101 protein-coding genes and 3 tRNA genes (2 of these 104 running past the window's edge) are annotated in these 114,585 nt (G+C 69.2%); 50 read left to right on the forward strand and 54 right to left on the reverse strand.

From position 1 onward, the window contains the following. The 4 genes from QRN44_RS10500 to QRN44_RS10515 form a co-directional block, all read left to right on the forward strand. Window positions 1–608: the final stretch of an ABC transporter transmembrane domain-containing protein gene (locus tag QRN44_RS10500; protein WP_285039099.1), read on the forward strand. It extends 1,045 nt beyond the left edge of the window; only the last 608 of its 1,653 coding nucleotides appear in the window; its start codon lies beyond the left edge, outside the window; its stop codon occupies window positions 606–608. Continuing rightward, entirely contained in the window at window positions 601–2,412 is a 1,812-nt protein-coding gene (locus QRN44_RS10505) for an ABC transporter ATP-binding protein (protein ID WP_285039100.1), read from the forward strand. The genes QRN44_RS10500 and QRN44_RS10505 overlap by 8 nt, the downstream gene beginning before the upstream one ends. Then, the gene (locus QRN44_RS10510) at window positions 2,409–3,299 is read left to right on the forward strand and encodes a siderophore-interacting protein (protein WP_285039101.1); all 891 of its coding nucleotides are present in this window, start codon (window positions 2,409–2,411) and stop codon (window positions 3,297–3,299) included. The genes QRN44_RS10505 and QRN44_RS10510 overlap by 4 nt, the downstream gene beginning before the upstream one ends. 66 nt (window positions 3,300–3,365) lie before the next feature. Beyond that, window positions 3,366–4,418, forward strand: coding sequence for a LacI family DNA-binding transcriptional regulator (locus QRN44_RS10515; RefSeq protein WP_064293723.1), 1,053 nt, complete (start codon window positions 3,366–3,368; stop codon window positions 4,416–4,418). A gap of 75 nt (window positions 4,419–4,493) precedes the next feature. On the opposite strand, the gene QRN44_RS10520 is transcribed toward QRN44_RS10515, so the two are convergent. The 7 genes from QRN44_RS10520 to QRN44_RS10550 all read right to left on the reverse strand — a co-directional run bounded on the left by QRN44_RS10520 (window position 4,494) and on the right by QRN44_RS10550 (window position 13,751). Continuing rightward, a complete protein-coding gene (locus QRN44_RS10520; protein WP_285039102.1) occupies window positions 4,494–6,632 on the reverse strand; it encodes an alpha-amylase family protein in 2,139 nt (712 codons plus the stop codon). After that, on the reverse strand, window positions 6,629–7,534 hold the full coding sequence (locus tag QRN44_RS10525) for a carbohydrate ABC transporter permease (protein ID WP_079002422.1): 906 nt from the start codon (window positions 7,532–7,534) through the stop codon (window positions 6,629–6,631). Before QRN44_RS10525 ends, QRN44_RS10520 begins: the two co-directional genes overlap by 4 nt. After that, the gene (locus QRN44_RS10530; protein WP_217485073.1) at window positions 7,531–8,496 is read right to left on the reverse strand and encodes a carbohydrate ABC transporter permease; all 966 of its coding nucleotides are present in this window, start codon (window positions 8,494–8,496) and stop codon (window positions 7,531–7,533) included. Before QRN44_RS10530 ends, QRN44_RS10525 begins: the two co-directional genes overlap by 4 nt. Beyond that, window positions 8,496–9,800, reverse strand: a complete 1,305-nt coding sequence (locus QRN44_RS10535; protein WP_071259985.1) for an ABC transporter substrate-binding protein — start codon at window positions 9,798–9,800, stop codon at window positions 8,496–8,498. The genes QRN44_RS10530 and QRN44_RS10535 overlap by 1 nt, the downstream gene beginning before the upstream one ends. Window positions 9,801–9,875: 75 nt before the next feature. Beyond that, a complete protein-coding gene (locus QRN44_RS10540) occupies window positions 9,876–10,805 on the reverse strand; it encodes a D-2-hydroxyacid dehydrogenase (RefSeq protein WP_285039103.1) in 930 nt (309 codons plus the stop codon). Next, on the reverse strand, window positions 10,795–12,870 hold the full coding sequence (locus QRN44_RS10545) for a beta-galactosidase trimerization domain-containing protein (RefSeq protein WP_285039104.1): 2,076 nt from the start codon (window positions 12,868–12,870) through the stop codon (window positions 10,795–10,797). Before QRN44_RS10545 ends, QRN44_RS10540 begins: the two co-directional genes overlap by 11 nt. Continuing rightward, window positions 12,867–13,751 (reverse strand): NAD(P)-dependent oxidoreductase, encoded by an 885-nt coding sequence (locus QRN44_RS10550; protein WP_071259976.1) that lies wholly within the window; start codon window positions 13,749–13,751, stop codon window positions 12,867–12,869. Before QRN44_RS10550 ends, QRN44_RS10545 begins: the two co-directional genes overlap by 4 nt. A 145-nt stretch (window positions 13,752–13,896) precedes the next feature. Between QRN44_RS10550 and QRN44_RS10555 the strand changes: the two genes are divergently transcribed. After that, on the forward strand, window positions 13,897–14,721 hold the full coding sequence (locus QRN44_RS10555) for a hydroxypyruvate isomerase family protein (RefSeq protein WP_175115906.1): 825 nt from the start codon (window positions 13,897–13,899) through the stop codon (window positions 14,719–14,721). Here the strand turns inward: QRN44_RS10555 and QRN44_RS10560 are convergent. From QRN44_RS10560 to QRN44_RS10580, 5 genes are read right to left on the reverse strand one after another with little or no spacing between them, the layout of a single operon-like run. Continuing rightward, window positions 14,691–15,638 carry an amidohydrolase family protein gene (locus QRN44_RS10560; protein ID WP_285039105.1) on the reverse strand — a complete coding sequence of 316 codons (948 nt, stop codon included), beginning with the start codon at window positions 15,636–15,638 and terminating at the stop codon, window positions 14,691–14,693. The two genes, QRN44_RS10555 and QRN44_RS10560, sit on opposite strands and share 31 nt — an antisense overlap. Beyond that, window positions 15,631–16,941, reverse strand: a complete 1,311-nt coding sequence (locus QRN44_RS10565; RefSeq protein WP_079002417.1) for an MFS transporter — start codon at window positions 16,939–16,941, stop codon at window positions 15,631–15,633. The genes QRN44_RS10560 and QRN44_RS10565 overlap by 8 nt, the downstream gene beginning before the upstream one ends. Beyond that, window positions 16,938–18,251 carry an MFS transporter gene (locus QRN44_RS10570; protein WP_285039106.1) on the reverse strand — a complete coding sequence of 438 codons (1,314 nt, stop codon included), beginning with the start codon at window positions 18,249–18,251 and terminating at the stop codon, window positions 16,938–16,940. The genes QRN44_RS10565 and QRN44_RS10570 overlap by 4 nt, the downstream gene beginning before the upstream one ends. Before the next feature lie 45 nt (window positions 18,252–18,296). Next, on the reverse strand, window positions 18,297–19,238 hold the full coding sequence (locus QRN44_RS10575) for an amidohydrolase family protein (protein ID WP_285039107.1): 942 nt from the start codon (window positions 19,236–19,238) through the stop codon (window positions 18,297–18,299). Further along, window positions 19,235–20,614 (reverse strand): homoserine dehydrogenase, encoded by a 1,380-nt coding sequence (locus QRN44_RS10580; RefSeq protein ID WP_285039108.1) that lies wholly within the window; start codon window positions 20,612–20,614, stop codon window positions 19,235–19,237. The genes QRN44_RS10575 and QRN44_RS10580 overlap by 4 nt, the downstream gene beginning before the upstream one ends. Before the next feature lie 164 nt (window positions 20,615–20,778). On the opposite strand from QRN44_RS10580, the gene otnK reads away from it, so the two are divergent. From otnK to QRN44_RS10595, 3 genes are read left to right on the forward strand one after another with little or no spacing between them, the layout of a single operon-like run. Next, a complete protein-coding gene (otnK, locus tag QRN44_RS10585) occupies window positions 20,779–22,044 on the forward strand; it encodes a 3-oxo-tetronate kinase (RefSeq protein ID WP_285039109.1) in 1,266 nt (421 codons plus the stop codon). Further along, complete coding sequence (locus QRN44_RS10590; RefSeq protein ID WP_121290842.1) at window positions 22,041–22,727, forward strand: class II aldolase/adducin family protein; 687 nt, start codon at window positions 22,041–22,043, stop codon at window positions 22,725–22,727. The genes otnK and QRN44_RS10590 overlap by 4 nt, the downstream gene beginning before the upstream one ends. Before the next feature lie 34 nt (window positions 22,728–22,761). Beyond that, window positions 22,762–23,556 carry a DeoR/GlpR family DNA-binding transcription regulator gene (locus tag QRN44_RS10595; protein ID WP_285039110.1) on the forward strand — a complete coding sequence of 265 codons (795 nt, stop codon included), beginning with the start codon at window positions 22,762–22,764 and terminating at the stop codon, window positions 23,554–23,556. 5 nt (window positions 23,557–23,561) lie between these two features. Here the strand turns inward: QRN44_RS10595 and QRN44_RS10600 are convergent, their stop codons facing one another. The 4 genes from QRN44_RS10600 to QRN44_RS10615 form a co-directional block, all read right to left on the reverse strand. Beyond that, window positions 23,562–25,262, reverse strand: coding sequence for a glycoside hydrolase family 13 protein (locus QRN44_RS10600; protein ID WP_121290844.1), 1,701 nt, complete (start codon window positions 25,260–25,262; stop codon window positions 23,562–23,564). 65 nt (window positions 25,263–25,327) lie between these two features. Continuing rightward, on the reverse strand, window positions 25,328–26,221 hold the full coding sequence (locus QRN44_RS10605; protein WP_121290846.1) for a carbohydrate ABC transporter permease: 894 nt from the start codon (window positions 26,219–26,221) through the stop codon (window positions 25,328–25,330). Beyond that, window positions 26,221–27,132: a carbohydrate ABC transporter permease gene (locus tag QRN44_RS10610; RefSeq protein ID WP_079002413.1), complete on the reverse strand. Its 912-nt coding sequence runs from the start codon at window positions 27,130–27,132 to the stop codon at window positions 26,221–26,223. The genes QRN44_RS10605 and QRN44_RS10610 overlap by 1 nt, the downstream gene beginning before the upstream one ends. After that, the gene (locus tag QRN44_RS10615; protein ID WP_121291105.1) at window positions 27,129–28,427 is read right to left on the reverse strand and encodes an extracellular solute-binding protein; all 1,299 of its coding nucleotides are present in this window, start codon (window positions 28,425–28,427) and stop codon (window positions 27,129–27,131) included. Before QRN44_RS10615 ends, QRN44_RS10610 begins: the two co-directional genes overlap by 4 nt. Before the next feature lie 225 nt (window positions 28,428–28,652). On the opposite strand from QRN44_RS10615, the gene QRN44_RS10620 reads away from it, so the two are divergent. The 3 genes from QRN44_RS10620 (at window position 28,653) to QRN44_RS10630 (ending at window position 31,363) form a co-directional block, all read left to right on the forward strand. Continuing rightward, window positions 28,653–29,858, forward strand: coding sequence for an ROK family protein (locus tag QRN44_RS10620; protein ID WP_285039111.1), 1,206 nt, complete (start codon window positions 28,653–28,655; stop codon window positions 29,856–29,858). 26 nt (window positions 29,859–29,884) lie between these two features. Beyond that, a complete protein-coding gene (locus tag QRN44_RS10625; protein WP_121290850.1) occupies window positions 29,885–30,781 on the forward strand; it encodes an esterase/lipase family protein in 897 nt (298 codons plus the stop codon). A 93-nt stretch (window positions 30,782–30,874) separates the two neighbouring features. Then, window positions 30,875–31,363, forward strand: coding sequence for a DUF4396 domain-containing protein (locus QRN44_RS10630; protein ID WP_285039112.1), 489 nt, complete (start codon window positions 30,875–30,877; stop codon window positions 31,361–31,363). Between the two features lie 21 nt (window positions 31,364–31,384). Here the strand turns inward: QRN44_RS10630 and QRN44_RS10635 are convergent, their stop codons facing one another. From QRN44_RS10635 to QRN44_RS10650, 4 genes are all read right to left on the reverse strand, one after another. Next, window positions 31,385–32,617 (reverse strand): allantoate amidohydrolase, encoded by a 1,233-nt coding sequence (locus QRN44_RS10635; protein ID WP_175115915.1) that lies wholly within the window; start codon window positions 32,615–32,617, stop codon window positions 31,385–31,387. Then, window positions 32,614–33,768, reverse strand: a complete 1,155-nt coding sequence (locus tag QRN44_RS10640; protein WP_121290854.1) for an FAD-dependent oxidoreductase — start codon at window positions 33,766–33,768, stop codon at window positions 32,614–32,616. Before QRN44_RS10640 ends, QRN44_RS10635 begins: the two co-directional genes overlap by 4 nt. Next, entirely contained in the window at window positions 33,765–35,024 is a 1,260-nt protein-coding gene (locus QRN44_RS10645) for an ammonium transporter (RefSeq protein ID WP_175115916.1), read from the reverse strand. The genes QRN44_RS10640 and QRN44_RS10645 overlap by 4 nt, the downstream gene beginning before the upstream one ends. A gap of 86 nt (window positions 35,025–35,110) precedes the next feature. Next, the gene (locus QRN44_RS10650; RefSeq protein WP_241160877.1) at window positions 35,111–36,265 is read right to left on the reverse strand and encodes a tyramine oxidase subunit B; all 1,155 of its coding nucleotides are present in this window, start codon (window positions 36,263–36,265) and stop codon (window positions 35,111–35,113) included. A gap of 149 nt (window positions 36,266–36,414) precedes the next feature. On the opposite strand from QRN44_RS10650, the gene QRN44_RS10655 reads away from it, so the two are divergent. From QRN44_RS10655 to QRN44_RS10695, 9 genes are all read left to right on the forward strand, one after another. Continuing rightward, window positions 36,415–37,320: a LysR family transcriptional regulator gene (locus QRN44_RS10655; protein ID WP_285039113.1), complete on the forward strand. Its 906-nt coding sequence runs from the start codon at window positions 36,415–36,417 to the stop codon at window positions 37,318–37,320. A 302-nt stretch (window positions 37,321–37,622) separates the two neighbouring features. Next, window positions 37,623–39,266: an ABC transporter substrate-binding protein gene (locus QRN44_RS10660; protein ID WP_285039114.1), complete on the forward strand. Its 1,644-nt coding sequence runs from the start codon at window positions 37,623–37,625 to the stop codon at window positions 39,264–39,266. Continuing rightward, window positions 39,263–40,345, forward strand: coding sequence for an ABC transporter permease (locus QRN44_RS10665; protein WP_285039115.1), 1,083 nt, complete (start codon window positions 39,263–39,265; stop codon window positions 40,343–40,345). Before QRN44_RS10660 ends, QRN44_RS10665 begins: the two co-directional genes overlap by 4 nt. Window positions 40,346–40,348: 3 nt before the next feature. After that, entirely contained in the window at window positions 40,349–41,257 is a 909-nt protein-coding gene (locus QRN44_RS10670) for an ABC transporter permease (protein ID WP_121290863.1), read from the forward strand. 1 nt (window position 41,258) lies between these two features. After that, window positions 41,259–42,299, forward strand: a complete 1,041-nt coding sequence (locus QRN44_RS10675; protein ID WP_285039116.1) for an ABC transporter ATP-binding protein — start codon at window positions 41,259–41,261, stop codon at window positions 42,297–42,299. Further along, entirely contained in the window at window positions 42,296–43,369 is a 1,074-nt protein-coding gene (locus QRN44_RS10680; RefSeq protein ID WP_285039117.1) for an ABC transporter ATP-binding protein, read from the forward strand. Before QRN44_RS10675 ends, QRN44_RS10680 begins: the two co-directional genes overlap by 4 nt. Continuing rightward, window positions 43,366–44,451 (forward strand): LacI family DNA-binding transcriptional regulator, encoded by a 1,086-nt coding sequence (locus QRN44_RS10685; protein ID WP_285039118.1) that lies wholly within the window; start codon window positions 43,366–43,368, stop codon window positions 44,449–44,451. The genes QRN44_RS10680 and QRN44_RS10685 overlap by 4 nt, the downstream gene beginning before the upstream one ends. After that, window positions 44,448–46,079: an FAD-dependent oxidoreductase gene (locus tag QRN44_RS10690; protein ID WP_285039119.1), complete on the forward strand. Its 1,632-nt coding sequence runs from the start codon at window positions 44,448–44,450 to the stop codon at window positions 46,077–46,079. The genes QRN44_RS10685 and QRN44_RS10690 overlap by 4 nt, the downstream gene beginning before the upstream one ends. Window positions 46,080–46,131: 52 nt before the next feature. Beyond that, on the forward strand, window positions 46,132–47,595 hold the full coding sequence (locus QRN44_RS10695) for a glycoside hydrolase family 5 protein (protein WP_285039120.1): 1,464 nt from the start codon (window positions 46,132–46,134) through the stop codon (window positions 47,593–47,595). Window positions 47,596–47,855: 260 nt separating this feature from the next. Here the strand turns inward: QRN44_RS10695 and QRN44_RS10700 are convergent, their stop codons facing one another. Next, on the reverse strand, window positions 47,856–48,515 hold the full coding sequence (locus QRN44_RS10700; protein ID WP_285039121.1) for a hypothetical protein: 660 nt from the start codon (window positions 48,513–48,515) through the stop codon (window positions 47,856–47,858). A 103-nt stretch (window positions 48,516–48,618) separates the two neighbouring features. Continuing rightward, on the reverse strand, window positions 48,619–49,413 hold the full coding sequence (locus tag QRN44_RS10705; protein ID WP_121290877.1) for an alpha/beta fold hydrolase: 795 nt from the start codon (window positions 49,411–49,413) through the stop codon (window positions 48,619–48,621). 84 nt (window positions 49,414–49,497) lie between these two features. Here QRN44_RS10705 and QRN44_RS10710 point away from each other — a divergent pair, with 84 nt between their 5' ends. Beyond that, window positions 49,498–49,932, forward strand: a complete 435-nt coding sequence (locus QRN44_RS10710) for a hypothetical protein (protein ID WP_285039122.1) — start codon at window positions 49,498–49,500, stop codon at window positions 49,930–49,932. Window positions 49,933–49,969: 37 nt separating this feature from the next. Here the strand turns inward: QRN44_RS10710 and QRN44_RS10715 are convergent, their stop codons facing one another. The 5 genes from QRN44_RS10715 to QRN44_RS10735 all read right to left on the reverse strand — a co-directional run bounded on the left by QRN44_RS10715 (window position 49,970) and on the right by QRN44_RS10735 (window position 56,170). Beyond that, window positions 49,970–51,517 (reverse strand): GMC oxidoreductase, encoded by a 1,548-nt coding sequence (locus QRN44_RS10715; RefSeq protein WP_285039123.1) that lies wholly within the window; start codon window positions 51,515–51,517, stop codon window positions 49,970–49,972. Beyond that, a complete protein-coding gene (locus tag QRN44_RS10720) occupies window positions 51,514–52,902 on the reverse strand; it encodes an alpha/beta fold hydrolase (RefSeq protein WP_285039124.1) in 1,389 nt (462 codons plus the stop codon). Before QRN44_RS10720 ends, QRN44_RS10715 begins: the two co-directional genes overlap by 4 nt. Beyond that, window positions 52,899–53,798 carry an SDR family oxidoreductase gene (locus QRN44_RS10725; protein WP_285039125.1) on the reverse strand — a complete coding sequence of 300 codons (900 nt, stop codon included), beginning with the start codon at window positions 53,796–53,798 and terminating at the stop codon, window positions 52,899–52,901. Before QRN44_RS10725 ends, QRN44_RS10720 begins: the two co-directional genes overlap by 4 nt. A 135-nt stretch (window positions 53,799–53,933) precedes the next feature. Further along, window positions 53,934–55,244 (reverse strand): glycosyltransferase family 2 protein, encoded by a 1,311-nt coding sequence (locus QRN44_RS10730; RefSeq protein ID WP_175115930.1) that lies wholly within the window; start codon window positions 55,242–55,244, stop codon window positions 53,934–53,936. Then, window positions 55,241–56,170, reverse strand: coding sequence for a WcbI family polysaccharide biosynthesis putative acetyltransferase (locus tag QRN44_RS10735; RefSeq protein ID WP_285039126.1), 930 nt, complete (start codon window positions 56,168–56,170; stop codon window positions 55,241–55,243). The genes QRN44_RS10730 and QRN44_RS10735 overlap by 4 nt, the downstream gene beginning before the upstream one ends. A gap of 93 nt (window positions 56,171–56,263) precedes the next feature. Between QRN44_RS10735 and QRN44_RS10740 the strand changes: the two genes are divergently transcribed. Further along, window positions 56,264–57,268, forward strand: a complete 1,005-nt coding sequence (locus QRN44_RS10740; RefSeq protein ID WP_285039127.1) for a glycosyl hydrolase family 18 protein — start codon at window positions 56,264–56,266, stop codon at window positions 57,266–57,268. Window positions 57,269–57,312: 44 nt separating this feature from the next. Here QRN44_RS10740 and QRN44_RS10745 read toward each other — a convergent pair whose 3' ends face one another. After that, on the reverse strand, window positions 57,313–57,639 hold the full coding sequence (locus QRN44_RS10745; RefSeq protein ID WP_285039128.1) for a hypothetical protein: 327 nt from the start codon (window positions 57,637–57,639) through the stop codon (window positions 57,313–57,315). Between the two features lie 91 nt (window positions 57,640–57,730). Next, on the reverse strand, window positions 57,731–58,549 hold the full coding sequence (locus QRN44_RS10750) for a helix-turn-helix domain-containing protein (RefSeq protein ID WP_285039129.1): 819 nt from the start codon (window positions 58,547–58,549) through the stop codon (window positions 57,731–57,733). Window positions 58,550–58,660: 111 nt separating this feature from the next. Here QRN44_RS10750 and QRN44_RS10755 point away from each other — a divergent pair, with 111 nt between their 5' ends. The 5 genes from QRN44_RS10755 (at window position 58,661) to QRN44_RS10775 (ending at window position 64,230) form a co-directional block, all read left to right on the forward strand. Next, the gene (locus QRN44_RS10755; protein WP_121291117.1) at window positions 58,661–59,728 is read left to right on the forward strand and encodes an ABC transporter substrate-binding protein; all 1,068 of its coding nucleotides are present in this window, start codon (window positions 58,661–58,663) and stop codon (window positions 59,726–59,728) included. A 7-nt stretch (window positions 59,729–59,735) separates the two neighbouring features. Further along, window positions 59,736–60,743, forward strand: coding sequence for a FecCD family ABC transporter permease (locus QRN44_RS10760; protein WP_285039130.1), 1,008 nt, complete (start codon window positions 59,736–59,738; stop codon window positions 60,741–60,743). After that, window positions 60,740–61,792 carry a FecCD family ABC transporter permease gene (locus QRN44_RS10765; RefSeq protein WP_285039131.1) on the forward strand — a complete coding sequence of 351 codons (1,053 nt, stop codon included), beginning with the start codon at window positions 60,740–60,742 and terminating at the stop codon, window positions 61,790–61,792. The genes QRN44_RS10760 and QRN44_RS10765 overlap by 4 nt, the downstream gene beginning before the upstream one ends. A 109-nt stretch (window positions 61,793–61,901) precedes the next feature. Continuing rightward, window positions 61,902–62,126 (forward strand): hypothetical protein, encoded by a 225-nt coding sequence (locus QRN44_RS10770; protein WP_071259931.1) that lies wholly within the window; start codon window positions 61,902–61,904, stop codon window positions 62,124–62,126. Between the two features lie 190 nt (window positions 62,127–62,316). Next, window positions 62,317–64,230, forward strand: coding sequence for an ABC transporter ATP-binding protein (locus QRN44_RS10775; protein WP_285039132.1), 1,914 nt, complete (start codon window positions 62,317–62,319; stop codon window positions 64,228–64,230). A 24-nt stretch (window positions 64,231–64,254) separates the two neighbouring features. Here QRN44_RS10775 and QRN44_RS10780 read toward each other — a convergent pair whose 3' ends face one another. From QRN44_RS10780 to gabT, 8 genes are all read right to left on the reverse strand, one after another. Next, a complete protein-coding gene (locus tag QRN44_RS10780) occupies window positions 64,255–65,730 on the reverse strand; it encodes an aldehyde dehydrogenase family protein (RefSeq protein WP_285039133.1) in 1,476 nt (491 codons plus the stop codon). Window positions 65,731–65,773: 43 nt separating this feature from the next. Further along, on the reverse strand, window positions 65,774–66,910 hold the full coding sequence (locus QRN44_RS10785) for a mandelate racemase/muconate lactonizing enzyme family protein (protein WP_285039134.1): 1,137 nt from the start codon (window positions 66,908–66,910) through the stop codon (window positions 65,774–65,776). Beyond that, window positions 66,907–67,860 (reverse strand): dihydrodipicolinate synthase family protein, encoded by a 954-nt coding sequence (locus tag QRN44_RS10790; protein ID WP_285039135.1) that lies wholly within the window; start codon window positions 67,858–67,860, stop codon window positions 66,907–66,909. The genes QRN44_RS10785 and QRN44_RS10790 overlap by 4 nt, the downstream gene beginning before the upstream one ends. After that, on the reverse strand, window positions 67,857–69,227 hold the full coding sequence (locus QRN44_RS10795) for an MFS transporter (RefSeq protein WP_158596575.1): 1,371 nt from the start codon (window positions 69,225–69,227) through the stop codon (window positions 67,857–67,859). Before QRN44_RS10795 ends, QRN44_RS10790 begins: the two co-directional genes overlap by 4 nt. 92 nt (window positions 69,228–69,319) lie before the next feature. After that, entirely contained in the window at window positions 69,320–69,988 is a 669-nt protein-coding gene (locus QRN44_RS10800) for a GntR family transcriptional regulator (protein WP_121290898.1), read from the reverse strand. Window positions 69,989–70,134: 146 nt separating this feature from the next. After that, window positions 70,135–71,583: an aldehyde dehydrogenase family protein gene (locus tag QRN44_RS10805; protein ID WP_121290899.1), complete on the reverse strand. Its 1,449-nt coding sequence runs from the start codon at window positions 71,581–71,583 to the stop codon at window positions 70,135–70,137. After that, on the reverse strand, window positions 71,580–72,728 hold the full coding sequence (locus tag QRN44_RS10810) for an acyl-CoA dehydrogenase family protein (RefSeq protein WP_121291123.1): 1,149 nt from the start codon (window positions 72,726–72,728) through the stop codon (window positions 71,580–71,582). The genes QRN44_RS10805 and QRN44_RS10810 overlap by 4 nt, the downstream gene beginning before the upstream one ends. A 32-nt stretch (window positions 72,729–72,760) precedes the next feature. Next, complete coding sequence (gene gabT, locus QRN44_RS10815) at window positions 72,761–74,086, reverse strand: 4-aminobutyrate--2-oxoglutarate transaminase (RefSeq protein WP_285039136.1); 1,326 nt, start codon at window positions 74,084–74,086, stop codon at window positions 72,761–72,763. Between the two features lie 89 nt (window positions 74,087–74,175). On the opposite strand from gabT, the gene QRN44_RS10820 reads away from it, so the two are divergent. Further along, complete coding sequence (locus QRN44_RS10820) at window positions 74,176–75,525, forward strand: PucR family transcriptional regulator (RefSeq protein ID WP_285039137.1); 1,350 nt, start codon at window positions 74,176–74,178, stop codon at window positions 75,523–75,525. On the opposite strand, the gene QRN44_RS10825 is transcribed toward QRN44_RS10820, so the two are convergent. Next, window positions 75,522–76,673 (reverse strand): CaiB/BaiF CoA transferase family protein, encoded by a 1,152-nt coding sequence (locus tag QRN44_RS10825; RefSeq protein WP_285039138.1) that lies wholly within the window; start codon window positions 76,671–76,673, stop codon window positions 75,522–75,524. The genes QRN44_RS10820 and QRN44_RS10825 overlap by 4 nt on opposite strands. Next, entirely contained in the window at window positions 76,670–77,689 is a 1,020-nt protein-coding gene (locus QRN44_RS10830; RefSeq protein ID WP_158596576.1) for a LacI family DNA-binding transcriptional regulator, read from the reverse strand. The genes QRN44_RS10825 and QRN44_RS10830 overlap by 4 nt, the downstream gene beginning before the upstream one ends. 141 nt (window positions 77,690–77,830) lie before the next feature. Between QRN44_RS10830 and QRN44_RS10835 the strand changes: the two genes are divergently transcribed. From QRN44_RS10835 to QRN44_RS10880, 10 genes are read left to right on the forward strand one after another with little or no spacing between them, the layout of a single operon-like run. Beyond that, the gene (locus tag QRN44_RS10835; RefSeq protein ID WP_121290908.1) at window positions 77,831–79,858 is read left to right on the forward strand and encodes a primary-amine oxidase; all 2,028 of its coding nucleotides are present in this window, start codon (window positions 77,831–77,833) and stop codon (window positions 79,856–79,858) included. Continuing rightward, complete coding sequence (locus tag QRN44_RS10840; protein ID WP_285039139.1) at window positions 79,851–81,506, forward strand: ABC transporter substrate-binding protein; 1,656 nt, start codon at window positions 79,851–79,853, stop codon at window positions 81,504–81,506. The genes QRN44_RS10835 and QRN44_RS10840 overlap by 8 nt, the downstream gene beginning before the upstream one ends. Window position 81,507: 1 nt before the next feature. Continuing rightward, window positions 81,508–82,473: an ABC transporter permease gene (locus QRN44_RS10845; protein WP_121290913.1), complete on the forward strand. Its 966-nt coding sequence runs from the start codon at window positions 81,508–81,510 to the stop codon at window positions 82,471–82,473. Beyond that, window positions 82,470–83,354 (forward strand): ABC transporter permease, encoded by an 885-nt coding sequence (locus QRN44_RS10850; RefSeq protein ID WP_121290915.1) that lies wholly within the window; start codon window positions 82,470–82,472, stop codon window positions 83,352–83,354. Before QRN44_RS10845 ends, QRN44_RS10850 begins: the two co-directional genes overlap by 4 nt. Continuing rightward, a complete protein-coding gene (locus tag QRN44_RS10855) occupies window positions 83,351–84,346 on the forward strand; it encodes an ABC transporter ATP-binding protein (protein WP_121290917.1) in 996 nt (331 codons plus the stop codon). Before QRN44_RS10850 ends, QRN44_RS10855 begins: the two co-directional genes overlap by 4 nt. After that, entirely contained in the window at window positions 84,343–85,116 is a 774-nt protein-coding gene (locus tag QRN44_RS10860) for an ATP-binding cassette domain-containing protein (RefSeq protein ID WP_121290919.1), read from the forward strand. Before QRN44_RS10855 ends, QRN44_RS10860 begins: the two co-directional genes overlap by 4 nt. Further along, window positions 85,113–86,132 carry a P1 family peptidase gene (locus tag QRN44_RS10865; RefSeq protein ID WP_285039140.1) on the forward strand — a complete coding sequence of 340 codons (1,020 nt, stop codon included), beginning with the start codon at window positions 85,113–85,115 and terminating at the stop codon, window positions 86,130–86,132. Before QRN44_RS10860 ends, QRN44_RS10865 begins: the two co-directional genes overlap by 4 nt. A 2-nt stretch (window positions 86,133–86,134) precedes the next feature. Next, entirely contained in the window at window positions 86,135–86,779 is a 645-nt protein-coding gene (locus QRN44_RS10870; RefSeq protein ID WP_158596577.1) for an FMN-binding negative transcriptional regulator, read from the forward strand. Next, window positions 86,776–87,870, forward strand: a complete 1,095-nt coding sequence (locus QRN44_RS10875) for a C45 family autoproteolytic acyltransferase/hydrolase (protein WP_121290922.1) — start codon at window positions 86,776–86,778, stop codon at window positions 87,868–87,870. The genes QRN44_RS10870 and QRN44_RS10875 overlap by 4 nt, the downstream gene beginning before the upstream one ends. 2 nt (window positions 87,871–87,872) lie before the next feature. Then, window positions 87,873–88,412, forward strand: coding sequence for a hypothetical protein (locus tag QRN44_RS10880; protein ID WP_121290924.1), 540 nt, complete (start codon window positions 87,873–87,875; stop codon window positions 88,410–88,412). Between the two features lie 151 nt (window positions 88,413–88,563). On the opposite strand, the gene QRN44_RS10885 is transcribed toward QRN44_RS10880, so the two are convergent. Next, a tRNA-Val gene (locus tag QRN44_RS10885) sits at window positions 88,564–88,636 on the reverse strand. Window positions 88,637–88,789: 153 nt separating this feature from the next. On the opposite strand from QRN44_RS10885, the gene QRN44_RS10890 reads away from it, so the two are divergent. After that, on the forward strand, window positions 88,790–89,599 hold the full coding sequence (locus QRN44_RS10890) for a thymidylate synthase (RefSeq protein ID WP_121290926.1): 810 nt from the start codon (window positions 88,790–88,792) through the stop codon (window positions 89,597–89,599). Next, a complete protein-coding gene (locus QRN44_RS10895; protein WP_121290928.1) occupies window positions 89,596–90,120 on the forward strand; it encodes a dihydrofolate reductase in 525 nt (174 codons plus the stop codon). Before QRN44_RS10890 ends, QRN44_RS10895 begins: the two co-directional genes overlap by 4 nt. Window positions 90,121–90,159: 39 nt before the next feature. Here the strand turns inward: QRN44_RS10895 and QRN44_RS10900 are convergent, their stop codons facing one another. Beyond that, window positions 90,160–90,630: a peroxiredoxin gene (locus tag QRN44_RS10900; RefSeq protein ID WP_064293656.1), complete on the reverse strand. Its 471-nt coding sequence runs from the start codon at window positions 90,628–90,630 to the stop codon at window positions 90,160–90,162. A gap of 241 nt (window positions 90,631–90,871) precedes the next feature. On the opposite strand from QRN44_RS10900, the gene aceE reads away from it, so the two are divergent. The 6 genes from aceE to QRN44_RS10930 all read left to right on the forward strand — a co-directional run bounded on the left by aceE (window position 90,872) and on the right by QRN44_RS10930 (window position 98,606). Next, the gene (aceE, locus tag QRN44_RS10905) at window positions 90,872–93,598 is read left to right on the forward strand and encodes a pyruvate dehydrogenase (acetyl-transferring), homodimeric type (RefSeq protein ID WP_079002358.1); all 2,727 of its coding nucleotides are present in this window, start codon (window positions 90,872–90,874) and stop codon (window positions 93,596–93,598) included. 16 nt (window positions 93,599–93,614) lie between these two features. Beyond that, window positions 93,615–94,859: a PucR family transcriptional regulator gene (locus QRN44_RS10910; protein WP_199687092.1), complete on the forward strand. Its 1,245-nt coding sequence runs from the start codon at window positions 93,615–93,617 to the stop codon at window positions 94,857–94,859. A gap of 112 nt (window positions 94,860–94,971) precedes the next feature. Beyond that, the gene (locus QRN44_RS10915; RefSeq protein WP_285039141.1) at window positions 94,972–95,895 is read left to right on the forward strand and encodes an ACP S-malonyltransferase; all 924 of its coding nucleotides are present in this window, start codon (window positions 94,972–94,974) and stop codon (window positions 95,893–95,895) included. A gap of 20 nt (window positions 95,896–95,915) precedes the next feature. Further along, window positions 95,916–96,920 (forward strand): beta-ketoacyl-ACP synthase III, encoded by a 1,005-nt coding sequence (locus tag QRN44_RS10920; protein WP_064293652.1) that lies wholly within the window; start codon window positions 95,916–95,918, stop codon window positions 96,918–96,920. A gap of 59 nt (window positions 96,921–96,979) precedes the next feature. After that, complete coding sequence (locus tag QRN44_RS10925) at window positions 96,980–97,228, forward strand: acyl carrier protein (protein ID WP_056006457.1); 249 nt, start codon at window positions 96,980–96,982, stop codon at window positions 97,226–97,228. Window positions 97,229–97,367: 139 nt separating this feature from the next. After that, window positions 97,368–98,606: a beta-ketoacyl-[acyl-carrier-protein] synthase family protein gene (locus QRN44_RS10930; protein ID WP_121290934.1), complete on the forward strand. Its 1,239-nt coding sequence runs from the start codon at window positions 97,368–97,370 to the stop codon at window positions 98,604–98,606. 199 nt (window positions 98,607–98,805) lie between these two features. Here the strand turns inward: QRN44_RS10930 and QRN44_RS10935 are convergent, their stop codons facing one another. Further along, window positions 98,806–99,309 carry a DUF3145 domain-containing protein gene (locus tag QRN44_RS10935; RefSeq protein WP_064293650.1) on the reverse strand — a complete coding sequence of 168 codons (504 nt, stop codon included), beginning with the start codon at window positions 99,307–99,309 and terminating at the stop codon, window positions 98,806–98,808. Between the two features lie 216 nt (window positions 99,310–99,525). On the opposite strand from QRN44_RS10935, the gene QRN44_RS10940 reads away from it, so the two are divergent. Further along, the gene (locus tag QRN44_RS10940) at window positions 99,526–100,428 is read left to right on the forward strand and encodes an ROK family protein (protein ID WP_285039353.1); all 903 of its coding nucleotides are present in this window, start codon (window positions 99,526–99,528) and stop codon (window positions 100,426–100,428) included. Window positions 100,429–100,665: 237 nt separating this feature from the next. On the opposite strand, the gene QRN44_RS10945 is transcribed toward QRN44_RS10940, so the two are convergent. The 3 genes from QRN44_RS10945 to QRN44_RS10955 all read right to left on the reverse strand — a co-directional run bounded on the left by QRN44_RS10945 (window position 100,666) and on the right by QRN44_RS10955 (window position 103,164). Then, a tRNA-Ile gene (locus QRN44_RS10945) sits at window positions 100,666–100,740 on the reverse strand. 40 nt (window positions 100,741–100,780) lie between these two features. Continuing rightward, complete coding sequence (locus QRN44_RS10950; protein WP_502928639.1) at window positions 100,781–102,061, reverse strand: glycosyltransferase; 1,281 nt, start codon at window positions 102,059–102,061, stop codon at window positions 100,781–100,783. Window positions 102,062–102,183: 122 nt separating this feature from the next. Beyond that, window positions 102,184–103,164, reverse strand: coding sequence for a DMT family transporter (locus QRN44_RS10955; RefSeq protein ID WP_285039142.1), 981 nt, complete (start codon window positions 103,162–103,164; stop codon window positions 102,184–102,186). A 70-nt stretch (window positions 103,165–103,234) separates the two neighbouring features. Here QRN44_RS10955 and def point away from each other — a divergent pair, with 70 nt between their 5' ends. Further along, window positions 103,235–103,801, forward strand: coding sequence for a peptide deformylase (gene def, locus QRN44_RS10960; RefSeq protein WP_071260789.1), 567 nt, complete (start codon window positions 103,235–103,237; stop codon window positions 103,799–103,801). 201 nt (window positions 103,802–104,002) lie between these two features. Here the strand turns inward: def and QRN44_RS10965 are convergent. The 5 genes from QRN44_RS10965 to dusB all read right to left on the reverse strand — a co-directional run bounded on the left by QRN44_RS10965 (window position 104,003) and on the right by dusB (window position 109,516). Continuing rightward, window positions 104,003–104,075 (reverse strand) — tRNA-Asn (locus tag QRN44_RS10965). 94 nt (window positions 104,076–104,169) lie between these two features. After that, window positions 104,170–105,018, reverse strand: a complete 849-nt coding sequence (locus QRN44_RS10970; protein ID WP_121290940.1) for an ATP-binding cassette domain-containing protein — start codon at window positions 105,016–105,018, stop codon at window positions 104,170–104,172. A 101-nt stretch (window positions 105,019–105,119) separates the two neighbouring features. Continuing rightward, window positions 105,120–106,994: a DNA primase gene (gene dnaG / locus QRN44_RS10975; protein WP_121290942.1), complete on the reverse strand. Its 1,875-nt coding sequence runs from the start codon at window positions 106,992–106,994 to the stop codon at window positions 105,120–105,122. A gap of 88 nt (window positions 106,995–107,082) precedes the next feature. Next, the gene (locus QRN44_RS10980) at window positions 107,083–108,330 is read right to left on the reverse strand and encodes a deoxyguanosinetriphosphate triphosphohydrolase (protein WP_121290944.1); all 1,248 of its coding nucleotides are present in this window, start codon (window positions 108,328–108,330) and stop codon (window positions 107,083–107,085) included. A gap of 25 nt (window positions 108,331–108,355) precedes the next feature. Beyond that, the gene (gene dusB / locus QRN44_RS10985; protein WP_121290946.1) at window positions 108,356–109,516 is read right to left on the reverse strand and encodes a tRNA dihydrouridine synthase DusB; all 1,161 of its coding nucleotides are present in this window, start codon (window positions 109,514–109,516) and stop codon (window positions 108,356–108,358) included. Window positions 109,517–109,567: 51 nt separating this feature from the next. On the opposite strand from dusB, the gene QRN44_RS10990 reads away from it, so the two are divergent. Then, entirely contained in the window at window positions 109,568–110,086 is a 519-nt protein-coding gene (locus QRN44_RS10990; RefSeq protein WP_121291132.1) for an aminoacyl-tRNA deacylase, read from the forward strand. A 136-nt stretch (window positions 110,087–110,222) separates the two neighbouring features. Here the strand turns inward: QRN44_RS10990 and QRN44_RS10995 are convergent, their stop codons facing one another. From QRN44_RS10995 to recO, 3 genes are read right to left on the reverse strand one after another with little or no spacing between them, the layout of a single operon-like run. Next, on the reverse strand, window positions 110,223–110,903 hold the full coding sequence (locus QRN44_RS10995) for a DsbA family oxidoreductase (protein ID WP_121290948.1): 681 nt from the start codon (window positions 110,901–110,903) through the stop codon (window positions 110,223–110,225). A 28-nt stretch (window positions 110,904–110,931) separates the two neighbouring features. After that, window positions 110,932–111,753, reverse strand: coding sequence for an isoprenyl transferase (locus QRN44_RS11000; protein ID WP_121290950.1), 822 nt, complete (start codon window positions 111,751–111,753; stop codon window positions 110,932–110,934). Continuing rightward, entirely contained in the window at window positions 111,750–112,487 is a 738-nt protein-coding gene (recO, locus tag QRN44_RS11005; protein ID WP_064293640.1) for a DNA repair protein RecO, read from the reverse strand. The genes QRN44_RS11000 and recO overlap by 4 nt, the downstream gene beginning before the upstream one ends. 83 nt (window positions 112,488–112,570) lie before the next feature. Here recO and QRN44_RS11010 point away from each other — a divergent pair, with 83 nt between their 5' ends. After that, window positions 112,571–113,239, forward strand: a complete 669-nt coding sequence (locus tag QRN44_RS11010; RefSeq protein WP_064293639.1) for a trimeric intracellular cation channel family protein — start codon at window positions 112,571–112,573, stop codon at window positions 113,237–113,239. A 6-nt stretch (window positions 113,240–113,245) separates the two neighbouring features. Here QRN44_RS11010 and QRN44_RS11015 read toward each other — a convergent pair whose 3' ends face one another. Then, window positions 113,246–114,585: the 3' portion of an ABC transporter permease gene (locus tag QRN44_RS11015; protein WP_121290952.1), read on the reverse strand. Its footprint extends 73 nt past the window's final position; only the last 1,340 of its 1,413 coding nucleotides appear in the window; the start codon falls outside the window, past its right edge; it ends in the stop codon at window positions 113,246–113,248.

Below are 114,585 nucleotides of genomic sequence, written 5' to 3' on the forward strand. Positions count from 1 at the left end.
CGGAACACCAGGACCGACCGGTGGACGTCCGTGCAGGTGAACTGCTCGGCGTCCGGCCGCCCGACAGCGACACCGCGCGCGCCCTCTCCCGCCTGCTCGGCATGCGGACCCCCGCGGAGCGCGGCATCGTCTCGCTCGCCGTCGACGGTACACTCGTCGACCAGCTGGATCTCGACCCGGTGGCGTACCGCCGTCGTGTGGTCGCGCCACCGCACGGCCAGCGCATCATGAGCGGCACCCTGGCGGAAGCGGTCCGCGGTCATGACGCGACCGGCGACCCGGATGCGGTGTTCGTGGGCATGGCGGCGCTCGACGACACGGTCGTGCAGCTCGGGGGCTGGTCGTCACCGGTCGGCGAGGCCGGCAGACGGCTCTCCGGCGGGCAGCGCCAGCGCGTCGGCATCGCCCGGGCGCTCCATGCCGGTGCGGACGTGCTCGTGCTCGACGAACCGACATCGGCCGTCGACGTCCTCACGGAGACCCGCATCGCCCGAGCGCTCGCGGCGCACGAGGGCACCGTCGTCGTCATCACCACCTCGCCGGTCCTGTTGAACGCCTGCGACCGCGTCGTCGAGCTCACTCCCGGTTCGGAGACCCGCCATGACTGATCCCGCCATGGAGCCCACCACCGCCGAGATGCTCCCCGTCGCCGACGGCTCCCGCGTCCGAACCGTCGTCGGTGCCCTCCTCCGGCGCCACCGCGGACGGACCGCCGCCGTGGTGGTCCTGTTCCTCGCAGCAGCCGCGCTGGGTGTCGTGATGCCCGCGTGTCTCGGGCGGATCGTGGACGCCGTCGCTTCCGATGCCGGGCTGAGCGTCGTCTCGGGCTGGGTGGCCGCAGCCGCCGTCGGCGCCGTCGGGGCCGTCGCGTTGACGCTGTGGGCGACCCGGGTGCTCACGGGGCTGGTGCAGGACCTCCTCGCCGAACTGCGCGAGGACGTGTTCGCCTCGGCCATGCGACTCCCGGTGAGCACCGTCGACGACGGTGAGCGTGCCGATCTCCTGTCCCGGGTCACCGGCGACGTCGACGCGGTCGCGGAGGCCGGCGGGAACGTCGCCCCGACACTGCTCTCCGCCGGGTTCGCGATCGGGGTGTCGGCCGTCGCCCTGGCAGCCGTCGACCCGTGGCTCGCGCTCGCCGGTCTCGCCTCGGCGCCGTGCTACGTCCTCGGGACCCGGGCGTTCCTCCGGCGATCCCGAGTGGTGTTCCGCACGGTCCGGATCCGCGAAGCGTCGCGAAGTCAGGCCGTGCTGGACGCGGTCGACGGCGCGGAGACCCTCGCTGCGTTCGCGGGCACGGACCACGCGCTCGAACGCGTCCGGGAACGCGCTACCGCCTCCATCGACGCGCAGATCGAGGGCGTGCGCGTCGCAAACCGTCTGTTCCGATGGATCAACTCGGGTGAGCTCGTCGGGCTGTCGGCGATCCTGGCGACCGGCTTCCTCCTCAACCTGCAGGGCACGATCACCGTCGGGCTCGTGACCACCGCCGCGCTCCTGTTCCACCGGCTGTTCGATCCGGTCGGCCGGCTCATCTTCGGGCTCGACGACATCCAGCGGGCCACGGTCGGGCTGGCTCGGCTCGTCGGGGTCATCGACCTCGCAGCAGCGTCGCCCGCGATGCCGGAGTCGCCCTCGCCCGTCGGCGGTACCGCGGACGATGTCGCCGCACCGCCGGCGATCCGAGTGCACGACCTGACGTTCCGCTATCCGACCACGGACCGCGGGGTCACGCAGGTCACCCTGGACGTGCCGCCCGGGACGACCACGGCGCTCGTCGGCACGTCCGGCTCGGGCAAGAGCACCCTGGCGCGGGTCGTCGCCGGACACCATCCCCCGACGTCGGGGCGGGTGCTCGTCGGCCAGACCCCGTACTACCTGTCGCAGGAGCTCCACCACTTCCGTGGCTCGATCGCCGACAACCTCAGACTCGGCGCGCCGGACGCCAGCCGGGACGAGATGGTGTCGGCGCTCCGTGCCGTCGGAGCCGAATGGGCGGTCACCGCGTTGCAGGACGACCCGGCGGCGGACCCGACCGACTCGCGGCCGTCGCCCGTGCCGCTGGACGAGGGACGGATCCAGCAACTCGCGGTCGCTCGGGCGTTCCTGGCGGACCCGGCGATCGTGATCCTCGACGAGGCGACGGCCGACGTCGGCTTGCACCATCGCGACGCCGTCGAAGCGGCGATCGCCGTCCTCCGGACGGACCGGACCGCGCTGCTGATCGCGCACCGCTTGGAGCAGGCCGCCACCGCCGACCGGATCGCGGTCTTCGCGGACGGTCGGATCGTCCAACACGGCACGCACGTGGAGCTCCTCGCCTCCCCCGGCCCCTACCGCGAGTCCTGGCTCGCGCACAGCCCGCATCCGACCCAGCACACCGAACCGACCCGAGAGGCCGAGACGCCATGAAGATCCACCGCGGCATCGTGACCGCAGCGACACCCCTGAGTCCGAACCTGATCCGCATCGCACTCGGCGGTCCGGGCGTCGAGGACTTCGTCAGCACCGGCACGGGTGATGAGTACGTCCGCGTCTTCTTCCCCCACGGTGCCGACCCGACGGACGTCTCGCTCCCGGTGCCCGCAGGCGACTGGTGGGAGACGCCGGAGGGCTCCCCGCAGGCACCGATGCGGACGTACACGATCAGCGCCGTGCGGCAGGACCCCGTCGAGATCGACATCGACTTCGTCGTGCACGAGGCCGGGGTCGCGGGGCCGTGGGCGGCTCGCGCCCAGCCCGGGCACGTGCTGGGCCTGAACTCGCCCACCGGTCTGTACACGCCGCCCGTCGACATCGGTTGGCAGGTGCTCGTCGCGGACCTCACCGGTCTTCCCGCAGTCAGGCGCATCGTCGCACAGACTCCGCAAGGACTGCGGACCCGCGTGGTGCTCGAAGTGCCGGGCGAGCGGGATCGGGTCGCGGTCGAGACGAACGACGACGTGACGGTCACCTGGGTGGTGGGCGGCAACGGAAACGGCCCGAGCGCGCTGGGCCGACTCGTCCGGAGTGTCGTGGACGAGCGCCTCCCGCTCGATCACGGCTACATCTGGGTGGCCGGCGAGACGGTGGCCCTCCGCGACGTGCGCAAGTATCTGCGCAAGGAGCTCGGGCTACCCGCCACCCGGTTCAAGGTGGTCGGCTACTGGACGCCGATCGCAGCATGGGACGAGAAGTTCGCCGCCCTCCCGGCCTCGGTCCAGCGGGAACTCGAGGCGATCTGGGCGCCGATCGACGGCGTCGAGCCGGAGGACGTACAGATCCGGTACGAGGAGCAGCTCGAACGGCACGGCCTCTGACCTCTCGCCGGTCCACGGGTTCGGGTGTCCGGCCCAATAGGCTGAGGGCGAAAGGACGACACGGCCATGACCTCACCTGCCGGGCGCCGGAGACACGGCCGCCCCACCATCTCCGATGTCGCCGCGCTCGCGGGCGTGTCGGCGGGAGCGGTCTCGAAGGTCTTCAACGGCACGGGTCGCATCTCGCCGCCGACCGCCGAGCGTGTCCGGGAGGCCGCGCGCAAACTCAACTGGACGCCGAACCCGGCTGCGATCGCTCTTCGGACCTCGCGCGCCCAGGCGATCGGGCTCGTCCTCACCAGTTCCTCCCCGGTTCCCGAGGTCGGTGCGGCCAATGTCGGACTCATCTCCGGGATCGAGTCCCTCCTCAGTCCCCGCGAGTACGGGCTCCTCCTGAACGTCTTCCTCACGGGACAGCACGACGAGTCGGCGTTCTACCGGTCCCTCGCTGAGCGCCAGCGGATGGACGGCGTCATCCTCACCAACTCGGTGGTCGGCGACACCCGCTTCGACCTCATGCGCGACCTCGGTGTGCCCGCGGTACTCGTCGGCACCCCGTGGAAGCCGGGCGTGGTCGACTACATCGACGCGGACCCGCCGAGCGCCGGCATCCCCGAGACGGTCGACCACCTCGTCGGTCTGGGCCACCGCGACGTCGCGTTCGTCAGCGGCCCCGCCGGGTTCGTGCTCCCGAACATCCGACGCGAGGCGTTCACCGCCCGGCTCGCCCATCACGGGCTCACCCCGCACTCCATCTCGAGCGTCGGCTATTCGCCGGCGGCCGCCGCCGAGGAGACGAGTCGGCTCCTCGACGGGGCGGCACCGCCGACGGCGATCCTCTACGGCACCGACACCATGGCGATCGCCGGGATGCGGACGATCCAGAGCCGTGGCCTGCGGGTCCCCGAGGACGTCTCGGTCGTCGGGTTCGAGGGGCTCGAGGTCGGAGAATGGGTCGACCCCCAGCTCACCACCGTCCAGCGGTTCGCGTTCCAGCGTGGGCGGGCGGCGGCGGCGAAGCTCCTCGGCCTCCTCGGTGAGACCATCGAGGAGGACGTACCGCTCGAGAAGCCGGTGCTCATCGTCCGTCAGTCCACCGCCCCGCCGCGCGGCCGCTGACGCGAGACCGGGACGCGTGGGGGTCGACACCGTGCGGTGCCGACCCCGATCAGCGGGCGTGAGCCCACCACCCCCTCAGAAGCTCAGTCTGACCATCCCGAGCTCTCGGACGGTCGGGAGCTCCACGATGATGGTGCCGTCGGCCACGGCCACCGGAGCCGGCGTCCGCCGATCGTCGAGGACCACCTCCGCCATGAGCTCGGCCGGGACGACAGGACGCCCTGTGGCCTCCGCCAGTCGTGCGGCGTCGATCTGCACCCGGATGCCGGTGAGCTCGGTCACCGCACGTTGCTGGCCCCGCATCGCCAACGGGTCGGTGAGATTGGCGAATGCCAGCATGAACGCCGCTCCGTCCGTCCATACCGCCGCATCCAGGAGCCCCGGGCCGACGATCCGAACCAGGCTCGATCCCCCGAGCGCGGCCTCGATCGTGTTGCCGAGCAGGGTGAGGTGATCACCGAGGAGTGTCTCGTGGTACAGCTCGGCGAGGTTGAAGCCGATGACCTGGACCGTCCCGGCGCCCGCCTGCACCGTCCCACAGTCGTCCGACGCCGCCAGCGACGCACGGAACACCGCGGGGTCCACGGCTTCACCTCGCGGGTAGACCTCCTCCATGGGGAGGTCGGGGTGATCGGGCACGAACCGCCAGTGCACGACGGCCTCGGTGGTCGGCGCGAAGCGGGCCAGACGGGTTCCACCGATGATGCGGTCCGCGCCGTCCAGACCGGCGGCGAGTGCGCCGTCGGACGCGCGTTGCACGTAGTTGTTCCGGACGACCCCGGCCGAGCGGGCGGTCAGCGGTGCGCCCGTGAGCTCGGTCACGAGCGGTGTACCCCCGTCGATCAGGGGCCCGGCTCCGGTCACCACGAGCTCACCGCCGCCCTCGACGAAGGCACGCAATGCGGCGGCGGACCGTTCGTCGATCTCGTCGATCTCCGGGAGGACGACCACCCTGGTCTCAGGCAGTCCGAGCCGATGCAGGCCACGGGGGCCGACGAACTCGAACGGCGTCCGCAGCTCGACGAGTGCTTGATACATGCCGGAGGCGGCCCGTCGCGTCCGGGCGTCGGCGAAGGCGTTGTCCACGTCCCAGACGCACACTTCGGCGACCGGGCGCGACTGCTGCCAGATCGCACCGATCTCGCGATGCAGCGTGAACGCCCGCTCGACCGCCGGAATCCAGCGCGTGTCGTGGATCCGCGCGGCGAATTTCGTGAACCACGGGAACGCTCCGTGCACGAAGCCGTCGACGATCCAGCCCACGGTCTCCTGACCCGCGTTGACCGAGTCCTTCCAGCGGTAGCCGTGCGACTCGGGCCCGACGGAGGTGATGAGCCCCACCGGCTTGTCGGGGTGGATGGACCGGGTCCGCTTCGCGTCGCGTCCGGCCGCCCACTGGGTCTCCCCCTCGTTGCGCGCCTGGTGGTCCACGAGGAAGAACGGGACATGCAGGCGGGCGACGTCGTCGCGAAGCTCGCCCGCCGCGAACGAGCCGAGGTTGGGGATGAAGCGCACCTCAGGCTTCACGTCCTGGACCGCCGCGTCCCAGTGGGCGACCAGGTCGCTCAGCCGCTCCCGGCGCCATCCCCGGTAAGCCCGCCAGGACTCTCCGTCGACGGCGTCGCGTGAGGTCGGCAGGGCGAGCCCGGACGCCGCGCGGAAGAGTCGCTGCGCGGTCTCGGTGTACCCGGGTCCGTGACCCTGCCACCGGTTCGCGAACACCGCGTCGATGTCGTAGTCCGCGGTGACCTCGCGTGCGACCTCGGTCGTGAACTCCCAGTTGTAGTCGCCGAATGCGTCCGTCACGAAGGTGCCCGGGTGTGCCCAGTGCTCCTGCAGTGCCCCGTCCTCGGTCCGGGCGATCCACTCCGGATGGGCGTCACGGACGTCCCGATGGACGGCGTGCGGGTCGATCCGAGCCATGACGACCATGCCACGACTCCGTGCGAGATCGACGATCTCGCCGAGGAGATCGCGGTCACCGAGGTGCCGGCTGCGGTAGTGCAACGGGATCGAGGTCGGATAGAACGCGATGTACCCCCCGGCGCTGATGCAGATCGCGGTCGACGCGGTGCGGTCCAGGACGTCGGCCCACGCGTCGAGGTCGAAGTGGAGCGGGTCGTCCTCGACGAACGTCAGTTGTGTCCAGCGCTGGTCGCCGGAGAACCAGGCGATCGTGTCGGTTCCGGTCGTGAGCGGCTGTGTCGTCGTCATTTGATTCCCGTCGTGGCGATGCCCTTGATGATGTACTTCTGCGCGAAGAGGAAGAAGAGGAGGATCGGGACGAGCGAGATGAGCGACATCGCGAACATGATGCCGATCCCGCTCTGCGTCTCCGTGTCGACGAGCGACTTGAGCGCCACCGGCACGGTGTACAACTTCGTCTTCGTCAGGTAGAGGAGCGGTCCGAAGTAGTCGTTCCACGTCCAGATGAAGGTGAAGATCGTCGTCGTGATGAGTGCCGGCTGCATGAGGGGCAGGATCACCGACCAGAAGATGCGGAACGGGCCGGCACCGTCGAGCATCGCCGCGTGGTCGAGTTCCCGCGGGATGGTGCGGATGAACTGCACCATGAGGAAGATGAACACCGCGTCGGTCGCGAGGAACTTCGGGATGAGCAGCGGGGCGTAGGTGTTGATCCACCCGAGCTCCGCGAACAGGATGTACTGCGGGATGATCAGCACATGGAACGGCAGCATCATCGTCATGAGGGTGAGGCCGAAGTACAGCTTGTTCGCTCGGAAGTTCAGTCGGGCGAGCGCGTACGCTGTCACGGAGCAGGAGAAGAGGTTCCCGACGATGGCCCCGACGGCGATGAGGCCGGAATTGAGGAGGAACGCTGTGAAGGGCGTCCCCAGGGAGTCCCATCCGTCCCGGTAGTTCGACAGCGTCACCTCGCTCGGGATGAGCCCCGTCTGCGACAGGATCAGGTTGCTCGGCTTGAAGGAACTCACCACCATCCACAGCAACGGATACAGCATCAGCAGCGCGAACACCACGAGGAGGATGTGGCGGACGATCCGTCGCGGTCGGCCGGCGTCCCGCTTGCGCCGGGTCGGCGTGGGATCGGGGTCGGCTGGCAGGGCGTCGAGGGTGGTACTGGTGATTGCCATCATTCGTCTCCGTAGTGCACCCAGCGGCGCGAAAGGATGAAGTTGCCCGCCGTGGCGATCGCAATGACGATCAGGAGGACCCAAGCCATGGCAGCGGCGTAGCCCATGTCGAAGTTCACGAAGCCCTCCTGGTAGATGTAGAGGGTGTAGAACAGCGTCGAGTCGAGGGGTCCACCCGTGCCGCCACTGACCACGTGTGCTTGGGTGAACGCCTGGAACGCGCTGATCATCTGCAGGATCAGGTTCAGGAAGATGATCGGCGTGAGCAGCGGGATGGTGATCGACCAGAAGCGTCGCACCCGGCCGGCACCGTCGACCTCGGCGGCCTCGAGGAGTTCGTCCGGGACCTGACGCAGCCCGGCCAGGAAGATCACCATCGGCGAGCCGAAGGTCCACACGTTGAGGATGATCAGCGTCCACGGAGCGGTCGCGGGGTTCTGCAACCAGCTGTCCGCCTCGATGCCGAAGAACCCGAGCACCGTGTTGATGAGCCCTGCGTCGCCGAACAGCTGGCGCCACAGGATCGCGATCGCGACGCTGCCACCGAGGAGCGAAGGCAGATAGAAGGCGCTCCGGTACAGGGAGAGCCCGCGGATCCCCTTGTCGAGGATGACCGCCAGGAAGAGCGCGAAGGCGAGTTGCAAGGGCACGGAGACGAGCACGTACAGGCCCGTCACCCGTGCTGACGCCCAGAACCGCTCGTCCCCCATCATGCGGGTGAAGTTGTCGAACCCGATGAACGACGGTGCGGTCAGGAGGTCGTAGTCGGTGAAGGCGAGGACGGCGGACGCGATCAGCGGTCCTGCCGTGACGGCGATCATCCCGAGCATCCATGGGAGGAGGAAGACGTGTGCGACCCAGCCCTGCCGCTGGTGGGAGGCCCGACGCCGCTTCCGTCCGGTCGTCGTCGTGGATTCGGCCGTCCCGGTCCGCGCCTCGGGCTCGCGTTTCATGGTGAGGGTCATCAGTCGCCCACCGAGGAGGAGACGGCCGAGACGAAGTTCGACGCGGCCTGTGAGACCGAGGTGTTCCCGAGGGTCACGCCCTCGAGTTCGCGGATCATCACGGTGCGCCATGAACCGGAGCCCGCGGGAGCCTCGTATCGGGGCCGCTGCTCCTTCGCCGCGATGTCGCGGGTGGTCGCGATCACCTTCTGCTCGTCCGGGGTGGCCGACGGCTCGTACTCGTCGAGGAGCGCCAGGCTCGGTGGCGCCCCGGCCGACAGCCCCACCAGCTTCAGCAGGTCGATCGAGTTGAGGTTGTAGCTCATCAGTGCTCCGGCCGCGTCGACGCGGTCGTCCTCGATCCCGGCGTACATCGCGAACCGGCTGAAGTAGGTGAAGTGGTACCCGGGCGTCGCATCGGCGAGTGCCGGGACGTCCCGCTGCCGGAACTCGTAGTCGGGGAACGCTGCGGCCTCGTCGACGATGTGGTTCGAGTTGGCGAAGGTGGCGAGGACCTTGGCGCCGGTGTCGGACCAGCCGGGCTCGATGCCGTCCTGCTCGCTGATGCTGGTGGTCGCGCCCGCCTTGCGGAGCTGCTCCCACCAGTCGATCCACGCGGCGACGCCGTCCTCGCTCGCGGCCAGTCTGCCGTCCTTCGACCACAGGTCCTCGCCACGCTGACGCAGGAACGACTCGAAGGGCATGTCGTGGTAGGCGCCGTAGGTGGTGCCCTTCCGGCCGGCGGCGTTGTTCTTCGAGTAGTCCGTGAGGAACTCGGCCAGGCTGTCCCAGGTGAGCGTCTCGGGGAGCGCGATGCCGTCCTCGTCCATGAAGGTCTGGTTGTATCGGAGGACCGGGGAGAACATCGACTTCGGCAAGGTGTTGAGCTCGCCGTCGATCCGGAACAGGTCGAGCTCCGCCTCGCTGAACGCCGAAAGGTCGAGGGTGCCGACGTCGTCGAGTGGCCGGTAGATCTTCGCGTCCCGGTAGGTCAACACCGCGGGCGAGGGGATCCAGAAGACGTCAGGAACGTCGCGCGCAGCCATCTGCGTGGTCATGCGCTCCTGGTAGGCGGTGTAGTCACCGAACTCGGGCTCGATCGTGACGTCGCTGTTCTGCTTGCTGAACAGGTCCATCCCGGCCAGATAGGCCTTCTGGCGTTCAGCGCCTCCCCACCAGGCGAACCGGATGGTGGTGGCACCGCCGGCTCCGGAACCGCCTCCGATGGAGCAGCCGGCGAGGGCGAACGCTCCGAGCGAGAGGGCGCCGACCCCGGCGTAGGTGAGGAATCGGCGTCGGCTGACGTCCTGCGGCATGTTCGACATGGTGTCCTTCTTTCGATACGGCGTTGTATGAGTGATGACGGTGGTGCGATGACGGCGTCCCCAGGACGCCGGTGTTCAGGCGAGGGAGTTCGGGTCGACGCGGTTGACGAGCGGATCCTCGGTGACTCGACGTCGGAGGTTGTCGAGGAAGATCGCGGTTCCGCGATCGGCGGTGGCGGGCGTGGTGGCTCCGTTGTGCGGCGTCACCACCACGTCGTCGCGCGACCAGAACGGGGAGTCCGCCGGCAGCGGCTCGACCGTGTGCGCGTCGAGACCGGCTCCCGCGACGGCACCGGAGTCGAGGGCCGTCAGGAGGTCCGCGTCGACGACGATGCCCCCTCGGGAGACGACGACGACGGTGGCTCCCGGGCGGAGCGCAGACAGGACGCGGAGGTCGATCGCTCCGCGCGTCTCCACGGTGAGCGGGGCCGTCACGACCAGCACGTCGCACCGCCCGGCGAAGTCGAGGACCTCCTCCGGTCGGTACAGGCGATCGACGGCGGCCGGGGTGCGACCGACGTCACGACGGAGGCCGATGACGGTCATGTCGAAGGCGCTCGCGCGCGGCGCGAGGGCGGCGCCGATGTTGCCGAAGCCGTAGATGCCCATCGTCTTGCCGGCGAGCTCGCCGTGGACGAACCGGTCCCATCTGGCCCCGCGGGCGGCATCCGACCAGCGATGTCCGCCTCGGTCGAGCTGGAGGGCCAGCAACATCGCGTGCTCCGCGAGCGGAACCGCCCCGTTGCCCGCCGAGGACGTCACCGTGACGCCGCTCCCGCGGAGCACCGGTCCCACCTCGGACTCGACGCCGGCGGCCCAGGAGTGCACCCAGGCGAGCGCCGGCAGCCCGGGCAGCTCCTCGTCGCGCACCCGGCCTGCGATGATCGTGGTCGCGGGGTGGGCGGCCTCGTCGTCGAGGACGCGGACCTCGGGGAAGTCGCTGCGGATGCGCGAGCGCACGGCGTCCGCCTGGCCGCCGCGGATGAGGACCACCTCAGGCGTCATCCCGCTCACCTCCGTCCGGGACCACGACGACCGCTCCGTCCACGACCTCGACGATCTCGACGAGGAGATCGTCTCCGACCGTCGACACCGTGGCGTCGACGTCGCCGGCGGTCACATGGTGGACGCGGGTGCCGACGGCGTCGGCCGCCCTCCCGGGGAACCGCAAGCGGGTTCCACGGACCGGGACGGTGGGACCGAAGGAGTTCCGACGTTGACCGGAGTGGTTGAGCACGTGCACGACGAGACCCGCTCGGGAACGACCGACGGACACCTCCACGTGTTCGCTCGCCTCCACCCCCACCGTTCCATCCTCCCCGACAGCGTCGATCACGAGATCGGCGATCAAGTCACGGATGGCCGTGAGCCCGAGTTCGCGATACGCCGCGCCGACGGTCCACGGGACCTGCGTGGCCCGTCCACGACCGAGCGTGAACACCCCGCAGGCCGATACCGGTCCCACCACGTGACCGTGGGCCTTCTCGGGCGGTCCGTACGGTGCTCGCGGGACGAACTCGTGGCGCAGGCGGGCGTCGGAACGCCACGCCAGGGTATGCAGCCGCCCACGCACGGGCACGAGGTCCGAGCCTTCGACCGACGGCCCACCGCCCCGTTGGACGTAGCTCGACTTGAGCGCCTCCGCGTCGTCTTCCAGCGACCGTTGCCGCGCTCCGGGGAGCCAGGCGACCACGGAGCCGTCCGCGTGGATGCCCGACCGCCCCGTCGCGACGACCCGCCCACCAGCGCGCACGAACGCCGCGAGAGCGGCGTCCTCCTCCGCGGTCGGCGCGATGAGATCCGGGAGGACCAGCACGCGGAAGCGTCCGAGGTCCACGACGGGCAGCGACTCCGCCGGCACGACGTCGACCGCGACGTGCCGCTCCAGCAGGGCGGAGAACAGGCCGCGGAACTCGGCGATCGACGAGTGATGCACCTCGGTGGGCGCCGCGAGCGGGTTCGGTCGGACGATACCCACGTCGGCCGCGGGCGCCAGTCCGGCGTACAGGTCGGCGTGATCCCGGTGGAAACGCGTCACGACCCCGGCCGGAGCGAGACAGGCGTAGTCGATGAGCCCGGCCGGCCCCATGATGTACGTCGACGGGTTCGCCCCGCGCGACACCGCCTGGAGGAGGTACTGCCCGAACATCTCCGGCTGTTCACTCGCCAGCCGGTACGGCATGTCGATGAAAGCCACGGCGTTCACCAGGACCGGTTTGCCCGGCTGCGCGACCCGGAACGCGCTCACCGACTCACTCGTCGCGTGTGGCCAGAGCGGGCGGCCGAGGGCGTTGTTCGCCTCGTGGAACAGGATGTCCGCCGAGCGGCCCAGGATGAGCCCGGCGTGGGGTGCTCGTTCGGCGATGTGCCCTCGGATGCGCGCCGTCAAGCGGTCGATGGTCGCCGCGGCGAACCGTTTCCACTCCAGGTAGCCGGGATCACCCGCGAACGACGGCAGCTGCTCGATCCCGGTCTCCCGGACGAAGGCCTCGGCGCAGGCGTCGCAGTGACAGACGCCGTGGACCCGTCCTCCGTAGTCGACCTCGTTGAACCCGAACCAGTTGAAGAAGAATCCATCGACGGGATACGCGTCGAGGATCTCGTCGATGATGTCGAGCGACCGGTCCTGGTAGTACCCCGCGCTGGGGCAGACGCTCACCAGCCCCTCGTAGACCTGTCGTTCCCCACTCGGTGACCGGAAGCACCACTCGGGGTGCTCGTCGGCGACGCGCGCGGCGACCTTGGAGAAGTCCATGCGGGCGAGGAGTCGGACGCCACGACGATGCGCGGCTTCGATCGCGTCACCGACGAGGTCGCCCCCGGGGCGCTCCTCGAGCAGTGGGTTCCTCGACTGGAACGGCAGCGTCGACGGGAAGTGCGAGAGGATGCCTCCGACGTTGAGCAGCCAGACGCCGGCACCGTGCTCCTGGATGGCGTCCAGGACCGTCTCGACGTCGAGCAGCGCGTCGATCTCGCGCAGGTTCGTCTGGAACATGTCGAACGGCTCGTGCCACCAGCCCGGGCGGACGTCGGCGGTCTCGACGGCCGCGCGTGGTTCCGTGACGGTCATGCGCCTGCCCCGCCGTTCATCGAGCGGGCGAGCTCGACGAGCGCGGAATGGTCGGAACCGCCCTGGCCGCGGGCGACCACCGAGCGGAGCAGCTGTGCGACGAGTCCGGTCGCGGGAAGACCGACGCCGGCGGTTCGCGAAGCCACTTCGACGATCGCGAGGTCCTTCGCGTGGAGCTCGGACCGGAAGCCGGCGCGGAAGTCGTCCGCCAGGACCGAATCGGTCTTGCGTTCGAGGACGGTGCTGCCTCCGAGACCCTTGCGGATCACCGAGAGCGCCGTCTCCACGTCGACGCCCTGGGCCTCGAGGAAGACGACAGCCTCGGCGAGGGCCTGCAGATGGAGTGCGACGACCAACTGGTTGGCGGCCTTCACGACCTGGCCGCTACCGCTCGGGCCGACGTGTACCACCGAGGCGCCGAACGTCTCCAGGACGGACCGCCAACGCTCCAGGGTGGACGACTCACCACCGACCATCACGGAGAGGGTGCCCTCGCGCGCGCCTGCCTCACCACCGGACACCGGGGCGTCGAGCGCGCCGTGGCCCGCCTCGATGAAGGCGGTGGCCACATCACGAGCCGTCTCGGGTCGGATCGTCGAGAGGTCGATGTAGTCGGCCCCGTCGGCGAGGTGCGCGAGGATCCCGTCCGTGCCGAGCGCGACCGATTCGACGTCCGGCGAGTCCGGCAGCACCGTGATGACGAGTTCGGCACCGGTGACGGCCTCGGCGACGGAGTCGGCCACGCGGAGGCCGGCGTCCCGCGCGGCCGATCGGCTCGCATCGCCCCGGCTGAACCCCGTCACGTCGTGTCCGGCTGCGGCGAGGTGCTCCGCCATCGGGCGCCCCATCACGCCGAGTCCCACGAATCCGATGGTCGTCATCGTCTCTCTTCCTGTCGTTGTCGCCCGGTCGATCGAGCTATCGATATACCAAGACAAGAAGCGAGCTCCATCGCCCCGGCGTTGCGTTCGAGTATTTCGATATACCAAACTGGTGTCAAGCACCCCGATCGAAAAGGAACGAACAATGCAGTTCTCCGCAAACCTGTCCATCTTGTTCACCGAGGTGCCGTTCCTCGAGCGGTTCGCCGCTGCGAAGGCCGTCGGGTTCGTCGACGTCGAGTGCTGGTGGCCGTTCGCGACACCCGTCCCCGAGGAGGCGGAGCTCCAGGCCTTCCTCGCTGCGATCGAGCGGGCGGAGGTCTCGCTGCGGGCGATCAACCTGTACGCCGGCGACATGCCCGCCGGAGACCGCGGCGTGGTGTCGCACCCCGGGACCGAGCAGTTCGTCGCAGACACCGTCGACGTGGTGGCGACGATCGTCGAGGCGACCGGGTGTCGTGCGGTCAACGCGCTCTACGGCGTCCGGCCGGCAGGCGTCTCGCACGAGACCCAACTCGCCACCGCCGTCGCGAACCTGGCTCGTGTCGCCGAGCGCCTCGATCCGCTCGGCGTCCGGATCCTCGTCGAGCCGCTCACGAGGGGCGAGAACGGCGACTACCCGGTGACGACGATCGACGAGGCCCTGGAGGTGATCGATCGGGTCGACCACCCCGCCGTGCGTCTGCTCTTCGACGCCTACCACTTGCACAACAACGGCGCCGACGTGGTGCAGGACGTCGTGGCGTGGGCCGATCGCATCGGCCATGTCCAGATCGCGGACAGCCCGGGACGCGGCGAGCCCGGTTCCGGGACGATCGACTTCGACGCGTTCTTCACCGCGCTGGAGGTCAGCGGGTACGACGGGTTCGTCGGGTGCGAGTACCGACCGACGACCACGACAAGCGAGAGCCTGGCCTGGCTCACCGAGCTGCGCGGGGCTCAGGCCCCGGCGATGCGATCCGGGGCGTAGACGCGGTCCGCGGTGTCGTGGAAGATCGCCCGCTGCTGCGCCGCCGACAGTGACGCGGCGGCGTCGAGGTACGCGTCCAGGAGCCCCGCGTAGTCGGTGAACATCCCGTCGACCGGGAAGTTGCTGCCGAACATCACCCGATCGGCGCCGAAGAGCTCCACCAGCGTGAGCACGGGCTCACGCACGAGCTCGCTCGACCACGGGACCCCGGCGACGCAGAGCCCGGACGCCTTCACGACGACGTTCGCGTGCGCCGCGAGTCCGGCCATCGCCTCACGCCAGCCGGCCACCGTGGCCGGTTCGCGGTCGAGGAGGACGCCCGCGTGATTGACGACGATCAGTGTCTCGGGCACTTCGGCGGCGAGGTCCGCCGCCTCGTGGAGGTTCCACCAGGGCGTCTGGAGTTCGAAGTGGAGACCGTGCGTCGCGAGAGCCGCGTACCCGCGCCGCCACAGCGGGTCGCTCAGGAGCGTCCGACCACCGAGCCGCGCCTCGTCGGCGGTGGCCGGTCCCCCGGGCTTGTGACGCACACTGCGGACGATCGGCGAGGCCGCCTGGGCGGCGACGACCTCGGCGGCCGTCGGAGCGTCGAGCCACGCCTGCGCGGCCATCGCGCCCGGTACGCCGCCCTCGGCGGACAGCTCCTCGACGTAGCGCGTCTCGCCCAGCGGATCCGCCGGGTTCCATTCGGCCTCCATGTAGACGCTCGCGACGACGCCGAGACCGGCCGTGTCCTGCCGGTAGTCGGCGGGCAGGTAGCTCCGCTTGACGGCGCTGTAGTCGCCGTAGCGATGGGGGACGAGGACGTCGGGCAGCAGCCACGGGTACCGATTCCGCTCGAGGTCCCACACGTGGTGGTGCGCGTCGATCACGGGGCCTGCGTACCGGCCGGCCGCCAGACCCGACGACTCAGGCACGAGCCGGCTCCGCCGGCGTCGGCTTCGCGACCCCGGAGAAGTTGATCATGAGCGATGCCGCGAGGTACACCGCGGCTGCGATGGCGAGGAAGACGAGCACCGCGGTGTAGCCACCGGTGATGTCGAGCAGCACACCCGCGACGATCGGCACGACGATGCCGGCAGACGTGCCGGCGAAGTTCATGACCCCGCCGACGAGTCCGACCTTCTCCTTCTTCGCGAGCATCGCCGGGATGGTCCAGTAGAGACCGCCGAAGAGATTGAAGAAGACGCCGATGCAGAGCAGGGTGACCGCGAGTGCTGCGTCGGTCACGAACGGGAGCGAGATCAACGCGATGAGGCTGAGCGCGCCGGAGCCGCCGAAGAGCAGTTTGAACGAGCGGTTCCGGCTGAAGACCCGCTGCAGCCGGTCCGCGAGGAACCCGCTGAGGATCTCCCCGAGGGCGCCGCAGAGGAAGATCAGGAAGGTCGCGAAGCCCATCGCCTGGAGGTCGAGCCCACGGGCGTTGCTCAGGTAGCTGGGTCCCCAGGTCACGAGGCCCCAGAACACCATCGCCCAACCGAAACGGCCGATGACCATCGCCGTCGCGTTACCCCGGGTCACGCCGGGCTTCTCGTCCTCTGGACCACCGGCGACCGTGATGAGGTCCACTTCAGCGCGGTTCACGAGACGGTGTTCACTCGGCAGGTTGCGGATGTACAGGTACACGCAGAACCCGATGACGACCGTGGAGACGCCGATGATGATGAACGACCACCGCCACGAGCCGGTCGCGGTGATGAGCCAGGCGACCAGGAGACCGCCGAAGGCCGCACCGAGTGGTGCGCCGGAGTCGATGAGCGTGACGCCGGACGCGCGACGCTTGGGCGGCATCCAGTTCGAGACGAGCTTGGATGCCGCCGGCATGTACGGCGCCTCGAAGGCACCGAGTCCGAGGCGCGCGAGGATGAGCATCACCCCGTTCACAGCGAGCCCGGCGAACGCGGTGAAGGTGCCCCAGACGGCCGAGGCGATGCCGATGATCCGCCGTGGACCGAAGCGGTCCGCGGCGAGACCGCCTGGGATCTGCATGAGGCAGTACGTCCAGAAGAATGCGCTGAGGATGACGCCCTGCATCGTCGGGGTGAGCTCGAACTCCCCGACGATGCTCGGCATCGCGACCCCGAGCGAACTCCGGTCGATCGAGTTGATCGTGTAGAAGAGGAAGAGGACGACGACGACGCTCCAGCGGATGTTGGTCGCTCGACCGCCACCACGCTGCTGATCGGGTGCGTTCGCGGTTCGGCGGCTGTCGGCGGTCATGGACGGTCTCCTTCGACGGTGACGAGCTTGGGGATCTGGGCGTCGCCGCGGCGGGCCGAGCGGACGGCGAGGACGAGGGCCGCGCCGAGGACCATGAAGCCGGCCGAGACGACCAGGGCGATGTTCGGGCTTCCGGTGGCGTCTCGGACGAAGCCGATGAGGTAGGGCGCGGCGAAGCCGGCCAGGTTCCCGGTCGAGTTGATGAGCGCGATGCCGCCGGCGAGCGCGGTGCCGGTGAGCATGGCGGTCTGGAAGCTCCAGAAGATCGCCGGGATCGCGAGTGCGCCGGCGTTGGCGAGGCTGAGGCCGATGATGCCGAGCACGGGGTTCGGACCGGCGATCACGCAGATCGCGAAGCCGATGAAGCTCAACCCGAAGGCCGCGGCGATGTGCTTCTTGCGCTCCTGGTGACGGTCTGAGCTGAAGCCGAAGACGACCATCGCGACCATCGCGGCGATGCTCGGGATGGCCGAGATGAAGCCGATCTGGAGCGTGCCCTCGACGCCGAGGCCCTGGATGAGACTGGGGAGCCAGAAGCTGATGCCGTACAGCGCGAAGTTGTAGGAGAAGTAGATGAGCGCGAGGAGCCAGATGATCGGGCTGCGGAACACGTCGCGCAGGGGGGTATGCCCTGCTGGTGGACGCTCCGCTTCGAGCATCTCGCTCAGGCGGGCCTTCTCGGCGTCGTCGAGCCACGGCGCGGTCCGGTGGTCCTCCCGGAGGAACTTCAGGATGACGAAGCCCAGGATGACCGTGGGGACCGCCTCGATGATGAAGAGCCACTGCCAGCCCTGCAGGTCGAGCGCCAGATGCGTGCTGTTCAGGATGATCCCGGAGAGCGGTCCGCCGACCACCCCTGAGAACGCGAGGGCGAGGTAGAACACGCCCCAGGCGCGGCCCCGGCGGCTCGCCGGGAACCACTGCGCCATGTAGAAGAGCACCCCGGGGATGAAGCCGGCCTCGGCGACACCCAGGAGGAAGCGCATGAGATAGAACATCCACTCGGAGTCCACGAGGAACATCAGACCGGAGATGATCCCCCACGTGATCATGATGCGCGCGATCCACACGCGCGCTCCGACTCTCGCGAGGATGAGGTTCGAAGGGATCTCGAAGATGAAATAGCCGATGAAGAACACGCCGGCTCCGAGGCCGTACACGGCGTCGGAGAAACCGAGGTCCGAGGACATCTCGAGTTTCGCGAAGCCGACGTTGACGCGGTCGAGATAGGACAGGAAGAACCCCATCATCACGAGTGGGAGGATTCTGAATGCGATCTTGCGGAACAGTTTGTCGTCGTTGACGCCCATGGGGTGGTCCTTCGGGTTGCTGCGGATCGGGGGTGGTGGTGCGGGTCAGTCGTCGAGCGGGACGCGGTACACCCGCGCTGCCGTCCGGGCGAAGAGCTGGTCGAGATCGTCGTCAGAGGCGCCCGACAGACCGCTGAGTACGGTGTCGACGACCTCGCCGAAGCTCGGAGCGGTCAGCGTGGCGACCGGGAGGTTCGAAGCGAACATCGACCGGTCGACTCCGAAGACCTCGACGGTCTCCGCGACGACGCGTTCGTTCGACTCGCGCTCCCAACGGTTGCGCGGCAAGCCGAGCTCGGACACCTTGACCGTGGTGTTGGGCAGGGCTGCGAGCGCACGCATGCCCCGGCGCCAGACGTCGAGTCCGGCCTCGGACCGGTCGAGCGGCAGCCCGCAGTGGTTGACGATCACGGGGATCCCGGGCAGCTCGCGGACGATGTCCGCGGCCTCTGCGAGGTGCCAGTAGGGCACCCGGAGGTCCCAGGAGAAGCCGTACCGCTCGAGTTCGGCGAGACCGGCGAGCCACACGGGGTCCTGCATCGTCCCCGGGGTTCCGGCGATCGTCTCGGCTTCAGCCGCGGTGGCCGAGGTCACGGGCTTCGAGCGGATGCCTCGGATGAGCCCGATCTCGGCGTGCTCGGCGAGCACGTCGCCGAGGTCCGGGCGTGCGAGCGACGCGTGGGCCACGGCTGCGGCTGGGAACCTCGGGTCCTGGCGGTGGAGGCGGTCGAGGAACCGGCTCTCGTCGACCTCCTGCTCGCGGGAGCGTTCGGCTTCGACGTGCACCGTGCCGACGACGCGATACCCCGCTGTCGCCTCCCGGTACTGGGCGGGCAGGAAGGTGTGGAGCATCCCCGTGTAGTCGCCGAGGAAGAACCGGTCGTTGTACTCACCCTGGAGCCAGGGGTAGTAGCCGGGGCCCTCGAAGTCCCAGAAGTGGTGGTGCGCGTCGAGGATGCGGATTCCGCGAGGGTCGATATGCGTCATGCGCCGAGCTCCCGGCCGACGGCGAACGCGTCCCAGAGACGCTGGTCGAACCCGTCGATGTCCTGCAGGGTGATGAGTTCGCCGGCTGCGACGGGGCGGACGAGCCTGGTGCGGTCGAGGAGGTAGAACGGCGCGACGTCGGGAGCGGTGTCGGCGGTCGCCCGGAGCACGGGTGCGACGCCGTCGATCTCGTGGTGGTGCCCGGCGACCTGGAGCGCCTCGCCCGCGGGGAGGTCGCGCTCGGCGCGGCCGGTGAGGGTCGAGTACTGCCGAGGCTCGGCGGGCACGCGGTGTCCTGACACCGCTTCGAGGACGGACAGCGGGGTCTCGACGCCCATCAGGTGGTATGGCGAGAAGATGCACGCGTATCGTCCGTCGCGGCTCACGACGTGCCCCTTCTGCCGCAGCGTCTCCCAGGTGACGGCGTCGCCCGTCTCGACGATGACGAACTCACCCCCGGCGAAACTGGCCTCGCCCGGGAGCCGGAGCATGCTGAAGACGTCCGCGGCCCCGGTCCGGCCGAGGAGTCCCCCGTGCTCGCGGAGGGCGTAGACGTCGGCCAGTTCGTCGGGCCGGGCGACGGGGTAGTGCATGGTCTCGACGTCGGGCACGTGTCCCGAGTACTGGGAGACGACGGCCATCTCGCAGGAGTCGGCCGCGGCCGCCCGCTTGAACCCGGCGACCGCCTTCGCGCGGGCGTCGAGGGTCGCGGTGCGGTCGTCACCGAGGGTGAGCAGCTCGGCGAGTTCCGGCGCGTGCAGCTCGGCGTCGAGCTGACGGACGACACCGGTCGATGGATCGAAGACGAGGTCGTACTCGCTGGACTTGCCGACCGCGACGACCGGCAGGCCGACGGCCTTCACCCATCCGAGCAGCGCGAGCAGGTTCGCAGGCTGGTCGCCCATTCCAGGGAGGTAGGCGACACCGGCTTGCTTCGCCCGATCGGCGAGGTACACCCCGGACAGGCTCTCGACCTCCTTGCTCACCATGATGACGTGCCGGCCCTGATCGATGGCACGCTCGGCGAACGTGAACCCGGCCCGGGTGCTGCCGGTGGCCTCGACGAGGACGTCATACGCCTCCGCTGTGAGGAGCTCGATGTCGTCGACGAGCGCGAGCCGGCCGCCCGCGACGGCGTTGGACACCTCGACCGCATCGCGACAGATCGACCAGGAGGTGTCCGGGTACCCGAGCTCGTTCAGCAGCGATGACGCCGCTTCGAGGTCGAGGTCCACGAGAACGGAGGCGCGCATGGTCTCGAGTCGCTTGAGCTGCGCGAGGAAGGTCCGACCGAACCCACCGCTCGCGCCCGTGATGGCGACCGCAATGGGTCCGCCGTCGGTCTTCGTGATGATTGAAGCTGCTGGGTGAGACATCGTGTGTCGGGTTCCTCTCTGAACGACGTCGCGCGAACATCACGCTTCACATCGATTCACACAAACTATGACTGATTTATACTATTGTCAATTATGGACACAGATATTCACACCGACGCGGGACGTGACCAACCCACCACCGCGCGGAGGACGAGAGGCACCGGATGACCCACCTGGGCGGTATAGCCGACGATTTCACGGGAGCGACCGACCTCGCGACCAACCTCGCCGGACACGGCTTCGACGTGGTCGTCGTGACCGAGCGCGGACTCGACACCATCGAACAGGATCCGAGCGTGCGCGCACGCCTGAGCGAGTACGAGGCGGTCGTCGTGGCGTTGAAGACGCGGACCGCCCCCGTGTCGGTGGCCGTCGACGCCTCACTGCGGGCTCTCGGAGCGCTGCGCGCGCTCGGCGCGGAACGCATCTACGACAAGTACTGCTCGACGTTCGACTCCACCGACGCCGGCAACATCGGACCGATCCTGGATGCACTCGCCGAAGCCCTGGAGATGGACCGGACCGTCGTCGTCCCGTCCTTCCCCGACAACGGGCGCACCGTCCGCGACGGCATCCTGGAGGTGCACGGCGTCCGGCTCGAGGATTCGTCCATGCGCACGCATCCCCTCACCCCGATGACACGGTCACGGGTCTCCGAGCTGCTGCGCCCGCAGACCACCCGCACGATCGCCGAGATCCACACCGCGACCGTCGACGCCGGCGCAGGAGCGCTGCTCGAGGCCATCGCGGCCAGCGACGCCGACTACTTCGTCGTCGACGCGACGTCCGACCACCACCTCTCGACCATCGCGGCGGCGACCGCCGACGCACGACTCATCTCCGGCGGGTCCGGTCTCGCCCTCGGGCTCGAACCGCAGGCGCCGCGGTCCGCCGCGCCGATGGCGGTGACCGCCGGCCGCCGGCTCATCCTCGCCGGGAGCGCCTCGAGCGCGACCCAGGGTCAGGTCAGGCACGCCGCAGAGCGCATGCCGCACCGGAAGGTCGATGTCGGAGCGCTCGCCATCGACCCCGACGGCGAGCTCGACGCGATCGCCGCCTGGGCGGTGCAACAGCCCGAGGACGGCCCGGTGCTCGTCCACGCGGTGGCCGATACCGCGGACGTGGTCTCCTCCCCCGAGGCCGCCGCGGCGGTCGAACGGCTGCTGTCCGCGCTCGCCGTGCGTCTCGTGGGTGCGGAGGCGGGCTTCACCCGGCTCGTCGTCGCCGGCGGCGAGACCTCCGGCGCCGTGGTGTCGGCACTCGGCCTCGACGAACTCGTCATCGGACCGCGCATCGCTGCCGGGGTCTGTTGGGCGTCGGGCGTCACCGACCGGGCCGGTACCGGCATCGCCGTCAACGTCGCCTTGAAATCGGGGAACTTCGGTGACGAGGACCTCTTCTCCGCCGCCTGGAAGGAACTGCACGCATGAGCCTCGGCCTCCACGATCCCGTGTCCGCCACCAGGACCCAGCTCGCGTCCGACCTCGTCGCCGCGGGCGCCGCCGTCGTCGCCGCCGGGCTCAGCCCGGGCAGCAGCGGCAACCTCAGCGCTCGCGCGACCGACGGCACCATACTCATCACGCCAGGTGGTGCCGTTCTCGGCGCACTGGACCCGGACCGGCTCGCGGTGCTCGACGCCCACGGCGAATGGGTCGGCGGCGACAAGCCCTCCAAGGAGGCGTCGTTGCACCTCGCGCTCTATCGCAAGAACCCGGAGCATCGCGCCATCGTGCACGTCCACTCGCCGCAGGCCGTCGCCGCCTCCTGCCTCGAGCCGTGGGCTCCGCACAGCGCGCTCCCGCCGCTCACTCCCTATTTCGTCATGCGCGCCGGCCAGACCCCGCTCGTCCCCTACCGCGCGCCGGGTTCGCCGGAACTCGCCGATCTCCTGACCGCCCTCACGTTCCCGTTCCACGCTGCGCTGCTGCAGAACCACGGGCAGCTCACGAGCGGACGCGACCTCGCCACCGCCATCGACGCGGCGATCGAGGTCGAGGAGGCGTCGCGCATCACCCTCATGACCGCCGGTCAGCGACGTCGCCTGCTCGACGAGGCGGAGATCGCGGACCTCACCGCACGTTACGGATCGTCGTGGACGCCCGACAGCCGATAACGTGGACCGCACGCCGACGGATGACGAGGAGACGATGACCACCGACACCGGAGATCTCGCCCATCTCATCCCCGAGCAGCGACGCGAGCTCATCGTCAAACACCTGCGACGCGAGCAGGTCCTGAGCTTCCCCCAGCTGGCGAGCCTGCTGGAGGTCAGCCACATGACGATCCGGCGCGACGTCGCGGCGCTCGAGGAGGAGGGCCGCGCGCTCTCCGTCCCGGGTGGCGCGAAGATCGCCAGTCGTCTCCTCGCCGAGCCGAGCCACGCCGAGAAGGCGCTGGTCGACGCCGGCGAGAAGAGCGCGATGGCCGCGGCGGCCGCGGAACTCGTGACCGACGGGTCGACGATCTACCTCGACGCCGGCACGACGATGCTCGCGATGGTGCCGCATCTCGCCGTACGCCGGGATCTGACCGTCGTGACCAACGACTTCGCGATCGTGCGCGAACTCATCGACCACCCGTCCATCGAACTCATCAGCGTCGGGGGACGCGTCGACCTCGCGAACCAGTCCACCGTCGGGCGACTCGCCGCGGAGATGATCCGTCAGCTCGCCGTGGACGTGGCCTTCGTCTCCACGAGCTCGTGGGACCTGAAGCGCGGGCTGACCACTCCCGCGGAGTCCAAGGTCGAGGTGAAGCACGCGGCCATGTCGGTCTCGTCCGAGAACGTCCTCGTCGCCGCGAGTTCCAAGTACGGTTCCTTCGCCAAGTACAAGGTCGTCGACCTCTCCCGGTTCGACCTCATCGTCACCGACTCGGGTCTCAGCCCGAACGTCGCATCGGGCATCCAATCGCTCGGGGTGACGGTCCGACGCGTCGACTGAGCGCGTCACTCCGACAGGACGCCGGGCATGGTCCACACGGTGGACTCCCCCGGGACCGAACCGGCTTGGAGGGAGCCCAGCACGACGGCATCGTGTTCCGCCTCGAGCGGGAACGGCTCGGTCCCGAAGTTCGTCAGGACCTGCCAACCGTTCGGCCGCACGAATCGGACGACGTCCGGCCGCCCCGTCTCGATCCACTCGAGGCGCTCCTCGGTCTGCAGCAGTCGTCGCAGCCGGAGTGCCTCACGGTAGAGCGAGAGCGTCGAGTTCGGATCCGCAGCCTCGACATCGACCGCGTACTCGGCGAACCAGGTCGGTTGCGGCAGGTGCGCGACCGCACCTCCGAATCCGAACGACGGACCCTGCGCCGACCAGGGCAGCGGTACGCGGCAGCCGTCGCGACCCAGCCCGTCGTACTCGCCGCCGCGGAAGAACGCGGGGTCCTGGCGCTGCTCCGCGGTGATCGCGGCGACCTCCTGCAGACCGAGCTCCTCGCCCTGGTAGAGGTAGGTGCTCCCGGGAAGCCCGAGGAGCAGGAGCGTCGCCGCTCTGGCGCGTCTGAGGCCCTGGTCGCGATCGATGTCGGACTCGGGACCACCCGCCGCGACCCACTCGGTGCCCTGCTTCACCGGCCGCCCGGCCAGGGGTGGGAGTCCGTACCGCGTGGCGTGACGGGTCACATCGTGGTTGGACAGCACCCACGTCGTCGACGACCCCGTCTCCGCCGCCTGTGCCAGGTTGTCGGTGATGACCGTGCGGAACTCGGCGGCATCGAAGTCCGCCTCGAGCAGGTCGAAGTTGAAGGCCTGGCCGAGTCCCTCCGCCGATGCGTACTTCGCCCGACGCTCGGGCGAACCCACCCACGCTTCGGCGACGGCGGTGCGCGGCGGGTCGTACTCCTCGAACACCCGCCGCCACTCGGCGTACACCTCGTGCACGTCGTCGCGGTCGAGCAGCGGATGGTTGCCGTCCTGTGGCATGAGATCCAGTTCAGCGCGACTCGGCAGCGGCTCGGAGAGATCCTTCGTGAGCATGTGCGCGACGTCGATCCGGAAACCGTCCACGCCGCGATCCGACCAGAACCGCAGGGTCTTCAGGAAGTCGGCGCGGACCTCGGGGTGGTCCCAGTTGAGGTCCGGCTGCTCGGTGGCGAAATTGTGGAAGTACCACTGGCCGTCCTCGACCCGCTCCCAGGCGGGGCCGCCGAAGACCGACTCCCAGTCGGTGGGCGGTTCCTCGCCTGATGCGCCCTTCCCCTCGCGGAAGACGTACCGGTCGCGAGCCACCGACCCGCGACCGGAGGTGAGCGCCTCCTGGAACCACGCGTGCAGGTCCGAGGTGTGGTTCGGCACGATGTCGACGATGACCCGGATACCGCGCTCGTGCAGTGCGACGATCAGTTCGTCGAAGTCCTCCAGTGTGCCGAGCCGGGGGTCGACGTCGCGGTAGTCCGCGACGTCGTACCCGCCGTCGGCCAGCGCCGAGGGATAGAACGGACTGAGCCAGATCGCGTCGATCCCGAGCTCGGTGAGGTAGTCGACCCGGGAGCGGATGCCCGGCAGGTCGCCGAGACCGTCCCCGTCCGCGTCGGCGAAGCTCCGCGGGTAGATCTGGTACACGGCGGCCTGACGCCACCAGGTGGCGTCGGCCGTCCGCCGGGCGTCGGCGGAGTCGGTGTCGGTGTCGACGAGTGGTGCGTCGGTCATGACGGCGTGGTCCTCGGGCTTTCTCGTGGTGGATGGGTCCGGTGTCGGTCGGTCGGTCGGACGGGTCACCCCTTGACGGCACCCTGGGTGACGCCCGACATCACCCAACGCTGCGCGAACAGGTAGGCGATGATCGCGGGGGCCATCGCCATCAGGTACGAGGCGAAGGCGACGTTGTAGTTGCTGCTGAACTGGGTCTGGAAGAGGTTCTGTCGCACCGGGAGGGTCTGGAGCCCCGCGTCCGAGATGATGAGCGACGGCATCATGAAGTCGTTCCAGGCGTAGAGGAACGCGAAGATGCCGACTGTGGCGCTCATGGGAGCCAGGAGCGGGAAGATCAGCTTCCAGAACGTCTGCCAGGTGCTCGCACCGTCGATGCGCGCACTCTCCTCGAGTTCGATCGGGATCGACCGCAGGAACGCCGTGAACAGCAGCACGCTGAAACTCAGCTGGAACATCGTGGCGAGGATGATCACCCCGAACGGGTTGTCGAGTCCGACACGACCGGTCAGCTGGATCTGCGGCAGGGCGACGACCGGGAACGGGATGAACATCGCGGCGAGCAGGTAGAAGAACGAGAAGCGGAACAGTCGGCGATCCCAGTTGCGCACGATGGCGTACGCGGCGAAGGAGGCCAGGACGATCGTCGCGACGACGGTCCCTGCGGTGACGAGGAGCGACATCGCGAAGCCGACCGGGAACTTCGTGAGGGTCCACGCCTGGACGAAGCCGTCGATGCTGAACGGTGCCGGGAGCGAGAAGGCGTTGCCGTCGACCGACTGGGTGTCGGTCTTGAACGCCATCGAGATCGTCACGTAGAGCGGGAGCAGGACGGTCACGGCGCAGAGCAGCAGGATGATCGTCGTCGACCAGCTCACCCGCTCTCCCCTGGTCCGTTGCTTCGGGGTGGCGTTCGCCGTGGTGATGGACTGGGTGCTGAGCACGGTTGGCGTGGCCATCAGAGTGCGTTCCTTCCGCGCGTCGCCGAGAGTTGCACGAGGGCGATGATGATCGTGATGATGAAGAACAGGGTGGCCGTGGCCATCTGGTAGGCGTAGTCACCGGTCTGGAACCCGCGGATGATCGTCATCGAGATGCTCCGTGTGGAGGTGCCCGGGCCACCGTTGGTCAGGCCGACGATGATGTCGTAGGCGTTCAGGTAGTTCTTGAAGCCGAGGATCACGTTGATCACGACGTAGCCCATCACCAGCGGCAGGGTGATCCGCAGCAGCTGCTGGCGCTTGTTCGCGCCGTCGAGCGACGCCGCCTCGTAGACGTCACCGGGGACCGCGAGCAGACCCGCGATGTAGATGAGCAGCGTGCCGGGGATCGACTGCCATGCCGTCACGATCACGATGCCGAGCCAGGCGAGGTCCGGGTTCGAGAGGATGCTCGTCTCGAGGAACGGGATCCCGAGCGCCGAGCCGGCGGCCGGCACCGAGTTCATGAAGAGGAACTGGAACACGTAGGCGATGATGATGCCCGAGATGACCATCGGGATGACGAAGATCCCGCGAAGTCCCATCTTGAAGCGGATCTTCGCGGTCAGGCCGACCGCGAGCAGGAACGCGATGACGTTCACCGCGATGACCGTCACGAGCGAGAATCCGAAGGTGAAGAGGAAGCTCGTGAGGATGGCCGGATCGCTGAACGCGGCGATGTAGTTCGTGAAGCCGATGAACTCCCAGTCGCCGATCCCGATGGAGTCGGTGAAGCTGAAGAAGATGCCGACGACGCCGGGGAGCGTGATCGCGAGCGTGAACAGGATGACGGCTGGGAACAGGAAGAAGTAGTAGATCGGTTCGACCCGTTTGGTGCTGCGTCGGACCTTCGGGTTGCCCCCGGTCACGATCGATGTGGTGGCGCTCATTCGGAACCCTCCTTGCTCGCGACGGGCGGCTGTCGGAACGCGAGTCGTGCCCAGTCCGCGTCCATGGTGCGGAGCATCGACGCCGCGTCGGTGCCGAGGACCAGCGACTGCGCGTAGTTCTCGGTCGGGATGGCGCGGGGGTTGAGCACGCCCGGGCCCTGGTAGAACGCGCCGTCGTCGTAGTACGGGATCATGCCTGCGACTCGCGGGTCGTCGGGAGCCTTGCCGTCGTCCGTCGGGACGAACCCGAGCTGCGACTCGTTGTAGGCCTGGATGACCTCCGGCTGGAACAGGTACTCGAGGAAGTCGCGGGCACCCTCGGGGTTCTTCGCCTCCTCGGGGATGATGGTGACGAGGTCGAGGTTCACCCGGACCTTGAGGTCCTTCGGGTCTTCGGTCATCGGCAGCGGGAAGGTCCCGAGGTCGAGGTCCGGTGCGGTGAGTGCGATCTGGCTGAACGCCCACGGGCCCTGCAGATACATGGCGCCCTTGCCCTCGGCGAAGGCGACGTTACCGGCGTCGTAGGTGCGACTCGGCGCATCGGCCTGCGTGTACTCCTTGGCGAGCAACTGCATCTTCTCGACGGGCTCCAGGAAGTCCTTCTCGAAGGAGACCGGAGCATCCGGTCCGACCTCGGTGCCTTCCTCCGCGAGCCGGTCGTAGAAGTCGGGGATGTCGACGGCGCCGCCGACCGAGTAGTCGAACCAGCCCTGGTTGGCGGTCCAGGCATCGGCGAACGTCGCGTAGAACGGCGCCACGCCGGCCGCCTTCAGCGTGTCGGAGACGGCGATCAGTTCACTCCACGTCGTCGGCACCTCGAGGCCGTACTCGGCGAAGATCGTCTTGTTGTAGATGACGGAGGCGGCCATCACCGAGTAGGGCAACGCGCTCGTGCGTCCCTCGCAGACGCCGTACTGGTCGAGCAACGGCTGGAGGTCGTCGCGGATGGACGCCGCCGCCGTGGTGTCGGACAGGTCGGAGAGCGCGCACCGTTCGACGAAACGCGACACCTCGTGGTTGTAGTTCGAGAGCATGAGGTCCGGCGGGTTGCCACGGACGAAGCTCGCCGCGAGCGGATCTGGCCCCGAGGTGTCCATGACGACCTCGTATCGCTGCTGCGAGGCGTTGTAGTCCGCGACGGCCTGGTTCATGAAGGTGAACGCCTCACGCTTGCTGAACGTGAAGTGGATGGTCTCCCGGCCATCACTCGAGCAACCGACGAGGACGCTGGCCAGGAGCGCCACACCCGCCACTCCGGCCGTGGCGCGTATCGCGCGTTTCAGTGGGTTCGACATCATTGTCCTTCCGCGGAGCCCTCGATGGATCCGCTGACTAAATACAGAGAGTAAATCAACTGATGACGGAAACTCTGCCATCCGTTCGACGTCTGGTCAAGCACCGGTTCCGTCACGACAGCCACGGGTCGGACACCGTGATCGTTCACGGTCCTGCGCGCCGTGCCGCTCTCCCCCGGCTCGGCATCCGCGCGCGACCTCGGATCGTGGATATCGTTGTCGGTCATGGAAGCGACGACGACGGAGCGGGCAGTGGAGCCGCGCTCCTCCAGCATCACCGCCGTCCTCGATCACGCCTGGGCGTCGTCCGCGTTCACCGCAGCCGACGTCATCTCCGCCACCGGCTTGTCACGATCGACGGCGATCACGCTCTCCGACGAGCTCATCGGACTGGGTTGGCTGACGGAGCTCGATGACGCACGTCAGGCCGGTGCCGCCTATCGGAAGGGTCGACCCGCCCGTCGCTACGAGCTGCGCATCGATGCCGGGATCGTCGTCGGTGTCGACGCCGGAGCCCACTCCATCACCGCCATCGCCGCAGACCTGCGCGGTCGGGAACTCGCGAGGTCGCACCACACCGTCGATCCGGCGGCCACCGCTGAGACACGGGTCGACGCCGTCGACGCGGCGATCGACGAGGCCGTGCGGCAGAGCGGTACGAAGCCGCCACTCTGCATCGTGCTCGGCGTCCCGGCCCCCATCGACGCGCTCGGGCGGTCCCCCGAGGGCAACGTCTTCTGGGATCGGATGAACCCTCGGCTCGGCGAGCGCATCCGCGACCGCGGCTGCGCGGTCGTCACCGACAACGACGCGAACCTCGCCGCCGTCGCCGAGGGCGCGATCGGTGCCGGCGTCGGCGTCGACTCCTACATCACGGTGGTCACGGGCGAGCGGCTCGGCGCCGGATACGTCGTCGACGGTCGCCTCGTCCGCGGTCGCGGCCGGGCGGGCGAGCTGCACCTCCTCGATCTCGTCGACGGCGTCGGCTCATCGCGAGGCATCGCCGCGCTCCTGCGCGATTGGGGTCGCGAGTACCGCGAGAGCGGCGGGCTTCCGGAGAGCAGCCAGCTCAGCCGCATACCGGTCGCGCAGGTGGATGCGCAGTCGGTCCTCGCTGCGGCGCACCGGGGCGACACGGTCGCGCTCGACCTGGTGCGCCGGATGGGTGATCGCATCGCGCGGATGAGCGCCATCCTGGGCGGGTTGCTCGACGTGGAGCGCATCGTGTTCGCCGGTGGGATCGCCCCGTCGATGTCGCAGCTGCTCGCGGTCGCGTCGGAGCGTATCCCCGGCTACATGAGCGCTGAACCACCCCAGCTCGTCGCGTCGGAACTCGGCGCCGACATGGTGGCGCAGGGCGCGGTCGCGACCGCGATCGACGACGTGCGTCGCAACGCACTGCGGATCGACCTCGCCCGACCAGTACGCTGACGTCGTAGCCAGCCGGAGGGAGCACCATGGCCGATGCGATCGTCCTCGTGTCAGGGGGTGCGGCCGTGACCCCGTTCACGAGTCCGGACCATGCCGCCGGGTCCGGCCTCGCCGCCGGGAACACCCTCACCGCGCTGCGTGCCCACCTGCTCGGGCGCGAGGTTCCGGTCTTCACCGCACCGGCACGCATCGGTGCCGGGGAGGTGCACGAGGACAGGGGTTGGCAGGGGTTCGCCGACGTCCCGATCGTGCTTCCCGCCGCGGTGACCGTCAACGCCGTCGGTGGGATCGACGCCGGCGGGACAAGCCTGGGCGCGTTCCTGCGGTGGCTGTCCGAGGAACACGGCTTCGGGAGCATCGACCTCGTCGCCCACTCCATGGGCGGTCTCTTCTCTCGTGCCGCGATCCGCGAGCTGCGCGACTCCGGCCCGTCGATCGGCCGGCTCGTCACCCTCGGCACCCCCTGGGAGGGGTCGCTCCTCGGCGACGTGCTCACCGGCGAGGTCTCGGTCCACGACGCCCACGGCGATGCGGGGACCGCGACGATCCTCGAACGGTCGAGGGGCTATGCCGCCGAGCATTCACAGGGCGCTGCCGACGAGGTCTCCCGCCGGTTCCTGCGCGAGTGGAACACGACGCAGCTCGGGTTCCTCGACGACGTCGCCGTCACCGCAGTCGGTGCGGGTCACTTCCACACGGCAGCCGAACCGCGACAGCTGTGGCCACACGACGGTCTGGTGGCCCTGCGAAGCGCTCGAGCCGACGACGTCCCGGTCGACGTCCTCCCCCGCGTGGTCCGCCGTTCCTTCGAGGACGACGTCCACAGCATCTTCTTCGCCGACGCCTTCGACCTACCATGGGAGCGCGCGCTCACCTGGGATCCCGAGGTCTTCTCCGTGGTCGACACCGCCCTCGCGTCCTGAGCCGGCATCGACGTCCGTGCGAGCGGACCACCCATCGGGAATATACCCCGGAGGGGTACTGTTCGGGCTGAAGGACGAACCCGAGGAGTGCTCATGAGCGACCACACCCACCACGGCCACGGCCACGGCCACGCATCCGACAATGCGACCTCCTGGCGGATGGCCGCCACCGCCACCCTCCACTGCCTCACCGGTTGTGCCATCGGCGAGGTGCTGGGCATGGTGATCGGCACCGGCCTCGGACTGCACAATCTCGGGACCGTGGTGCTCTCGATCGCACTGGCGTTCGTCTTCGGTTACGCGCTCACGATGCGCGGCGTGCTCCGCGCGGGCCTGTCCTGGCGCGCCGCCATCGGTGTCGCGCTGGCCGCGGACACCGTATCGATCGCGGTCATGGAGATCATCGACAACACCGCGATGCTCGCCATCCCCGGAGCGATGGACGCCGGCCTCACCAGCGGCCTCTTCTGGAGCTCCCTGGTCGCCGCTCTCGCCCTGGCCTTCGTCGTCACCACACCGGTCAACCGTTGGTTGATCAGCCGGGGCAAGGGGCACGCCGTCGTCCACGAACTCCACTACTGACGTCCCTCGGCTTGTCGGCCATCAGGCGATCCCGACGCCGACCGCCAGTCCCTCCAGGACGTCCGCAAGCGCCACCGCACCGGCCTCCGCGTCGGCGTCTTCGGCGTACTCCTCCGGCGAATGGGAGACACCGGTCGGGTTCCGGACGAAGAGCATCGCGGACGGTGCGTGGGACGCGAGCACTCCGGCGTCGTGCCCCGCGCCGGTGCCGAGCACGGGCGCCTCCGGCAGCATCGTTTCGAGGCGCCCGCGGAGGAACGGGTCGAAGTCGGTCGTGGCGCTGAACGACTCCTCGGTGATCGCGGCCACGCATCCCTCCTCCGCTGCGACGAGCGACAAGCGTTCGGTGATCGCCGCCACGATCGCGGCGGTCACGACGTCGTCGGGATGACGGACGTCGATCCAGAAGTCCACGCTCGATGCGATCACGTTCGTGCCTCCCGGCAACGGGAGCACCCGGCCGACGGTCGCCCGAGCGTCCGGCGTGGCCCGTCCGATCGTGCGGATCTCGGTGATCATCCGCGCAGCCGCGACGAGCGGGTCCCGTCGATCCTGCATGAGCGTCGTCCCCGCATGGTTCCCTTCACCGCGGATCGACGCCCGCCACCGTCCATGGCCCAGGACGTTCGAGCCGATCGCGACCGGGCGATCGAGGTCGACCAGCGCCCTCCCCTGCTCGACGTGGAGCTCGACGAACGCGTCGATCGCTCCGAGCCCGCCCGGATCCGGGCCGACACCCCGTGGGTCGACACCATTGCGTGCGAGGACCTCGGCGAACGTGTCGCCCTCCACGTCGCGCAGGGCCAGCGCCCGCTCCGGACTGATCGCACCGGTGAGGAGCCGCGAGCCGAGGCAAGCGACGCCGAAGCGCGAGCCTTCCTCCTCCGGGAAGACCGCGACGACGATCGGCTTGGCCGGCTCGAAGCCACGCGAGCGTAGGTGATCGATCGCGACCAACGCCGATGCGACCCCGAGTGGTCCGTCGTAGGCGCCACCGCCGGGGACCGAGTCGAGATGGCTCCCGGTGACCACCGCACCCGCCGTCGAACGTGACGGCACATGCCACCAGGCGCGGATGACCCCGTTCCCGTCGACGTCCACGTCGAGGCCACGGCGCCCGGCCTGACCGACGAACCACTCCCGCAGCTCGAGTTCGGCCGTGGAGTAGACGGGCCGCGAGTAGCCTCCCCGACGCGCATCCCGACCGATCCCCGCGATCTCGTCCAGGAGGGAGACCACGGTGTCGCGGGTCACCGGACCGCTGCCAGGCTCGGCCGGAACATCGCCGGCACGGCGTCTCGACCCTCGACCAGCGCGAGGGCGTACTCGCCGATGAGCGGGGCGAACTTGGCACCGTGGCCGGAGCAGGGCGCCAGGACCGTGATCCCGTCGACCCGGTCGATGACGAAGTCCTCCGTCGGGGTGTTCGTGAACAGGCAGGTCGTCTCCGCATACGGTTCCGGGACGAGGCTCGGGAGGAAGTCTCGGACGTAGGCGACGACCCGTCGGCGGTTCGCGTCGTCGACGACGCCGTCATGATCCGCGGCCGAGGGGATGCGCCTGCCGCCGTTGTACTCGGCGACCTTCTGTCCACGCCACTCGGCGTCGCGCCCGCCGGGGAGCCCGTAGACCTGCATCCGCTCGGACTTGTGGATGAAGGTGGGCCACACCGATCCGGATCGCGCCGGGTCTTCCGCGTCGACGCCGATCCGGTCCCGATACGGGAAGTGGTACGCCTGCTCCTGACGGACCTCGAGGGCCGGGAACGCGTCGAGGAACCCTCCCGGCAGCGCGAGGTCGCCGAGCAGGTCCGGAAGCCAACCCCCGGCTGCGACCACCACCTGCTCCGCATCGAACGCCCTCCCCCCATACCCGAGCACCCGGTACCCGGTGGCAGTCCGCTCGACCCGCTCGACCGGCAAGTCGTTCAGGACCGTGGCCCCGGCGCGGACGGCGGACTCGAGCATCGCCATCACCGACTGCTCCGCGTCGATCACGCCGGCTCCCGGATGCCACAGGGTGGGCGTGTCGAAGCCGATGTCCCAACGGGCACTGGCCTCGTCTCGGGAGAGCAGCTCGTGATCGATGCCGTGCTCGGCCAGCACCGACGCGAGGTGCTCCGGGCGACGGGTCGTCCCGAAGTCGAGCGCACCCGTCCGCGTGATCAGTGGACGCCCGTGCTCCAGGCCGAGCTCGTCCCACCCTGATGCCGCCGCGAGGACGAGACGGGTGTAGGACGCCTCCGGGTAGGCGTAGCGGAAGATCCGGGCCGATCCGTGGGACGATCCCCACTCGTTGGCCGGACGACTCCGCTCGAGGACGGTGACGTCGTGCCCGGCCTGGGCGAGGCGCCAGGCCGCCGCAGCACCGGCGAGCCCGGCTCCGACGACGATGACACTCGTCATGCGCGTGCTTCCAGGTCTTCGTCCTCGTAGGCGCGCTCGGCGTGGGCGTGCTCGTCGATCCCGGCGACCTCGTGCTCCTCGGGGATCCGCAGACCGATGGTGATCTGGATCAGCTTCGCGATCACCCAGGTGACGATGAACGAGTAGGCGAGGACCGCGACGGTCGCGATCGTCTGCACGCCGAGCAGTTCGAACCCGCCGCCGTAGAGCAGACCGGAGCGTCCGTTCGGAGCCGCATCCGTCGCGAACACCCCGATGAGGAGCGTCCCGATGATGCCCCCGACGAGGTGGACCCCGACGACGTCGAGGGAGTCGTCGAACCCGAGCCGGAACTTCCACTCGATGGCGAGGCAGCAGACGACGCCCGCGATGGCCCCGATGATGATCGCACCGATGGGCGAGACGGCGCCGCAGGCGGGGGTGATCGCCACGAGGGCGGCGATGATCCCCGATGCGCTGCCGAGGCTCGTGACCGCTCCGTGGCGGAGTCGATCGACGATGGACCAGCCGATGAGGCCGGCACAGGCCGCGACGGTGGTGTTGAGGAACACGACGCTCGCCGCGTTGCCGGCTGCCAGCGCCGAGCCGGCGTTGAAGCCGTACCAACCGATCCAGAGCAACCCGGCGCCGACGAGGACGAGCGGGCGGTTGTGCGGGCGGAGTTTGCCACCCCAGTCCTTGCTCTTGCCGAGCACCAGGGCCAGTGCGAGCGCCGCGACTCCGGCGTTCATGTGCACGGCCGTCCCACCGGCGAAGTCGACGGCACCGAGGGTGTTCGCGATCCATCCACCGGCCGCCGTGTCGTTCGAGAAGGCGAACACCCAGTGCGCGACCGGGAAGTACACGAGCGTCGCCCAGAGCCCGGCGAACAACAACCAGGCGCCGTACTTCATGCGGCCGGCGGCGGCACCCGCGACGAGTGCCGTCGTCACCCCCGCGAACAGCAGTTGGAACGCCGCGAAGAGTGCGAGGGGAATGCCGGCATCGGGGTCGTCGGCGAGTGCCTGGTCGAGCCCCGCGAACTCGAACGGGTTCCCGATGAGTCCGAGCCCGCCGACGGAGTCACCGAAGACGAGCGAGTAGCCGAAGGCAACCCAGAGCAACGCGACGAGGCTGGCCCCGCCGAAGCACATGATCATCATGTTGAGGATGCGGCGGGACGAGACCATCCCGCCGTAGAACAGAGCCAGGGCCGGGATCATGAGGGCGACGAGCGCCGAGCTCGTCAGGATCCAGGCGACGTTTCCAGCGTCCACAAATCACTCCATCGTTCGAGGTGCACAGCGGCCGGGCGGCCACGGCGTCGGGTTCGGGTGGAACAGGTGTCGGTGCCGGTCGGCGGTCAGGCCAGGTCCGGGGCGTCCCAGAGGTTGAGCTTCGTGCCGATCCCCTGCTCGACGGCGTTCTCGTAGATCGTCTTCGCCCACGCGACGTCCTCGACGCCCATCCCACCGACGCTGAAGAGGACCGGCTGCTCGGGGAACTCGCGCCCGACGGCGTTGCCGTCGAAGACGTCTCCGATGTTGACCACGCGGGACTCGTCCAGCTCACCGGTCCCGATGAGGTCCTGCCAGTAGAGGCCGATCATGCCGAACGCGGTCTCGTGCGACGGCGCAGGGTACTCCTCGGCCCATGCCTCGTAGATCTTCTTCGCGTCCGCGATGAGGCGCGCCTTGCCGGAGAGGGTGTACTCCTTGTCCATGCGCAGGTTCGCGGGCAAGCTCAGGAAGGCGCCCGGCTTGATCCAGTCGCCGTCGATGAACGGGTAGTTCTCCGAGCCGACCAGGCCGGTGACGGCTTCGGAGACGATGTCCGAGTCACGCACGGCGGCCTCGACCGTCTCGGCGATCTCGATCGTCGTGAACTGCGGGTAGTGCGCGCGGACGTAGTCGGCGAACGCCTCGGACGTCGACCGTCGGCGCCCGTGGATACGGATGGTGTCGAGCGAGGGACGGGCGGTGGTCATGGCGTGCAGAGCGCTCTTGTTCATGGCGCCGGGCCCGATGATGCCGAGTGACTTCGCGTCCACCGGTGCCAGGAGCTTCGCGGCGGCTCCAGGCACGGCAGCGGTGCGGTAGGCGCTCTCGAGGTTGCCGGACATGATCGCGTAGGGCGCGCCGGTGTCCTTGTCGTTGAGCACGATGAGGTGGATGGAGCGCGGGAGGCCTCGCTCGCGATTGTCGACGTTCGACCCGTACCATTTGACGCCGGCGGTGTCGAAGCGTCCGCCGAGGTAGGCGGGCATCGCCATGAACCGGCGGTCGGCGGCGTCGAGCGGCATGCCGGGAAACGGTGAGGTGGCGGGGAACCCGATCGGTGCTCCGTGCGAGTTGGCGGTCGGACCGGCCATCCGGTAGTCACCCTTCGCGACGAGCACCAACACCTCCTCCATGACCTCCATACAGTGGGCCATGTCCTTCATGCCGGCGGCGATGACCTCCGGTTCGCTCAGGTAGAGCATGTCGATCCGGGTGTTCGGGGAAGCGTCTGCGGTCACGGGTGGTCCTCCAGGTCGGGGTGTGTGGTCCTCAGCGAACACGCTCGCGATCGTCCTGGTCAAATACCGATTCGACCCTCGATTGAGAGCGTTTCGCTCGCAATCTGGACGAAACAGCGCGGTAATACGAGAGTCGTATCGTCGATGGGATGGAGCTCCGCCAGCTGCGCTACTTCCTCGCCGTCGCCGAGGAGCTCCATTTCGGTCGTGCCGCCCGACGGCTGCACATGTCGCAGCCACCGCTGAGCGTCCAGGTCGCACGACTCGAGCAGGAGGTCGGCACCGCGCTGTTCGACCGTTCGACGAGGCGGGTGGCGCTGACCCCCGCTGGACGACACCTCCAGGCGCGGGCGCGACACATCGTCGAGGAGCTCGACACGGTCCGGGGCGAGATGCGCGACTTCGTGGACGGTCTCGCCGGGGAGCTCACCGCAGGGTTCGTGAGTTCGGCCAACTACACGGTCCTCCCCGGCGTCGTGCAGCTGTTCCGGGCGAGCCGCCCCGGGGTGACGCTGCGCCTGGTGCCGTTGACCTCAGGAGAGCAGTTCGACCGGCTCCGCGACGGCACGCTCGACGTCGGGATCGTCCGTGACGAGGTCCCGCAGGCGCCGTCCGACAGCTCCCCCGCGCTCACGACCGAGGTCGTCTTCGAGGAGCGTCTCGTGGCATGCCTCCCGGTCGGTCACCCGTTGGCAGGGCGACCGGAGGTCACCGCGGAGGAGCTCTTGGAGGTCCCGATGATCTCCTACCCGCGGGCGCTCATGCCGGGATTCGTGGACCGCGTCGCGGAGGTCCTCGGCACGTCGAGTCGGACGCAGGTGGTCGAGGAGGTCGTCCATCAGGAGACCGCCCTCGGGTTCGTCGCGGCCGGCGTGGGTACGACGATCCTGCCCGAGTCGGTGCGGCAGCTGGTGCCGCCGTCGATCGTCGTCGTGCCGCTCGCCGGGTCGCCGACGACACGCCTGCTGGCCGCTCGCCAGGAACGGACGGACGACAGCCCGGTCCACGACGCGTTCATCGCCTGTCTCCGCGACGCGGCCGCACAGCTCAGGTGAGGGGCAGCTCCGCCCCCGGACGATACGAGCGACGGGTCTACCCCGCCAAGGCGGCGAGGATCGGCAGGTGGCAGAGGAACACGGCGACGCCGCTGCCGTAACCCGCGACGACCTGGAGCGGGGTGTGCGCTCCCGCTCTGTGCCGGCGTGGATGGCGGACGGGTGCTTGACACGCCTTCAACGGGACCGTTACCGTGGTGCTCATACGTAGTAGCAACCAAGTGATCATTGTTGCCTCGCCGGTCATACGTATGAGTAGGTCCTTCCGCAGCCGGCGGTGCATCCAGTCAAAGGAGACAGGAATGACCTTCAGCTCGCGCACGATCGGCATCGTCGCAGCGCTCGCCCTGACCGTCACCGTCAGTGCCTGCACCTCTCCGGGAGCGTCGACCTCCAGCCGCACCGACACCATCGTCTACGGCAAGTCCGACGGCGGGACGACGTACGTCCGCAACTACAACGTGCTCGGACCGGCGACGGAGAAGGCACCGAACGCGGAACTCATCTACGAGCCCCTCGCGCGGGTCGACTACAGCGACGGGGCCCTCGTGAAGCCCTGGCTCGCGGAATCGCTCGACTTCGACGAGGCCGGCACGACGCTCACGATCGCGCTGCGCGACGACGTCACGTTCTCCGACGGAGACCCGTTCGACGCTGAAGACGCCGCGTACTCCCTGTCCCTCCCCCTCGAGAAGCCGGAACTGAACCTCGCCGGGGTGACCTACATCGCCGTGCAGGAGGTCGACGAACACACCGTCGCCGTCACCTTCGACTCCCCCTCCTTCGCCGCACTCAACCAGTTCGCGTCGAGCTCGCTCCCCATGGTGCCGAAGCACATCTGGGAGGAACAGGACCTCACCACCTGGACCAACCCCGACCCGGTCGGCACCGGACCGTTCACCCTCGACGCCTTCGCCGCGCAACAGGTCACGCTCAAAGCCCGCAGCGACTACTGGGGCGGCGAGATGCCGATGAGCACCTTCAAGATCCTCGCGACCAACGGCGAGACCGTGAAGGCGCAGCTGCTGCGGGGCGACGTGGACTGGGCCCCGACGGGGTGGCCGGGCGCCGAGGAGGAGTTCGTCGCGAAGAACCCTGAGACGAATCTCTACCAGCTCTACGCCACCGGCGGTGCCTACTCGATGATGTACAACACCGCGCAGGCACCCTTCGACAGTGCCGAGCTGCGCAAGGCACTCGCCCTGTCGATCCCCCGGTCCGACATCACCGCGACCTTGAACCGCCCCGGCACGGAGGCTGGTCCCACCGGACTCGTCGACCAGATCTACGAGGACTGGATCGCTCCGGAGTACCGCGGCGTGGTCCAGGAGGTGGACGCCGCGGCGGCCAGGGCGGCACTCGATGCGAGTGGGTACGAGGTCGTGGACGGCGCGCTCGTCAAGGACGGTCAGAACTACACTCCGCGACTGTCGTTCAACCAGGACTTCGGGTGGAACGCGTACGCGGACATCATGATCAACAGCTGGAAGCAGGTGCTCGGGATCACCGTCGCACCGGCCGGCGCGCCCGGCGCGACGCTGTACGACCAGCAGAAGACCGGCGAGTTCGACCTCACCATCGCCACGACCGGTGGAGCCGGGGTCTACGGCGTCTACAGCTTCCTCGACAGCCGCTACGTCGAGCCCATCGGCACCTCGGCCGCGACGAACATCGGACGCTGGTCGGATCCGGACACGGACCGGATCCTGACAGGCATGACCGAGGCGTCGGACGAAGCGACGATGAAAGCCCTCGCCCTGGAGATGCAGCGGATCGTCGTCGACGAGGTCCCGTTCACCCCGCTGTACAACTCCTACTGGTTCGTCGATGTGAACGCTTCGAACTGGAGCGGCTGGCCGACACCCGAGTCCTTCACCGCGGTCCCCTTCCCGAGCCTCGGTCCCGACACCGTGCTGACGCTGCTCTCGCTCGAGCCGACAGCATGACGGCGACCACGGGGGCGGTGGCACCCGCCGCGGCGAGCTCCGGCGGTGTCGACGTCCGAGCGCGTCGGCGACGGGGACGGAAGAGCGGCGCGTTCCTGCTCCGGAGACTCGGCTTCTACGTCGTGGCGGCCTGGTCCGCCATCACGCTCAACTTCGTGATCCCGCGCCTGATGCCGGGCGACCCGTCGGCCGCCATCATCGACCAGCTCGAACGGGTGAGCGGTCAGTCGCTCCCGCCGGCGACCCTCGTCTCCGTCCAGGGGCTCTTCGGCAATCCGGACGACAACCTGTTCGAGCAGTACCTGACGTACCTCGGCCAACTGGCCCGGTTCGACCTCGGTGTGTCGATCGTCAACTTCCCGGTCCCGGTCGCCGACCTCGTCGCCGCCGGGCTGCCATGGACGTTGCTCCTCGTCGGCACCACGACGATCGCCGCCTTCCTCATCGGCACGGCGATCGGTGTGGCTGCCGGCTGGCGGGCCGGGACGCGGTTCGACGCGATCGTCACCCCGCTGACGACCTTCCTCTCCTCCGTGCCGTACTTCTGGGTCGCCCTGCTCGCTCTGTGGGCCTTCGGGTTCGTGCTCGGGTGGTTCCCGTTGGCCGGCGGCTACGACCCGAACCTCGCGATCTCCTTCGAGCCGGGCTTCATCTTGAGCGTGTTGCAGTACGGGGCGCTCCCCGCCGCCACCATCGTCTTCTCCGCGTTCGGAGGCTGGATGCTCGGAATGCGCAACATGACCGTCACGACCGTCGGCGAGGACTACGTGCTCCTCGCCCAGGCCAAGGGCCTCTCCCCCGCGCGGGTCCGGTGGCGCTATGCGGCCCGCAACGCGATGCTCCCGCAGTTCACCGGCTTCGCGATGGCCCTCGGCGGCGTGGTCGGTGGCGCCCTCCTCACGGAGATCGTCTTCAGCTACCCGGGGATCGGCTACCTCCTCTTCTCCGCTCTGCAGAAACGCGACTACCCCGTCATGCAGGGCGTCTTCCTCCTCGTCACGCTCACGGTGCTACTCGCGAACCTCATCGCGGACTCCGTGTACGTGTGGCTCGACCCGCGGGTACGGAAGGAGAGCTGAACCATGAAACTCAACCTCTTCGGCAACGGCAAGGTACTGTTCGGCGTGATCGTGCTCGGCTTCTTCGTGCTGCTCGCGCTCCTCGGCCCCTGGTTCACCGCCAGTGTGCTGGGGCTCGACGCGCGGGCCAACGACATCTCCGCGATCTCCGCACCGCCGAGCGCCGCCCACCCGCTCGGGACCACGCAGTTCGGTCAGGACGTGCTCGCCCAGGTCATCGAGGGTGCGCGCGGCTCGATGTTCGTCGGATTCCTCGGGGCCATCATCGGAACCACCATCGCGGTCCTCGTCGGCGTGCCGGCCGGGTACTTCGGCGGCACGACCGGCAACCTGCTGAACTTCCTCACCAACCTGTTCCTCGTGATGCCGGTACTGCCGCTCATCTTCGTCCTGGCCGGCTACCTCCAGGGCACGGGACTCGTCATGATCGCGTGCATCATCGGCGTTTTCGGCTGGGCCGGCGGTGCCCGGACCCTGCGTGCCCAGGCCATGAGCGTGAGTAGTCGCGACTTCGTGCAGGCCATGCGGATGCTCGGTGAGTCGAACCGCAGACTCGTCTTCAGCGAGGTCATGCCGCACCTGTACGGCTGGATCGCCTCGATGTTCCTCGGCGGGCTCATCGGCGCCGTCATGGCCGAAGCCGGCCTCGCCTTCCTCGGGGTCTCGGACTCCTCCGCGATCAGCTGGGGCACGATGATCCAGGCCGCCCAGCAGCAGAGCGCGGTACTCCGTGGACTCTGGTGGTGGTTCGTCCCACCCGGCCTCTGCATCGCCCTCGTCGGCACGGCCGCAGCGCTCATCAACTTCGGCGTCGACGAGCTCGCCAATCCGAAACTCCGCTCGGCGTCCCGCCGCGTGGCCAAACGCACCGCGGCCGTCCGCCGCGCCGCACTCGCGACCGAGGGGGTCTGACATGACGATCACCGAGACCAGGCGGAGCGACGATCCACGCGCCGCGGCGCCGTCCGACACCGTCCTCGACGTCGAGGGCCTGTGCGTCGAGTACGCGGGTGCCGGCGCGCCCGTCCGGGCCTGCACCGACGTGACGTTCCAACTCCGACGCGGCGAGATCCTCGGCGTCGTCGGCGAGTCGGGCTCCGGGAAATCGACGCTCATCACAGCGCTCACCCGACTGCAGCGGCCACCCGCCGTGACGACGAGCGGCCGCGTGGTGTTCCACCCGCAGTCGGGGGCTCCTGGCATCGACCTCGTCCAACTCGCCCCGCGCTCGCTCCGGGCGCTCCGCTGGACGAGTCTGTCGATCGTGCTCCAGAGCGCAATGGACGCCCTCAATCCGGTCATGCGGGTCGGCGCGCAGTTCGTCGACGTGCTGCGGGTCCACGACCGTTCCCTGAGTCGTGCCGCGGCCTGGGATGAGACGAGACGCCTGCTCGGCCTCGTCGGGATCTCGGCGGACCGGGCGCGGAGCTACCCCCACGAGCTGTCGGGAGGTATGCGGCAGCGCGCCACCATCGCGCTCGCCCTCGCCTGCCGGCCGGAACTGGTCGTCATGGATGAGCCGACGACCGCCGTCGACGTGGTCATGCAGCGGCAGATCCTGGCGCAGGTGCTGCGCCTGCGCCGCGAGTTCGGGTTCGCCGTCGTGTTCGTGACGCACGACCTCTCCCTGCTCCTGGAGCTCGCGGACCGCATCGCCGTGATGTACGCCGGACGGATCGTCGAACTCGCGTCCGCGGCCGAGCTCTACCGGACGCCGCTCCACCCGTATGCGCAAGGGCTCCGGGACTCCTTCCCGCCGTTGCACGCCCCGGTCGAGCGGCTGGAGGGCATCCCCGGCAGCCCACCGGACCTCCGGGCCCTACCCAGCGGGTGCCCCTTCGCGCCGCGCTGCCCGGCGGTCATGGACCGCTGCCGGACGGAGCTCCCGGCGCTCCTGACCCACGGCGACCGATCGGTCGCATGCCATCTCCACGACGAGGAGGTCGTCCGATGACCGAACCCGTACTCCAAGCCATGGACGTCTCGAAGCACTTCGCGGTGGCGAACGGCGTCGGAGACTCCTCCGTGGTCCGCGCGGTCGAAGGAGCGAGCATCCGGCTCGAGCCCGGCCGCATCACCGCCGTCGTCGGCGAGAGCGGGAGTGGGAAGACGACCCTCGCCCGCATCCTCGCCCGCTTCTCCGAGCCGACCTCAGGTGTGATCCGACTCGACGGCGTCCCCGTCGCCGGGGACGGGATCCGATCCAAGCGCGTCCAGAAGTCGTACCGCAAGGCGGTCCAGCTCATCTTCCAAGACCCGTTCGGCTCGCTCAACCCCCTGCACCGCGTGCGGCACAACCTGGAGCGCGCCATCCGCTTGCACCACCGCGGGCTGGGGCGCACGGAGGTCGACCGTCGCGTGGCATCGCTGCTCGAGCGGGTGAGCCTGACCCCGTCGAGCGACTACCTCGACAAGTTCCCCCACGAGCTCTCTGGCGGTCAGCGGCAGCGCGTCGTCATCGCGCGCGCTCTCGCGGTCGAGCCCCGCGTCCTCCTCGGGGACGAACCGATCTCCATGCTGGACGTGTCCATCCGGCTCGAGATGCTCAACCTGTTGGACCGCCTGCGCCGTGAGGACGGTCTCGCTCTGCTCTACATCACACATGACATCGCGAGCGCCCGCTACCTCTGCGACGACATCGTGGTGATGTACGCGGGGCAGATGGTCGAGGCCGGACCGAAGGACGCGGTCATCTCCAATCCGCAGCACCCGTACACGAAACTGCTCGTAGAATCCTCGCCTGACCCGCATCGGGACACGGCCGTGGACCGCGACGACATCTTCGGGTCGGCCGACGAACTCGGCGAGCCGCCGAGCCTCATCGACCCGCCCTCTGGCTGTCGGTTCCACCCGCGGTGCCCGTTCGCGATGGAACGGTGTCGCTCCACGCAGCCGCCACGGGCCCAGCTCCCCGACGGTCGCTGGGCGGACTGCTGGCTGCACGAGGAAGGCCGCGCCGACGAACTCGCGCAGGCGACCATGACGGAACGCATCACGCGCAAACTGACGGAGGACCCCCGATGACCACCAGCAATCCACGCCAGCGCGCGGCGAGGCAGTCCGACGTCGCCGCCCTGGCCGGCGTCTCCCAGTCGGCCGTCTCCCGCGTGATCAGTGGAGACACGGATTCGCGGATCCCGGAGGACACGCGCAAGCGCATCCTGGACGCCATCGCGACCCTCGGCTACGTGCCGAACCCGATCGCCCGGAATCTGCGCGGCAAGCGCACGCAGCTCCTCGGGGTGCACACCTTCGAGGCGCTGTTCCCCAACGCCCGCGAAAGTTTCTACTTCCAGTTCCTCCTCGGGATCGAGGAACGTGCGGAGGAGACGAGGCACGACCTTGTGCTGTTCAGCTCCACGAGCGACGGCGCGGGAGCCCGCAAGATCTACCGCGACGAGACGAACCGGCTGACGATCGCCGACGGCAGCGTGCTGCTCGGCATGTCGCCGGATCGCGACGAACTCGCCCGACTCTGGCACGAGGGGTATCCGTTCGTGCACATCGGTCGACGCGAGGTGCTGGGGGCGCCGTTCCCCTGCATCGTCCCCGACTACCGGCGGGCCGCCCGGGAGATCGTGCAACGTCTGTACGACCACGGCCACCGCTCCTTCGCCTTCGTCCGCGAATCCATCGAGGGCGAACCATACGACGACCGCCGGGCCGGGTACCGTGACGCGGTCGGCGAACTCGGCGTCCGCGACACGTCTCCGGGTTTCGTCTCCGACGAGAGCGGGCTGTCCGAGGCCGTGATCGCTGGCTTCGTCGACGGGTCGGTGACTGCCGCGGTGGTCGAGAGTGAACGGATCGCCGAGCGTCTGCGCGGAGAGCTCGCCGCCCGCGGGCTGACGATCCCGCAGGATGTGTCGGTCGCCGTCCTCGAGGACACCTCGGGCGGCGGCGTGCGGTGGGACGACCTCCGCATCCCCAGGAAGCAGATCGGGCGGATCGCCGTGGACCGGCTGATCGAGATGGTCGAGGATCCGGACGCACCGCGCGAGAGCGTGCTGGTGGCGTGCACCGTCGTCATCGGAGAGACGATCGCTCGGCCGAGGGTCGTGGTCGTCGGTGACGGCGGCGCGGCGGCGGACGGAGGAGCCAGGTGACCCGGTACGACGCCGAGCTGCTCGTCGTCGGAGGCGGGGTCGGCGGGGTCGCGGCGGCGTTGACCGCCCTGCGGCTGGGCCGTCGTGTGGTCCTGACCGAGGAGCAGGACTGGCTCGGTGGGCAGCTCACGAGCCAAGCCGTCCCACCGGACGAGAACGCGTGGATCGAGACCGGCGCGACCGGCCCCGGATACGCCGAGTTCCGCCGTCGGGTTCGCGAGTACTACCGCCGCAACTATCCGCTCACCAGCGGCGCGACCGCCAGGTCGGACCTCGATCCCGGCCTGGGCGTGGTGAGCAGACTCTGCCACGAGCCTCGGGTCGCCGTGGCCGTGATCGAGGAACTACTGTCCCCCTGGCTGGCCTCCGGTCGACTCGAGGTGCTCCTCCGGCACCGACCGGTCGCCGTCGAGACCGACGGTGACGAGGTGCGTTCCGTGACCGTGCGCCGCACCGACGGTGTCGAGCGCGAGCTCTCCGCACCCATCGTCGTCGACGCGACCGAACTCGGCGAGTTGCTCCACCTCGGCGGTGTGGAGCACGTCACGGGCGCGGAGGGTCGGGACGACACCGGTGAGCTCCACGCGCCGGAGCGGGCCGACCCGCTCGACCAGCAGGCGATCTCCTGGTGCTTCGCGCTGGAACACCGCCCAGGCGAGGACCACGTCGGCGACCGTCCGGCTCGCTACGAGCATTGGCGGACGCACGTCGACCCCTTCTGGCCGGGTCCGCAACTCTCCTGGACCGACGTCGACCCGATCAGTCTCCGCGTGCACACCCGGCCACTGTTCCAACTGCAGCCCACGCCCGAGATGCCGTTCGACCTGTGGCACTTCCGACGCGTCCTCGCCGCCGAGAACTTCCGCGACGGGACGATCGACTCCGACGTCACCATCGTGAACTGGCCGCAGATCGACTACTGGGAGGCGCCCATCGTCGGGGTCGACGAGACGTCGGCCGCCCGCGCGCTCGCCGCCAGCCGGGAACTCTCCGCCTCCTTCCTCTACTGGATGCAGACCGAGGCGCCTCGCGAGGACGGTGGGACGGGGTACCGCGGCCTCCGACTCCGGGGCGATGTGACCGGCACCGACGACGGCTTCGCGAAGGCTCCCTACATCCGGGAGTCCCGTCGGGCCGTCACCGAGTTCCGTGTGCTCGAGCAGCACCTCGGCGTCGAGGCGCGGGGGGCGGGAGTGGGCAGCGAGGTCTTCGCCGACAGCGTCGGGCTCGGCCATTACCGCATCGACCTGCATCCGAGCACCTCCGGACGCAGCTATGTCGACATCGAGGCGTACCCGTTCCAGATCCCGCTCGGAGCGCTCCTGCCCGTGCGTGTGGACAACCTGTTGCCGGCGGCCAAGAACATCGGCTCGACGCACATCACGAACGGTTGCTACCGCCTGCACCCGGTGGAGTGGGCGATCGGTGAGGCGGTCGGTGCGCTCGCCTCGTTCGCCCTCGAGCGCGGGCGTCCGCCACGCGCGATCCGCGAGGATCCCGCGCTCCTGGACGACTACCAGCGACTCCTCAGGGACCGGCTCGGCGTCACCCTGCGGTGGCCGGAGGAGGTCCGTCGACACCATTGGAAGCCCGAACCGGTTCGGGTCGAAGACGTCCCGACCCGCTGAGGCCGGGACCCGTCCGGGGCAACGAGGCTTCGGACGAACGAGAGGGAGCACCATGTTCAGACCACATCGATCATCCCGGACGGCGCTCGCGTTGACCGGCCTCGTCGCGGCGGCGCTCGCCTTCGGGACGGTCCCCGCGGCCGCCGTCGAGGAGGCGGGGAGTGCGCCGGCACTCCAGGTCAACGGCAACTGGATCCGGGATGCCGACGGCACCGCCGTCACGCTTCAGGGCGTGTCCGTGCTCGCACCGGAGCAGAACGACCTCTGCGAGTACTGCAATTCCAAGCCGACGTCGGAACTCATCGACCTCGCCGTCGACGCCTCGCAGGGCTGGAACGCCGACGTGATCCGGCTGCCCGTCACGGAGATCACCGCCACGACCGACCTGGCCGCCTACGACGCCCAGTACATCGCCCCGTACGTGCAGCAGGCCGTCGACCGTGGCGTCTACCTCATCATCGACCTCCACCTCGTGCGGGACTACGGTGACGCGGCGGGTGCGGTGCCGCAGTCCATGGTGAAGCGCTTCTGGGACTACATCGCGCCGATCTACGGCGGCACGACCAACGTGGTCTTCGAGGTGTTCAACGAGCCGATCAACCCGGCGAACTGGAACACCTGGAAGGACTACATCCAGCCCGTCGTGGACTCCATCCGCACGACCGCTCCGGACACCCTGCTGCTGATGGGCTCGCCGCAGTGGAGCACGATGCTGAACGGCGCACGGACGAACCCGATCGTGGACGACAACCTCGCCTACGTCTATCACATCTACCCCAACCAGGGATCTCCCACCGAGGCGCTCCTCGACACCAAGTTCGGAGACGCGGCCGACGAGCTCCCGGTGGTCATCACCGAGTTCGGTTGGAACCCCGAGGGCGAGTTCTCGGACTCGATCACCCGCGGGACGACGTCGAACTGGGGCGTCCCGTTCCGCGAGTACATCGATGCGCGTCCGTGGATCGGCTGGCAGGCCTGGATCCTCGACAACTTCTGGAAACCCCAGATGTTCGACTACGACTGGAACCTGATGGGCGGCGAGTATCAGGGGCAGTTCATCAAGTCGTGGCTGGCCGGCGAGCCGAACGTCTCGCCGTGCGAGACCCACGACGCCGTCGGAGCGACCGTCCAGGTGTCCTCCGTCTACCAGACGTTCGGCGGCGATCATCTGACGGATGGCGACTACTCGAACGCCGGCCGGTGGATCTCGGCAACGGGCGACTCGACGCCGACCGCGATCGTCACCCTCACCGGTCCGCAGACCGTCTCCTCGATCGGGGTGTACAGCGGTTACGGCGGCGGAACGGGCGTCGTCCTGGTCGACTTCACCCTGGACGTGCACACCGCGTCCGGTTGGCAGCAGGTGGCCGCGATCACCGGCAACACGCAGGCGGCGCGGGACGTCCCGGTGGGGGTGACCGGCGTCGACCAGATCCGGCTCGTCGTGACGAACCCCTCCGCGTCGACGACCGAGGCGAAGATCGCCCGCGTCTACGAGTTGGCCGTGCGAGGCTGAGCGAGGGACTCCCGGTGGGAGCGGGCGCCCCCGAGCACACGGCTCGGGGGCGCCCATCCACGACGACCGCGGCGCGAGCATCCGGTCGGCCCTGCGCAGCGACAGGGCCGTCTGCGCCGGGCCGGGGTTCGCGGAGAGCGCGCTCGGGAAAGAGGAGTTCTCGCAGAGGTTGTCGACGTCGTGGGATCGACCGTCCCGTGGACGACGCCCTCGTCCGGGTTGTCAGCTGAGCACCGCGTCACGGTCCATCGCCGCGGGTGTCAGACCCGCGACGACCGCAGTACGCGGACGACTCCTGAGCAGACCCCGAGCCAGATGACCAGCTGCAAGACCGCAGCGACGACGAACGGCAGCACGAACGATCCGCCTTCGGCGGAGGACAGCCAGACCATCACGACGACGGTTGCGGCGATCCCTGCGCCCGAGACCGCCAGGAAGAGGGCGCGCAACGCCACCGCCTCCCGACGGTCGACGGTGTCCTCCGCTCCGGTCGGGTCTTCCTGCGGTTCCGTGGTCTGCGGCGTCACCTCGGACCACGCGGAGACGGCGCGGATGATGCGGTTCTCGGAGACCTGCAGCCGGAGCAGGATGACGACGCTCGTCAACGCGACCGCCAACCCGATGAGGACCACGGAGCCGAAGAACGCCCCGCTCTCCCCCACCCAGAACGGACCGAGGACGGTCACGGTCGCGACGGCGAGGGTGGCGGCCACGACGAGTGTTACGGACGAGACGAGCCCGAGCGCCAGGCGGGCCGGGCGACCGTACTCCAGGAGCAGGACCTCCAGCGCGACGTGGCCGACCTCAGGCTGTCGCTGTCCACGCTCGGTGGCACTGATCCACGCTATCGCCTCAGCTCGGAGCAGGAAGGCGTTCCAGGCTGTTGCGGTGGATGACGCGGCCGAGGGCTGCGAGAGCACTTGCCCCTGGTCAGACCGTGGGGGTGGCTCGAGGGACATGTGACGACCTTACGCCGACGGCGTGGCCGGTGAGATGGGCCCGACCTGATGCGGAGCGAGTCATCTATTGGGCATCGATGAAGGTACGGAGCGCCTCGGCCCACTGCTCGTGCGCGTCAAGGTGTGCATCATGCGATGCACCGCTGAGATCGACGCGACGGACGCGCCTGCCCTGACTGACGAACGCCGACTTCTGACACTCGGTGAACATTCCTCCGTCTGCATAGACCACGAGAGTCGGCACGTCGATGCTCTCCCACTCGTGCCAGCGAGGCTCCCCGACCGCCTCGATCGTCGCCTGCATGACGTCCGCGTCGAAACGTGGGACCAACCCGTCGGCTGTCTCCTCCAGATCCTCGACCCAGGCACGTTCGAGCGGCCCGTCACCAAGCTCCGCCGCCGCTTCCGATCGACTTGCGAACGGAACGTTCCACGACCGGAAGAAGTGCCCGAGGGCTCGGTGTTCCTCCACCGTGCCGCTGCCCTGGTCCCCTTCGAGCATGACCAGCGCCCGAACGAGGTCTGGCCGGCCAGCAGCCAGGAGCATCGCGGTGTGCGCACCCATCGACTGCCCGATGACGATCACCGGCTCTGATGTCTCGCTTTCGATCACCCGTGCGACATCTGAGACGTACGCCGCTCGAGAGGTGTCCATCGGCCGCCTCGTGCTTTCACCGTGGCCACGCTGGTCGATGAGGACGACCGATCGACCGGCGAGCGCTCGAGCCGTCGGAAGGAACTCCCGACTGCTTCCGGCGAGTCCGTGCAGGATGACCGCCGCCGGCTCGGAACCCTCGAACACGGTGTACGAGATCAGGACCCCGTCGTCGACGATCAGCTGCTTACGTGTCGCGACCATCAGTCCAGCCTAGGAGGCGTTCGTGCGCAGCCAGGCAGGGCGCTACCGGTAGCCTTGCGTCATGCAACGCAGGGGTGTGGGCGCATGACGATCGACGACCTTCTCGCGGAATCAGACGACGGATGGTCTCGCAGACCACGGACCGTGCGTCAGGTGCTGGGGACGCTCGGGGTGGCCGTCGGTAGCATGGCCGGCTTCGTCGCGCTCGTCGTCGCGCTACTGGCGTCGTATCAGGGCGACTACAGCTCCTTCCTCGAGGGTGATGTCTCCGTCTGCGGCTACGCAGGCGTCGATTCGGTCTGCCAGCAGGAGCTACGGGAGCAGGTGCGCACGACGATGCACATTCCGCTCGCCGAAGACGTCCGCGTCGAGAAACTGCGTCGCTACGGATTCCCCGATCCCGTCTATCAGGCTCGGTTGTCGTACCCGAACACCGCCGCTGCGAGCGCTGCCGGTCACACCGTGCTGGAGGTGCGACCGAGCGGCGCGGCCATCGTCATCGTGAAGGCGAACGGCTGACTCCCGACCCACCCTTGCTCACCTGCCGGCGGCGCTGTCACCGCGCCGCGAGCATCCGGTCGGCGGTGCGCAGCGACAGGGCCATCTGTGCAAGACCCGGGTTCGCGGAGAGCGCGCTCGGGAACGTGGAGTTGTCACAGATCCACAGGTTGTCGATGTCGTGCGATCGCCCATCCCCGTCGACCACGCCGTCACTCGGATCGTCGCTCATCCGGCACGTGCCGAGCGTGTGCGCCGTGCGCGCGAGCACCCTGGTGCTCCGCGCACCGGCTGCCGTGAGGATGTCCGTCATCGTGCGGATGGCGTGGCGGTCGATGGCCTGCTCGTTGTCACCGGGCGAGAACGAGACGGTCGCACGCGGCAGACCCCATTCGTCCTCCTCCGACGAGAGCTCGAGCCGGTTGCCGTCGGCGGGCAGACACTCGGCGTTCATCCCGATGCCGGCGTTGTACCGGGACGCGTCGAGCTCGTCGACCAGCTCGGCGCCCCAGAGACCACCGCCGCGCACGAGGGTCGTCGCGTAGTTGAACGGCATGACACCGAGGCTCTGCAACAGATACCCTCCGGCGAAGTCAGCGCCTTCGGGGCGGACGAAGTCCTCGGTGATGAGCGCCGACGGGTAGCCGCGGTAGCCGCGGATCTGCTCGTCGAACCGTCCCCACACCTGCACCGCCCCGTGGGCCAGGAAGTTCCGACCCACCTGACCGCTGGCGTTCGCGAGGTCGTTGTGCAGCAGGAGCCGAGGGGTCTCCACCCCGCCGCCCGCCAACACGAGGACCTCACAGCGCTGCCGCTTGTCGACGCCGTCCTGGCGATAGACGACGCCCGTCACTCGACCGCGGGCGTCCCGCTCGATGGTGTGCACGACGGCGTCCGGTCGGATCTCCGCCCCCGCCGCGACCGCAGCCGGCAGGTAGGTGATGGCCGTCGTCGCCTTCGCACCGTGGCGCTCGCCCTGGTGGATCGAGCCGACGTTCGTCGTGGCACGTCGCAGGCCGTGGTGCGGCTGATCCCGGTCGCGGGTGATGATCGCGGCGGGTGCGTCGGTGGCCCGGATGCCGAGCGACTCCGCGCCCTTCGCCATGAGGTCGGCGGGCGCGTTGCGCTTCGGCGGCGCGTACAGATAGGTCCGCGACGGGTCCCACGGATACGGCGTCGGCCCGGAGACACCGATGGTCGCCTCGACCTCTTCGACGTAGCGCGTGAACTCCGCGTGATCGACGGGCCAGTCGCGTCCGAAACCGGTCTCGCTGCGCAGACGCAGGTCACGGGCGTCCGGCCGGGGCGTGAACGCGCCCCAGTGCACGGTGCCACCGCCGACGCCGAACCCGCTGTTGTTCGGGCCGAACGCCGTCGGAGCGTCTCCACCGCTGAACCGGCTGGACATCCAGTTGATCGTCGTCGCGTCGACCTCGTCCGGGGTGGACTCGGCAGGGTCGTGATTCGGCCCCGCTTCGAGGGCGACGACGCGGAGTCCCGCTGCAGCGAGTCGCGCGAGCAGTGGTGCGCCACCCGCACCGGTACCGACCACCACGACGTCGACGCTGTCGTCGAGGTCGTAGGTCTTCATGGTGTCCAGGTTCACGCTGCATCCTCCTGCTGCTGTGCGGGCGCGACGCCGAGTTCGGAGGGCTCCCAATCGTCTCTGGTGCCGGCACCCAACTCGCGGTAGCCGGCGAAGTCGACGTCTTCAGCGCCGGTCGCGAACCCGTCGTAGCCGACGCGGGCCAGCGACGCGGGATGGATGAGCCACTCCCGCGTGACGTCCACGCGCAGGTCCTCGAACCAGCGCCGCAGATCGTCTCCGTCGATGGCGCCCCCGGGGACGCCCTGGCCGTCGATCACGGCACGGATCACGGCATCCTGGTCATCGGCCGAGTCCGGCCACGCGGTTCGGAGATCATCCAATCCGGCGCGGTAGGCCTCGTCGTCCGTGAGCCCTCCGACCGGCCGCCATCCGTCGCCACCACCTGCTGCGAGGTCGGCGTCGACCCGGGCGGCCAGATCGATCCGCCCCTCGGTCGGCTGGGGAACCAGGCGATCGGCGACGGAGCGGAGCAGGTCCAGCTGTTCCACGCTCAGGACGCGGGGCCGATACTCGGGGTCATCCGGCAGGGCGCGTCGTGCCAGCGCACTCCGCACCCGCCGCGTGGTCCGTGGGGACGCGATGACGAGCCCCCACGCCGGGGGGACGATCGCACTGTGTGCGACGATCTCGTCCCAGAGCTCGGTCAGCGCACGCGCGACCTCGGCGGGGCGCTCGAACGAGAGGAGATGCCCCGCTCCGGCGAGCGGCACGAATCGTGCGCGGGGGTAGACGTCCGAGAGCAGCTCCGGCTGCACAGCGGCTCCGAGAGCCTCGTCCTCACCTCCGGCGAGCACGGTGCACGGGAGATCGAGGGTGCCGACGGAGGACGCGATGTCCTCCAGGCTGCCCTGCTCGAGCCAGCGGCGCCACGCGACGGGCGACATGGCCTGCACGGACGCGACGGCAGCGGCCTGCAGCTCGGTCAGCAGAGGTGCACCCACGTTGTCGTCGACGAAAGTCCGTGCGTCCCCCTCGGCGACGGGCCCGTCCTCGACCCAGGTGAGCATCTGGTGGCGCTTCGCGTCCGGCATCGGCTCAGGCGTTGGCGGAGACGGCGCGAGCAGCACGACACCGACGAGCCCGAACACGGGGGCGTCGCCATCCCGGACCCGGGCGGCGATCCCGGCGGCGACCTTGCCACCCATGCTGTGCGCACACAGCATCCAGGGTCCGCCGTCGGCCTCCTCCGCGATGACGGCGAGGGCCGCGTCGATCTGCGAGTCGACCGAGCCGTCCGGCGCGTCGGCCGTGTCGCCCTGGCCGGGCAGCTCGACGGCGATGACCCGGAATCGAGCGTCGAGCTCGCGAGCCACCGGCGCGGCCGCGGCGGCGTCGAGCCCCAGCCCGGGGAGGAAGAAGACGGTGCAGTCAGCCGCCGTCACGGGGTCACCATGCCGCCGTTGACGTTCAACGTGGCTCCGGAGACGTAGCCGGATTCGGCCGATGCGAGGTAGACGTACGCCGGCGCGAGCTCAGCCGGCTGCCCGGCACGCTGATACGTGTTCTCGTCGTCGAAGTGCTCCATCTGCTCGTCGGAGACGCCGTCGGAGACCTGCAACGCGGTCCACACGGGGCCGGGGGCGACGACGTTCACGCGGATCCCCCGGGAGGCGAGCTGCAGCGCGAGCCCCTTCGAGAGGTTGTTGATCGCGGCCTTCGTCGCTGCGTAGTCGAGGCGGTCCGGTGACGGCTTGTACGCCTCGAGCGACGCGGTGTTGACGATGCTCGAGCCCTCGCCGAGGTGGGCGAGTGCCGCCTTGGTGATCCAGAAGTTCGCGAAGACGTTCGTGCGGAACGTCTCCTCGAACTGCTCGTCGCTGAGGTCCTCCACCCGGTCGACGGCGATCTGCTTGCCGGCGTTGTTGACCAGGATGTCGAGGCCGCCGAGGAACTCGGCTGCCTCCGACACGAGCCTCCGGCACTGGTCGGGCTGCGAGACGTCGGCTACGATCGCCTTGCCCCGGCGCCCGGCGTCGGCGATGAGCGAGAGGACGTGCTCGGCGTCCTCCTCCTCGCCGGGGAGATGGACGATGACGACGTCCGCGCCCTCGCGGGCGAACGCGATCGCGGTGGCGGCGCCGATGCCGGAGTCGCCCCCGGTGATCAGCGCCTTGCGACCGGTGAGGCGTCCACTCCCCCGATAGCTCGCCTCTCCGAGATCGGGCACCGGGGTCATCTTGGCCTGTACGCCGGGCTCCGGCTGATGCTGCAGCGGCGGCTCGACCCGGTTGTACTGGGTCACGGGGTTGGTCACTTCATACTGGTCGCGCGGAGACATGACGACCACGCTAAACGAGACCTCGGCCGGAACCGGTGGGGTTGCACTCCGCGCGTCCGGTGGTGCAGTCGTCCGACGGAGGGCCTGCGTTCGGGCCGCGTGATCCATGCGCGGAGCACGTCGTCGCTGATCGGGTCAGCAGAACGACGAGGGTCCACCCCAGCCGCCGACCCAGGCCGCCACCCGGGGGTCAGGCCGGAGCCGCTGGACGCCGTCGGCGACGAGCTGCTGGGTCTCGAAGGCGGCGGACGTCGCCCAACGTTCCTCACGCCGCCTGGCCCGCCGGGATCGCAGGCGGCCGAGTGACGCGCCGTCCGGGTCGACGAGCTCGACGGTGCCCACGTCTCCGGTGCCGAGGCGGTCGACGAGTTCGACGATCCACGTCGGGTCGAGGATCACGATCGGACGGTCGAGCTCCCAGGTCACTCGGGCGTCGACTCCGGCTACTTCACCGAGGATGCGCGGGTCTCCCCCGAGCCCCTCCGCTCCCCCGCCGTCGAGGACGAGCCGAGCCTGCGGGAAGGCTGCGAAGAGCGAGTCCGCCGCGACGAACCGAGCGGCCGTCGTGTGGTCGCCCCGCAGCCGCACGAGGAGATCGACCGCGGCCGACCACAGCGCCCGCGGCGCGGACCCTGCGACGGGGATCGACGAGAGGAGCCGCATGGTCTGGGCGTTCGCGCGGTCCATGCCTGAGCCGTCCCGCTCCGCCCACTCGGGGCCGTCGTGCCAAGCCACCGCGGCCGGGACATGGGCGAACACCGCTCCCGCCTGCCACATGCGGTGCGCCCACTCCCAGTCCTCTCCGCCGTACGAGGTGAAGGACTCGTCGAATCCGCCGACCTCGTCGAACAGGCCCCGCGAGCATGCGATGACCGCACCGATCATGAATCGATAGGAACGGTCGTCCGCGTTGCGCAGATCCCGACTGCGCGCGTACTCCTCGGCGAGCCACGCCGGTTCGGCGAGCTCACGACCGGCGGCCGCCTCGACGACCGGTGTCTCCGGGGCGATCCCGCTGAAGTCGGCGTGGCGACGCCGCCCGACCGTGACCGCTTCGGGCAGTAGGGCGGGGAGCCGCGTGAGCGCGCGCACGTACCCCGGCTCGGGGGCCGTGTCGGCATCGAGGAAGCACAACACCTCGCCACTGCTCGCCCTCACGCCCAGGTTGCGGACGGCGGCGAGCCGGAACCCCTGGTCCGCCTGCCGCACGAGGATCACGTCGTCCGGAACCGACACGTCACCCGGCGATCCGTCGTCGGCGACGATCACCTCCAGGAGGTGACGCGGGTAATCCTGCGCGGCGAGGGCATGCAGGGTCCGGAGCAGCTCACCGGGCTGGTCGTAGTGCGCGACGATCACCGAGACGCGTGGCAGCGGATCAGGATGGACGTCGTCGAGGGTGTCCCACCGGTTGCCGACGACCCACGGCTGCGCACTCCCGGTCACGCGTCGCGCCAAACGGAGAGCAGGGCCGCGAGCCGGTCGACGGCGACGACGACGAACTCGGGGTGGGACGCGTACCAATCGGTGTGAGCGGCACGCACCTCCGCGTCATCGACCTCGACACCCTCGATGATCCAGTGGTCGCGGGGCTCGTCCGGCAGGGACCAGGCGTCGACGACCTCTGGTGCGATGGGCGCACGCACCGCGTTGAGCAGGGGGCGTCCGGGGGCGGTGACGCCGCCAGGGGCGCCCAGCACGTCGAGGACGCGGGCGCCGAGCGGCAGCCAGACCGCGTTCCCCGGGTGGTTGACGGTACGCGCGTGGTCGGCGGTGACCGAGTCGAAGAGGTCGGACACCGGCACGTCGGTCGCGGCCTCGCGTCTCCGCAGCTCCTCGACGGAGGCTCGGCCGATCGCGCGCACGGCGTCCGGCTGGAGGGCAGACACGACGGGGATGCCTGCGGCGGCCGCGAGCGTCCGGACGTCGTGGTACGCCACGAGCGGCGGGTTCTCCTCGACGCCGGGGACCCGGACGGCGGCCTGGAACGGATGCAACCCCCCGAACCGCACCGGAGTCACCGTCAGCACGCGCGCGCTCGTGGCGGCGGCGACCTGTCGTGTGCCGAGCGGCAGTCCGTGGTAGTCGTCCCGCACGGGTTGCGACACCACGGTGTGCGCCGCGCCCACCACCTCGTGCAGCCGCTCCGCGTCCTCGGCGGTCATCTCGTGCACGGCTGGAACGCGCACGAACCGGCGGTCCGGCGCATCCATCACGGTGCGCAGGGATTCGGCCTGGCAATTGCCGAGCACCACCCCGAACTCCGTGGGCAACGGCGCGAGGCCGTAGAACTCCGCGTAGTGCCTGCGGCGTCCCTCCATCGGCGACCCGGCGGGCGCAGCGGTCGTGCCCGGTTCGAGGGTGTGGCTCATGCGTCGACGCTATACCGTCGTCGCGCCTACCATCGATCTCGCGCATCGGGTTGACGACAGGCGTTCACCCTGCAGTGTGAGAAGGAATCAGGCATGCACACACCACGGAACTTTCGGAACGGCCTGGTCGCCATGGGGGTCGCCGCGCTCGCGGTCCCCTTACTCGTCTCATCCCCCTCCGCCACCACCGCGGGTCTCCTGATCGAGGGATACCTCATGACCGGATCAGGGGCGCAGTACATCGCCCCGAGTGCCTCGGCACTCTCGCTCGTCGGCATCGACGGCGTCAACCTGACCTCGACCGGCGCAGCGGTCACGGCGACACCGCAGGAGGCCGCGGGTCTGGTCACCGCGGCGAAGAGCAAGGGTCTCAAGACCGAGCTGCTGTTCGGCAACTTCGACGCGTCGATCAGCGACTTCTCCCCGGCCATCGCCACGAAGCTCCTCAGCAGAACGGTGAACCGGAAGGCCGTCGTCACCTCGCTCGTCTCCAAGGTCGCGGAGGGCGGGTTCGACGGAGTGCAGATCGACCTCGAGTCACTGAACAGCTCCCACAAGGCCGGTCTCACGAAGTTCCTCGCCGAACTGCGCGCCGCACTGCCGTCAGCGTCGACCATCTCGATCGCGCTCATGGCCACCGACACCGCCGCGGGCTACGCCGACGAGGGGTTCGACATGAGTGCGCTGAACGCGTCCGTGGGGCGGTTCGTGCTGATGGCCTACGACCAGCACGGACCGACCTGGACCGATGCGGGCCCCGTCGGCGGCACGCCCTGGGTCGCGAGCGTGCTGGCGGCATTCATCGCGACCGGTGTCCCGAAGAGCAAGATCGGCCTCGGTGTCGCCGAATACGCGTACACCTGGCCGGGTGACGGGACCGACGGCGAGCAGCTGACCGTCGCCGAGGCGAGAGCGAAAGCAGGCAATCGTGCGACGTGGGACGCGACGCAGCAGGAGTGGACGGCGACACTCGCGGACGGCACGGTCATCTGGTGGTCCGACGCCAAGACCCTCGGTCTGCGGAAGACCTACGCCACCCGGCAGGGTGTGCACGGCCTCGCCGTGTGGGATCTGAGTCTCGGTGATCCGATCAGCTGAGTCGCGCCAGCCTCGAGCCCGTCGAACACCGCGTCGGAGTCCGTTCAGGCGGTGACGACCGCGATGACGAGCAGCACGACGGTCACCGCGAGCGTTCCCAGGGTCACGGCCCGCGTTCGGCTCCGTCGCTCCGGCGGCACAGCCAACGGCAGCGAGACCGCCACGACCAGACCGGCGACGAGGGCGATCGGGGTGCCGAAGAGCAGGCTGTAGCCGTGGACGTCGCGGTCGTCCCAGCCGAAGCGGCTCGACACCACCATCCAGATCGCCAGTAGGTACACGGTAGCGGCGGAGGCCGCAACGATTCCGGCGATCACCCGGAGGACGAGACGTGTCCGGGTGGTCGCCCGCCGTGCTCGCGGGTCGGCCATACGGCCACCCTAGAGCGGAAGCCGACGCATCGGCCAGGCCGACGGAGGCGGTCGGTCTCCCCAGATCACCTGAAGCCGCCCCACCATCACATCAGATGAGCTCCGCCGTCCGGCTGCGCGCGGCGTAGACAGCGGGGGTCACGGAGAACCGGGTGCGGAACGCCCCGATGAAGCTGCTCACCGACTCGTAACCGACCGCGGGTGCGACCTCCTGCACGGCGACACCCCGACCGAGCATTCCCGCCGCTGCATGCAGGCGCACGCGGACCCGCCACTCACGGAAGGTGCATCCCGTGCCGTCCACGAACGCCCGGCCGATCGTCTTCGGGCTGACACCCGCCGCCGAAGCCCAATCGTCGAGCCCGCGCGGGTCGGCGGGGTCCGCCATCAGAGCCGACGCGATGGCACGCGCGCGCGGTTCACGGGGCATGGCCAACGCCTCATCGTCGTGAGCCGCGGCCGAGAGCAGGTCGATCAGGAGCGACCAGCATCGCCATCGCCGGCGCCCGGCCGGGTCGGCGTCGAGCAGGTGCGCCAGCAGCGCTCCCGAGAGGTCGTCGACCCGGACGGTCCGTGCACCGTTCCAACGGCCGCCCTGTGGGCGCAGCATCGGGTCGGCATAGACGCTGATGAGCTCTCCGGGCTCGCTGAAGCTCATCTCGTGCACCATCCCCGCGGGGATCCAGGCGAGGTGCTCTCGCCGCAGTCGCCGTCGATCGCCGAGGACCGACACCTCCATCGCGCCGGAGCTCATCCACGCGAGTTGGTCCTCGCGGTGCGAGTGCTCGTCGAACCGTGTCGTCGCATCGACCCGCGAGCGGGAAACCCGGAACTCCCCCGATGTCCCTTCGGCGTCATCCAGTGGGCCGAGGAGCCTGATCCCGCCGTCCGAGTGGTCACGACCAGACATTCAGCTGTCTCCATTCGACAAGTCCTGTCCGCTCAGCGCGATAGCGCGAAGCGATTAGGCAAGGCTAACCTGACTGTCGTCATCCCGCCAGTCGAACCGATGAAGGACCCCATGACCGTTCCGAAGCACCACCGCGCCCCGAGTGCGAGGACCGCTCGCCTGCTCGCCGCGGTGAGCGCGCTCGCCCTCGTCGGCGTCGCGCTCTCCGCCTGCTCGAGCGCCTCCTCGACGACCGCCGAGAACCCGAACTACACGACCGAGCCGAGCGACTCGTTCCCGGTGACGATCGAGCACGAGTACGGCGAGACGGTCATCCCCTCGGAGCCGCAGCGGATCGTCGTGGTCGGACTGACCGAGCAGGACATCCTCCTCGAACTCGGTGTCACACCGATCGCGACGACGGAATGGTACGGCGAGCAGCCCTATGCGGTGTGGCCGTGGGCGACGGACCTCCTGGGCGATGCCGAGCCGACCGTCCTCACCACGACCGACGGGTTCGAGTACGAGAAGATCGCGTCGCTGCGGCCGGACCTGATCATCGGGACGAACGCCGGCATGACCGAGGAGAACTACGCGAAGCTCGCGGAGATCGCGCCGACCGTGACCAATGAGGAGGGTGCGGGGCTCTACTTCGCGGATTGGCGGGACCAGACCAGGATGGTCGCCCAAGCCGTGGGTCGTTCAGCGGAGGGCGAGGCGCTCATCACGGGCGTCGACGAGGCCTACGCTGCGGCTGCGGCAGCGCACCCCGAGTTCGCGGGCCTCACGGCGACCTTCTCTCAGGGTGGGCCGTGGGACGGCAACCTGTGGGTCTACCCAGATGGCCTCAACACCGATTTTCTGACGGATCTCGGATTCACGATCACGCCCGGGTTGCAGCAGTACGTCCCGAGCGAGGGCGGACAGGCTCAGATCGCCGCAGAGAACGTCGGTGTCATCGACGCTGACGTGATCGTCTTCGCGACCGAGTCCACGGATTCCGTTCAGGAGGTGCTGGGCTTCGGCACCACCTCGAGTCTGGACGCCGTGACCGGCGGGCGAGCGGTCTTCACCGACGGCGAGCTCGCCGGTGCGATCTACTTCCTCACCCCGCTCAGCCAGAAGTACGTCCTCGAGCAGCTGGTGCCGCGCCTGGTGGACGCAGTCGCCGGCACAGCTCCGCAGAGCGTCGACGGCTGACCCGTCGGTGACCTCGCGCACCCCTCGCGGGCGCCGTTCGCTGGGGCTCGGGATCGCGGTCGCGGCACTCCTGACCGCGATCCTGCTCAGCATTCTCGTGGGGTCCCACCCCGTGGGCCCGACCGACGTCTGGCGGGCACTCACGAGGCCCGATGGCTCCGTCACCGATCTGGTCGTCCTCGATCTGCGGATCCCCCGCACCGTGGCCGGACTCGTCGCCGGTGTCGGGCTCGGCGTCTCGGGCGCACTCATCCAGGGCCTCACCCGAAACCCCCTCGGTGATCCGGGGATCCTCGGTGTGGACGCGGGCGCAGCGCTCTTCGTCGCGATCGGTGTCCTGCTCGGCGCGCGCACACCCGTGCAGTACCTGCCGTTCGCGTTCCTGGGAGCCCTGGTCGTGACAGCACTCGTCTACGTGATCGGCTCGGCAGGACGTGGTGGTGCGGATCCGGTCCGGCTGACCCTCGCCGGCGTCGCCCTTGCTGCGGTGCTCAGCGGCATCACGACCGCGATGATGCTCCTCGACCCGGTCACGTTCAGGCAGCTCCGCGGGTGGAACGCCGGGTCCTTCGTCGAGCGGGGCCTCGACGTCATCATGCCCGCACTCCCCTTCGTCCTCGCGGGCGTCGTCATCGCGCTGTTCAGTGCTCGATCGCTGAACGCCCTCGCGCTGGGCGACGATCTCGCCTCCTCACTCGGCACCCGCCTCGCGACCACCCGTGTGCTCGCCGTCGTCGCGATCACCCTGCTGGCGGGAGGGGCGACCGCGATCGCCGGACCGGTCGGCTTCGTCGGGCTCATGGTGCCGCACATCGCGCGGTGGATCGTCGGTCCCGACCAGCGGTGGATCGTGGCGTACTCCATCCTGATCGCGCCGGCTGTGCTGCTCACCTCTGACGTGATCGGTCGCGCGATCCTCTGGCCGAGTGACGTCCCTGTCGGGATCGTCACGGCGTTCATCGGTGCGCCCGTGTTGATCCACCTCGTGCGGCGCGCGAAGGCGAGCGCACTGTGAGTGGGGCCGAGGCCGGACCGCGCACGGTCGTGTGGCGGAGGCGATCGCTCTCCGTCCGCGTCCGGCTGCGCACGATCGTCGTGTGCGGGGTGCTCGGTGTGGTCGCACTCGCGTTGGTGTTGCTCGCGCTGTGTCTCGGCGACCTGCCGCTCTCGGTCGGTGAGGTCGCGTCGGCGTTCCTCGGCGGGCCAGGCGGTCTGGTGCAGACGGTGGTGCTCGAGTGGCGCCTCCCGCGAGTCCTCGCCGCGCTGCTCTTCGGCGCCGCCCTCGGACTCTCCGGCGCGATCTTCCAGTCCCTCACCCGGAACCCGCTCGCGAGCCCCGACATCATCGGGCTCACCGCGGGATCGTACGCGGGCGGTCTCATCGTGATCATCGTGCTCGGTGCGGGCGCCGGCTCGGCCGCTGTCGCGGGCGGTGCCGTCGGTGGCGGGCTGATCGCCACGGCGCTGGTCTCCCTCCTCAGCTACCGTCGAGGCATCCAGGGCTTCCGCCTCATCGTCGTGGGCATCGGCGTCTCGGCCATGCTCGAGGCGCTCAGTTCCTACCTCGTGCTGCGCGCGAAGCTCGAGGTCGCGATGCTCGCCACGGTCTGGGGCGCAGGCTCGCTGAACGCCGTCGGATGGGCCCAGCTGCTCCCGGCCGCCGTCGTCACCCTGGCCGTCACCATCGTCCTCGGGCCGCTCGGCGGCTCGCTCCGCCAACTCGAGCTCGGCGACGACGCGGCGAAGGCGCTGGGATCGCGGGTCGAACCCTCACGGCTCGGTCTCGTGGCGTGCGCCGTCGCGCTCACGGCTGTCGTCACGGGCGCAGCCGGACCCATCGCGTTCGTCGCCCTCGCCGCCCCGCAGATCGCGCAGCGGATCACCCGCACCGCCGGCATAGCGCTGGTGCCGTCCGCCCTGCTCGGGGCCCTCGTGTTGCTGGCATCCGATATCGTCGCGCAGCACCTGCTGCCGACGTCGCTCCCGGTGGGGGTCGTCACCGTGATCGTGGGTGGCGGCTACCTCGTCTGGCTCCTCGTCCACGAGATCCGCAGACGCTCGTGACCGTTCTGTCGTGAGGACCGGGGATACCCCCTCACCGCATCGATCGGCGGCCCTCTAGCCTGATGCCGAAGAGCCGAAGCAGACGACGCGACGGCGGAAACGAGACACGATGTCGCTCCCTCCCGCTCCCGATCCCACCAGGACCGCCAAGCGCTTCATCCTCGCCGTCTTCAGCTTCGTCGGGCTGATGGCGTCCGGTGTCGGGGTGGTCTCGTGCTCGATCGGGCTCGCCGACACCGGTCACCCCGCCATGATCGTCGGGCTCGCCGGAAGCGTACTCGGCATCGCCGCCGCCTTCGTCGTGATGTGGACGGCCCTGCGCTCCGAACGCTGATCACGCCAGGCACCTCGGCTGGTCTCCTCCGTTGGACGGCGGTCGCCCGGACCAACGGTGCCGCCGGAACGTTCGGGTCGGGAACAGCGAGGCTGATACGCTCTCGCAGGTCTGCGTTCGCGTCGCCACCCGGATCGTGACCGGGCTCCAGAGACGTGGTCATGCGCGCAGCGGGGCGTGAGGAATCGCAATGAGCATGGAAAGCGCGGCCTGGAGCTCGCTGTACAAGATCTCGAGCGCCAAGGACGCCAAGCATGGGATCTCCCGTGCGTCTGTTCGGCGGATTATGACGTTCGCAGTGCCCTACCGCGCCAAGCTGCTGGTCTTCATCGCGCTCTCCGTCGCCGGAGCGTTCCTCGCGGTGGCGACGCCGGTCCTCGCCGGGCAGGTGGTCGACGTCATCGTCGCCCGGGGCGAGGTGGCCACGATCGTCCGGCTCGCGGTCGTCATCGCCCTCGTGGCCGTGGCAGACGCCGCCGTGTCGTTGCTGACGCGATGGTATTCGGCTCGGATCGGCGAGGGGGTGATCCTGGACCTTCGCACAGCCGTGTTCAACCACGTCCAGAAGATGCCGATCGCCTTCTTCACCCGGACCCGGACGGGCGCCCTCGTGAGTCGCCTCAACAACGACGTGATCGGCGCTCAGCAGGCCTTCAGTGGCACCCTGTCCGGCGTGATCACGAACCTCGTCGCCCTGATCCTCACCCTGATCGTCATGCTCAGCACCTCCTGGCTCGTGACGGTCCTCGCGGTGGTGATGCTCCCCGTCTTCCTGGTGCCCGCGCGCCGTATGGGTGGCCGCCTCGCAGCGCTGCGTCGCGAAGCCGCCGACCACAACTCGGCCATGAGCACGCAGATGACCGAGCGCTTCTCGGCTCCCGGCGCCACGCTCGTCAAGCTGTTCGGCCGACCGGATCAGGAGGCCGAGGAGTTTCGTGTCCGCGCCGCCCGCGTCCGCGACATCGGTGTCCGGACGGCGATGCTGCAGTTCGTCTTCTTCACCGCGCTGATGCTCGTCTCCGCCCTCGCGCTCGCCCTCGTCTACGGCCTCGGCGGCTCCCTCGCCCTCGCCGGGCAGCTGGACACCGGTGAGGTGGTCACCCTGGCGCTCCTGCTCACCCGCCTCTACGCACCGCTGACCGGCCTCGCGAACGCTCGGGTGGAGATCATGAGCGCGGTGGTCAGCTTCGAGCGCGTCTTCGAGGTGCTCGACCTCGAACCGCTCATCCGGGAGAAGCCCGACGCCGTCACCGTCACCGAGGGTCCGGTGTCCGTGGAGTTCGACGACGTCCGCTTCGCCTACCCCTCCGCGGACAAGGTGTCCCTCGCCTCCCTTGAGGAGGTCTCCACGCTGGACACCCGCGGCGGCGAGGAGGTGCTGCACGGTGTCTCCTTCCGGATCGAGCCGGGCCAGACCGTCGCCCTCGTCGGGACGTCCGGAGCAGGCAAGTCCACGATCGCGCAACTCCTCTCGCGGCTGTATGACGTCGACGAGGGCGCCGTGCGCCTCGCCGGGACGGACGTCCGCGACCTCACCTTCGCGTCGATGCGGCACACCCTGGGCATGGTGACGCAGGACGGCCACCTGTTCCATGAGACCATCCGCTCCAACCTGCGACTCGCGCGTCCGGAGGCGTCCGAGGACGAGGTGTGGGACGCCGTCAGCCGCGCGCGGCTCGAGCCGCTCATCCGGTCCCTGCCGGACCAGCTGGACACCATGGTGGGCGAGCGTGGCTACCGACTCTCCGGTGGTGAACGCCAACGGATGACCATCGCGCGACTGCTCCTCGCTCAGCCGCGCGTCGTCATCCTCGATGAGGCGACAGCGGCACTGGACTCGACCTCGGAGGCGGCGGTGCAGGCCGCGCTCAGCGAGGCGCTCGAGGGACGGACAGCGATGGTCATCGCGCACCGGCTCTCGACCATCCGCAGCGCAGACCTGATCCTCGTGGTCGAGGACGGCTTGATCGTGGAGCGCGGGACGCACGACGAACTCCTGGCTGCCGGTGGGCGGTACGAAGAGCTGCACCGGACGCAGTTCGCCGTCCAGAAGGAGGCCTCAGGACCGGCGAACCCGCGCTCCACGACCGCCGACGGCGGATAGCCACACGCCCACCGCCTCGCGCGGTCAACGCAGGACGCCGTCCACCCGTCGCGGGACACCTGCGTCGCCGTCCCGCAGCTCGGGCGGCAGCTCGCCCTGCGGGGCGTCCTGCCAGGCGACCGGTTTGAGGAACCGTCGGATCGCACCGGCGCCCACCGAGGTGAACTGCGAATTCGTCGACGGCCAATCCCCGCCATGGTGCTGCGCCCACGAGACCGCCACACCGGTCGGATACCCGTTGTAGACGAGCCGGCCGGATCGGGAACGGAGCGCCTGTCGCGCTCGCGGGACGCCCTCGTCCGCGTCGGCCGACCCCGCATCGCGGCCGAGCAGGAGGGTGCCGGTCAACGAACCGGGCAGTTCCGCGATGAGCTGTTCGGCCTCCGCGTCATCCTCGTACCGCGCGACGACGGTGAGCGGGCCGAAGCACTCCTCACCGAGCACCCCACCCAGTCCGCCGACCGGGACCTCGATGAGCGCCGGCGTCGTCCAGCCCGGTTCGGCCGTCCCGGCGAGCAACGGGATCGCCCGCGGGTCCGCGGCGCGCTCGGCCACGCCGGCGGCATAGGCGTCGGCCATCGAGTGCGTCAGCGCCTGCTTCGGTGCGACGCGTGCAAGCTCCGCCCGCAGGTGTTCGACGAGCGCGTCGCCCGCTCCGCCGGCCGGGAGCAGCACCACGCCTGGTTTCGTGCAGAACTGGCCACCGCCGAGGGTCACCGAAGCGGCGAGGCCGGCCGCGATCTCGACGCCGCGTCCTTCCGCGGCCGCCGGCGTCACGAGGACCGGGTTCACGCTGCCGAGTTCGCCGAAGAACGGGATGGGGTCCGCCCGGGCGGCCGCGAGGTCGGCGAGTGCGCGCCCGCCGCGGATGGATCCGGTGAAACTGGCGGCGCGGATACCGGGTTCCTGGACGAGGGCGCGACCGGCCCCGAACCCGTGGACGAGCGTCACCGCGTCTGCGGCGAGCTGCGCGATGACTCCGCCGACGAGCTCGCTCGTCCGAGGGTGCGCGGGGTGGACCTTGACGACGACACCGTTGCCCGCCGCGAGCGCCGAGACGGTGTCGCCACCCGGCACGGAGAAGGCCAGCGGGAAGTTGCTGGCGGCGTACACGGCGACGGGGCCGACGGGCACGAGCATCCGACGCAGATCGGGCCGTGGACCCATCGGGGTCGGTCCGGCGTGGTCGATGGTCGCCTCGAGGTAGGAGCCCTCACGGAGGACTGCTGCGAAGAACCGGAACTGGTAGCTGGTGCGGGCGAGTTCCCCGGTGAGTCGGGTCGGACCGAGCGCGGTCTCGGCGTCGGCCGCCTCGACGATGTCGTCACGGCGGGCATCGAGGGCGTCGGCGAGATCGTCGAGGAGCGATGCCCGGCCGGTACGGCCGAGTGCGGTGAGCCGCGTGGTGGCGTGGCGTGCCCGCTCGACGGCGGCCGCGACGGCCGCTCGGTCGGCATCGGAGTCGCTCGTCACGGTGTCGTCCGGGGCGTCGTTCATCATCGATGGTCCTTTCGTCGGTTCCAGCAGCGCATCATTGCTCGGGTCACATCCATGCGGTCGACCCGTCCGGCTTCACCGGCACACGGCGCTGCCAGTGCACCCAGTCATCATTGGCGAGCGCCGCCAGGTCGATCTCGATCCCCCAGCCGGGTCGCTCCGGGCGCAGCTCCAGGTGGCCATTGACCGGTTCGTACGGGTCGTGGCACCAGGAGACGGGGTCGGGTTTGAACTCCAGGATCGAGAAGTTGGTCGTCGCGGCCGCGAAGTGCACGTTCGCGGCCGTGGCGAGTGGGCCGAGGGGGTTGTGCGGGGCGACCGGGACGAGGTGCGCCTCGGCCAGGTGGGCGATCTTCACCATCTGGGTGAGTCCGCCGACGACGCAGATGTCAGGCTGCACGATGTCGGCTCCCTGCACGCTCAGGAGCGAGAGGAACTCGTTCGGGGAGTACAGCGACTCCCCCGTCGCGAGGGGCACCCGCATCTCACTCCGGATCCGCGCCCAGGCCGGGAAGTACTCGGGTCGGATCGGTTCTTCGAGAAACAGGGGTTCGTTGGGTTCGAGGGCTGCGGCCAGCGCGACCGCCTGATGGGGTTCCCAGAGACAGGCATGCGCGTCGAAGCCGAACTCCCAGGCGTCAGGCAGCGTCTCCCGGACCTCGCCGAAGTAGCGGCCGAGCTCCGCCGCGACGAGGCCGAATCGGTTCCGGTGCAACTCGGCGCGATACGGACTGAGTTTGAACGCCGTGTACCCGTTGCGCTCGCTGAGTTCAGCGGTCGTGTCGACGAGCTGCGGTACGTCGGGCGCCGCGTAGAGTCCGGCGTACACGCGGACCCGGTCGCGGACGGCACCGCCGAGCAGCTGATAGACGGGCAGCCCGGCGGCCTTCCCTGCGATGTCCCACAGGGCGTGGTCGATGGCCGCGATCGCCGCGAGGCCCATCGCCCCCGGCGGGAAACGCGAGGACTGGAGCAGGAACTGGTTCACGTGCGAGGTGCGGCGCGCATCGACACCCCTGATCTGCTCGAACAGGTACTCGAGCAGTGGTGGGAACGCGAGATCGGGTCCGTGGTTGTAGACCTCGGACCAGCCCTCGACGCCGTCATCGGTCGTGATGCGGACGAGGACGCGCGGGCGCTCCCCCACCCGTTGCAGGTAGGTGTCGAGCCGTTCGATCCTCATCGGGTGAGTGCTCCCGCCTCGGGACGGACGAGCGGCGCGATCGGCCAACCCGCGACGGAACGCCCGACTGCCGCGCGCCCGGCTTCGTCGAGTGGTGCACTGGGTGGACGGACCGATCGATCGGCCAGTCCGAGCTGGTGCATGGCCTCCTTGACGACCGACACGTTGTCGGCCGAGCGGTTGCGCGCACGCAGCTCCTCGAACGCGCTGATGTCCCGCCAGATCGCGCCGGCCCGCTCGTAGTCACCGGACCGGAGGGCGTCGAGCATGCCGAGCGAGACCGAGGGGGCGACGTTGACGAGTCCGGAAGTGAACCCCCGCGCGCCGCCCTGCCAGTACGCCGGTGCGTACGACTCGGCGAGCCCTGCGATCCAGACGATGTCCACGTCGGCTTCGGCCCTGGTGGTGGCGAACACGACGGGGTCGGGCACGGAGTACTTGACGGCGACCACGTTCGGTGCCTGTCCGACGAGGGCGCCGATGTGGTGCCCGCTCACGGTCGGTGTACTCAGGTACGGGATGACGCCGAGCTCCGGGACCGCCTCCGCGATGGCGCGGTTGTAGGCCACCCACCCGTCGGGCGACAGGTAGGGCAGCACGGGCTGGTGGATCATGATCGCGTCCGCGCCGGTCTCCGCGGCGAACCGTGCGTCGGCGATCGCGGTGGCGAGGTCGAAGCCGACGCCGGCCACGATCGTCGTCCCGGCGGACGCGTTCGCGATGACGGTCCGGAGGATCGCGCGTCGTTCCTCCGGCGCGAGCGCGTAGAACTCGCCGGTGTTGCCGTTCGGCGTGAGCACCTGGACCCCGTGCGCGCCGAGTCTCCTCGTGAGCGTTCCGGCGAGCTCATGGTCGATGCCTCCGTCCGTGGCGTACGGGACGACGGGGATGCCGACGACGGTCGCGAGCCGTCGGCTCAGGTCGGCGCGGTTCAGGGGTGCGCGGTTCACGATGGAGTCCTTTCGATGGAACTGGGCAGCGGCTCGGTGAGGGCCTGGACGGGCTTGATCCGCACCCACAGTCCGTAGATGGCTGCGCTCACGAGGCAGCTGAAGGCTGCGAAGACGAGCGGGCCCACATAGGAACCGCCGCTGAAGGTCAGGAAGAGCCCGATGGCGATGGGGCTGATGAGGTTGCCGAGCTGCGAACCGAAGTTCTGGAACCCGGCGATCGAACCGACGGTCTCTGGCGATTCGGCGACCTCCGCAGGGAGGCTGAGGATCGCGGCGCCGGCGAAGGAGTGCGCCGCACTCGACACGGTGAGCACCACCATGAGGAGGACGTTGCTCTCGATGAAGGGACTGAAGCCGATGCAGGCGCTCAGCACGAGCCCGGAGATGATCGGGATCTTCCGCGCCAGGTTCGTCGACATGCCGGAGGCGAGCATCCGGTCGGACACGATGCCACCGAGGACCGTCGCACCGATCGCGATGACGGCCGGGATGGCCCCGACCATGCCGAACTCCTCCTTCGAGAAGCCACGGTCGTTCAACAGGTAGCTCGGGTACCAGGTGAGGAAGAACGCACCGGCCAACGATCGGAACACGTATCCGAGCGTCAGCGCCCAGACCTGGTTGTTGCGCAGGAGCCGCGACCACGGGACCTTCGCAGCGCCTTCGGCGGCCTCGGGGGTCTGCACCATCTCGGCCTGGTCGGAGTTGATGTACTCGAGCTCCGCCCGGTTCACCTTCGGGTGCTTCTCCGGTGCGCGGTAGACAGCGAGCCAGCCGACGATCCAGAGGAGGCCGAAGAGCCCGATGACGACGAAGGCGAGCCGCCACCCTCCGAAGAGCGCGAGGGCGGTGACGAGCGGGACGGACAGTGCCGTGCCGATCTGCTGTCCCATGTCGAACAGGCTCGACGCGAACGCGCGTTCGCGTCGTGGGAACCACTTCGAGACGACCTTGACGTTCGCGGGTTGGACGGGTGCCTCGCCGATGCCGAGTCCGAGTCGGAAGAGCATGACGCTGCCGACGCCCTGCGACAGCGCGGTGAGGGCGGTCCAGATCGACCACCAGCCCACGGCGATGGGGTAGATGACGCGTGGACCGAACCGGTCGAGCAGCCAGCCGGACGGGACTTGGAACAGGGCGTACGTCCAGAAGAAGGACGACAGCACGACGCCCTGGACGGCCGGGCCGATCTCGAACTCCTCGGCCATGAAGGGCATCGCGACGCTCAGCGCGGCACGATCGAGATAGGCGATGGTGAGGCCGAGCGCCGAGAAGCCGACGATCGTCCAGCGGGTGTTGGTGCGCCGTCGGCGGACGGTGTCCGACTGAGAGGTGGCGCTGGTCGGTGTGTCATGATGAAGCATCGTTGCTCCTTGCGAGTAGCGGTGAAGCCTCCTCGGAGGCTGGAGATCAGGGGGCGGCCCGGGAACTTGGCGGTGAACGGGCCGCATCCCGCTTAGCCGACTCCTCCTTCCACGTCCGAACCGTTCGCGATCCTGCGTCGGGAGAACTGGTCGATGTGCGCGGCGACGAGCCGGGCGGCTTCGTCGGCGTCCCCGGCGGTGGCCGCGGCGAGGATGTCCGCGTGTTCAGCGGCCTCATCGCGCCACGTGGCCTGATGCGCCCACGATGCCGCGGCGACGAGTGCGGTCTGGTCACGCAACCCGTCGAGCGTCTGGATGAGGAGCGGGTTACCGCACCCGGCGTACAGGGCGCGGTGGAAGGCACGGTTCGCGAGACTGCGCTGTGAACCCTCCGTCGCCTCGGTCGCCTGCTGGAGTGCGGTCGCCGCGTCGTTGAGTTCGACACCGGTCGCGACGGTGCGGCGGACGGCCTCGGGTTCAAGCAGCAGCCGGAGGTCGTAGATCGCGAGGGCGTCGGCGACCGTGAGCTCACGGACGAACGTGCCCGTGTAGGGCCGGATGACCACGAGTCCGGTCCCCTCGAGGACCTTGAGCGCCTCACGCACGGGGGTCTTGGACACGCCGAATTCGCGGGCGAGGTCGTTCTCGACGAGCGCGGCACCCGGCTCGACATCGCCGTTGAGGATGGCGGACTTGATCACTCCGAGGATGTGCGCCGTGCGCGATGGCAGCGCTCCGGCAGCGAACGGTACGGCGGACATGCGAACCTCCTCGGTCGTATATGAGATACGACCTTAGCCGCAGTGCGTGGGCGACACAAGTGGTGCCCGAACGTCATCGGCGCGGTCCCCGCGATTCGCGAGCCGTCCGTCTCCAAGACGACGCCGATGCGATCCGACGAACGAAGTCAGCCCCGCAGGTAGACCGTCCCGGTCTCGGTGAAGAACTCTCGGGCGGCGGCCCCCTGCTCCTTCGGACCGAGCGCACTCGCGCGACTGCCCCCGAAGGGCACGTGGAGATCCGCCCCCGCCGACGCCGAGTTGACGTGCACGACGCCCACGCTGATGTCCTCGATCACCTTGAGCGCGTCCGCGAGACCGGTCGTGAACACCGCGACCGACAGTCCGTACGCGCTGTCGTTCACGAGTGCGACCCCGGCATCGGTGCTCGGAACCCTGCGGATGCCGATCACCGGGCCGAACAGCTCCTCCGTCCACAGTTCCCCCGGGTCGTCCTCGTTCAGCTCGAAGATCGACGGGGCGATGAAGTAGCCGCCGTCGAGCTCATCAGGTCCGTACGGTTCAGGCGCCACCACCACTGTCGCCGTCGTTCGGGCGAGCGCGATGGCGGCTGCGACACGGTCGCGCGCGGCGCGGTCGATGACGGGTCCGACCTCGACCCCCTCAGCCTGGGCATCGCCCACGACCATCCGCTCGGTGCGCGCTGCGAGCCGACGAAGGAACTCGTCGGCGACCGCTTCGTGCACGATCACCCGAGAGGTCGCCGTGCATTTCTGCCCCGCGGCGCGGAAGGCGCCGATCGCCACCTGCTCGACGGCGACGTCGAGGTCGGCATCCGCGAGCACGAGCGATGCGTTCTTCCCGCCGAGCTCGCCCTGGAACGGGATCCCGCGCGTCGCAAGTTGCGCGGCGATACTCCTGCCGACGTTCGTCGAGCCGGTGAACGTCACTGCATCGACGTCCGCATGTGCGACGATCGCCTCACCGACGGCGGCCGTGCCGTTCACGAGGTTCAACACGCCTCGAGGCAATCCGGCCTGCTCGAGCGCCCCGGCGAACCGCATGGCGAGTACGGGGACGGACGTCGCGGCCTTCCAGACCACGGTGTTGCCCCAGACCAGGGCCGGAGCGAGCTTCCACGCCGGGATCGAGATCGGGAAGTTGAAGGGGGTGATCGCCCCGACGACCCCCACCGGTCGTCGGATCACGAGGATGCGCTCGCCAGGACTCGGCGATTCGAAGACACCACCGCTCTGGCGTTCGACCTCCTGAGCGTGGAAGCGGAGGATGTTCGCGGCATGGCCGGTCTCGGCTATCGCCTCGACGAGGGTCTTGCCCTCCTCGCGGGCCAGCTCCCGGCCCCACGCTTCTCGATGCGCCTCGATGATGTCGGCTGCGCGGAGCAGGATCGCGGCGCGTGCGCGAGCCGGTGTGCGACGCCAGCCGTCGAAGGCGGTGCGGGCCGCCGCGAAGGCGCGGTCGACATCAGCGCGTGATGCCCCTGGCCCCTCGGCGACGACGTCCCGCGGACTGCTCGGGTTGACGTCGACGAGGGGCTCTCCTCCGCCCTCGACCCAGGTTCCGTCGATGAAGTGGTGCAGGGCGATGACGGTCATGATGCTCCAGTGATGACGGTGCTGCGAAAGGCGGAGAAGCCGGTGATGTGTGCCCCGAGCACGAGCAGGTGCACCTCGTCGGTGCCCTCGTACGTGCGGACGGATTCGAGGTTCGCGGCATGGCGCAAGGGCGAGTAGTCGCCGGACACCCCGTTTCCTCCGAGCACGGTCCTCGCCTCGCGCGCGATGGCGATCGCCGCGCGAGTGTTGCTGAGCTTGGCGACCGAGATCTGATGCGGAGCGAGTTTGCCGGCGTCCTTCAGCCTGCCGAGCCGGAGAGCGAGCAGCTGGGCCTTCTCGATCTCGATCGCCATGTCGACGAGTTTCTGTTGCGTGAGCTGGAACGCGGCGATCGGCTGGTTGAACTGGATGCGGGAACGGGAGTAGGACAGTGCCGTGGCGTAGCTGTCGCGTGCGGCACCGATCACTCCCCAGCCGATGCCGTACCGCGCCTCGTTGAGGCAGGAGAACGGGGCCCTGAGACCGCGTGCCTCGGGGAGCTGTGCCGTCGACGGCAGGCGCACGTCGGTGAGCGTGATGTCGCACTGGATGGATGCGCGCATCGAGAGCTTGGGGGCGATCGGCGTCGCGACGAAGCCGTCGGAGTCCGTGGGTACGATGAAGCCGCGCAGGCCGTCATCCGTCTGCGCCCAGATGATCGCGACCTGGGCGATCGAGGCCAGCCCGATCCACCGCTTCGCACCGTTGATCACCCAGCCGTCGCCGTCGCGACGCGCGAAGGTGGTCATACTCGAGGGATCGGACCCCGAGTTGGGCTCCGTGAGTCCGAAGCATCCGATCACCTCGCCGCGCGCCATGCGCGGCAGCCACTCCTGCTTCTGTTCCTCGCTGCCGTGCTTGTAAATCGCGCTCATGGCGAGCGATCCCTGCACCGATACGAAGGTGCGCAGACCTGAGTCGCCCGCCTCGAGTTCCATCGCGGCGAGCCCGTACTCGACGGCACTCCGGCCTGCGCACCCGTAGCCCGAAAGGTGCATCCCGAGGAGGCCGAGATCGGCCAGCTCCGGCACGAGTTCCGTCGGGAAGATCGCGCGGTCGTACCAGTCGGCGATGTGGGGACGGATGCGGGCGTCGACGAATGTCCGCACACGGTCTCGAGTGGCCCGCTCGTCATCGGTGAGCATCTCGTCGAAGTCGAGCAGGTCGGGAACGGCGGTCACGCTGCGACCTCCTCGGCGGCGATGGAGCGGATGGAACGACTGAGGATCTCGAGTCCGGTGTCGAGCACGGCCGGCTCGATCACGAGCGGCGGCAACAGACGGATGACGTTGCCGTGCGTGCCGCAGGTGAGCGTGAGGACGCCTGCGGCGTGGCAGGCGGCCGTCACCCGCTGAGCGAGGTCGGCACGCGGCTCGAGCGTCCCGGGGTCGGCGAATTCGAGGGCCATCATCGCTCCTCGCCCTCTCACCTCGGCGATCACCGGGAACTCGGCGAGCAGCGGCTCGAAGTGGGCCCGGATCGTCTGCTCGATGTGCGCGACGCCCGGCAGCAGCTCGGGGTCGTCGAGCACGTCGAACACCGCGAGCGCTGCGGCGCAGGCGAGGGGGTTCCCCGCATACGTGCCACCGAGGCCGCCCGCGTGCGCGGCGTCCATGATCTCGGCTCGGCCGGTGACGGCGCTGAGGGGCAGTCCGCCGCCGAGCGCTTTGGCCGTGAGCGTGATGTCGCCGACGACCCCCTCGTGCTCGCTCGCGAAGAGACGCCCGGTGCGGCCGAGGCCGCTCTGGATCTCGTCGACGACGAGGACGATGCCGTGCGCGTCCGCGATCCGGCGGAGCCCGGCGAGGTACCCCGCTGCGGGGACGATGAATCCGCCCTCGCCCTGGATGGGCTCGACGACGATCGCGGCGAAATGTTCGTCGCCATGCTCGGTGATGATCCGCTCGATCTCGGCCAGTGCGGCATCGGCGCCCCTCCCCCGCAGTGGGTTGGCGTTCGGCCCCCGCACGACGTCGTCGGGGAACGGGCCGAACCCGTTCTTGTAGGGTTGCTCCTTGGCCGTCATGGCCATGGTCAGCAGAGAGCGCCCGTGGTACGCCTCGTCGATCACGAGCACCCCGGGACGACCGGTGTACGCGCGTGCGATCTTCACCGCGTTCTCGACGGCTTCGGCACCCGTGGTGAACAGTGCGGTCCGCTTCTCGAAGTCACCCGGCGTGTGGGCGTTGAGCCACTCGGCGACCCGGACGAACCCTTCGTACTCGGTCACCATGAAGCACGTGTGGGTGAAGCGCTCGAGCTGGGCGGCCACGTTGTCCCGCACCCGAGGATTCGCCGCTCCGACGCTGGTGACGGCGATGCCCGAAGCGAGATCGATGAGGGTGTTGCCGTCGACGTCTTCGAGCGTCGAGGCGCCGGCGCGGGCGATGAAGACGGGCAGGGTGACTGCGAAACCGGAGGCGACGGCCGCGGTGCGCTGAGCGTGGAGCTCGCGTGATCGCGGACCGGGGATCTCGGTGATCAGATGCGGCGAGATGGTCATGAGGTCGACGCTAAAGCGTGCCACGTAGGTCATGGGTGACAGTTCGCCCAACCTTGATCCCAGTCCTGTGCGTCCTGCACAATGGCGGCATGGTCTCCCTCGGTGAACTCTCGCTCGCGTCGAGCGCCGCGCTGCGCCCGCTGGTGCCGTTCGACGCCGCGCGCAGGATCACCGGGGTGCACGTCTCGGAGCTCGCCGACCCCGGCCGGTACCTCGAGGGCGGCGAACTGCTGCTCACCACCGGCATCCCGCTGCACGCCGAATCGGCAGGCCGGTACGTCGACCGCCTCGCCGAGCACGACATCGGTGCGATCGGGATCGGTCTCGGCGAGGGGTGGGAGCACGCGCCCTCCGCGCTGGTGGAGCGTTGCCGTGCGACCGGCATACCGATCTTCGCCGTGCCGGACGGCGTCCCGTTCCTCGACGTCTCCCGTGCGTACTGGTCGCTCGCGGGTCGCGGCGGACATGAGGAGGCGATGCGCACCGCGCACGCCCACACCAGACTCGTGCAGGCAGCAGCCGGCCCCGATCCGATCGTCGCGGTCGTGCGAGTGATGGCACAGGCCATCGGCGGGTGGGTGGCCTGGCTGCCGATGGGGCCCGGCGACTCGTCGGACGTCCTGCATCCCCCGTCGCTCGAGGCGATCCTGCCCTCCGTGCGTTCGGACGTGGAGCGCTCACTCCTGCGCTCAGGCGTCGAGGCGGCCTCGTTCGTGTCCCACGGCTCGACGGTCGTCGCGCACGCGGTCAGCGATGACGGACGCCCCCGCGGCGCGCTCGCGTTGGGCACGGGGAGACCGTTCGGCGGCTCGGACCGTCAACTCGTCCTGACGGCCACCGCTCTGCTCCGGATGTTGAGTGCGCAGAGCAGCGGGGATGCGACGCCCGAGGCGTGGGTCGCCCGGCTCGCACTCCGCGGTGAGCCGTCGGCCGCCCGCGCGCTCGCCGACGTCTCCGGCATCGATCTGCCCATGCTCTTCCGGGTCCTGGCCGGCGGCGATCCCGCTTTCGACGGTGGATTCGGCGCCGGGAAGTCTCACCACGGCGTGCACCTCACGCTGATGGCCGCAGACGGGGATGAGCGTGGCACGCCCCGTTCCGGAGTCCTCAGCGGACGGGTCGGCTTGGAGGACGTCGCTGCCGCGGCCGCCCGCGTCATGGCACTCCACCGTGCGGACCCCGATGCACGAACGCGCATCGATCCGGATGGGCGATCACGCCGCTGGATCGATCTGCTCTCGCGCGCCGAACCGGAACTGCGGCGTACCGTCGTCGCGTATCTGCGCAACGGTCATCAAGCCGAGCGGACGGCACGCGACCTCGGCGTGCATCGGAACACCGTCCGGCCGAGGATCACCGCCGCCGAGAAGATCCTCGACGCCTCGCTCGATGATCCCGACGTCGCGGCCGAGCTCTGGCTCGCGCTTCGATATAGCTAGCGCTCAGCATCCAACCAGGCCAGCACGGACTCGTCGTGCTCGCCGAGTCGCGGGGGTGCAGACACGCTCACCGGGATCGCGGGAGACCACGTGAGCGGGGTACGGATCTGCGTCGACCGACGGCCGTCGCTACCGATGGCGTCCCACACCGGTTCGAGTCCGAGTTCCTCCGCGAGCGCGATACCATCGCCGATCGAGTTGACGACACCGGCGGCCACGCCGATGCGATTCAGCCTCGCGGCCCATGCCGCCGCCGTGTCGGCAGCCAGGGACGCCTCGAGTTCGACGACCAGGGCCTCGCGATGCGCGACACGGTCGGGGTTCCTCTGGAACCGTGGATCGGCGGCGAGCTGCGGGCATCCGAGTTCGGTGGCCATCCGCGCGAACTGCGCGTCGTTCCCGCAGGCGACCGCGATCGGCGCATCGGCGCATCGCAGCGATTCGTACGGCGCGATCGAGGGATGCCGGTTGCCCAATCTCCCGGGTTCCGTCCCCGCGCCCAGGTGTGCCGACATCTGGTTGACCAGAGCCGCCTGCAGACTGGAGAGCAGATTGACGTCGATCCTCGAACCGCGCCCCGTCAGTTCCCGCCGCCGGAGAGCCGCGAGAATGCCGATCACGGCGTCCTTGCCGGTCAGCACGTCGACCAGTGCGACACCGGCCTTCATCGCTTCGCCTCCGGTCTCACCGGTGACGTGCATGAGACCGCCGACCGCCTGGGCGACGAAGTCGTATCCGGGCAGTGCCGCCCCTGCCCCCTGACCGAACCCGCTCACCGAGACGTAGACGAGGCCAGGGTGCTCGGCGGTGAGCGTGTCCCAATCGAATCCGAGTTTCGCGAAGGCCCCCGGCCGGAAGTTCTCGATCACCACGTCGCTCCTCGCGATCAGCTCGCGCGCGCGCGCCACGTCGACCGGATCGGTGAGGTCGAGCGCCACCGATTCCTTGCCGCGGTTCGCGGATTCGAAGTAGGTGGTGTTCCCGGACTCGGCGTACGGCGGACCCCACGCCCTCGTGTCGTCACCTGTGAGTGGTCGCTCGACCTTGACGACCCGCGCTCCGAGATCGGCGAGCGTCATGGTCGCCAGCGGACCCGCGAGGACGCGGGAGAAGTCGGCGACGACGATGCCGTCGAGCGGCGCGCTCACCGGCGCACCCGCAGCGCTCTCGACGTGGACTCCCTGGCGACGACCGTGATCGGGAACTCCACATCGGTGCCGGACGCCGCACGGCCGTCGAGCAGGTCGATGAGGAGCTCGGCGCAGGCGACCCCCGACTCGCGGGGGCGCAGATCGATCGAGGTGATGGGCGGAGTCAGGAACGGCAGCGAGGGATGGTCCACGCACGAGACGACGGTGATGTCCTCGCCGACCGTGCGGCCGAGGCGCCCGAGCACGGCGACGACCTCGATCGCGCTGGAGTCCGGTCCGCAGATGATCACATCGGTGTCCGGATTCGTCTGCAGCAGCCGCTCGGTCGACTCGCGCACCGCGTGCCACGGAGCCTCGAACGAGATCGGCGCGATGACCGGATCGAGGCCTCGCGCTGCGCATCCTCGGCGGTAGCCGGCGACGAGTTGGCGCGACCAGTCCGACGCGTCCGGAGCGACGAGCAAGGCGGGTCGTCGGGCCTCGGTGACGTCGATCTCGTCGAAGAGCCGGAGCATCGCCGCCTCGTGCGACGACCAGATCACGCCGTCGGGTACGACGTCGATGTCGTCAGGCAGGTGTTCCTGGGTCACGATCGGGATGCTCGAGGCCATCAGGGACGGCAGCCCCGGGTCTCCGGAGAGCGGGTCGCCGATGATCAACCCGTCCGCGCGGATCGGCCGGGAACGGCCGGACGACGCCGACGGGCTCACGATGGTCACGTCGATGTCGTGGGCCGCCGCGCTCGTGACGATTCCGAAGGTGAACGCCATGTAGTACGACGACCGCGACAGGACCTCGGGGAGGACGATGCCGATGGTCCCGATCGCGCCGCCGCGGAGGTGTCTGGCCGCCGTGTTGACCGAGTAGCCGAGCTCGGCCGCCGCGGCCAGAACGGCTTCCCGAGTGGCCGGCGACACGCGTCCCACGCCGCTGAGCGCGTCGGACGCCGTGGTCTTCCCGACTCGCGCGCGCCGGGCGACATCGATCAATCTTGCGCGTCGAGGCTCTTGCATGCGGCCGAGTCTAACCACATGGAGCAAGCCGTAACGCACTCGAAACACAGCAGGTCTTGCGCTGTGACCGGCTTCTCGCATACTTTTGCCGGAACGTTCCGGCAGCCAGACGTTCCGGCACCGACTTCCGATGGAGACTCCATGAACTGCGCCTGTTCCCCGTCCGACCACGTCCAACGTTCGCGCCGCCTCGGCGACGGGTCCGGCGCGCCCTACGCGACGCTCTCGGCGGACGAGCTGCAGCGTGTCGCCGGGATCCTCCGCGCCGAAGGCGCACTCGACGACGAGCATCGCATCGCCTACGTCGGACTCGACGAGCCCGACCGTACCGAGGTCGCCACGGGGCGCTCCGTCCCCCGGCGCGCGCGGGTGCAGCTCCTCGACGTCGACAGCGGACGCGCGCGGGCACTCTCGGTCGACCTCGATTCCGCCACCCTCGCGAAGGACGTGGACATCGACCCCGAGCTCGACGGCCAGGTTCCGCTGCTGCAGGAGGAGCACGAGGTCATCCGAAAGCTCATCGGAGCCGACGCGCGCTGGACCGCCGCGCTCTCGGCCCGAGGCATCGACGACCCGAGCACGGTGGCCCTCGCCGGACTCTCCGCCGGCCGGTATCCGATCGAAGGCGAGCGCGGACGCCGACTGGCTCGCGTGCTCGGACACCACCAGCCGACCCCGCAGACCATGCCCTGGGCGCACCCGATCGACGGTCTCGTCGCCTACGTCGATCTCGCGAGCAGGACGGTCGTCGACGTCATCGACACCGGCGTGATGCCGATCCCTCAGGAGACGGCCGACTACCACATCCCCGGGACCTTCGGCCCCGAACGAACGACGCAGAAGCCGATCGTCATCACCCAGCCGGAGGGACCGAGCTTCTCGTTCGACGGCGACGTGATCTCGTGGGAGAAGTGGTCGCTGCGCATCGGTTACGACATGCGCGAGGGTCTCATCCTGCACGGCATCGGCTTCGAGGACGACGGACGTGTGCGTCCGATCGTGCACCGCGCGTCGATCGCGGAGATGCTGGTCCCCTACGGAGACCCGGGGCCGGTGCGCTTCTGGCAGAACTACTTCGACACCGGCGAGTACCAGCTCGGCCGATTGGTGAACTCGCTCGAACTCGGCTGCGATTGCGTCGGCGACATCACCTACCTCGACGTGCCGATCGCAGATGCACGCGGCGAGGTCAAGGTCCTGCCGAACGCGATCTGCATCCACGAGGAGGATGCCGGGGTGCTCTGGAAGCACACGGAGCAGTTCACCGGATCGAGCGACGTGCGCCGACAGCGCCGCCTGGTGATCTCGTTCTTCGTCACCGTCGGCAATTACGACTACGGCTTCTACTGGTACCTCTACCTCGACGGCAAGATCGAGTTCGAGGCCAAAGCCACCGGCCTCGTCTTCACCGCCACCTACGACGAGCGGACCGCTCGGTTCGCGAGCGAACTGGCCCCGGGTCTCGCCGCTCCCTATCACCAGCACCTGTTCTGCGCCCGCCTCGACATGGCGGTGGACGACGGTCCGGCCGTCATCGACGAGATCGACGTCAGAACCTTGCCCATCGACGACGACAACGTTCACGGCAGTGCGATCGGATTCACCACCACCCGGCTGCGGAGCGAACAGGAGGGACGCCGCCGCGCGAACGCAACCGTCGACCGCACCTGGCGCGTGAGCAGCGCGACCGCGAGGAACCGACTGGGCCGCCCGACCTCCTATGTCCTGACGCCGGAGGGCAAGCCGGTGCTGCTGGCGCAGCCCGAGTCGGTGATCGCGTCGCGTGCACGGTTCGCGACGTCCGATCTGTGGGTCACCGCCTATGACCCGGACGAGCGTTACCCCGCCGGCGACGTGGTCAATCAGAGCGCGCCCGAACAAGGCCTCCCCGCCTTCGTCGCGGACGACGCCTCGCTCGACGGTGCCGACCTCGTGCTCTGGCACACCTTCGGCCTCACCCATTTCCCTCGCACCGAAGACTGGCCGATCATGCCTGTCGACACGTGCGGGTTCACCCTCAAACCCCACGACTTCTTCGACCGGAACCCGACCCTCGACGTCCCGGCCTCCCCCACCGCATGCGCCTGCGCTCACGAGGACACCGGCTCTGCGCACACCGAGCACCGCCCGCATCACCTCTCCGTCCACCCGTCGTCGCACCATGGCTGATCAGCCGTGGTCCGGCATCCCGAAGGGAATCACCGACATGCACATCGCAGCTCGTGCGGGGGTGGCGATGTCCGCCGTCGCCGTCCTCGCACTCACCGGATGCACCACCGGCGCCTCACCGGACGCCGGACCGACACAGGAAGAAGCGGCACCGGGTTTCCTCGCCGTCGCCGACGAGGCGTTCGACGGCGGTGGTGACCTCGTCGTCCAGGTCGACTACGACACCGCCGAGGCCGCAGGTCTCGACCCGCAGGGTGCGGCCACCGCACGCTCGTGGATGCTGGAGGGGTTGTCATACGAGACCCTCACGACGATCGACGAGAACCTCGACGTCGCGCCGTCGCTCGCCACCTCGTGGGAGACGCCGAGCGACACCGAGTACGTCTTCACCCTCGCCGACGACGCGGTCTTCTCGAACGGACGCCCCATGACGGCTGCCGATGTCGCCGGCAGCCTCCAGCGCCTCATCGACACCCCGACCACGTGGACGGGTCAGCTCGGCCCGGTCGCCTCGATCGAGGAGACCGGCGATCTCGAGGTCACGGTCACCCTGTCGGAGCCGTATGCCCCCTTCCTCGCCGCGCTGGCGAACACCCCCGCCGCCGTGCTGCCGATGGCCGAGATCGACTCGGGCGAGATCGACATCGCGACCAAGATGGTCGGAACCGGCCCACTGGTCGCCACCGCGCACCGGCAGGATGAGGAGTGGACGTTCGAGCCGAACGAGCATCACCCCGACGCCGCCTCGCTGGGTTTCTCGACGCTCACGATCGACATCGTCGGCGACGAGGCGACCAGGGCCGCCGCGTTGCGAGACGGATCGGCGGACTTCGCCGTGCTCAACTCCATCGACTCGGCGGAACTCCTCGCGAACGCGCAGGACGTCAGCGTCGTCGGGCAGAAGAACACCGACTTCCACTACCTCATGATCAACTCCCTCACCGGCGATGAGGCGCTGCAGGATGAGGACGTGCGCTTCGCGATCAACAGCGCGATCGACCGGGACGCGATCAACGAGCTCGCGTTCGGCGGTTCGACCGCGGCGACCGGCGTCACCCCCGCGGGGCTCCCCGACTCGTGCGTCGCCGAGGACCTCCCCTCCGCCGCGCACGATGTCGCAGCGGCGAAAGCCGTGATCGACAAGGTCGGAGGCCTCGATCTCGACCTCGTCGTGTACACGGATGAGCCGGTCCTCGCCCAGATCGCGCAGGTCATGCAGCAGAACCTCGCCGAGATCGGCGTGACGGTCGACATCCAGCAGGTCGACTACGCCACCTACTCGGATCAGGTGTACGGCAGCCCCGCGACCTTCGACCTCGCGCTGAGCTGGTTCGCCGGCTATGCGGACCCTGCGATGGTCACGACCTGGTGGAACCCCGAGGTCGCCGGGTTCTCGTCCGTCCTCATGCAGGGTTCCGACGGACTCGACGGCCTGATCGCGGACGGATACGCGACCGAGCCGGGGGCCGACCGGGCTGCCGTGTTCGAGGACCTCTGCGCCGTCGCCGACGAGCAGAGCGAGATGGTGCCGCTGGTCCTGCGTCCGTCCACCATCGGATGGAACACCGAGTCGCTGTCGCCGACGCTCGGCAGCGACGAGGGCTACGGCAACTTCCTGCGGTACATCACGCAGTTCCGCGCCAGCTGACATGGCCGTCGTCCTGTGGTCGCTCCGGCGCATCGGCGCCGCGCTGGTGACGCTCGTGATCGTATCGGTGCTGATCTTCGCATCCGTCCGTCTCATGCCGGGCGACTACACCGACCTCGTCCTGGGTCCGCTCGCCACCGAGGCGCAGCGGGCCCAGGCGGTGGCCGAGTCCGGGCTCGACGACCCGGTGGTCGCGCAGTACTTCCACTGGCTGTTCGGCGTCCTCACGGGTGATCTCGGCTACTCGTTCGTGTCGAACGTGTCCGTCACCGACGAGTTCGTCGCACGCCTGCCCGTCACCGGGACCATCGCGCTCCTGACCATCGTCGTCACCCTGGTGGTCGGGATCCCGCTCGGCTTCTTCGCGGCTCAGCGGTCGGAGGGTTCGGCCGGTGCCCTCGGCCGGGTCGTCAGTGCTCTCGGCATCAGCATCCCCGAGTTCCTGCTCGCGGGCGTCGTGGTCTTCGCAGCGTCGAGCCTGGGGCTCGGCGTCTCGATCGGCCGGTTCGCACCGTTCGCCGTCGACCCAGTTCGCTTCTTCGGGGCGCTCGTGCTGCCGATCACGGTGCTCGCCGTCGGCTGTGTCGCGGTGGTCGCGAGGAACACGAGGGATGCCGTGATGAACGTGCTCGTCGAACCGCATGTGCAGGCCGCCGTGGCGCGCGGCGAGACCCCCTGGTTCATCATCCGTCACCACGTGCTGCGCAACGCCGCAGCTCCGATCCTCACGATCGTCGGCGCCCTCGTCGCCGTCCTCCTCGGCGGCACCGTGATCGTCGAGTTCGTGTTCGACATCCCCGGCATGGGCTCGTACCTCCAGACAGCACTCGGGCGACGCGACTACGCGATCGTCCAGAGCGCGGTGCTGCTCGCCGCCATCGTGTTCATCGTCGCGAGCATGCTCGTCGACCTCATCGCCAACGCGCTGGACCCCCGTCTGCGCCTGACCGGAGGGAGCCGCCGATGACCGTCACCCCCACAGCCACGCACCGCGTCCGCGCGGCAGGTGACGCGACTCGCATCGCCTGGCGTCGCAGTGACACCGTGCTGCGCGCCGCGATCGTCGTGCTCGGCCTCGTGGTCGTGATCACCGTGATCGCCGTGCTCACGGGCCTGGCCGGCTCGACGACCGCGACGGTCGGCGGCCGACTCGAGGGCCCTTCCGCGCTCGCGCCATTCGGCACTGACAACCTCGGACGCTCGCTCCTCCCCCGGCTGTTCCAGGGCACGACGACCACGCTCGTCGTGTCGATCGTCGCGGTCGTCTGTTCAGCGGTGGTGAGCACCGTGCTCGGCATGCTCGCCGGCTATTACGGCGGTGCGGTGAACGAGGTGGTGATGCGCGTCGCCGACGTGCTCTACGCGTTCCCCGCACTCGTGCTCGCGATCCTCGTCTCCGCACTGCTCGGCCCCGGCCGCCCCGCGGCGATCATCAGCATCGTCGTCATCACGATCCCGCTCATGACCCGAGTGGTGCGCATCGCGACGCGCGCCGTGGCCGAACGGGACTTCGTCGTGTCGGCACGGATCAGCGGCGTTCGCACCCCGGTGATCTTCGCGCGGCGTCTGCTGCCGAACATCGCAGGCACGATCGCGGTGCAGGCGAGCTACGCGCTCTCCGTCGCGATCCTCGTCGAGGGCGGGTTGAGTTTCCTCGGCTTCGGCGTGCAGGCTCCCGAGGCCTCCCTCGGGCTGCTCATCCAACAGGGGATGCTCTACATGACCCAGGCTCCCCAGCTCGTGATCGTCCCCGGCACCGTGCTGGTGGTCTCGATCCTGTGCATCAACATCATCGGCGACGGCCTCCGTGACCGATTCGAACCGCGAGAGACGAGGTCCCTCAGATGACCGCCGTACGCATCAGCGATCTGGCACTGGAGTTCACCGGGGCCACAACGGTCAGGGCCCTCGACGGGGTCGACCTCGACGTCCCCGACGGCAGCTCGGTCGCGCTCGTGGGTGAGTCGGGGTCCGGCAAGTCGACGCTCGCCTCCGTCATCGGTCGCCTGCAGCCGCGTTCCGCGCGGATCCTCAGCGGTCGGCTCGAGGTCGACGGGATCGATGTGCTCGCTCTCGACGACGACGCGTTGCGCGGCTACCGACGCGACACGCTCGCCTACATCGCCCAGGATCCGATCGGCTCGCTCGACCCGACGATGCGCATCGGCGCCCAGCTGAAGCTCGTGCTCCGCGCTGTGGGCGACGACTGCTCCGCCCGCCGCCAGGTGGAGCTGCTGGAAGGCATGCAGATCACCGATCCCACGCGCGTCATCCGGCTCTTTCCTCACCAGATCTCGGGTGGGATGGCTCAGCGTGTGGCCATCGCCATGGCGATGTGCCGGCGCCCCCGGCTGCTGATCGCCGACGAACCGACCGCCGCACTCGACAGCCAGGTGCGTGAAGAGGTCATCCGGCTGTTGTTCGCTCAGGCGAAGGACCAGGGCACGACCATCCTGTGGCTCAGCCACGACCTGCCGGCAGTCGCCCGCTGGTGCGATGAGGTGGCCGTCATGTACGCCGGCAGGGTCGTCGAACGTGGTCCGGCACCCGCCGTGCTGGGGACCCCGGTCCACCCGTACGCCCGAGCGCTCGCAGCGACCGATCCCTCCCGCGCGAAGCGGGGAGAGCGCCTCTCGAGCATCCCCGGTTCCCCTCCGGTGTTGCACGGCGAGGCGACGGGTTGCGCCTTCGCCCCCCGCTGCGCCCACCGGATCGATGCGTGCGGGTCCGTCAGGCCCGAGCCCGTGTCACCACGGCACAGCCTCTGCATCCGCACCACGGACCTCGTGCTGGCGGATCGGCGATCAGGGCTCATCCGGGCAGAGGAGGTGTCGGCATGAGCGCTACCTCGGTGACTCCGGTCGTCGAATTCGACGACGTCAGCGTCGCATTCTCATCCGGCTTCGGAGCGGGTCGGCGGGCGATCAGGGCCATGTCCGGCGTCTCGTTCTCGGTGGCACCCGGTGAGACGCTCGGCCTGGTCGGCGAGTCCGGCTCGGGTAAGACGACGACGGGGTCCGTGGCGCTCGGGCTGCGGCGCCCCGACTCCGGAGCCGTGCGGTTCCAGGGAGCGCCGCTCGCCAGGAGCATGCGTTCCCGTGCGGGCCGGATGCAGGCGGTCCTGCAGCATCCGCGGTGGGCACTCGACCCGCGCTCGACCGTGCTGTCGTCAGTGCTCGAACCCGTGCTCGTGCACGAGCGTCGTACGCCGTCGACGGAGGAGCGCGCGCTGGCGATGCTCGAGAGCGTCGGCCTACCGGCCTCGTTCGCGACTCGCCGGCCCCACCAGCTCTCGGGAGGACAGCTGCAGCGGGTGAGCGTCGCGCGCGCACTCGTGACCCATCCCGCCTTCATCGTGTTCGACGAGGCCGTCAGTGCGCTCGACGTCTCGGTGCAGGCGCAGATCCTCAACCTCATTCAGGATCTGCAGGCGGAGCACGGCTTCGCGGCCCTCTTCATCTCGCACGACCTGGCAGCCGTTCGCTACATCTCACACCACGTGGCGGTGATGCGTGCCGGAGAGATCGTCGAGGACGCCCCGACCGAGGTCTTCTACGACCTGCCCAGCCATCCCTATTCGCGTCAACTGTTCCAGGAGCTCTCATCGTGACCGACACCCACCGTCTCGCCCCCGTCCTCGCTGCAGGACCGCGCCCATCCAACGGCGATTACGCCCTCTCCCCCGTGCACGGCACCGACCGCGGTCAGGTCGAGTACGACTTCCCGGGCGTCCTCCTCGGAACCGCCGAGTACGCCGAGGGTCCGACCGGAGCGACGGTGCTGTCGATTCCTACCGGCGCTCGGACGTTCACCGACCGCCGCGGAGGTGCCGTCGGTGCCAGCGGCCTGTACGGGTACAACCACGCCATCTGCCTCGCCGGGGGCTCGGTGTACGGCCTTTCCGCCGTCGCGGGCGTGTCCGAGGCACTGTTCGAGCGGGCCGGCCACCGTTCCGGTTTCGACCAGCTGCAGCTCGTATCGGGGGCCATCATCTACGACTACTCGGTGCGCGAGAACGCCGTCTTCCCCGACACCGCGCTGGGCAAGGCCGCTCTGCAGGCCGCGCGTCAGGGCGTCGTCGAGGTCGGCCGGGTCGGCGGCGGTGCCTCGGCGTCGTCCGGAAAGGTCGACCCGGCGCGGGTGGAGTTCACCGGCCAGGGCGTCGCCTTCCGTCAGGTGGGTGGCGTGAAGGTCCTCGTCGTGACGGTGCTCAACCCCTACGGGGTGATCCTCGATCGCTCCGGCAGGATCATCCGTGGCAACTACGACGCGACCACCGGCGAGCGCCGCCATCCTGCGCTCGACTATGAGGAGGCCATCGGGGAATCCCGGCTCGTCGACTCGATGTCCGGCAACACCACGATCACCGCCGTCGTCACGAACGTCCAGCTCAGCGACACCGAGCTCAAGCAGTTCGGTCTGCAGGTGCACAGCTCGATGCACCGCGGGATCCAGCCCTTCCACACCCCGCTCGACGGCGACACGCTCTTCGCGTTGACGACCGATGAGGTCGCCCTACCGGACAACCCCGCCACCTCCCGGGGTCGACTCTCGCTGAACTCCACCGCCGTCGCCACCCTCGCGGGTGAGACGGCGTGGGACGCGATCCTCTGCGCGGCGGGCTGACCGTGTACGAATTCGAGAAGTACCTCGCGCCGTCACAGCACGAGGTGACCGAGTTGGTACGCCTGCACCCGTTCGCGCTCGTCGTGACCAACGGTGGTGGGGCAGGCGGTGCACCCACCGTCACCCACACGCCCGTGATCATCGAGCGGATGGCGTCGGACGGCGGCTTCGTCGGCGGCGTGATGCTCGGCCACATCGCGCGGAAGAATCCGCAGTGGCGGCAGCTCACCGACGGCGACCCGGTGCTGCTGGTGTTCTCCGGCCCCCACGGCTACGTCTCACCGACCACCTACGCCGACGACCCCAACGTCCCGACGTGGGATTACGCAGCCGTGCATCTCACGGCCAGGGTGACCGTGCTCGACGGCCCAGGCGACGGCATGTACGTCGTCACCCGCACCGTCGAGGAGCTCGAACGGCTCGAACCGACGGAGTGGGACATGGAGAGCTCGCTGCCCACGTTCGAGCGCATCGTCGGAGGGATCGTGTCCTTCCGATTCGAGCTCATCGAGCAGCGCGCCGTCTTCAAGCTCAGTCAGGACAAGCCACGCGAGGTTCGGGAGCGCGTTGCGGCGGCCTCCCGTGCACGAGGCTGTCCCTATGGAGACGTCGCCGAGCTCGTCGAACGCGTCGGAGGTCACCGATGATCATCCACGAATGGTCTGCGGAGGGCGCGGGGCCCCAGGAGGAAGGACGTCGGTTCGGTGCCCGCTGGTCGCCTCAGCTCACTGCGGCCCGTGACTCCTACTTGAGACTCTTCGCGCAATCCGGTGTTCCGGCCGAGCGCGCCCGCGCGATCGCTGACGGATGCCGGGCGATGATCGAGACTCACGCACCGGAGATCGCCGACGAGTTCGTCGGTATCGCCGACGGCAGCGGTCTCTCGTCGACCGACGTGCACCTGTTGACGGCTCGGACCGAGATCCTGGCACGAATGACCCCCTCGATGGAATGCTCGACCATCGTCCACGTGCCCGAGGCCGCGAGTGCACCCCGCACCCTCCAGACGTGGGACTGGCACGAGACGCTCTCGAACGAGACCGTGGTACGGCGCCTGCGGTCGGCCTCCGGAACGAGTGTCGTGACCTTCTGCGAATTCGGCCAACCGGCGAAGATCGGCGTGAACGACCGAGGCCTCGGGCTCCACTTCAACATCCTCCATCATCGATCCGACGGATCGCAGACGGGCGTACCGGTGCACGTGCTCGCCCGCATGGTCCTCGACCGTGCATCGACGGTCGCAGACGCGGTCGAGATCGCGCGCAGCGTCCCGCTCGCAGCATCGAGCGTCCTGACCGTCGCGGCTTTCGACGGCCAGACGGCCGAGGCCGCAGCCGTCGAGGTCTCCCCCGCGGGGGTCGCGGTGCTGCCTGTTCCGCGCGGCCGCACGCTGGCTCATACGAACCACTTCCTCGACAAGACACTCGCCGCCGGCGAGTACTCGCCGTACAAGACCACGAGTGTGCCTCGGTACCAGTGTCTGACGGATGCCGCGGATCTTGCTCGAACCGTCGACGACCGGGAACGAGCTCTTGCGTTCGGTGCCATCCCCGACGCGCCGATCTCGGTGCGGGCCAGGCCGGAGGAGCCTGAGCACCTCCGCTGGGAGACCAAGCTGACGGTCGCTCTCGACGTCGAAGTCGGCGCTCTGTCCTTCGCCGCCGCAGCGCCGGCAGACGTCGTCGACGCCGAATGGCGTCATGTCGGCGTCCTGGGCGGTCGAAACCCGGTGCGTTGACGATGAGCGACCTCGTCCACGTCGGGGCACTGTCGTTGGCTGTGCTCGGCGCGGGTTCATTGATCGGCGTTCGGCGCGACGTCAGTGTCATGGACATCGCCGCCGTCATCATCATGACCACCGGGATGCTCGACGCGATGACGATCAGCCTCCTGCCTGCGGTGGTGTGGTTCGCAGTGATGCTCTCGACGGCGATCGCGCTTGCCATCAGCGTCCGCCTCGCGCCCGCCGTGGATGCAGTCCGGCGACGCGGAGACGGGGTCGTGTCGGCGCATGTGGCCTTCGGGCTGCTTTCAACGGCCACGCTCATCCTCGTGATGTCGGCTCCCACGGGAGGCGACCTGACAGCGGCTTCCGAGCTCTCCGCACATCCGCACGGAAGCACCCACGGTGCGCCGCGAATGCTTGCAGCCGGAGTCATGGTGGGGACCGTGGTCTCGTCGGTGATCGCTCTCCGCTCCCGCCCCACGCGCAGTCATCGCCTGCATTCCGCCGCGATGTCGGCGTCGACGGTCGCCATGGCGTTCGCCGTACTGGTCTGACCCCCGGTGATGCGGGCGAGAGCGAGCTCAGGTCTGCTCCGCATGGGGACGCCAGGGGAACGTGTCCCACGCACGGCGTGTCCAGCCAGGAGAGGTGTGCGGCTCGAGAGGAAAGCCTCGAGGTGGCCTTGATCTCGAAGCCGCTGTTCGGTGGGCCCTGCCGGGATCGAACCGACGACATCCACGGTGTAAACGTGGCGCTCTACCAGCTGAGCTAAAGGCCCGCGACCGGATGGAATCATCCGATGCGACTCGTCGAGTCTAGCCGGAGTCTCTGTCGAAGCCGGAACGCTCCACAACCCCGGCCTCATGGCTCCGACACGACACCGGACGATCGGTCGGGCGCGGTGACGGTCGCTGGCCGTACGATCGAGGGGATGGATACGACGATCCCCACCCCGTACGAAGACCTCCTGCGCGACACGCTCGAGCACGGCGCCGCCAAAGGCGACCGCACCGGAACCGGCACGCGCAGTGTGTTCGGCCGCCAGCTCCGCTTCGACCTCTCCCAGGGCTTCCCGCTCATCACCACCAAGCGGGTGCACTGGAAGTCCATCGCCTACGAACTCCTCTGGTTCCTCCGCGGCGACGGCAACGTCCGCTGGCTGCAGGAGCACGGCGTCACCATCTGGGACGAATGGGCCGACGACCAGGGCGAACTCGGCCCCGTCTACGGTGTGCAGTGGCGGTCCTGGCCGACCCCCGACGGCTCGCACATCGACCAGATCTCGCAGGTCATCGACCAGCTGCGCACCGACCCGAACTCGCGCCGGATCATCGTCTCCGCGTGGAACGTCGCCGACATCCCCAACATGGCGCTCGCCCCGTGCCACGCCTTCTTCCAGTTCTACGTCGCCGACGGCAAGCTCTCCTGCCAGCTCTACCAGCGCAGCGCAGACCTTTTCCTCGGCGTCCCCTTCAACATCGCCAGCTACGCGCTCCTCACCCACCTCGTCGCGGAGCAGGTCGGCCTCGAGGTCGGCGACTTCGTGTGGACGGGCGGCGACTGCCACATCTACGACAACCACGTCGAGCAGGTGACGGAGCAGCTCACGCGCGCACCGTTCCCCTACCCACGGCTGCGCATCAACACGCAGCGCGACAGCATCTTCGACGTGGAGTACGACGACCTCGAGATCGTCGACTACCAGCACCACCCCGCCATCCGCGCGGCCGTCGCCGTATGAGCCTGGCGCTCATCTGGGCTCAGGCCCACAACGGCGTCATCGGTGCCGACGGCGACATGCCCTGGCACGTCCCCGAGGACCTCGCGCACTTCAAGGCGCTCACCGGGTCGGACGCGGTGATCATGGGACGACGCACCTGGGACTCACTCCCCCCGCGGTTCCGTCCGCTCCCAGGACGCCCGAACATCGTCGTCACGCGTGATCACTCCTGGTCCGCCGACGGCGCCATCGTCGCGCACTCCCTGGAGGACGCGTTCGAAGCGGCACAGCTCGCCGGTAACGGCCAGGCGTGGGTCACCGGCGGCGCCGGTCTCTTCGCCGAAGCGCTCGCGCTCGCCGACCGGCTCGAGGTGACCGAACTCGACCTCGATGTCGCCGGCGACACCTTCGCGCCCACGATCGGCGAGGAGTGGGTGCCGGTCACGATCGACCCGGCACACGGTTGGTCGGAATCACGCACGGGTGTCCCCTACCGGTTCATCCGGTACGAGCGCGCGCCCGAGATCGCCATCACCGGCTGAAACGCCCGGCGAACCGGATCGATCGGCGCGGGAGACGGCTCAGGCCGGCTGACGCAGCTCTTCGAGCGCGGCGCGGTAGGCCGCGAGCGAGCGAGCCTCGCCCGGCGCCGTGATGAAGCTCTCACGGATGATGCCCTGCTGGTCGATGAGGAAGGTCGCGCGGTTCGCGAACCCCTTCTCCTGCAGGAACACCCCGTACTCCTTGGCGACCTGGCCGTGCGGCCAGAAGTCGGCGAGCAGCTGGAAGCCGTACTGCTCCTGCTCCGCCCACGCCCGCAGCGTGTGCTTGGAGTCGACGGAGATGCCGACGAGCGTGACCTGGTCGTCCGTGAACAGGCTGAGGTTGTCGCGGAGCTCGCACAGCTCCCCTGTGCAGGTCCCCGAGAACGCCAGCGGGAAGAAGACGAGGGCGACAGCCGAACTGCCGCGGAACTGACTCAACCTGACGAGTTCGCCGAACTGGTTCGCCAGTTCGAAGTCGGGTGCCAGGGTGTCGTTCTCGAGTGCCATGAGGGTCCTTTCAGGCGGGTTCGCCTGCTCCGGATCGCCCGAGCGGTGGACGGGTCCGATCCGGTCACACATCCTAACCCCGCACCGCAGCTGCACAAACCCGGAGGGGTGCGCCGCTCGGTCACCGTTCCCTGGGGTGACCGGATAGGGTGAAAGGTGGCGACCGCGTCCATACCCATCAGGACGCATGGAGTTCACCATCACAACCCAGGCACGATCTGCCACGAGAGAAAGGTCGACGGTGACTGTTCACGACCAGGATCCATACTCGTCCAACCACGTAGACGCCGATCCTGAGGAGACGTCCGAGTGGAATGAGTCCCTCGACGCCCTCGTCGACGAACGTGGCCGCGGGCGCGGCCGCGACATCATGCTGAGCCTCCTCAAGCGCTCGAAGGAACTGCACCTCGGTGTGCCGATGGTGCCGACCACCGACTACATCAACACCATCGCCTCGGAGAACGAGCCCGACTTCCCGGGCGACGAGGACATCGAGCGCCGCTACCGTGCCTGGATCCGCTGGAACGCGGCCATGACCGTGCACCGCGCGCAGCGCCCCGGCATCGGTGTCGGCGGACACATCTCCACCTACGCGTCGTCGGCCGCGCTCTACGAGGTCGGCTTCAACCACTTCTTCCGCGGCCAGGACGCCCCGGGCGGTGGCGACCAGATCTACATCCAGGGCCACGCCTCCCCCGGCACCTACGCCCGCGCCTTCCTCGAGGGCCGCCTCAGCACCGACCAGCTCGACGGCTTCCGCCAGGAGAAGTCGCACGCTCCGCACGGGCTCTCCTCATACCCGCACCCGCGCCTCATGCCGGACTTCTGGCAGTTCCCGACGGTCTCCATGGGTCTCGGCCCGATCAACGCGATCTACCAGGCGCACCTCGCCAAGTACGTCACGAACCGTGGCATCAAGGACGCCAGCGACCAGCAGGTCTGGGCGTTCCTCGGCGACGGCGAGATGGACGAGGTCGAGAGCCGCGGTCAGCTCCAGGTCGCCGCGAACGAGGGCCTCGACAACCTCAACTTCGTGATCAACTGCAACCTGCAGCGCCTCGACGGCCCCGTCCGCGGGAACGGCAAGATCATCCAGGAGCTCGAGAGCTTCTTCCGCGGCGCCGGCTGGAACGTCATCAAGGTCATCTGGGGCCGCGAGTGGGACGACCTCCTCAACCGCGACACCGACGGCGCGCTCCTCAACCTCATGAACGTCACGCCCGATGGCGACTTCCAGACGTACAAGACGGAAGACGGCGCCTACGTCCGCGAGAACTTCTTCGGCCGCGACGAGCGTGCCCTGAAGCTCGTCGAGGGCTACACCGACGACGAGGTCTGGAACCTCAAGCGCGGCGGCCACGACTACCGCAAGGTCTACGCGGCGTTCAAGGCGGCCAGCGAGCACAAGGGGCAGCCGACGGTCATCCTCGCGCACACCATCAAGGGCTACGGCCTCGGCCCGAGCTTCGAGGGCCGCAACGCGACCCACCAGATGAAGAAGATGACGCTCGACAACCTGAAGACCTTCAGGGACACGATGCGCATCCCGATCACCGACTCGCAGCTCGAAGAGAACCCCTACCTCCCGCCGTACTACCACCCGGGCGAGGACGACGAGGCGATCCAGTACCTGCACGAGCGTCGCCGCGCGCTCGGCGGCTACGTCCCCGAGCGTCGCAGCAAGTACACGCAGCTGAACCTGCCCGACGACTCCGCCTACGCGGCGGCGAAGAAGGGCTCCGGCACGCAGGAGATCGCCACCACCATGGCGTTCGTCCGACTGCTGAAGGACCTCCTCCGCGCCAAGGACTTCGGCAACCGGATCGTCCCGATCATCCCCGACGAGGCACGCACCTTCGGCATGGACGCGTTCTTCCCGAGCGCGAAGATCTACAACCCGAACGGTCAGCACTACACCTCGGTGGACCGCGAATTGCTCCTCGCCTACAAGGAGAGCCCGCAGGGTCAGATCGTGCACGTCGGTATCAACGAGGCGGGTGCCATCGCGGCCTTCTCGGCGATCGGAACCTCGTACTCGGTGCAGGGCGAGCCGCTCATCCCGGTCTACGTCTTCTACTCGATGTTCGGTTTCCAGCGCACCGCAGACGCCATCTGGGCAGCCGGCGACCAGATGACTCGCGGCTTCATGATCGGCGCGACCGCCGGTCGCACGACGCTCACGGGTGAGGGCCTCCAGCACGCCGACGGCCACTCGCTGCTCCTCTCCTCCTCGAACCCCGCGGTGGTGAGCTACGACCCGGCCTACGGCTACGAGATCGCGCACATCGTGCGGAGCGGTATCGAGCGCATGTACGGCGGCGAGCACCAGGACCCGAACGTCATGTACTACCTCACGGTGTACAACGAGCCGCTCGTCCAGCCGGTCGAGCCCGAGGGAGTCGACGTCGACGGCATCGTGCGCGGCATCCACCGCATCAGCACGAGCGACAAGCAGGGCCCGAAGGCCCAGCTCATGGCCTCCGGCGTCGCGGTCCCGTGGGCGATCGAGGCGCAGCAGCTGCTCGCCGACGACTGGGGCGTCTCCGCAGACGTCTGGAGCGTCACGAGCTGGACCGAGCTCCGTCGCGACGGTCTCGCCGCCGACCAGCACAACTTCCTGCACCCGCAGGAGGAGCGTCGTGTGCCCTACGTCACGGAGAAGCTGAGCGGTGCCGCAGGCCCGTTCGTCGCCGTGACCGACCACATGCACGCCGTGCCGGACCAGATCCGTCAGTTCGTGCCGGGCGACTTCGCGACGCTGGGGGCCGACGACTTCGGCTTCTCCGACACGCGCGCCGCTGCCCGTCGCTTCTTCAAGATCGACGGCCCGTCGCTCGTCGTCCGCACCCTCCAGCAGCTCGCTGCTCGGGGTGAGGTCGATGCGAGCCTCCCGCAGCAGGCGATCGACCGCTACCGCCTCCACGACGTGAACGCCGGCAACACCGGCAACGCGGGTGGCGAGAGCTGATTCCATCGCTACCACGGTGACGAAGACGAAGACGAAGGCCGAGACACTCGACTGGCTCCGCCGGATCTCGGGTGAGCTCGCGACCGCGACGCTCAAACGCCTCGAGGACACCCTTCCCTGGTACGCCGAGATGCCACCAGGCCGCCGCTCAGCGGTCGGCCTGGTGGCTCAGGCGGGCATCAGTTCGTTCATCTCGTGGTTCGACGATCCCCGGTCGACGCCGTGGATCGCCGCCGACGTGTTCGGGGCGGCTCCTCGCGAGCTGCTCCGTTCCGTCAGCCTGCAGCAGACGCTGCAACTCATCAAGGTCACCGTCGAGGTCGTCGAGGAACGCGTCGCGTCCGGAAGCGTCGACCTCCGCGAGGCGATCCTCCTCTACTCGCGCGACATCGCGTTCGCCTCGGCCGATGTGTACGCCCGTGCGGCAGAAGCCCGCGGACTCTGGGACGCCCGCCTCGAGGCCCTCGTCGTCGACTCGATCCTCAGTGGCGAGGCCGACGACGAGTTGCCCAGCCGGATCGCCGCCCTCGGGTGGCACGGTCACGGGGAGGCCTGCGTCCTGGTCGGGACGACTCCACGGGTGCTCGATGTCGACATGCTCCGCCGGACCGCCCGACACCTCGACGCCGACGTCCTCATCGGCGTCCAGGGCAACCGGCTCGTGCTCGTCCTCGGTCGCGCCGAGCTGCCCAGCAACGATCCAGGAGACGGTGAGCCCGTCGACGAGGCGGAACAGGCGGCCGCAGACGCCCGCACGAGCTCACAACTCACCTTCCTCGACATCGCCGCCAAGCTCGAGCACGGATTCGGTCCGGGGCACCTGGTGCTCGGTCATGCCGTGCCCTCCCTCATCGAGGCGTCACGGAGCGCGAAGGCCGCCCTCGCCGGGTTCGCCGTGGCGAAGTCCTGGCGTCACGCTCCTCGACCGGTCGCGGCGGACGACCTCCTTCCGGAGCGCGCCCTCGCGGGCGACAACCTCGCGAAGACCACGCTCATCGAGCGGGTCTACCGCCCGCTCAAGGACTACTCCGGCGAGCTCGTGACGACGCTCTGGTGCTACCTCGACAACGGCCGCTCGCTCGAAGCGACGGCGCGCGAGCTGTTCGTGCACCCCAACACGGTCCGGTACCGCCTCAAGCGGGTCTCCGAGGTCATCGGGTGGGACGCGACGGGTGCCCGCGAGTCGCTCATCCTGCAGGCGGCCCTCATCCTCGGTGCCATCGCTGAGCCTGAGCCGTCCCGACGTCGGCTGACCTCCTGACGCTCGCTGGGCCGTTCGACCGGTCCGTGTTGTGGAGTCCACACAACACATTTTCCAAAGGTTCGTGGTGTTGCTCCACTGCTCGGCGTCCTCCGGTTGGCAGACTAGAGCGGTGATCGTCATCGCCTGCCCTGGACAGGGCTCCCAAACCCCCGGCTTCCTCGACCCCTGGTTGCAGGACGCCTCCGCGAAGGACGCGCTCGCGCGCTTCTCCGACGAAGCCGGACTCGACCTCGTCAAGCACGGCACCGTCTCCGACGCCGACACCATCCGCGACACCGCGGTGGCCCAGCCGCTCATCGTCGCGGCCGGCATCGTCGCCTTGGACGCCCTGCGGAAGGCCCTTCCCACCGACGCCGCGCCGTTCGGCGGCATCGCCGGACACTCCGTCGGCGAGATCACCGCGGCCTACGGCGCCGGCATCCTCTCGGACAGCGACGCGATGAGCTTCGTGAGCGAACGCGCCGTGGCCATGGCCGAAGCCGCAGCCACCACCCCGACGGGCATGAGTGCCGTCCTCGGTGGCGACCAGGACGCCGTCGTCGCGCACGTCCGTTCCTTCGGGCTGGAGCCCGCCAACTACAACGGCGGCGGCCAGATCGTCGTCGCCGGCGCGCACGACGCCCTCGCCCGCCTCGCCGACGAGCCGCTCAAGGGCACTCGGGTGATCCCGCTGCAGGTCGCAGGCGGCTTCCACACGAGCTACATGCAGTCGGCCCGCGACTGGCTGGCCGGCGCGAGCCGCACGGTCGAGCCCCAGGACCCGACGCTGCGCATTTGGACGAACCACGACGGCACCGAGGTCACCTCGGGTACGGCGTTCTTCGACCTCCTCATCGGTCAGGTCGCCTCCCCGGTACGCTGGGACCTGTGCATGGACGCGTTCAGCGCCGCAGGGATCACCGGACTCATCGAGCTCGCCCCCGCCGGGGCGCTCACCGGACTCGCACGTCGCGGCCTGAAGGGCGTGCCGACGGTCGCCATCAAGACCCCCGACGACCTGCCGGCAGCCCTCGACCTCATCGCCCAGCAGTAGCGCAGACGGAGAACCAGTCAATGACCACCCCCACCCTCAAGCAGTCGCGCGGTCCCGAGTTCACCCGCATCCTCGGCCTCGGCGCAGCTCGCGGAGACCTCAGCGTCCCGAACGACGACCTCGTCGGTCCGATCAACTCGTCCGACGAGTGGATCCAGCAGCGCACCGGCATCGTCACCCGCACGAGGGCGTCCGCGGACGTCAGCGCCGTCGACCTCGCTGCCGAAGCCGGTGCGGAGGCCATCGCGGCCGCAGGCATCTCGGCCGAGCAGGTCGACCTGGTCCTCATCGCGACGATCAGCAACGTCCAGCAGTCCCCGTCGATGGCGGCCGTCGTGGCCGACCGCGTCGGAGCGAACCCTGCTGCCGCCTACGACCTCAACGCCGCGTGTGCCGGATACGCCTACGCGATCGCCCAGGCCGACGCGCTCATCCGATCGGGCGCGGCCCACTACGCGCTCGTCATCGGCGCCGAGAAGCTGTCCGACATCGTCGATCCGACCGACCGGTCGATCTCGTTCCTCCTCGGTGACGGAGCAGGCGCGGCCGTCGTCGGGCCGAGCGATTTCCCCGGAATCTCCCCCACGGTGTGGGGATCCGACGGCTCGAAGGCCGACGCCGTCGGCATGAGCGGCACGCTCACCGAGTTCCGCGACGGCACCGCCGCCTGGCCGACCCTGCGTCAGGAGGGCCAGACGGTCTTCCGATGGGCGGTCTGGGAGATGGCCAAGGTCGCCAAGCAGGCCCTGGAGGAAGCGGGCGTCGAGGCCTCCGACCTCGCGGCCTTCATCCCCCACCAGGCCAACATGCGCATCGTCGACGAGTTCGCCAAGCAGCTCAAGCTGCCGGAGACCGTCGTCATCGCGCGCGACATCGAGACCACCGGCAACACCTCGGCGGCGTCCATCCCGCTCGCCACCCACCGGCTCCTCCAGGGGCACCCCGAGCTCAGCGGCGGTCTCGCCCTGCAGATCGGGTTCGGTGCCGGACTGGTCTTCGGCGCTCAGGTCGTCGTCCTGCCGTAGCAGGACGCCCGACGCGACTACACTCGACTACGGTCAAACCTCACCCAAGGAGTAGAACAATGGCACTGTCCACCGAAGAAGTCCTCGCCGGCCTGGCCGAGCTGATCAACGACGAGACCGGCATCGCGACCGACACCGTCGAGCTGGACAAGTCGTTCACCGACGACCTCGACATCGACTCGATCTCCATGATGACCATCGTCGTCAACGCGGAGGAGAAGTTCGACGTGAAGATCCCGGACGAAGAGGTCAAGAACCTGAAGACCGTCGGCGACGCCGTCGACTTCATCGTCAAGGCTCAGGGCTAGTCCCAGCGCAGTGCTGAAGGGTCGGCCGGCAGTTGGCCGACCGGCCCTTCGGCGTTCGAGGCGGCTCGTCCGTCCGGACACGCGCTCGACCGCCGCAGGGCTCGGATCCCCTCGTCGTCTCCACAGAAGGTTTGACTGAATGACCACCAAACGCATCGTCATCACCGGCATCGGTGCCACCACTCCCCTCGGCGGCAACGCCACCGACTCCTGGGACAATCTCCTCGCCGGCAAGAGCGGTGCGAGCCGTCTTGAGCAGCCGTGGGCTGAGGAGCTCGAGCTGCCCGTACGCTTCGCCGCGCAGGCAGCTGTCCCCACCGCGGACATCCTCGATCGCCGTGAGGTCAAGCGCCTCGACCCGTCGAGCCAGTTCGCTCTGATCGCCGCGCGCGAAGCCTGGCAGGACGCCGGCGCTCCGGAGGTCGACCCGGAGCGACTCCTCGTCGACTGGGCCACCGGCATCGGCGGCGTGTGGACGCTCCTCGACGCCTGGGACACCCTGCGCGAGAAGGGCCCCCGCCGCGTCCTCCCCATGACCGTCCCGATGCTCATGCCGAACGGCCCGGCAGCGGCGATCGGCATGGACCTCGGCGCCCGAGGCGGGGAGCGCACCGTCGTCTCCGCCTGCGCTTCCAGCACCGAGTCGCTCGCCAACGCCTACGATCACCTCCAGGCCGGCCTCGCCGACATCGTCGTGGCCGGTGGCTCCGAAGCCGCCATCCACCCGCTCCCGCTCGCGTCCTTCGCTGCGATGCAGGCGTTGTCCAAGCGCAACGACGAACCCGCCATCGCCTCGCGTCCCTACGACGTCGACCGCGACGGCTTCGTCCTCGGTGAGGGTGCTGCGGCGCTCATCGTCGAGACCGAGGAGCACGCCAAGGCCCGTGGCGCCCGAATCTACGCCGAGCTCCTCGGTGGTGCGGTGACGAGCGACGCCTACCACATCACCGCTCCCGACCCCGAGGGTTCGGCTGCGGCCCGCGCCATGCGTGCGGCCGTCGAGAACGGCGGCGCGTCGCTCGACGACGTCGTGCACGTCAACGCACACGCCACGAGCACGCCTGTCGGCGACATCGCGGAGTACAACGCGCTGCGTCGGGTCTTCGGTGCCCACCTCGACGACATCGCCGTGACGGCGACCAAGGCCTCGACCGGCCACCTCCTCGGCGGCGCGGGTGCCATCGAAGCGGCCTACACGGCGCTCGCCCTGCACCACCGGGTCATCCCACCGACCATCAACCTCGACAACCAGGACCCGGAGATCCCGCTCGACGTCGTCACGACGCCGCGTGAGCTCGGGTCCGGCGACCTGCTCGCCATCAGCAACTCGTTCGGGTTCGGCGGCCACAACGCGGTCGTCGCGTTCCGGAGCTACTGAGCCGTCCGCGACGGAGACGACGACGGGTCGTGGTGCATGCACCACGACCCGTCGTCGTCTACTGACCAGGGTACCGCCGTTTCGTCACCTCGTGTCTGCCGGGAGTGTCACCGACCTCGCACGGTCCACGCCACGTGGGCACCCTGTCGTCTGTGAAGTTGTCTCGCATGCGCGGTGCCGCCGCGCCGGCGGGGCCGGATCAGCCCACGTTGTGCAGCCAGATGACGGAGGACCCGTCGCCGGCGTGACGGAACGGCTCGAGTTCGTCGTCCCATGGCTGTCCCAGCGCGACGCGGAGTTCGCGCTGGAGTTCGGCGGCGTTCCCGGCGCCGACCTCCATGGCGTACCTGATGCGATCCTCCGGGACGACGACGTTGCCGATGCTGTCGGTCTGTGCGTAGAAGATCCCGAGGTCGGGCGTGTGCATCCAACGGGCACCGTCGACGCCCTGGGCCGGGTCTTCACTCACCTCGTAGCGGAGGTGCTCCCACCCGCGCAAGGCTGAGGCGAGTGCGGCTCCGGTACCGTGCGGGCCTTCCCAGAAGACCTCGGCACGCTGCGCACCACGGAGGATCGGCTGGTCTTCCCAGTCGAAACTGATGGCACGGCCAAGAGCGCGACCTGCCGCCCATTCGAGGTGCGGGCAGAGCGCGCGAGGCGAGGAGTGCACGAACAGCACACCCTTCGTCATCGGTGTCGACATGATTCCTCCACTGCGTCCGGGTGCGTCTTCCCCAACGACCCATGCAGTGTGATCCATGTCGGTGTCCGGCTGACCGGACCTCCGTGTATGCAGTTGTTCGACTCGCGCCGATACGAGCATTATGCCCCATGACCTGGAGGAATGACAACCGTGTCGTTCCCAGTACGCTGGATCGGGAGCCGGTCCGGACCGAGGGCCATCCAGGATGGAGCGGTGATGCACGAGGCCCTGGCGATCGACATCGGCGGCACGAAGGTCGAAGCGGCCGTCGTCGACGCCGAGGGACGAATCATGCCCGGCACCCGGTTCCGCGGTCCGACGGGCGCCGCGGCCACCCGCGAGGAGCTCGTGGCGTCGATCCTCCAGACCGCCGAACGGAGCGTCGAGGCCCATGGCGGGCCGGTGTCCGGAGTCGGGATCGGTTCGGCCGGCCCCATCGGCAGGACCGACGGCACCGTCTCGCCGATCAACCTCCCCCGACTCGCCGACTTCCCCGTCGTGGCGGAGGTCCGGCGCTTCACGTCCGGTCCGGTGGAACTCCGACTCGACGGCACCTGCATCGCCCTGGCCGAGCACTGGCAGGGCGCACTCCGCGGAACCGAGAACTGTATGGGCATCGTCGTCTCCACCGGGATCGGTGGCGGGATCATCCTCGGATCCCGACTCGTCCCCGGCACCTCGGGCAACGCCGGCCACCTCGGACAGATGCAGCTCCGCCGACGCGAACCGGATGCCGTCGGCACGCCCTGGACGTTGGAGGGCATCGCGTCAGGGATCGCGACGGTCGCCTGGGCGCGCGCCCAGGGATGGACCGGCGCGACGGGCGAACAGCTCGGGGCCGACTACGCAGCGGGAACGGAGATCGCGATCCGCGCCGTCCGACGTTCCGCCGAGGCCGTCGGCGAAGCCCTTTGCAGCATCACCACCCTGCTCGACCTGGAACGCGTCGCGATCGGCGGCGGCTTCTCGCGGGTCTCGCCCGACTACCTCGACCTCGTCCAAGAGGCTGCGACCGCGGCTGCGCTGCACGCCTACGCCCGTGAGCTGCGCGTGGTCCCGGCCGGGCTCGACGCCGACGGGCCGCTCATCGGCGCCGCCGCCCTCGTCCTTGCGGACTGAACGCGCACGTCCCGATCCGGAACGCCACCGGTCCCCGAGCCGCCCCATCCCGGTCCCTGAGTAACCCCGCACCGGTCCCTGAGTAACCCCGGACCGGTCCCTGAGTAACCCCGGACCGGTCCCTGAGTAACCCCGCACCGGTCCCTGAGCAACCCCGCACCGGTCCCTGAGCAACCCCGCACCGGTCCCTGAGCTTGTCGAAGGGCCCCTTCGACAAGCTCATGGACCGGATATCGGTAGGGCGGGTGGGACTTGAACCCACGCATCGTTCGGTTATGAGCCGAATGCCTTAACCAGCTTGGCTACCGCCCCGCGCGGAACCCAGTGTACCGAGTGGCCTGCCGGGCGGGAGTCAGTCCGCGGATTCCTGGCGGTCTGCGGTCGCCGTGTGACGCTCGGTCGTCGGGTCGACGACCTGCTCGCCGCGGTAGAGCGCTTCGAAGGTGTCGAGCGTGCGCTCGATGTCGTGTGCGGAGACGAGCTCCAACGATGCGTCCTGCATCCGGCGGTACTCCTCGGGCGAGGCGCTGAGTACCGTGGCGAGCCGCTCGGCCAGAGCGTCGACGTTGCCCGGCTCGAACAGGTACCCGTTGACCTGATCGTGCACGAGGTGGGGCAGCGCCATGGCGTCGGCCGCGACCACCGGGAGACCGGAGGCCATGGCCTCCATCGTCGCGATGCTCTGCAGCTCGGCGATGGACGGCATCGCGAAGACGGTGGCGTTCGTGTAGGCCTGCTTCACCTCATCGTCGGACACCTTGCCGAGGAATCGGACGCGGTCACCGATGCCGAGCTGCTGGGTCAGCTGCTCGAGGTTCTTCGCCTGGTCGCCGCCACCGATGACGTCGACGTGGGCATCGAGTTCCTTCGGGAGTTTCGTGAGCGCACGCAGGAGCACGTCGATCTGCTTCTCGCTCGTGATGCGACCCACGAAGAGGATGGTGTTCCGTTTCCGCGGTTCGAACGACGGCGTGTACTGTCCGGCCTCGATCCCGCAGGAGATCGCGTGCACACCGTTCAGGCCCGTGAACTGCTCCAGGAAGTCGGCGGCCTTGCGCGTCGGGGTCGTCACGGCGAAGGCACGATCGAAGACCCGACGGGCGGCAGCCCACTGCGTCCGGACGAGCCACTCCTGGGTGCGCTTGGGGATGACGGTGAAGTCGAGGATGTTGTCGGGCATGATGTGGTTCGTCGCCACCATGCGAATGCCGCGTTGCTCGGCCTCGATCGAGAGACCACGGCCCACCACGATGTGCGACTGCAGGTGCACGACGTCGGGCTTCACGCGGTCGAGGATCTTCCGGGCGTTCCGTCGCATCGACCACGGCATCGCGAAGCGCAGCCAGTCGTGCGGGTACCACCGGAGACTGAAGAGGCGGTGCGCCGTCATCGTCTGACCCTCGTGGGTCTCCTTCCACGTGCCGAACTTGCGCGAGCCCGCGGGCGCGACGATGTGGACGTCGTGGCCTCGGCGGACGAGTCCAGCCGCAAGGCGCTCGGCGAAGCGTGCGGCGCCGTTCACGTCGGGCGAGAAGGTGTCGGCGCCGATGACCACCCGCAGCGGCTTGTGGGTGTCGGCGCTCGGCGTCGTGCTGGACGCCTTCGCGAGGTGCTGGTCGTCGGGAGAAGTCAAGGTATCGGTGATTCCTCTGTGCTTGGCCAGTGATGTGAGGGGTGCGGGCGGTCGCTCACGACCCTGATGCGGCGCGGAACGCCATGCTCAAGCATACCTGCAGCCCGTTCGGGCTCCAGGGCTCAGGCGGGCGCGTCGCCGGTCGCGAGGGCCTTCGCGGCTGCTGCGGCCGCCGGCGTCTGGCTCACCTGTGGGTGATGGCGAGCGAGCTGGAAGACCCCCCACACGGCGATCGCGCCGGCCACGACGAAGCCGAAGCCCGCCCAGAACGGTGCGTTGCTCGCCTCCCCCAGCACGATGATGCCGATGCCGACCGCGATCATCGGATCGATGACGGTGAGGCCCGCGATGACCAGGTCGGGGGGCCCCGAGGAGTAGGCGGTCTGCACGAAGTAGCCGCCGAGCGCACTCGCGGCGACGAGGCCGAGCCCGCAGAGGACCGTGAGCCAGTCGAAGTCGCCCTGCTGCAGCCGTCCGATGATGACCTTGGCGAGCGTCGCGACGAAGCCGTAGAGCACGCCGGTCCCGACGATGTAGAAGATGGCCGTGAAGCGGGAGCGGAACACCATGAAGCCGAGCCCGAACACGACGAGCACGACACCGAGCATCACGAGGATCGTGACGAGCTCGACCTCGGTGATCCGATGCTCGCCCGTGAAGACCGCCGCGATCGTCACGAACAGGCCGACGCCGCCGACGCAGGCGACGATCGCGACGACCGATCGACGGTTCAACCGGACGCCGCTGATCCTGCTGTTCACCACCGCCGTGATGACGAGCGCGACCGCACCCAACGGCCGGACGAGGGTGATCGGTGCGAGGGACAGGCTGCCGAGCTGGAGCACGATCGCGAGCCCGAGCATCACCGTTCCGGTCACCCAGGACGGCCGACTGAGCAGCGCAAGGAGCTGAGCGACGTTGAGCCCCGATGTCGCGTCGGTGCCGCTCGACGACTCGACCTTGGCCACGCCCCGGTGCTGCAGCTGCGCGCCGAGCGAGAGGAAGACAGCGCCGAGGAGCGCGAACGGGATACCGAGGAGCTGCGAGGGGTTGCGGGTGAAGTCGTCCGCGAGGTCGGCGATGTCGATGGCGGAGGGGATCACCCGTCGAGGGTACCCCGCGGTGCCGCCGATCCCGGCGCGGCAGGCCGAGCCCAGCGGATAGGCTCGAGCAATGGCAATTCTCGAGATCTGTGTGACCGGTGACCCGGTGCTCCACTCCGTCGCCCGGCCGGTCACCACGGTGGACGACGATCTTCGTCGGCTCGTAGCCGACATGTACGAGACCATGGACCTCGCTCCCGGCGTCGGACTCGCGGCCCCGCAGGTCGGCGTCCCGCTCCGCCTCTTCGTCTACAGCTACGAGGACGACGACGGTCAGCCATGGCGGGGCGTCGCGATCAACCCGGTGCTGTGGATCAGTCCCCCGCCGGTGGGCGAGCTCGACGAGGAGGCCGAGTCGGAGGGCTGCCTCTCCGTCCCCGGCGAGCGGCACCCGCTCCGTCGCGCGGAAGCAGCCATGCTCATCGGGACCGACCTCGAGGGCGACCCGGTCGAGCTGCGGGTCGTCGGCTGGCGCGCACGCATCCTGCAGCACGAGTTCGACCACCTCAACGGCGTGCTCTACGTGGACCGCCTCGAGCTGCCGCACTCGCGCCGAGCGGCGAAGGCGATCCGCAAGGCGGGCTGGGGCGTGCCCGGGATCTCCTGGCTGCCGGGTCGCGACGACCTCGAGGGCTGAACCGCCTCGACGGGGACACGACGCCGGCACGATCGATACGGCGTCACCTCGACAGGCGCAGAGTGTCCGGACATGCAACGAGGCCCGAAGAGTGGAGTCTTCGGGCCTCATGGTCCAGTCTACGGCGTCCCCGCCGGTTTCGTGAAACCGGCCTCGAACGACGAATCCCCCGGTCCGTATGGACCGAGGGATTCTGTACAGCTCCTCGAGTTGGACTCGAACCAACAACCTATCGATTAACAGTCGATTGCTCTGCCAATTGAGCTATCGAGGAATACGAGCTTCGACCGGCCGGACGGATCCGGCCTCTGCGTTGCAGCGCGTATCTACTGTAGCAAAGGATTCGCAGACGCCAAATCGACACGCGATCAATCGATGCCCACGGCCTCGGGCGTCTCGTACTGGGTCTCGGTGCCGCCCGACTGGGCGAGCGCCGCGAGGAACTCGTGCGGCGGATCGGCGAGGATCGCGTCGATCGGGCCGTAGCCCACGACCCGCGACTGGTGGAGCGCCAGCACGTCGTCGGTCACCTCGCGGAGCATGGCGAGGTCGTGTGTCACGACGATGACCGTACCGCCGTCGCGTCGGAACCCGTCGAGCAACTCGGTCACCGTGTGCCGGACCGTGATGTCGATGCCGGCCGTCGGTTCGTCGGCGATGAACACCTTCGGGCCGAGGACGAGGGCGCGCGCGATGGCGATCCGCTGCCGCTGACCACCACTCAGCTCGTACGGGTACTTGTCGAGGCTGGAGAGCGGCATCTGCACGGCGTCCAGCAAAGTGGCGACCCGGACGCCGAGCGCCTGCTCGCTGAACTTCTTGTCGCGCGCGAGGACCGGTTCCGAGATGAGCTCCGTGACGGTGAGCTCGGGCTTCAGGTGCGCACCGGCCTCCTGCTCGAGCAGCGACACCTCGAACGTGAGCTTCGTGAGTTCTCTGCGGCCCACCTTGCGCATGGAGCGACCGAGCGTGCTCACGTCGCCGCCGGACACGAACGGACGGGAGTCCGCTCCGGTCAGGTGGCGTCCGGACAGCACCCGCAGGAGCGTGCTCTTCCCCGATCCCGAGCTGCCGATGACCCCGAGCGAGCCGCCGACGGGCAGCTCGAAGCTGATGCCGTCCAGGGCTCGGTTGCTCGGACTCACGCCGTGCGCGGCGTAGTCGACGCTCAGATCACTCGCCCGGACCGCGGGTCCGTCCTGCTCTGGGTGCTTCATGAGACCTCTCCTTCCGGTGCACGGGAGCCACCGGATCGCCATCGAGTGTATCCGGCGATCCCGGCGGGGCCACGTGCCACGCTCGGTGGAGGCAGACCGCGTCAGGCCTCGGCGCGGAGCGCTCGCCGTTCCGCCTCGACGTCTGCAAGCTGCCGGGTGATCTCCCGATGGGACTCGTCGCGGGGGTCGGTGCGACGCAACGACCCGAGCAAGGCCGCCTTACGACCGAGGAGGTCGCGGTCGATCAGCGCCCGCGCGATGTCCCGGACATAGCTCGGCAGCTTCTCCTCGTTCGTCTCGGGTAATGGGGACACTCCGAGCTCGCGTACCAGTCCGTCGAAGCCGGGTGGGACCTGTGCGATGACGGTCTCGAGCCAGGCGTTGGTCCCGAGGTGGTCGAGGCTCACACTCATGGCGTCGCGCACCACGGCGAGGGAACTGTTGGCGACCGAGCTCTGGACCGCGCGCTCCAGCACGGGACGTTCGAGGTGTTGGGGCAGCTGCAGGATCGCACGGAGCGCATCTTGCTCGAGCCGCGTCGACGGGTCCTTGGGCAGGTCGTTGAGCGAGGCCTGTCGCTCGCGCGGCGGCTCGGCAGCTGGTGCGCCAGGGCCTTGCTGGCGGGCGTCTCGTGCGGAGTTCTGCGAGCCTCCTGCGGCGGCACCGCCGGCGGCCCGCACGGCGCGGGCCACCTCGTCGAGTTCCATGCCGAGCTGCTTCGCGAGCACCCGGGTGTACCCGGGACGGAGCGAGGGGTCGCGGATCTCGGCGACGACCGGCGCGGCCGCACGGAGTGCGCCGACGCGACCCTCGACCGTCTCGAGGTCGAAGCCCGCCAGCGTCCGCCGGATGATGAACTCGAACATCGGCTCTCGGCCGTCGACGAGTTTCCGGATGGCGCCGTCGCCGCGGTTGAGCCGGAGGTCGCAGGGGTCGAGGCCGTCGGAGGACACCGCGACGTACGTCTGGGCGGAGAAGCGCTTCTCCTCACCGAACGCACGCGTCGCGGCCTTCTGCCCCGCCTCGTCAGGGTCGAAGGTGAAGATGACCTCACCGGTGGCGGAGTCGTCGCCCATGACGCGGCGGATCATCTTGATGTGGTCGACCCCGAACGAGGTCCCGCAGGTCGCCACCGCGGTGGTCTCCCCCGCCAGGTGGCAGGCCATGACGTCGGTGTACCCCTCGACGACGACGACCCGCTTGCCGCGCGAGATGTCGCGTTTGGCGAGGTCGAGGCCGTAGAGGACCTGGGCCTTGTGGTAGATCGCCGTCTCCGGGGTGTTGAGGTATTTCGGACCCTTGTCGTCGTCGCGGAGGCGCCGGGCGCCGAAGCCGAGCACCTGCCCGGTCGTGTCGCGGATGGGCCAGATGAGGCGTCCGCGGAACCGGTCGTAGACCCCGCGGTCGCCGCTCGACACGAGTCCGGCCGCGAGCATCTCCTCGTCGGAGAATCCGCGGGACCGCAGCGCCTTCGTGAGGTGGTCCCAGCCGACAGGCGCGAACCCGATCCCGAAGTGGTCGGCGGCGGCGGCGTCGAAGCCGCGTTCGCCGAGGAACCGCCGCCCGAGGTCGGCGTCGCCGTCGTGGAGCTGCTGCTGGAAGTACTCGGCGGCAGCCTGGTTGGCGGCGAAGAGGCGAGCCCGGTTGCCGTGATCGACCTTGCCGCCGCCCTCCTCGTAGCTGAGCGGGTACCCGATGCGCTGCGCGAGACGTTCCACCGACTCCGCGAACGTCACATGGTCCATCTTCTGCAGGAAGCTGTAGACGTCGCCGCTCTCGCCACAGCCGAAGCAGTGGTACAGCCCGACCGTGGGGCGCACATGGAAGCTCGGACTGCGTTCGTCGTGGAAGGGGCACAAGCCCTTCAGCGAGCCGACGCCGGCGGACTTCAGCGAGACGTAGTCGCCGACGACGTCGCCGATGTTGGTGCGTGCCTTGACCTCTTCAACATCGCTCTGTCGAATCCGTCCGGCCATGCTTCGATCCTAGTCTCGTGCGTCCATCGTCCATCCCTGAGGGGCTCCGCGCAGCGGAGTCGGAGACCCGCTCCCGTGTGGAGGAGCGTCAGGCGCCGACGTGCCGTTCGTGCCAGGAGAGGGCGCTCTGATCGGTCAGGCTCGCGATCTGGTCCACGACGACGCGACGGCGTTCCGCGTCGGACCCGGCTGCCCGCCAGTCCGCCGCGAAGCCGACGTCGAGTGCCGACTCACCGAGCGCGAACACCGCGTCCGACAGTTCGATGAGGATCTCGCGCTGCCGGACGTACAGCGGCTGGCGGGAGTCGCTGTACATCACGAACGCGGCGACGATCCCCTTGAGGAGGGCGATCTCGGCCTGGATGCCATGGGGCACCACGACGTCGGCACCGAACCGCACGAGGCTGGCCTGCGGGAAGGCCTCCCGCGTCGCGGCGGTCGCCGCACCGGCGAACCGACCGATCATCTGGCTCGTGAAGTTCTTGAGCCGACCGAGGTCGCGCCGGGAGCCGTCCCAGGCGGTGATCCAGGTGTGCGAGGACTGCAGCCGGTCGAAGGCGGCGGCGAGGTCGTCGTGGGTGAAGTCGTCGCCGGCCCAGGACAGTGCGGTGTCGATGAGGCGATCGTGTCCTGCGCGCGCGTTCAGGAACGCCGGGTCGATGTACTCCCCGACGACGGCGTCCTCGAAGTCGTGCACGGAGTAGGCGATGTCGTCCGCGAGGTCCATGACCTGCGCCTCGACGCAGCGGACGCGCTCGGGAGCGCCGGCTCGCAACCAGCGGAAGGCCGCGGAGTCCTCGTCGAAGAACCCGAACTTGGCGCGACCACCGGGATCCGGCACCGACTGGGCGGCCGGCCACGGGTACTTGCAGCTGGCGTCGAGGCTCGCGCGCGTGAGGTTCAGACCGTACGGCTCGCCGTCGGAGCCGAAGACCTTGGATTCGAGGCGCGTGAGGATCCGCAGGGTCTGGGCGTTGCCCTCGAACCCGCCGATCGCGGCGGACCAGTCGTTGAGCGCTCGTTCGCCGTTGTGACCGAACGGCGGGTGACCGAGGTCGTGTGCGAGGCACGCCGTGTCGACGACGTCCGGAGCGAGGTCGAGGCTGGCGGCCAGCTCTCGACCGACCTGAGCGACCTCGAGCGAGTGCGTCAGCCGGTTCCGGGCGAAGTCGACACCGCTCGTCGGGCTGAGCACCTGGGTCTTTGCGGCGAGTCGCCGCAGGGCACTGGAGTGCAAGAGCCGTGCACGATCGCGCGCGAAGTCGGAGCGTCGCGTCGAGTGGTGCTCGGGCATCCAGCGTTCTTCGTCGTGCAGGGTGTAGCCGTCCCGGTCCATGGAGACGCTCCCCCGCTCGATGATGCTATCCGCCACTGTGGTCCAGTTCCGCTCCCGCGATCTCGGTCTGCTCGTCGGCGCCCAGCGACTGCGAGTCGAGCCAGCCGTACGGCAGCGCAGGTCGTTTCGGCGTGCCCGCGCGTCCGCGCTGACCTTCCGCTGCGGCACCCGGGTAGGGGGCCGTCCAGTCGAGGGTCGCGAGGAGGTCGTCGAGCTGGTCGAGCGACTCCACGGTCGCGAGGCTCGCGCGGAGGTCTCCGCCGACGGGGTAGCCCTTGAAGTACCAGGCGACGTGCTTCCGGATGTCGCGGCAGCCGCGCTCCTCGCTCTCGAAGAACTCGGCCAGGAGCTCGGCGTGACGCCGGAACGCTGCCGCGACGTCGCCGAGGGACGGCTCCGCCTTGCCGCCCTCGCCCGCGAACGCCGAGCTGAGGTCGCCGAAGAGCCAGGGGCGACCGAGGCAACCGCGGCCCACGACGACGCCGTCGCAACCCGTCTCGTCGACCATCCTGAGGGCGTCCTCGCCCGACCAGATGTCGCCGTTCCCGAGGACCGGCACCGAGGTGACCGTCTCCTTGAGCTTGGTGATCGCCGACCAGTCCGCGTGGCCGGAGTAGAACTCGGCGGCGGTCCGGGCGTGCAGCGCGATCGACGCCACACCGGCGCCCTCGGCGATCCGACCGGCCTCGAGGTAGGTGAGGTGGTCGGAGTCGATGCCCTTGCGCATCTTGATCGTGAGCGGGACGTCGCCGGCTGCACGGACCGCACCCTCGACGATGTCGCGGAAGAGCCCGGTCTTCCAGGGCAGCGCCGCTCCCCCGCCCTTGCGGGTGACCTTGGGCACCGGGCAGCCGAAGTTGAGGTCGATGTGATCGGCGCGATCCTCGGCGACGAGCATGGTGACGGCCTCTGAGACCGTCTTCGGGTCGACGCCGTAGAGCTGGATGGAGCGGAGCGTCTCGCTCTCGTGGTGCTGGATGAGCCGCATGGTCTCCGGCGTGCGTTCGACGAGCGCGCGGGAGGTGATCATCTCGCTGACGTACAGTCCGGCACCGTATTCGCGACACAGTCGACGGAACGCCGTGTTGGTGATCCCGGCCATGGGGGCGAGCACGACCGGCGAGTCGAGCTTGATGGGCCCGATCGCGAGGCTCGGGCGCTGCGAGAGCGTGGTAGGAAGAGACATCACCCTCGATTCTCCCAGATGATCGGCGCTCCCGCGCCCAGTGAGGACCACATGTCAGACGCCGTCCCGCCCGCCGACCTCCAGCCGTCCGGCCGCGAGCGCGTCCGAGCAGCGGCCGCCGCACTCGGTCTCGACGTGGAGCTGGTCGAGCGACCGCCCGCGCGCAGTCTCCACGAGGCGGCGGAGCTGCTCGGCATCGAGCCCGCGGACATCGTCAAGACGATCGTCGTGAAGCGTCGCAGCGGCGACTACCTCTTCGCCCTCGTGCCGGGCGGCCGCAAGATCTCCTGGCCGCCGTTCCGCACGCTGCTCGGTGTGAACAAGCTCGCGATGCCGGACGCGGCGACCGCGTTCCAGGCGACCGGCTACGAGCGGGGCACCATCACCGTCCTGGGTGCGAGCGCTCCACTCCCCGTCTACGCGGACGAGCGCATCCTCGAGCGCGGTGGGCGCATCTCGATCGGCGCCGGCGAGCACGGGTGGAGCGCCTTCGTCGACGCGGCGGAGTACCTCACCGCCATCGGCGCCGTCACCGCGGACCTCACCGAGCCGGAGGACCCTCAGTCCTGAGCCGGCTCCGGCGGGAGCACGAGGCAACTGTCGCCCTCGCAGACCACGGCGTCGCCCCCGAGGAGTCGGAGCGCCGGCCGGACCGTCGCGGGCTGCTGATCATCGACGCTGCGCTCAGGCGACGTCGTCTCCGCGCTCACGCCTGCACCGGCTCGGTGCTCGCGCGTTCCGTCCAGACCTGCTCGAGGACCTGCGTGAACGCGGCCGCCTCCTGCGCCCCGGACACCCCGTAGGCACCGTCGATGACGAAGAACGGGACGCCCTGGATGCCGTACCCCTGTGCCGCCGCCTGGTCCTCGCGGACCGCCTGCGTGTACTGGCCGGATTCCAGCGCCGAGACCACGGCGGACCGGTCGAGCCCCACCTCGACGGCGAGGTCGGCGAGGTCCTCGATGCGACCGACATGACGGCCTTCGGTGAAGTAGGCACGCAGGAGGCGCTCGGTCATCTCGAGCTGCTTCCCCTCCGCCTTGGCGAGGTGCAGGAGCTCGTGCGCCTTCACCGTGTTCGTGTGCTGGAGGATGCCGAAGTCGTACTCGAGACCGGCGTCCGAGGCGATCCCCGTCACCCGATCGAGCATCTGCTGCACCTGGTCGGCCGGCATGCCCTTGTGCTTCACGAGGAAGTCGATCTCGGTGCCGTCGAAGTCGACCGGGGTGTCGGGTGCCAGCTCGAAGGAGTGGTACTCGACCTCGACCTCGCGTCCGTCGCCGAGCTGTGCGAACTCCGCCGCACCCCGCTCGAACTTGCGCTTGCCGATGTAGCACCACGGGCAGGCGATGTCGGACCAGATGTCGATCTTGATGGGTTCACTCATGTCAGGGCCAACCACCGACACCCGTCGCTCATTCCCCCGGGGGCGCCGGGGCGTCTGGCACGTCGCGCGCCCCGCCGAAGCGACGGTCGCGTCCGGCGTACCGCTCGACGGCCTCCCAGAGCTGACGCCGACCGAAGTCGGGCCAGAGGGTGTCGAGGAAGACCATCTCCGCGTAAGCCGACTGCCACAGTTGGAAGTTGCTGGTGCGCTGCTCTCCGGAGCTCCGGACGAAGAGGTCGACGTCCGGCAGGTCGGGCAGGTAGAGCCGGCTCTGGACGAGACGCTCCGAGACGGCCGACGGCTTGATGCGGCCGGCGGCGACGTCGTCGGCGATGCTGCGGACCGCGTCGACGATCTCGTTGCGCCCGCCGTAGTTGACGCACATGGTGAGCGTCAGGCGGTCGTTGCCGCGCGTCAGCTCCTCCGCCGTCTGGAGCTCCTTGATGACGGAGGTCCACAACCGCGGCCGACGCCCCGACCAGCGCACGCGCACGCCCCACTCGTTCAGTTGGTCGCGCCGTCGATGGAGCACCTCGCGGTTGAACCCCATGAGGAAGCGGACCTCGTCGGGTGAGCGCTTCCAGTTCTCCGTCGAGAACGCGTACACCGACAGGTGCTTGATCCCGAGTTGCAGGGCACCGGCCACGACGTCGAGGAGTGCGGCCTCGCCCGCCTTGTGCCCTTCGACCCGTGTGAGCCCGCGTCGGTTCGCCCACCGGCCGTTGCCGTCCATGACGATCGCGACGTGCGACGGCACCTCACCCTTCGCGAGCGATGGCGGGACCTCCCCCGTCCAATCGATCGGCTTGAACGGCACCGCGTCGCGGTGGGTGTAGGGCTTCGGGGTCACCCGCGGCTCCGATCCTGTTCGAGGTGCGCGAGCGACCGCAGGCCGCGCTCCAGATGCCATTGCGCGTAGGCGGCGGTGAACCCGCTCGCGCGTGAAGCCGTCTGCTCGGCGGCGGCCTCCGCGTACTCCCAGTCACCGGAGAGCAGTGCTCCGAGGAGCGAGAGGGTGTCGGCGTCCAGCCGAGGGCTGCCCGAGGGCGCGCAGTCGTCGCAGACGACCCCGCCGAGCTGCACGACCACGTGAGAGTACTCGCCCTCCGTACCGCACCGCGAGCAGGCCCCGAAACTCGGCGCCCAGCCGGCGAGCGAGAACGCCCGGAGCAGGTAGGAGTCGAGCGTGAGCCGCGGACCGTGCTCGTGCTTCGAGAGCGACCGCAGGGCGCCGACGAGGAGCAGGTACTGCTGGAGGGAGCCCTCGGACTCGGTCAGGCGATCGGCCGTCTCCACCATCGCGCTCGCGGCCGTGTAGCTTCCGTAGTCGGCGCTGATCTCGGCGCCGTACGAACCGAGCGACTCGGCCTGTGTGATGGTGTCGAGACTACGGCCCTCGTAGAACTGCACGTCTGCGACCATGAACGGCTCGAGCCGGGACCCGAACTTCGAGCCCGTGCGACGGACACCCTTCGCGACCGCCCGGATCTTGCCCCTGCTGCGTGAGAGCATGGTGACGATGCGATCGGCCTCGCCGAGCTTGTGGGTCCGCAACACCACCACTTCGTCTCGATATACCGGCACGCATCGATTATCCCGCCTCGCACCGACAACGTGACCCGGGAACCGCCGTCGGGGATCGAAGGAGCGCCTGGAGAGATGAAGCCGTGAACGAGGTCCTCTTCGTCGTTCCGCTGTGGGTCGACCTCTCGGCGGTCGCGATCGGCGCCGTCCAGGGTGCCATGTTCGCGGCCCGGTTCCAGGATCGTCAGCTCGACTGGCTCGGCGTCGCCATCATCGGCGTCGTCGTCGGACTCGGTGGTGGTCTCATCCGCGACATCCTCCTCGGACAGGTGCCGGCGTCCCTCCAGAACAACTGGTACCTCCCCGTCGCCTCGGGGGCCGCACTGCTCGGCATGTTCCTCCTGCGCACCATCACGAGGCTCGGACCCGTCATCATCGGTCTCGACGCCCTGACGATCGGCATGTTCGGAGCGATCGGTTCCACCAAGGCCCTGGCAGCCGGTCTGCCGGTCATCCCGGCGATCTTCGTCGGCACCGTCTCGGCCGTCGGTGGATCGGTCCTCCGCGACGTCATGCTCGGCGTCCCCGTCGCCCTCATGCACGTCGGGTCGCTCTACGCCGTGGCGGCCGCGGTCGGGACCGCCCTCCTCGTCCTCGCCGTGACCTTCGGTGCGCCACTCGGGGTCGCGGCGATCGTCGGTGTCTCCTCGACCGCGGTGATCCGCCTCCTGGCCGTCCGGTTCGGGTGGACGTTGCCCGAGCAGCGCCAGATCGGCGGATGGCGGATCTGGCGCCGCTCGACGCGCGGCTGAGTCGTCTCAGTCGACCGCGAGTGCCGCGACGGGTGCGATGCGGGTCGCCCGACGTGACGGGGCCACCGAGGCCGCGGCCGTCAGGAGTGCGGCGAGCACGACGATCACCGCGACGATGGCCCACGGGATGACCGGGAAGATGAGGCCGGGCGAGCCGTTGATCGCGCCGAGCATCGACTGAGCGCCGGCCCACCCGTAGAACGTCCCGAGGACGAGTCCGACGACGACGGCCGCGATGGTCAGCTGCGCCGCCTCGATCACGATCATGCGACGGATCTGCGCCGCGGAGAACCCGAGTGCGCGGAGCAGTCCGAGTTCGCGGGTGCGCTGCAGGACGCTGAGCGAGAGGTTGTTGACCATCCCGACCGCGGCGATGAGCGCGCTCAGTCCGATGAGGGCGGAGAAGACGCCGACGGTCGTCGCGACCACGGCCTGCGTGCCTTCGTAGACCTCCGGATTCGCTGCCTGTGCGTTCAACACGAACTCCTGGAAGTTGGCCGCGGCGACCGCGAACATCGTCACGAGGGTCACGCCGATCACCAGTCCGATCGTCGTGCGGGAACTGCGCTCCGGGTAGCGCACGGCGTTCTCGGCGGCGAGTCGAGCCGTCGCGGAGGTGCCGAACAGGCGGCCGACCAGCCGCAGTGCCGGCGGCATCACGAGGTGTGCACCGAGCACGAGGCCGGAGAAGGAGACGATCCCGCCGACGATTCCGATGAGCACGCCGAGCGGCGACACGAGCCCGACACCGACCCCGGCGAGCAGGAGCAGGACACCGACCACGAAGAGACCGATCGCGACCGCGTTCCGGGCGGGCCGGGCGGTGGCCTCCTCCCGACTCAACTCCTGCGATCCTCCGATCGCCTGCATGGGGGTGACCGTCAGGACGCGACGCGCGCCGATCCAGGACGCGAGCCAGGTGGTCAAGACGACCGCGATGACCGGCAGGAGCACGGCCGGTTCGGCGATCGCGTACGGCAACTCGGGCAGCACACCGGTCGCGACCCCGATCCGGACGAGCGCGAAGGTCGCGAGGAGCCCGACGAGCAACCCAGCTCCCCCGCCGAGCAGGCCGACGACGACGCCCTCCCTCGCGACGGCGCGACGCTGCGATCGCGCCGTCGAACCGATCAGGCGGAGCAGCGCGATCGTCCTCGTCCGCCCGGCGACGATCGTGGCGAAGGTGTTCGCCGTGACGATCGCGCCGACGTACACCGCCAATGAGACGAACACGGCGGCCGCGAGGATGAGCATGATCACCACGGTGCCGCTGGACCCGGTCACGTCGTCGGCCAGGATGAACGTGGAGAGCACACTCGTCACCATGAGCAACAGGACACCGAACG

This window comes from Plantibacter sp. lyk4-40-MEA-4 (assembly GCF_030209415.1).
Classification (GTDB): domain Bacteria; phylum Actinomycetota; class Actinomycetes; order Actinomycetales; family Microbacteriaceae; genus Plantibacter; species Plantibacter flavus_A.

Bases quoted from the DNA above. Each gene is read 5' to 3' on its own strand.
- QRN44_RS10505 (WP_285039100.1), top strand. From the start codon at position 601: ATGACTGATCCCGCCATGGAGCCCACCACCGCCGAGATGCTCCCCGTC.
- QRN44_RS10510 (WP_285039101.1), top strand. From the start codon at position 2,409: ATGAAGATCCACCGCGGCATCGTGACCGCAGCGACACCCCTGAGTCCG.
- QRN44_RS10515 (WP_064293723.1), top strand. From the start codon at position 3,366: ATGACCTCACCTGCCGGGCGCCGGAGACACGGCCGCCCCACCATCTCC.
- QRN44_RS10520 (WP_285039102.1), bottom strand. From the start codon at position 6,632: ATGACGACGACACAGCCGCTCACGACCGGAACCGACACGATCGCCTGG.
- QRN44_RS10525 (WP_079002422.1), bottom strand. From the start codon at position 7,534: ATGATGGCAATCACCAGTACCACCCTCGACGCCCTGCCAGCCGACCCC.
- QRN44_RS10530 (WP_217485073.1), bottom strand. From the start codon at position 8,496: ATGACCCTCACCATGAAACGCGAGCCCGAGGCGCGGACCGGGACGGCC.
- QRN44_RS10535 (WP_071259985.1), bottom strand. From the start codon at position 9,800: ATGTCGAACATGCCGCAGGACGTCAGCCGACGCCGATTCCTCACCTAC.
- QRN44_RS10540 (WP_285039103.1), bottom strand. From the start codon at position 10,805: ATGACGCCTGAGGTGGTCCTCATCCGCGGCGGCCAGGCGGACGCCGTG.
- QRN44_RS10545 (WP_285039104.1), bottom strand. From the start codon at position 12,870: ATGACCGTCACGGAACCACGCGCGGCCGTCGAGACCGCCGACGTCCGC.
- QRN44_RS10550 (WP_071259976.1), bottom strand. From the start codon at position 13,751: ATGACGACCATCGGATTCGTGGGACTCGGCGTGATGGGGCGCCCGATG.
- QRN44_RS10555 (WP_175115906.1), top strand. From the start codon at position 13,897: ATGCAGTTCTCCGCAAACCTGTCCATCTTGTTCACCGAGGTGCCGTTC.
- QRN44_RS10565 (WP_079002417.1), bottom strand. From the start codon at position 16,941: ATGACCGCCGACAGCCGCCGAACCGCGAACGCACCCGATCAGCAGCGT.
- QRN44_RS10570 (WP_285039106.1), bottom strand. From the start codon at position 18,251: ATGGGCGTCAACGACGACAAACTGTTCCGCAAGATCGCATTCAGAATC.
- QRN44_RS10575 (WP_285039107.1), bottom strand. From the start codon at position 19,238: ATGACGCATATCGACCCTCGCGGAATCCGCATCCTCGACGCGCACCAC.
- QRN44_RS10580 (WP_285039108.1), bottom strand. From the start codon at position 20,614: ATGTCTCACCCAGCAGCTTCAATCATCACGAAGACCGACGGCGGACCC.
- otnK (WP_285039109.1), top strand. From the start codon at position 20,779: ATGACCCACCTGGGCGGTATAGCCGACGATTTCACGGGAGCGACCGAC.
- QRN44_RS10590 (WP_121290842.1), top strand. From the start codon at position 22,041: ATGAGCCTCGGCCTCCACGATCCCGTGTCCGCCACCAGGACCCAGCTC.
- QRN44_RS10595 (WP_285039110.1), top strand. From the start codon at position 22,762: ATGACCACCGACACCGGAGATCTCGCCCATCTCATCCCCGAGCAGCGA.
- QRN44_RS10600 (WP_121290844.1), bottom strand. From the start codon at position 25,262: ATGACCGACGCACCACTCGTCGACACCGACACCGACTCCGCCGACGCC.
- QRN44_RS10605 (WP_121290846.1), bottom strand. From the start codon at position 26,221: ATGGCCACGCCAACCGTGCTCAGCACCCAGTCCATCACCACGGCGAAC.
- QRN44_RS10610 (WP_079002413.1), bottom strand. From the start codon at position 27,132: ATGAGCGCCACCACATCGATCGTGACCGGGGGCAACCCGAAGGTCCGA.
- QRN44_RS10615 (WP_121291105.1), bottom strand. From the start codon at position 28,427: ATGTCGAACCCACTGAAACGCGCGATACGCGCCACGGCCGGAGTGGCG.
- QRN44_RS10620 (WP_285039111.1), top strand. From the start codon at position 28,653: ATGGAAGCGACGACGACGGAGCGGGCAGTGGAGCCGCGCTCCTCCAGC.
- QRN44_RS10625 (WP_121290850.1), top strand. From the start codon at position 29,885: ATGGCCGATGCGATCGTCCTCGTGTCAGGGGGTGCGGCCGTGACCCCG.
- QRN44_RS10630 (WP_285039112.1), top strand. From the start codon at position 30,875: ATGAGCGACCACACCCACCACGGCCACGGCCACGGCCACGCATCCGAC.
- QRN44_RS10640 (WP_121290854.1), bottom strand. From the start codon at position 33,768: ATGACGAGTGTCATCGTCGTCGGAGCCGGGCTCGCCGGTGCTGCGGCG.
- QRN44_RS10655 (WP_285039113.1), top strand. From the start codon at position 36,415: ATGGAGCTCCGCCAGCTGCGCTACTTCCTCGCCGTCGCCGAGGAGCTC.
- QRN44_RS10660 (WP_285039114.1), top strand. From the start codon at position 37,623: ATGACCTTCAGCTCGCGCACGATCGGCATCGTCGCAGCGCTCGCCCTG.
- QRN44_RS10665 (WP_285039115.1), top strand. From the start codon at position 39,263: ATGACGGCGACCACGGGGGCGGTGGCACCCGCCGCGGCGAGCTCCGGC.
- QRN44_RS10670 (WP_121290863.1), top strand. From the start codon at position 40,349: ATGAAACTCAACCTCTTCGGCAACGGCAAGGTACTGTTCGGCGTGATC.
- QRN44_RS10675 (WP_285039116.1), top strand. From the start codon at position 41,259: ATGACGATCACCGAGACCAGGCGGAGCGACGATCCACGCGCCGCGGCG.
- QRN44_RS10680 (WP_285039117.1), top strand. From the start codon at position 42,296: ATGACCGAACCCGTACTCCAAGCCATGGACGTCTCGAAGCACTTCGCG.
- QRN44_RS10685 (WP_285039118.1), top strand. From the start codon at position 43,366: ATGACCACCAGCAATCCACGCCAGCGCGCGGCGAGGCAGTCCGACGTC.
- QRN44_RS10695 (WP_285039120.1), top strand. From the start codon at position 46,132: ATGTTCAGACCACATCGATCATCCCGGACGGCGCTCGCGTTGACCGGC.
- QRN44_RS10705 (WP_121290877.1), bottom strand. From the start codon at position 49,413: ATGGTCGCGACACGTAAGCAGCTGATCGTCGACGACGGGGTCCTGATC.
- QRN44_RS10710 (WP_285039122.1), top strand. From the start codon at position 49,498: ATGACGATCGACGACCTTCTCGCGGAATCAGACGACGGATGGTCTCGC.
- QRN44_RS10725 (WP_285039125.1), bottom strand. From the start codon at position 53,798: ATGTCTCCGCGCGACCAGTATGAAGTGACCAACCCCGTGACCCAGTAC.
- QRN44_RS10735 (WP_285039126.1), bottom strand. From the start codon at position 56,170: ATGAGCCACACCCTCGAACCGGGCACGACCGCTGCGCCCGCCGGGTCG.
- QRN44_RS10740 (WP_285039127.1), top strand. From the start codon at position 56,264: ATGCACACACCACGGAACTTTCGGAACGGCCTGGTCGCCATGGGGGTC.
- QRN44_RS10745 (WP_285039128.1), bottom strand. From the start codon at position 57,639: ATGGCCGACCCGCGAGCACGGCGGGCGACCACCCGGACACGTCTCGTC.
- QRN44_RS10750 (WP_285039129.1), bottom strand. From the start codon at position 58,549: ATGTCTGGTCGTGACCACTCGGACGGCGGGATCAGGCTCCTCGGCCCA.
- QRN44_RS10755 (WP_121291117.1), top strand. From the start codon at position 58,661: ATGACCGTTCCGAAGCACCACCGCGCCCCGAGTGCGAGGACCGCTCGC.
- QRN44_RS10770 (WP_071259931.1), top strand. From the start codon at position 61,902: ATGTCGCTCCCTCCCGCTCCCGATCCCACCAGGACCGCCAAGCGCTTC.
- QRN44_RS10775 (WP_285039132.1), top strand. From the start codon at position 62,317: ATGAGCATGGAAAGCGCGGCCTGGAGCTCGCTGTACAAGATCTCGAGC.
- QRN44_RS10780 (WP_285039133.1), bottom strand. From the start codon at position 65,730: ATGATGAACGACGCCCCGGACGACACCGTGACGAGCGACTCCGATGCC.
- QRN44_RS10785 (WP_285039134.1), bottom strand. From the start codon at position 66,910: ATGAGGATCGAACGGCTCGACACCTACCTGCAACGGGTGGGGGAGCGC.
- QRN44_RS10795 (WP_158596575.1), bottom strand. From the start codon at position 69,227: ATGCTTCATCATGACACACCGACCAGCGCCACCTCTCAGTCGGACACC.
- QRN44_RS10800 (WP_121290898.1), bottom strand. From the start codon at position 69,988: ATGTCCGCCGTACCGTTCGCTGCCGGAGCGCTGCCATCGCGCACGGCG.
- QRN44_RS10805 (WP_121290899.1), bottom strand. From the start codon at position 71,583: ATGACCGTCATCGCCCTGCACCACTTCATCGACGGAACCTGGGTCGAG.
- QRN44_RS10810 (WP_121291123.1), bottom strand. From the start codon at position 72,728: ATGCTCACCGATGACGAGCGGGCCACTCGAGACCGTGTGCGGACATTC.
- gabT (WP_285039136.1), bottom strand. From the start codon at position 74,086: ATGACCATCTCGCCGCATCTGATCACCGAGATCCCCGGTCCGCGATCA.
- QRN44_RS10820 (WP_285039137.1), top strand. From the start codon at position 74,176: ATGGTCTCCCTCGGTGAACTCTCGCTCGCGTCGAGCGCCGCGCTGCGC.
- QRN44_RS10830 (WP_158596576.1), bottom strand. From the start codon at position 77,689: ATGCAAGAGCCTCGACGCGCAAGATTGATCGATGTCGCCCGGCGCGCG.
- QRN44_RS10835 (WP_121290908.1), top strand. From the start codon at position 77,831: ATGAACTGCGCCTGTTCCCCGTCCGACCACGTCCAACGTTCGCGCCGC.
- QRN44_RS10840 (WP_285039139.1), top strand. From the start codon at position 79,851: ATGGCTGATCAGCCGTGGTCCGGCATCCCGAAGGGAATCACCGACATG.
- QRN44_RS10845 (WP_121290913.1), top strand. From the start codon at position 81,508: ATGGCCGTCGTCCTGTGGTCGCTCCGGCGCATCGGCGCCGCGCTGGTG.
- QRN44_RS10850 (WP_121290915.1), top strand. From the start codon at position 82,470: ATGACCGTCACCCCCACAGCCACGCACCGCGTCCGCGCGGCAGGTGAC.
- QRN44_RS10855 (WP_121290917.1), top strand. From the start codon at position 83,351: ATGACCGCCGTACGCATCAGCGATCTGGCACTGGAGTTCACCGGGGCC.
- QRN44_RS10860 (WP_121290919.1), top strand. From the start codon at position 84,343: ATGAGCGCTACCTCGGTGACTCCGGTCGTCGAATTCGACGACGTCAGC.
- QRN44_RS10875 (WP_121290922.1), top strand. From the start codon at position 86,776: ATGATCATCCACGAATGGTCTGCGGAGGGCGCGGGGCCCCAGGAGGAA.
- QRN44_RS10880 (WP_121290924.1), top strand. From the start codon at position 87,873: ATGAGCGACCTCGTCCACGTCGGGGCACTGTCGTTGGCTGTGCTCGGC.
- QRN44_RS10890 (WP_121290926.1), top strand. From the start codon at position 88,790: ATGGATACGACGATCCCCACCCCGTACGAAGACCTCCTGCGCGACACG.
- QRN44_RS10895 (WP_121290928.1), top strand. From the start codon at position 89,596: ATGAGCCTGGCGCTCATCTGGGCTCAGGCCCACAACGGCGTCATCGGT.
- QRN44_RS10900 (WP_064293656.1), bottom strand. From the start codon at position 90,630: ATGGCACTCGAGAACGACACCCTGGCACCCGACTTCGAACTGGCGAAC.
- QRN44_RS10920 (WP_064293652.1), top strand. From the start codon at position 95,916: ATGACCACCCCCACCCTCAAGCAGTCGCGCGGTCCCGAGTTCACCCGC.
- QRN44_RS10925 (WP_056006457.1), top strand. From the start codon at position 96,980: ATGGCACTGTCCACCGAAGAAGTCCTCGCCGGCCTGGCCGAGCTGATC.
- QRN44_RS10930 (WP_121290934.1), top strand. From the start codon at position 97,368: ATGACCACCAAACGCATCGTCATCACCGGCATCGGTGCCACCACTCCC.
- QRN44_RS10935 (WP_064293650.1), bottom strand. From the start codon at position 99,309: ATGTCGACACCGATGACGAAGGGTGTGCTGTTCGTGCACTCCTCGCCT.
- QRN44_RS10940 (WP_285039353.1), top strand. From the start codon at position 99,526: ATGCACGAGGCCCTGGCGATCGACATCGGCGGCACGAAGGTCGAAGCG.
- def (WP_071260789.1), top strand. From the start codon at position 103,235: ATGGCAATTCTCGAGATCTGTGTGACCGGTGACCCGGTGCTCCACTCC.
- QRN44_RS10970 (WP_121290940.1), bottom strand. From the start codon at position 105,018: ATGAAGCACCCAGAGCAGGACGGACCCGCGGTCCGGGCGAGTGATCTG.
- dnaG (WP_121290942.1), bottom strand. From the start codon at position 106,994: ATGGCCGGACGGATTCGACAGAGCGATGTTGAAGAGGTCAAGGCACGC.
- QRN44_RS10980 (WP_121290944.1), bottom strand. From the start codon at position 108,330: ATGGACCGGGACGGCTACACCCTGCACGACGAAGAACGCTGGATGCCC.
- dusB (WP_121290946.1), bottom strand. From the start codon at position 109,516: ATGTCTCTTCCTACCACGCTCTCGCAGCGCCCGAGCCTCGCGATCGGG.
- QRN44_RS10990 (WP_121291132.1), top strand. From the start codon at position 109,568: ATGTCAGACGCCGTCCCGCCCGCCGACCTCCAGCCGTCCGGCCGCGAG.
- QRN44_RS10995 (WP_121290948.1), bottom strand. From the start codon at position 110,903: ATGAGTGAACCCATCAAGATCGACATCTGGTCCGACATCGCCTGCCCG.